This window comes from Limnohabitans sp. INBF003, assembly GCF_055396645.1.
On record NZ_AP029222.1, the window covers coordinates 2930612 to 3039257 of the forward strand.

At 59.2% G+C, this 108646-nt stretch carries 125 protein-coding genes and 1 tRNA gene (2 of these 126 cut by a window edge); 52 read left to right on the plus strand and 74 right to left on the minus strand.

Translation table 11 applies throughout. The features are described 5' to 3' along the window. From ACZ5VE_RS13605 to fahA, 4 genes are all read left to right on the plus strand, one after another. Nucleotides 1-281: the final stretch of an FAD-dependent monooxygenase gene (locus ACZ5VE_RS13605; RefSeq protein ID WP_464455666.1), read on the plus strand. 1417 nt of this gene lie to the left of the window's left edge; only the last 281 of its 1698 coding nucleotides appear in the window; its start codon lies beyond the left edge, outside the window; the stop codon is at nucleotides 279-281. A gap of 185 nt (nucleotides 282-466) precedes the next feature. Next, nucleotides 467-655, plus strand: coding sequence for a DUF2783 domain-containing protein (locus ACZ5VE_RS13610; RefSeq protein WP_464455667.1), 189 nt, complete (start codon nucleotides 467-469; stop codon nucleotides 653-655). 29 nt (nucleotides 656-684) lie between these two features. Next, nucleotides 685-1221 carry a VOC family protein gene (locus ACZ5VE_RS13615; RefSeq protein ID WP_464455668.1) on the plus strand — a complete coding sequence of 179 codons (537 nt, stop codon included), beginning with the start codon at nucleotides 685-687 and terminating at the stop codon, nucleotides 1219-1221. Between the two features lie 9 nt (nucleotides 1222-1230). Beyond that, the gene (gene fahA / locus ACZ5VE_RS13620; RefSeq protein WP_464455669.1) at nucleotides 1231-2556 is read left to right on the plus strand and encodes a fumarylacetoacetase; all 1326 of its coding nucleotides are present in this window, start codon (nucleotides 1231-1233) and stop codon (nucleotides 2554-2556) included. Between the two features lie 128 nt (nucleotides 2557-2684). On the opposite strand, the gene ACZ5VE_RS13625 is transcribed toward fahA, so the two are convergent. After that, nucleotides 2685-4514, minus strand: coding sequence for a carboxyl transferase domain-containing protein (locus ACZ5VE_RS13625; RefSeq protein WP_464457506.1), 1830 nt, complete (start codon nucleotides 4512-4514; stop codon nucleotides 2685-2687). A gap of 97 nt (nucleotides 4515-4611) precedes the next feature. Here ACZ5VE_RS13625 and ACZ5VE_RS13630 point away from each other — a divergent pair, with 97 nt between their 5' ends. Next, a complete protein-coding gene (locus ACZ5VE_RS13630) occupies nucleotides 4612-5631 on the plus strand; it encodes an asparaginase (RefSeq protein WP_464455670.1) in 1020 nt (339 codons plus the stop codon). A 503-nt stretch (nucleotides 5632-6134) separates the two neighbouring features. Here ACZ5VE_RS13630 and ACZ5VE_RS13635 read toward each other — a convergent pair. Next, nucleotides 6135-6818 (minus strand): YggS family pyridoxal phosphate-dependent enzyme, encoded by a 684-nt coding sequence (locus tag ACZ5VE_RS13635; protein ID WP_464455671.1) that lies wholly within the window; start codon nucleotides 6816-6818, stop codon nucleotides 6135-6137. 144 nt (nucleotides 6819-6962) lie between these two features. Here ACZ5VE_RS13635 and ACZ5VE_RS13640 point away from each other — a divergent pair, with 144 nt between their 5' ends. After that, a complete protein-coding gene (locus tag ACZ5VE_RS13640; RefSeq protein ID WP_464455672.1) occupies nucleotides 6963-7868 on the plus strand; it encodes an NAD(P)-dependent oxidoreductase in 906 nt (301 codons plus the stop codon). 151 nt (nucleotides 7869-8019) lie between these two features. Continuing rightward, a protein-coding gene (locus tag ACZ5VE_RS13645; RefSeq protein WP_464455673.1) for an IS3 family transposase occupies nucleotides 8020-9281 on the plus strand; the annotation gives its coding sequence in 2 pieces (ribosomal slippage) (nucleotides 8020-8377 and nucleotides 8377-9281; 1263 coding nt in all). A 26-nt stretch (nucleotides 9282-9307) separates the two neighbouring features. Here ACZ5VE_RS13645 and ACZ5VE_RS13650 read toward each other — a convergent pair. The 3 genes from ACZ5VE_RS13650 to ACZ5VE_RS13660 form a co-directional block, all read right to left on the minus strand. Beyond that, nucleotides 9308-9934 carry a BON domain-containing protein gene (locus tag ACZ5VE_RS13650; protein WP_464455674.1) on the minus strand — a complete coding sequence of 209 codons (627 nt, stop codon included), beginning with the start codon at nucleotides 9932-9934 and terminating at the stop codon, nucleotides 9308-9310. Further along, the gene (locus ACZ5VE_RS13655) at nucleotides 9935-10519 is read right to left on the minus strand and encodes an SIS domain-containing protein (protein WP_464455675.1); all 585 of its coding nucleotides are present in this window, start codon (nucleotides 10517-10519) and stop codon (nucleotides 9935-9937) included. A 97-nt stretch (nucleotides 10520-10616) separates the two neighbouring features. After that, nucleotides 10617-11003 carry a YraN family protein gene (locus ACZ5VE_RS13660; RefSeq protein ID WP_464455676.1) on the minus strand — a complete coding sequence of 129 codons (387 nt, stop codon included), beginning with the start codon at nucleotides 11001-11003 and terminating at the stop codon, nucleotides 10617-10619. A gap of 14 nt (nucleotides 11004-11017) precedes the next feature. Between ACZ5VE_RS13660 and rsmI the strand changes: the two genes are divergently transcribed. Then, nucleotides 11018-11917, plus strand: a complete 900-nt coding sequence (gene rsmI / locus ACZ5VE_RS13665; protein ID WP_464457507.1) for a 16S rRNA (cytidine(1402)-2'-O)-methyltransferase — start codon at nucleotides 11018-11020, stop codon at nucleotides 11915-11917. 70 nt (nucleotides 11918-11987) lie between these two features. On the opposite strand, the gene ACZ5VE_RS13670 is transcribed toward rsmI, so the two are convergent. The 12 genes from ACZ5VE_RS13670 to hpaR all read right to left on the minus strand — a co-directional run bounded on the left by ACZ5VE_RS13670 (nucleotide 11988) and on the right by hpaR (nucleotide 21930). After that, entirely contained in the window at nucleotides 11988-12911 is a 924-nt protein-coding gene (locus tag ACZ5VE_RS13670; protein ID WP_464455677.1) for a DMT family transporter, read from the minus strand. Nucleotides 12912-12974: 63 nt separating this feature from the next. Continuing rightward, nucleotides 12975-13136: a hypothetical protein gene (locus ACZ5VE_RS13675; RefSeq protein WP_464455678.1), complete on the minus strand. Its 162-nt coding sequence runs from the start codon at nucleotides 13134-13136 to the stop codon at nucleotides 12975-12977. A gap of 109 nt (nucleotides 13137-13245) precedes the next feature. Further along, on the minus strand, nucleotides 13246-14274 hold the full coding sequence (locus ACZ5VE_RS13680) for a 2-dehydropantoate 2-reductase (RefSeq protein ID WP_464455679.1): 1029 nt from the start codon (nucleotides 14272-14274) through the stop codon (nucleotides 13246-13248). Then, the gene (locus tag ACZ5VE_RS13685; RefSeq protein ID WP_464455680.1) at nucleotides 14271-15059 is read right to left on the minus strand and encodes a class II aldolase/adducin family protein; all 789 of its coding nucleotides are present in this window, start codon (nucleotides 15057-15059) and stop codon (nucleotides 14271-14273) included. Before ACZ5VE_RS13685 ends, ACZ5VE_RS13680 begins: the two co-directional genes overlap by 4 nt. 101 nt (nucleotides 15060-15160) lie before the next feature. Beyond that, on the minus strand, nucleotides 15161-15988 hold the full coding sequence (locus tag ACZ5VE_RS13690; protein ID WP_464455681.1) for an aldolase/citrate lyase family protein: 828 nt from the start codon (nucleotides 15986-15988) through the stop codon (nucleotides 15161-15163). Nucleotides 15989-16162: 174 nt separating this feature from the next. After that, complete coding sequence (hpaH, locus tag ACZ5VE_RS13695; protein ID WP_464455682.1) at nucleotides 16163-16978, minus strand: 2-oxo-hept-4-ene-1,7-dioate hydratase; 816 nt, start codon at nucleotides 16976-16978, stop codon at nucleotides 16163-16165. A gap of 99 nt (nucleotides 16979-17077) precedes the next feature. Further along, on the minus strand, nucleotides 17078-17509 hold the full coding sequence (locus ACZ5VE_RS13700) for a 5-carboxymethyl-2-hydroxymuconate isomerase (protein WP_464455683.1): 432 nt from the start codon (nucleotides 17507-17509) through the stop codon (nucleotides 17078-17080). Between the two features lie 14 nt (nucleotides 17510-17523). After that, nucleotides 17524-18450, minus strand: coding sequence for a 3,4-dihydroxyphenylacetate 2,3-dioxygenase (gene hpaD, locus ACZ5VE_RS13705; protein WP_464455684.1), 927 nt, complete (start codon nucleotides 18448-18450; stop codon nucleotides 17524-17526). Nucleotides 18451-18486: 36 nt separating this feature from the next. Continuing rightward, the gene (hpaE, locus tag ACZ5VE_RS13710; RefSeq protein WP_464455685.1) at nucleotides 18487-19956 is read right to left on the minus strand and encodes a 5-carboxymethyl-2-hydroxymuconate semialdehyde dehydrogenase; all 1470 of its coding nucleotides are present in this window, start codon (nucleotides 19954-19956) and stop codon (nucleotides 18487-18489) included. 95 nt (nucleotides 19957-20051) lie between these two features. Then, nucleotides 20052-20813, minus strand: coding sequence for a fumarylacetoacetate hydrolase family protein (locus ACZ5VE_RS13715; protein ID WP_464455686.1), 762 nt, complete (start codon nucleotides 20811-20813; stop codon nucleotides 20052-20054). Then, entirely contained in the window at nucleotides 20810-21442 is a 633-nt protein-coding gene (locus tag ACZ5VE_RS13720; RefSeq protein ID WP_464455687.1) for a fumarylacetoacetate hydrolase family protein, read from the minus strand. The genes ACZ5VE_RS13715 and ACZ5VE_RS13720 overlap by 4 nt, the downstream gene beginning before the upstream one ends. Beyond that, a complete protein-coding gene (gene hpaR / locus ACZ5VE_RS13725; protein WP_464455688.1) occupies nucleotides 21439-21930 on the minus strand; it encodes a homoprotocatechuate degradation operon regulator HpaR in 492 nt (163 codons plus the stop codon). The genes ACZ5VE_RS13720 and hpaR overlap by 4 nt, the downstream gene beginning before the upstream one ends. A 188-nt stretch (nucleotides 21931-22118) precedes the next feature. Between hpaR and ACZ5VE_RS13730 the strand changes: the two genes are divergently transcribed. The 7 genes from ACZ5VE_RS13730 (at nucleotide 22119) to ACZ5VE_RS13760 (ending at nucleotide 30099) form a co-directional block, all read left to right on the plus strand. Then, nucleotides 22119-24803 (plus strand): HAMP domain-containing sensor histidine kinase, encoded by a 2685-nt coding sequence (locus tag ACZ5VE_RS13730; RefSeq protein WP_464455689.1) that lies wholly within the window; start codon nucleotides 22119-22121, stop codon nucleotides 24801-24803. A gap of 72 nt (nucleotides 24804-24875) precedes the next feature. Continuing rightward, nucleotides 24876-25910: an alpha/beta hydrolase family protein gene (locus ACZ5VE_RS13735; RefSeq protein WP_464455690.1), complete on the plus strand. Its 1035-nt coding sequence runs from the start codon at nucleotides 24876-24878 to the stop codon at nucleotides 25908-25910. Between the two features lie 4 nt (nucleotides 25911-25914). Further along, on the plus strand, nucleotides 25915-26964 hold the full coding sequence (locus ACZ5VE_RS13740; protein ID WP_464455691.1) for an NAD(P)H-dependent flavin oxidoreductase: 1050 nt from the start codon (nucleotides 25915-25917) through the stop codon (nucleotides 26962-26964). Nucleotides 26965-26992: 28 nt separating this feature from the next. Beyond that, entirely contained in the window at nucleotides 26993-28378 is a 1386-nt protein-coding gene (gene radA, locus ACZ5VE_RS13745) for a DNA repair protein RadA (RefSeq protein WP_464455692.1), read from the plus strand. Nucleotides 28379-28403: 25 nt separating this feature from the next. After that, entirely contained in the window at nucleotides 28404-28844 is a 441-nt protein-coding gene (locus tag ACZ5VE_RS13750) for a glycerate kinase (RefSeq protein ID WP_464455693.1), read from the plus strand. A gap of 102 nt (nucleotides 28845-28946) precedes the next feature. Beyond that, nucleotides 28947-29885 carry a branched-chain amino acid transaminase gene (locus ACZ5VE_RS13755; protein WP_464455694.1) on the plus strand — a complete coding sequence of 313 codons (939 nt, stop codon included), beginning with the start codon at nucleotides 28947-28949 and terminating at the stop codon, nucleotides 29883-29885. A 10-nt stretch (nucleotides 29886-29895) separates the two neighbouring features. Continuing rightward, the gene (locus tag ACZ5VE_RS13760) at nucleotides 29896-30099 is read left to right on the plus strand and encodes a zinc-finger domain-containing protein (protein ID WP_464455695.1); all 204 of its coding nucleotides are present in this window, start codon (nucleotides 29896-29898) and stop codon (nucleotides 30097-30099) included. 51 nt (nucleotides 30100-30150) lie between these two features. Here ACZ5VE_RS13760 and ACZ5VE_RS13765 read toward each other — a convergent pair whose 3' ends face one another. The 3 genes from ACZ5VE_RS13765 to ACZ5VE_RS13775 all read right to left on the minus strand — a co-directional run bounded on the left by ACZ5VE_RS13765 (nucleotide 30151) and on the right by ACZ5VE_RS13775 (nucleotide 33553). Continuing rightward, the gene (locus ACZ5VE_RS13765; protein ID WP_464455696.1) at nucleotides 30151-31443 is read right to left on the minus strand and encodes a sensor histidine kinase; all 1293 of its coding nucleotides are present in this window, start codon (nucleotides 31441-31443) and stop codon (nucleotides 30151-30153) included. Between the two features lie 3 nt (nucleotides 31444-31446). After that, nucleotides 31447-32148, minus strand: a complete 702-nt coding sequence (locus tag ACZ5VE_RS13770; RefSeq protein WP_464455697.1) for a response regulator — start codon at nucleotides 32146-32148, stop codon at nucleotides 31447-31449. Nucleotides 32149-32215: 67 nt separating this feature from the next. Next, complete coding sequence (locus ACZ5VE_RS13775; RefSeq protein ID WP_464455698.1) at nucleotides 32216-33553, minus strand: AmpG family muropeptide MFS transporter; 1338 nt, start codon at nucleotides 33551-33553, stop codon at nucleotides 32216-32218. A gap of 73 nt (nucleotides 33554-33626) precedes the next feature. Here ACZ5VE_RS13775 and ACZ5VE_RS13780 point away from each other — a divergent pair, with 73 nt between their 5' ends. Continuing rightward, nucleotides 33627-34499, plus strand: coding sequence for a M48 family metallopeptidase (locus ACZ5VE_RS13780; protein WP_464455699.1), 873 nt, complete (start codon nucleotides 33627-33629; stop codon nucleotides 34497-34499). Nucleotides 34500-34514: 15 nt separating this feature from the next. On the opposite strand, the gene ACZ5VE_RS13785 is transcribed toward ACZ5VE_RS13780, so the two are convergent. Further along, entirely contained in the window at nucleotides 34515-35156 is a 642-nt protein-coding gene (locus tag ACZ5VE_RS13785) for an MBL fold metallo-hydrolase (RefSeq protein ID WP_464455700.1), read from the minus strand. 310 nt (nucleotides 35157-35466) lie between these two features. Here ACZ5VE_RS13785 and ACZ5VE_RS13790 point away from each other — a divergent pair, with 310 nt between their 5' ends. Then, the gene (locus ACZ5VE_RS13790; RefSeq protein ID WP_464455701.1) at nucleotides 35467-36549 is read left to right on the plus strand and encodes a cytochrome-c peroxidase; all 1083 of its coding nucleotides are present in this window, start codon (nucleotides 35467-35469) and stop codon (nucleotides 36547-36549) included. Between the two features lie 55 nt (nucleotides 36550-36604). Beyond that, complete coding sequence (locus ACZ5VE_RS13795; RefSeq protein ID WP_464455702.1) at nucleotides 36605-37339, plus strand: HAMP domain-containing protein; 735 nt, start codon at nucleotides 36605-36607, stop codon at nucleotides 37337-37339. A gap of 108 nt (nucleotides 37340-37447) precedes the next feature. Here ACZ5VE_RS13795 and ACZ5VE_RS13800 read toward each other — a convergent pair whose 3' ends face one another. From ACZ5VE_RS13800 to ACZ5VE_RS13810, 3 genes are all read right to left on the minus strand, one after another. After that, entirely contained in the window at nucleotides 37448-37978 is a 531-nt protein-coding gene (locus ACZ5VE_RS13800; protein WP_464455703.1) for a hypothetical protein, read from the minus strand. A gap of 9 nt (nucleotides 37979-37987) precedes the next feature. After that, nucleotides 37988-38536 (minus strand): TIR domain-containing protein, encoded by a 549-nt coding sequence (locus ACZ5VE_RS13805; protein ID WP_464455704.1) that lies wholly within the window; start codon nucleotides 38534-38536, stop codon nucleotides 37988-37990. Between the two features lie 68 nt (nucleotides 38537-38604). Further along, on the minus strand, nucleotides 38605-39009 hold the full coding sequence (locus tag ACZ5VE_RS13810) for a PaaI family thioesterase (protein ID WP_464455705.1): 405 nt from the start codon (nucleotides 39007-39009) through the stop codon (nucleotides 38605-38607). Nucleotides 39010-39107: 98 nt separating this feature from the next. On the opposite strand from ACZ5VE_RS13810, the gene ACZ5VE_RS13815 reads away from it, so the two are divergent. Genes ACZ5VE_RS13815 through ACZ5VE_RS13840 form a run of 6 tightly spaced genes read left to right on the plus strand, consistent with a single transcriptional unit; the run spans nucleotide 39108 to nucleotide 45046 of the window. Continuing rightward, the gene (locus tag ACZ5VE_RS13815; RefSeq protein ID WP_464455706.1) at nucleotides 39108-39668 is read left to right on the plus strand and encodes a TetR family transcriptional regulator C-terminal domain-containing protein; all 561 of its coding nucleotides are present in this window, start codon (nucleotides 39108-39110) and stop codon (nucleotides 39666-39668) included. A gap of 52 nt (nucleotides 39669-39720) precedes the next feature. Next, nucleotides 39721-40827: an alkene reductase gene (locus tag ACZ5VE_RS13820; RefSeq protein ID WP_464455707.1), complete on the plus strand. Its 1107-nt coding sequence runs from the start codon at nucleotides 39721-39723 to the stop codon at nucleotides 40825-40827. A gap of 46 nt (nucleotides 40828-40873) precedes the next feature. Beyond that, entirely contained in the window at nucleotides 40874-41644 is a 771-nt protein-coding gene (locus ACZ5VE_RS13825; protein WP_448447424.1) for an enoyl-CoA hydratase, read from the plus strand. A 12-nt stretch (nucleotides 41645-41656) separates the two neighbouring features. Next, nucleotides 41657-42466: a thioesterase family protein gene (locus tag ACZ5VE_RS13830; protein WP_464455708.1), complete on the plus strand. Its 810-nt coding sequence runs from the start codon at nucleotides 41657-41659 to the stop codon at nucleotides 42464-42466. Between the two features lie 4 nt (nucleotides 42467-42470). Next, nucleotides 42471-43829: an MFS transporter gene (locus ACZ5VE_RS13835; RefSeq protein WP_464455709.1), complete on the plus strand. Its 1359-nt coding sequence runs from the start codon at nucleotides 42471-42473 to the stop codon at nucleotides 43827-43829. After that, nucleotides 43826-45046 (plus strand): MFS transporter, encoded by a 1221-nt coding sequence (locus ACZ5VE_RS13840; RefSeq protein WP_464455710.1) that lies wholly within the window; start codon nucleotides 43826-43828, stop codon nucleotides 45044-45046. Before ACZ5VE_RS13835 ends, ACZ5VE_RS13840 begins: the two co-directional genes overlap by 4 nt. 93 nt (nucleotides 45047-45139) lie before the next feature. Here the strand turns inward: ACZ5VE_RS13840 and ACZ5VE_RS13845 are convergent, their stop codons facing one another. Further along, nucleotides 45140-45907 carry a hypothetical protein gene (locus ACZ5VE_RS13845; protein WP_464455711.1) on the minus strand — a complete coding sequence of 256 codons (768 nt, stop codon included), beginning with the start codon at nucleotides 45905-45907 and terminating at the stop codon, nucleotides 45140-45142. A 141-nt stretch (nucleotides 45908-46048) separates the two neighbouring features. On the opposite strand from ACZ5VE_RS13845, the gene ACZ5VE_RS13850 reads away from it, so the two are divergent. The 5 genes from ACZ5VE_RS13850 (at nucleotide 46049) to ACZ5VE_RS13870 (ending at nucleotide 50494) form a co-directional block, all read left to right on the plus strand. Continuing rightward, entirely contained in the window at nucleotides 46049-46375 is a 327-nt protein-coding gene (locus ACZ5VE_RS13850) for a hypothetical protein (protein ID WP_464455712.1), read from the plus strand. 204 nt (nucleotides 46376-46579) lie between these two features. After that, a complete protein-coding gene (gene istA / locus ACZ5VE_RS13855) occupies nucleotides 46580-48118 on the plus strand; it encodes an IS21 family transposase (RefSeq protein WP_464455713.1) in 1539 nt (512 codons plus the stop codon). Then, on the plus strand, nucleotides 48115-48867 hold the full coding sequence (gene istB / locus ACZ5VE_RS13860) for an IS21-like element helper ATPase IstB (protein WP_464455714.1): 753 nt from the start codon (nucleotides 48115-48117) through the stop codon (nucleotides 48865-48867). The genes istA and istB overlap by 4 nt, the downstream gene beginning before the upstream one ends. A gap of 203 nt (nucleotides 48868-49070) precedes the next feature. Beyond that, a complete protein-coding gene (locus ACZ5VE_RS13865; protein ID WP_464455715.1) occupies nucleotides 49071-49814 on the plus strand; it encodes an ATP-binding protein in 744 nt (247 codons plus the stop codon). Further along, entirely contained in the window at nucleotides 49811-50494 is a 684-nt protein-coding gene (locus ACZ5VE_RS13870; RefSeq protein WP_464455716.1) for a response regulator, read from the plus strand. Before ACZ5VE_RS13865 ends, ACZ5VE_RS13870 begins: the two co-directional genes overlap by 4 nt. A 78-nt stretch (nucleotides 50495-50572) precedes the next feature. Here the strand turns inward: ACZ5VE_RS13870 and ACZ5VE_RS13875 are convergent, their stop codons facing one another. Next, entirely contained in the window at nucleotides 50573-51190 is a 618-nt protein-coding gene (locus ACZ5VE_RS13875) for an outer membrane beta-barrel protein (RefSeq protein ID WP_464455717.1), read from the minus strand. Between the two features lie 514 nt (nucleotides 51191-51704). On the opposite strand from ACZ5VE_RS13875, the gene ACZ5VE_RS13880 reads away from it, so the two are divergent. Together ACZ5VE_RS13880 and ACZ5VE_RS13885 are read left to right on the plus strand one after the other, a co-directional pair. Next, nucleotides 51705-52457, plus strand: a complete 753-nt coding sequence (locus ACZ5VE_RS13880; protein WP_464455718.1) for a class I SAM-dependent methyltransferase — start codon at nucleotides 51705-51707, stop codon at nucleotides 52455-52457. A 55-nt stretch (nucleotides 52458-52512) separates the two neighbouring features. After that, on the plus strand, nucleotides 52513-53559 hold the full coding sequence (locus ACZ5VE_RS13885; RefSeq protein WP_464455719.1) for an oxidoreductase: 1047 nt from the start codon (nucleotides 52513-52515) through the stop codon (nucleotides 53557-53559). Between the two features lie 4 nt (nucleotides 53560-53563). On the opposite strand, the gene ACZ5VE_RS13890 is transcribed toward ACZ5VE_RS13885, so the two are convergent. After that, nucleotides 53564-54367, minus strand: a complete 804-nt coding sequence (locus ACZ5VE_RS13890; RefSeq protein ID WP_464455720.1) for an exodeoxyribonuclease III — start codon at nucleotides 54365-54367, stop codon at nucleotides 53564-53566. Here ACZ5VE_RS13890 and pyrE point away from each other — a divergent pair. Both pyrE and ACZ5VE_RS13900 read left to right on the plus strand, forming a co-directional pair. Continuing rightward, nucleotides 54366-55070 carry an orotate phosphoribosyltransferase gene (pyrE, locus tag ACZ5VE_RS13895; RefSeq protein ID WP_464455721.1) on the plus strand — a complete coding sequence of 235 codons (705 nt, stop codon included), beginning with the start codon at nucleotides 54366-54368 and terminating at the stop codon, nucleotides 55068-55070. The genes ACZ5VE_RS13890 and pyrE overlap by 2 nt on opposite strands. 181 nt (nucleotides 55071-55251) lie before the next feature. Continuing rightward, nucleotides 55252-55773 (plus strand): C40 family peptidase, encoded by a 522-nt coding sequence (locus ACZ5VE_RS13900; protein ID WP_464455722.1) that lies wholly within the window; start codon nucleotides 55252-55254, stop codon nucleotides 55771-55773. A 52-nt stretch (nucleotides 55774-55825) separates the two neighbouring features. Here the strand turns inward: ACZ5VE_RS13900 and ACZ5VE_RS13905 are convergent. Next, a tRNA-Arg gene (locus ACZ5VE_RS13905) sits at nucleotides 55826-55901 on the minus strand. A 135-nt stretch (nucleotides 55902-56036) separates the two neighbouring features. Between ACZ5VE_RS13905 and ACZ5VE_RS13910 the strand changes: the two genes are divergently transcribed. Continuing rightward, a complete protein-coding gene (locus ACZ5VE_RS13910) occupies nucleotides 56037-56561 on the plus strand; it encodes a c-type cytochrome (RefSeq protein ID WP_464455723.1) in 525 nt (174 codons plus the stop codon). 44 nt (nucleotides 56562-56605) lie between these two features. On the opposite strand, the gene ACZ5VE_RS13915 is transcribed toward ACZ5VE_RS13910, so the two are convergent. From ACZ5VE_RS13915 to ACZ5VE_RS13970, 12 genes are all read right to left on the minus strand, one after another. Beyond that, entirely contained in the window at nucleotides 56606-57166 is a 561-nt protein-coding gene (locus ACZ5VE_RS13915) for a DUF2946 family protein (protein ID WP_464455724.1), read from the minus strand. After that, the gene (locus ACZ5VE_RS13920) at nucleotides 57159-58172 is read right to left on the minus strand and encodes a YheT family hydrolase (RefSeq protein WP_464455725.1); all 1014 of its coding nucleotides are present in this window, start codon (nucleotides 58170-58172) and stop codon (nucleotides 57159-57161) included. Before ACZ5VE_RS13920 ends, ACZ5VE_RS13915 begins: the two co-directional genes overlap by 8 nt. 5 nt (nucleotides 58173-58177) lie before the next feature. Further along, the gene (locus tag ACZ5VE_RS13925; RefSeq protein ID WP_464455726.1) at nucleotides 58178-58627 is read right to left on the minus strand and encodes a YybH family protein; all 450 of its coding nucleotides are present in this window, start codon (nucleotides 58625-58627) and stop codon (nucleotides 58178-58180) included. A gap of 119 nt (nucleotides 58628-58746) precedes the next feature. Beyond that, nucleotides 58747-59160, minus strand: a complete 414-nt coding sequence (locus ACZ5VE_RS13930; RefSeq protein WP_464455727.1) for a F0F1 ATP synthase subunit epsilon — start codon at nucleotides 59158-59160, stop codon at nucleotides 58747-58749. 70 nt (nucleotides 59161-59230) lie between these two features. Next, on the minus strand, nucleotides 59231-60634 hold the full coding sequence (gene atpD / locus ACZ5VE_RS13935; RefSeq protein WP_464455728.1) for a F0F1 ATP synthase subunit beta: 1404 nt from the start codon (nucleotides 60632-60634) through the stop codon (nucleotides 59231-59233). A gap of 38 nt (nucleotides 60635-60672) precedes the next feature. After that, nucleotides 60673-61560: a F0F1 ATP synthase subunit gamma gene (gene atpG / locus ACZ5VE_RS13940; RefSeq protein WP_464455729.1), complete on the minus strand. Its 888-nt coding sequence runs from the start codon at nucleotides 61558-61560 to the stop codon at nucleotides 60673-60675. Nucleotides 61561-61587: 27 nt separating this feature from the next. After that, the gene (gene atpA, locus ACZ5VE_RS13945) at nucleotides 61588-63141 is read right to left on the minus strand and encodes a F0F1 ATP synthase subunit alpha (RefSeq protein WP_464455730.1); all 1554 of its coding nucleotides are present in this window, start codon (nucleotides 63139-63141) and stop codon (nucleotides 61588-61590) included. Between the two features lie 44 nt (nucleotides 63142-63185). Beyond that, complete coding sequence (locus ACZ5VE_RS13950) at nucleotides 63186-63716, minus strand: F0F1 ATP synthase subunit delta (RefSeq protein WP_464455731.1); 531 nt, start codon at nucleotides 63714-63716, stop codon at nucleotides 63186-63188. Between the two features lie 22 nt (nucleotides 63717-63738). After that, on the minus strand, nucleotides 63739-64209 hold the full coding sequence (locus ACZ5VE_RS13955) for a F0F1 ATP synthase subunit B (protein ID WP_464455732.1): 471 nt from the start codon (nucleotides 64207-64209) through the stop codon (nucleotides 63739-63741). Between the two features lie 36 nt (nucleotides 64210-64245). Continuing rightward, entirely contained in the window at nucleotides 64246-64494 is a 249-nt protein-coding gene (gene atpE, locus ACZ5VE_RS13960) for a F0F1 ATP synthase subunit C (RefSeq protein WP_019429175.1), read from the minus strand. 57 nt (nucleotides 64495-64551) lie between these two features. Beyond that, nucleotides 64552-65430, minus strand: coding sequence for a F0F1 ATP synthase subunit A (gene atpB, locus ACZ5VE_RS13965; RefSeq protein ID WP_108285748.1), 879 nt, complete (start codon nucleotides 65428-65430; stop codon nucleotides 64552-64554). A 15-nt stretch (nucleotides 65431-65445) separates the two neighbouring features. After that, on the minus strand, nucleotides 65446-65919 hold the full coding sequence (locus ACZ5VE_RS13970) for an ATP synthase subunit I (protein WP_464455733.1): 474 nt from the start codon (nucleotides 65917-65919) through the stop codon (nucleotides 65446-65448). 239 nt (nucleotides 65920-66158) lie between these two features. On the opposite strand from ACZ5VE_RS13970, the gene ACZ5VE_RS13975 reads away from it, so the two are divergent. Genes ACZ5VE_RS13975 through lipA form a run of 4 tightly spaced genes read left to right on the plus strand, consistent with a single transcriptional unit; the run spans nucleotide 66159 to nucleotide 68641 of the window. After that, the gene (locus tag ACZ5VE_RS13975) at nucleotides 66159-66605 is read left to right on the plus strand and encodes a CopD family protein (RefSeq protein ID WP_464455734.1); all 447 of its coding nucleotides are present in this window, start codon (nucleotides 66159-66161) and stop codon (nucleotides 66603-66605) included. 25 nt (nucleotides 66606-66630) lie between these two features. After that, a complete protein-coding gene (locus ACZ5VE_RS13980; protein WP_464455735.1) occupies nucleotides 66631-66930 on the plus strand; it encodes a DUF493 family protein in 300 nt (99 codons plus the stop codon). A gap of 2 nt (nucleotides 66931-66932) precedes the next feature. Continuing rightward, nucleotides 66933-67595, plus strand: a complete 663-nt coding sequence (lipB, locus tag ACZ5VE_RS13985; RefSeq protein WP_464455736.1) for a lipoyl(octanoyl) transferase LipB — start codon at nucleotides 66933-66935, stop codon at nucleotides 67593-67595. A 47-nt stretch (nucleotides 67596-67642) separates the two neighbouring features. Then, complete coding sequence (gene lipA, locus ACZ5VE_RS13990; protein ID WP_464457508.1) at nucleotides 67643-68641, plus strand: lipoyl synthase; 999 nt, start codon at nucleotides 67643-67645, stop codon at nucleotides 68639-68641. A gap of 33 nt (nucleotides 68642-68674) precedes the next feature. Here the strand turns inward: lipA and ptsP are convergent, their stop codons facing one another. The 5 genes from ptsP to ACZ5VE_RS14015 are packed head-to-tail and all read right to left on the minus strand — an operon-like array spanning nucleotide 68675 to nucleotide 72935. Then, nucleotides 68675-70426: a phosphoenolpyruvate--protein phosphotransferase gene (gene ptsP, locus ACZ5VE_RS13995; RefSeq protein WP_464455737.1), complete on the minus strand. Its 1752-nt coding sequence runs from the start codon at nucleotides 70424-70426 to the stop codon at nucleotides 68675-68677. Nucleotides 70427-70429: 3 nt separating this feature from the next. Continuing rightward, nucleotides 70430-70699, minus strand: a complete 270-nt coding sequence (locus ACZ5VE_RS14000; RefSeq protein ID WP_108285739.1) for an HPr family phosphocarrier protein — start codon at nucleotides 70697-70699, stop codon at nucleotides 70430-70432. Then, nucleotides 70668-71111 carry a PTS sugar transporter subunit IIA gene (locus ACZ5VE_RS14005; RefSeq protein ID WP_464455738.1) on the minus strand — a complete coding sequence of 148 codons (444 nt, stop codon included), beginning with the start codon at nucleotides 71109-71111 and terminating at the stop codon, nucleotides 70668-70670. Before ACZ5VE_RS14005 ends, ACZ5VE_RS14000 begins: the two co-directional genes overlap by 32 nt. Before the next feature lie 13 nt (nucleotides 71112-71124). Beyond that, on the minus strand, nucleotides 71125-72390 hold the full coding sequence (locus ACZ5VE_RS14010; protein ID WP_464455739.1) for an MFS transporter: 1266 nt from the start codon (nucleotides 72388-72390) through the stop codon (nucleotides 71125-71127). Further along, nucleotides 72387-72935 (minus strand): hypothetical protein, encoded by a 549-nt coding sequence (locus tag ACZ5VE_RS14015; protein WP_464455740.1) that lies wholly within the window; start codon nucleotides 72933-72935, stop codon nucleotides 72387-72389. Before ACZ5VE_RS14015 ends, ACZ5VE_RS14010 begins: the two co-directional genes overlap by 4 nt. Before the next feature lie 52 nt (nucleotides 72936-72987). Between ACZ5VE_RS14015 and ACZ5VE_RS14020 the strand changes: the two genes are divergently transcribed. Together ACZ5VE_RS14020 and ACZ5VE_RS14025 are read left to right on the plus strand one after the other, a co-directional pair. Then, complete coding sequence (locus ACZ5VE_RS14020) at nucleotides 72988-74232, plus strand: CaiB/BaiF CoA transferase family protein (RefSeq protein WP_464455741.1); 1245 nt, start codon at nucleotides 72988-72990, stop codon at nucleotides 74230-74232. After that, entirely contained in the window at nucleotides 74232-74960 is a 729-nt protein-coding gene (locus tag ACZ5VE_RS14025; protein ID WP_464455742.1) for an alpha/beta fold hydrolase, read from the plus strand. Before ACZ5VE_RS14020 ends, ACZ5VE_RS14025 begins: the two co-directional genes overlap by 1 nt. A 6-nt stretch (nucleotides 74961-74966) precedes the next feature. On the opposite strand, the gene ACZ5VE_RS14030 is transcribed toward ACZ5VE_RS14025, so the two are convergent. After that, complete coding sequence (locus tag ACZ5VE_RS14030; protein WP_464455743.1) at nucleotides 74967-75629, minus strand: DUF4197 domain-containing protein; 663 nt, start codon at nucleotides 75627-75629, stop codon at nucleotides 74967-74969. 30 nt (nucleotides 75630-75659) lie between these two features. Between ACZ5VE_RS14030 and ACZ5VE_RS14035 the strand changes: the two genes are divergently transcribed. Next, nucleotides 75660-76181: a TlpA disulfide reductase family protein gene (locus tag ACZ5VE_RS14035; protein WP_464455744.1), complete on the plus strand. Its 522-nt coding sequence runs from the start codon at nucleotides 75660-75662 to the stop codon at nucleotides 76179-76181. A 69-nt stretch (nucleotides 76182-76250) separates the two neighbouring features. Here ACZ5VE_RS14035 and ACZ5VE_RS14040 read toward each other — a convergent pair whose 3' ends face one another. Next, nucleotides 76251-76673, minus strand: a complete 423-nt coding sequence (locus ACZ5VE_RS14040) for a c-type cytochrome (protein ID WP_464455745.1) — start codon at nucleotides 76671-76673, stop codon at nucleotides 76251-76253. A gap of 129 nt (nucleotides 76674-76802) precedes the next feature. Between ACZ5VE_RS14040 and ACZ5VE_RS14045 the strand changes: the two genes are divergently transcribed. Further along, nucleotides 76803-77465 (plus strand): cytochrome b/b6 domain-containing protein, encoded by a 663-nt coding sequence (locus tag ACZ5VE_RS14045; protein ID WP_464455746.1) that lies wholly within the window; start codon nucleotides 76803-76805, stop codon nucleotides 77463-77465. Nucleotides 77466-77574: 109 nt separating this feature from the next. Beyond that, nucleotides 77575-78066: a GNAT family N-acetyltransferase gene (locus ACZ5VE_RS14050; protein ID WP_464455747.1), complete on the plus strand. Its 492-nt coding sequence runs from the start codon at nucleotides 77575-77577 to the stop codon at nucleotides 78064-78066. A gap of 97 nt (nucleotides 78067-78163) precedes the next feature. Here the strand turns inward: ACZ5VE_RS14050 and ACZ5VE_RS14055 are convergent, their stop codons facing one another. From ACZ5VE_RS14055 to ACZ5VE_RS14155, 21 genes are all read right to left on the minus strand, one after another. Next, entirely contained in the window at nucleotides 78164-78670 is a 507-nt protein-coding gene (locus tag ACZ5VE_RS14055) for a redoxin family protein (protein ID WP_464455748.1), read from the minus strand. Nucleotides 78671-78773: 103 nt separating this feature from the next. Continuing rightward, the gene (gene rpsQ, locus ACZ5VE_RS14060) at nucleotides 78774-79043 is read right to left on the minus strand and encodes a 30S ribosomal protein S17 (protein ID WP_100120205.1); all 270 of its coding nucleotides are present in this window, start codon (nucleotides 79041-79043) and stop codon (nucleotides 78774-78776) included. A gap of 9 nt (nucleotides 79044-79052) precedes the next feature. Continuing rightward, nucleotides 79053-79247, minus strand: a complete 195-nt coding sequence (gene rpmC, locus ACZ5VE_RS14065; RefSeq protein ID WP_019429303.1) for a 50S ribosomal protein L29 — start codon at nucleotides 79245-79247, stop codon at nucleotides 79053-79055. A 17-nt stretch (nucleotides 79248-79264) separates the two neighbouring features. After that, nucleotides 79265-79681 carry a 50S ribosomal protein L16 gene (gene rplP, locus ACZ5VE_RS14070; RefSeq protein ID WP_019426900.1) on the minus strand — a complete coding sequence of 139 codons (417 nt, stop codon included), beginning with the start codon at nucleotides 79679-79681 and terminating at the stop codon, nucleotides 79265-79267. Nucleotides 79682-79692: 11 nt separating this feature from the next. Beyond that, nucleotides 79693-80571 (minus strand): 30S ribosomal protein S3, encoded by an 879-nt coding sequence (rpsC, locus tag ACZ5VE_RS14075; protein WP_108285730.1) that lies wholly within the window; start codon nucleotides 80569-80571, stop codon nucleotides 79693-79695. A gap of 12 nt (nucleotides 80572-80583) precedes the next feature. Then, on the minus strand, nucleotides 80584-80913 hold the full coding sequence (rplV, locus tag ACZ5VE_RS14080; protein ID WP_019426902.1) for a 50S ribosomal protein L22: 330 nt from the start codon (nucleotides 80911-80913) through the stop codon (nucleotides 80584-80586). A gap of 9 nt (nucleotides 80914-80922) precedes the next feature. Continuing rightward, entirely contained in the window at nucleotides 80923-81201 is a 279-nt protein-coding gene (rpsS, locus tag ACZ5VE_RS14085) for a 30S ribosomal protein S19 (protein WP_007847809.1), read from the minus strand. A 10-nt stretch (nucleotides 81202-81211) separates the two neighbouring features. Further along, the gene (gene rplB / locus ACZ5VE_RS14090) at nucleotides 81212-82036 is read right to left on the minus strand and encodes a 50S ribosomal protein L2 (RefSeq protein ID WP_100120207.1); all 825 of its coding nucleotides are present in this window, start codon (nucleotides 82034-82036) and stop codon (nucleotides 81212-81214) included. 2 nt (nucleotides 82037-82038) lie between these two features. Continuing rightward, on the minus strand, nucleotides 82039-82353 hold the full coding sequence (gene rplW, locus ACZ5VE_RS14095; protein ID WP_019429300.1) for a 50S ribosomal protein L23: 315 nt from the start codon (nucleotides 82351-82353) through the stop codon (nucleotides 82039-82041). After that, the gene (gene rplD / locus ACZ5VE_RS14100) at nucleotides 82350-82970 is read right to left on the minus strand and encodes a 50S ribosomal protein L4 (RefSeq protein WP_019426906.1); all 621 of its coding nucleotides are present in this window, start codon (nucleotides 82968-82970) and stop codon (nucleotides 82350-82352) included. Before rplD ends, rplW begins: the two co-directional genes overlap by 4 nt. After that, entirely contained in the window at nucleotides 82970-83635 is a 666-nt protein-coding gene (gene rplC / locus ACZ5VE_RS14105) for a 50S ribosomal protein L3 (protein ID WP_464455749.1), read from the minus strand. The genes rplD and rplC overlap by 1 nt, the downstream gene beginning before the upstream one ends. 182 nt (nucleotides 83636-83817) lie before the next feature. Then, nucleotides 83818-84132, minus strand: coding sequence for a 30S ribosomal protein S10 (rpsJ, locus tag ACZ5VE_RS14110; RefSeq protein ID WP_019426908.1), 315 nt, complete (start codon nucleotides 84130-84132; stop codon nucleotides 83818-83820). A 76-nt stretch (nucleotides 84133-84208) separates the two neighbouring features. Further along, complete coding sequence (gene tuf / locus ACZ5VE_RS14115) at nucleotides 84209-85399, minus strand: elongation factor Tu (RefSeq protein ID WP_100174243.1); 1191 nt, start codon at nucleotides 85397-85399, stop codon at nucleotides 84209-84211. A 207-nt stretch (nucleotides 85400-85606) separates the two neighbouring features. Beyond that, a complete protein-coding gene (gene fusA / locus ACZ5VE_RS14120) occupies nucleotides 85607-87709 on the minus strand; it encodes an elongation factor G (RefSeq protein ID WP_108312176.1) in 2103 nt (700 codons plus the stop codon). A 99-nt stretch (nucleotides 87710-87808) separates the two neighbouring features. Further along, nucleotides 87809-88279, minus strand: coding sequence for a 30S ribosomal protein S7 (rpsG, locus tag ACZ5VE_RS14125; protein WP_019426275.1), 471 nt, complete (start codon nucleotides 88277-88279; stop codon nucleotides 87809-87811). A 165-nt stretch (nucleotides 88280-88444) separates the two neighbouring features. Continuing rightward, nucleotides 88445-88822, minus strand: coding sequence for a 30S ribosomal protein S12 (rpsL, locus tag ACZ5VE_RS14130; RefSeq protein ID WP_011466063.1), 378 nt, complete (start codon nucleotides 88820-88822; stop codon nucleotides 88445-88447). Between the two features lie 137 nt (nucleotides 88823-88959). After that, a complete protein-coding gene (locus tag ACZ5VE_RS14135) occupies nucleotides 88960-90117 on the minus strand; it encodes a D-alanyl-D-alanine carboxypeptidase family protein (protein WP_464455750.1) in 1158 nt (385 codons plus the stop codon). Nucleotides 90118-90168: 51 nt separating this feature from the next. After that, nucleotides 90169-90795: an alpha/beta hydrolase gene (locus ACZ5VE_RS14140; RefSeq protein WP_464455751.1), complete on the minus strand. Its 627-nt coding sequence runs from the start codon at nucleotides 90793-90795 to the stop codon at nucleotides 90169-90171. Then, complete coding sequence (locus ACZ5VE_RS14145) at nucleotides 90795-91139, minus strand: (2Fe-2S) ferredoxin domain-containing protein (RefSeq protein ID WP_464455752.1); 345 nt, start codon at nucleotides 91137-91139, stop codon at nucleotides 90795-90797. The genes ACZ5VE_RS14140 and ACZ5VE_RS14145 overlap by 1 nt, the downstream gene beginning before the upstream one ends. A 25-nt stretch (nucleotides 91140-91164) precedes the next feature. Beyond that, nucleotides 91165-92280 (minus strand): VanZ family protein, encoded by a 1116-nt coding sequence (locus tag ACZ5VE_RS14150; RefSeq protein ID WP_464455753.1) that lies wholly within the window; start codon nucleotides 92278-92280, stop codon nucleotides 91165-91167. A 9-nt stretch (nucleotides 92281-92289) separates the two neighbouring features. Further along, a complete protein-coding gene (locus ACZ5VE_RS14155; protein ID WP_464455754.1) occupies nucleotides 92290-92718 on the minus strand; it encodes a CopD family protein in 429 nt (142 codons plus the stop codon). 302 nt (nucleotides 92719-93020) lie between these two features. On the opposite strand from ACZ5VE_RS14155, the gene hemB reads away from it, so the two are divergent. Together hemB and ACZ5VE_RS14165 are read left to right on the plus strand one after the other, a co-directional pair. Further along, nucleotides 93021-94025: a porphobilinogen synthase gene (hemB, locus tag ACZ5VE_RS14160; RefSeq protein WP_464455755.1), complete on the plus strand. Its 1005-nt coding sequence runs from the start codon at nucleotides 93021-93023 to the stop codon at nucleotides 94023-94025. A gap of 7 nt (nucleotides 94026-94032) precedes the next feature. Beyond that, nucleotides 94033-95169, plus strand: a complete 1137-nt coding sequence (locus ACZ5VE_RS14165; RefSeq protein ID WP_464455756.1) for a magnesium transporter CorA family protein — start codon at nucleotides 94033-94035, stop codon at nucleotides 95167-95169. A gap of 256 nt (nucleotides 95170-95425) precedes the next feature. Here the strand turns inward: ACZ5VE_RS14165 and ACZ5VE_RS14170 are convergent, their stop codons facing one another. Both ACZ5VE_RS14170 and ACZ5VE_RS14175 read right to left on the minus strand, forming a co-directional pair. Beyond that, nucleotides 95426-96115 (minus strand): dienelactone hydrolase family protein, encoded by a 690-nt coding sequence (locus ACZ5VE_RS14170; RefSeq protein WP_464455757.1) that lies wholly within the window; start codon nucleotides 96113-96115, stop codon nucleotides 95426-95428. A gap of 55 nt (nucleotides 96116-96170) precedes the next feature. Next, nucleotides 96171-96773, minus strand: coding sequence for a DsbA family protein (locus ACZ5VE_RS14175; protein WP_464455758.1), 603 nt, complete (start codon nucleotides 96771-96773; stop codon nucleotides 96171-96173). Nucleotides 96774-96854: 81 nt separating this feature from the next. Between ACZ5VE_RS14175 and ACZ5VE_RS14180 the strand changes: the two genes are divergently transcribed. From ACZ5VE_RS14180 to ACZ5VE_RS14190, 3 genes are read left to right on the plus strand one after another with little or no spacing between them, the layout of a single operon-like run. After that, nucleotides 96855-97601 carry an SDR family oxidoreductase gene (locus tag ACZ5VE_RS14180; protein WP_464455759.1) on the plus strand — a complete coding sequence of 249 codons (747 nt, stop codon included), beginning with the start codon at nucleotides 96855-96857 and terminating at the stop codon, nucleotides 97599-97601. After that, nucleotides 97601-98062, plus strand: a complete 462-nt coding sequence (locus tag ACZ5VE_RS14185; RefSeq protein WP_464455760.1) for a MaoC family dehydratase — start codon at nucleotides 97601-97603, stop codon at nucleotides 98060-98062. The genes ACZ5VE_RS14180 and ACZ5VE_RS14185 overlap by 1 nt, the downstream gene beginning before the upstream one ends. A gap of 19 nt (nucleotides 98063-98081) precedes the next feature. Further along, a complete protein-coding gene (locus ACZ5VE_RS14190) occupies nucleotides 98082-98720 on the plus strand; it encodes a MarC family protein (protein ID WP_464455761.1) in 639 nt (212 codons plus the stop codon). A gap of 103 nt (nucleotides 98721-98823) precedes the next feature. On the opposite strand, the gene ACZ5VE_RS14195 is transcribed toward ACZ5VE_RS14190, so the two are convergent. Next, on the minus strand, nucleotides 98824-99774 hold the full coding sequence (locus ACZ5VE_RS14195) for a LysR family transcriptional regulator (protein WP_464455762.1): 951 nt from the start codon (nucleotides 99772-99774) through the stop codon (nucleotides 98824-98826). 195 nt (nucleotides 99775-99969) lie between these two features. Here ACZ5VE_RS14195 and ACZ5VE_RS14200 point away from each other — a divergent pair, with 195 nt between their 5' ends. The 3 genes from ACZ5VE_RS14200 to ACZ5VE_RS14210 all read left to right on the plus strand — a co-directional run bounded on the left by ACZ5VE_RS14200 (nucleotide 99970) and on the right by ACZ5VE_RS14210 (nucleotide 104483). Beyond that, nucleotides 99970-101481 (plus strand): CoA-acylating methylmalonate-semialdehyde dehydrogenase, encoded by a 1512-nt coding sequence (locus ACZ5VE_RS14200; RefSeq protein WP_464455763.1) that lies wholly within the window; start codon nucleotides 99970-99972, stop codon nucleotides 101479-101481. A 185-nt stretch (nucleotides 101482-101666) separates the two neighbouring features. Next, entirely contained in the window at nucleotides 101667-103391 is a 1725-nt protein-coding gene (locus ACZ5VE_RS14205) for a GMC family oxidoreductase (RefSeq protein ID WP_464455764.1), read from the plus strand. A gap of 330 nt (nucleotides 103392-103721) precedes the next feature. Then, nucleotides 103722-104483, plus strand: a complete 762-nt coding sequence (locus tag ACZ5VE_RS14210; RefSeq protein WP_464455765.1) for a sulfite exporter TauE/SafE family protein — start codon at nucleotides 103722-103724, stop codon at nucleotides 104481-104483. 145 nt (nucleotides 104484-104628) lie between these two features. Here the strand turns inward: ACZ5VE_RS14210 and ACZ5VE_RS14215 are convergent, their stop codons facing one another. From ACZ5VE_RS14215 to ACZ5VE_RS14225, 3 genes are all read right to left on the minus strand, one after another. Then, nucleotides 104629-105552: a DMT family transporter gene (locus tag ACZ5VE_RS14215; protein ID WP_464455766.1), complete on the minus strand. Its 924-nt coding sequence runs from the start codon at nucleotides 105550-105552 to the stop codon at nucleotides 104629-104631. An 85-nt stretch (nucleotides 105553-105637) separates the two neighbouring features. Beyond that, the gene (alr, locus tag ACZ5VE_RS14220) at nucleotides 105638-106735 is read right to left on the minus strand and encodes an alanine racemase (protein ID WP_464455767.1); all 1098 of its coding nucleotides are present in this window, start codon (nucleotides 106733-106735) and stop codon (nucleotides 105638-105640) included. Nucleotides 106736-106829: 94 nt separating this feature from the next. After that, nucleotides 106830-108155: an esterase-like activity of phytase family protein gene (locus tag ACZ5VE_RS14225; protein WP_464457509.1), complete on the minus strand. Its 1326-nt coding sequence runs from the start codon at nucleotides 108153-108155 to the stop codon at nucleotides 106830-106832. A 307-nt stretch (nucleotides 108156-108462) separates the two neighbouring features. Here ACZ5VE_RS14225 and ACZ5VE_RS14230 point away from each other — a divergent pair, with 307 nt between their 5' ends. Then, nucleotides 108463-108646, plus strand: partial view of a DedA family protein gene (locus ACZ5VE_RS14230; protein WP_464455768.1) — the 5' end (the start) only. Its footprint extends 449 nt past the window's final position; only the first 184 of its 633 coding nucleotides appear in the window; the start codon lies at nucleotides 108463-108465; its stop codon lies beyond the right edge, outside the window.

The window sequence follows — 108646 nt, forward strand, 5'->3', positions numbered from 1 at the left end:
ATGCCCCCGCCTTGCCTGAGGCGTTGCAACAAGTCATCCAGACCGCCCGCGCCCAGGGCATGCCGTTGAACGTGATCGCAGTGGGTGCTGCGCAAGCTGTGGCGGGTGCCAACAAGCATCTGCCCGATGCCGACGGCCACCTGCGCCTGCGCTACGGCGTGCCCGCCAACGGTGGGGCCTATTTGCTCCGCCCCGACCAGCACGTCTGCGCCCGCTGGCTCACACTGGACGCCAGCCGCCTGCAAGCGGCCCTGACCACCGCCTTGCCACAAGATCAATGAGGCCCAACGATGTTGAAGCTTTTTGCTGCAAGAGGATGCATGGAATCTGAATCTGTAGGAGCTTGCCCTGCAAGCGATGGCTTGTGGTCTACAAGCCCCCATCGCCAGCAGGGCTGGCTCCTACAAAGAACCTCCATTCAAACCCATCACAGACTGCATCAGGCCTGAGCAACAGAAAGAACCCTATGACAAACCCAACACTCACCATCGACGGGCTTGAGGCCGTCTACGACGCACTGGCCACCGCCATTGACCAAGCAGGCCCCGACAAGGCACAGTTGTTCCTCGTCAAACTGGCTTTGCTCAACGCCAACGCGCTGGCCGACGAACATCTGTTCCAGCAGCAGATCACCACCGCCCTGCAAGACCTCTGACCCCCCTCATTCACACCAGGAGACACACCATGCTCGTTCAATCCGTTCACCACGTGGCCTACCGCTGCAAAGACGCCAAAGAAACCGTCGAGTGGTACCAAAAGCACCTCGACATGAAATTCGTTTTGGCCATTGCCGAAAACGAAGTGCCCTCCACCAAGGCCCCTGATCCCTACATGCACATCTTTCTGGATGCGGGCCACGGCAACATCCTGGCGTTCTTTGAGCTGCCCAACCAAGCACCGATGGACCGCGACCAGAACACCCCCGCGTGGGTGCAGCACCTGGCGCTGAAAGTCGAGTCGCTCGAAGCCCTGCAGGCCGCCAAAGACAAGCTGGTCGCAGGCGGCATCGAGGTGCTCGGCCCCGTCGACCACACCATCTTCAAGAGCATCTATTTCTTTGACCCGAGCGGCCACCGCCTGGAGCTGGCCGCCGACTGCGGCACGCCCGCCATGATGCAAAAGCTCGACGAGGTGAAGTGGGACATGCTCGAAGAATGGAGCAAAACCAAACGCGCCCCCAAACACGCCGCGTGGATGCACGACGGCAGCATGGCCGTTTGAGGATTGGCGATGACTCAACTGAACGAAACCCACAACCCGGCCCTCCAAAGCTGGCTGGCCTCGGCCAACATCACAGGCTGCGACTTCCCCATCCAGAACCTGCCATTTGCGGTGTTCCACCGCAAGGGCTCGGCTGAAGCCTTCCGTGGCGGCGTCGCCATTGGCGACCAAATCGTGGACTTGGCTGCACTCGCCAAATCAGGCGTCCTGAAAGGCGATGCCGCAAGCGCTGCGCAAGCGGGTGCGCAAGACAAACTCAACGCGCTGATGGCCTTGGGCTCAGCCGCCTGGAGCGCCTTGCGCCTGGCCCTGTCGCGCGCCCTGCGCGAAGACTCGTCTGACCAGGCCGCCCTGCAAGCCTGCCTGGTGCCGCAAACCGAGGCCGAATACGACGTGCCCGCCCGCATCGGCGACTACACCGACTTCTACACCTCGGTCTACCACGCCACCAACATCGGCAAACAGTTCCGCCCAGACAACCCGCTGCTGCCCAACTACAAATGGGTGCCCATCGGTTACCACGGCCGTGCATCGAGCATTGGCATCTCGGGTCAGCAGTTCCCCCGACCCGTCGGCCAAACGATGCCGCCCGGTGCCACTGAGCCCGCGTTCGGTCCCTGCAAGCGCCTGGACATCGAACTCGAATTGGGCATCTTCATCGGCAGCGGCAACGCTTTGGGTGAACCGGTGAACATCACCGAAGCCGAAGACCATGTGTTTGGCATCTGCCTGCTCAACGACTGGTCGGCCCGCGACATCCAGGGCTGGGAATACCAACCGCTCGGCCCGTTCTTGTCCAAAAACTTTGCGTCCACCGTCTCGCCCTGGGTCGTGACGCTCGAAGCGCTGGCCCCTTACCGCGTGGCCTTCACCCGGCCTGAGGGCGACCCGCAGCCCATGGCCTATCTGGACTCACCAGCCAACCGTGCGGAAGGCGCGTTCGACATCCAACTGCAAGTGGGCCTGCAAACCTCACAAATGCGCGCCGCAGGCCAGAGCGACGCCAGCATCTGCCGCACCAGCTACCGCCACGCCTACTGGACGGTGGCGCAAATGGTCACGCACCACACCGTGGGCGGCTGCAACCTGCAGCCGGGCGACCTGTTCGGCAGCGGCACTTTGTCAGGCCCTACGCTCGACCAAGCGGCGGCCCTGATCGAGCTGACCACCGGCGGCAAAAACCCGGTGGCCTTGCCGAACGGTGAGCAACGCACCTGGCTGGAAGACGGCGACAGCGTGGTGCTGCGCGGCTGGTGCGAGCGCGAAGGTGCAGCGCGCATTGGCTTTGGCGAATGCGTGGGCACGGTGCTGCCTGCAAGGGTGCCCAAGGTCTGAGCCTGCTCAACTTGTCGGGGCTGAAGCCGCTGATGCACTCCCCGTAGGTCGGAGCTTCAGCTCCGACAGATCGCATAGGGCCATGTCGGGGCTGAAGCCACCGACCTACAAAAGCCCACTGAGCTGCCTCACCAGGTGTCGATGGCCAGCGTGCCATCGGCGGGCTTCACCAGCCCGGCCTCCAGCCCCGCCACCAACCACTCACGCGTGCTGGCCGGGTCGATCACCGCGTCGATTTCCAGCGTAGTGGCCATGTTGATGGCGCTGCCGTTGTCGTATTGCTGCGCCAGCAGCTGGTCAAACAAGGCCTCGCGCTCGGGGCCTTCGGGCAAGGCCTCCAGCTCCTTGCGGTAGCCCAGGCGCACCGCGCCTTCGAGACCCATGCCGCCAAACTCGCCGGTGGGCCAGGCCACCGTGGCCAAGGTTTCGTGAAAGCCGCCACCGGTCATGGCCATCGCGCCCAGGCCATAGCCCTTGCGCAACACCACGCTCAAAAACGGCACCCGCAAATGCGCGGCCGCCACAAACAGGCGCGAGACATGGCGCACCTGCGCCGTGGCTTCGGTCTCGGGCCCGACCATGAAGCCGGGCGTGTCCACCAGGCTCACGATAGGCAGACCGTGTGCGTTGCACAGCTGCATGAAGCGCGCTGCTTTGTCGGCGGCATTGGCGTCAATCGCCCCACCCAGGTGCAGCGGGTTGTTGGCCATGATGCCCACCGGGCGGCCTGCGATGCGGGCCAGCGCGGTGTGGATGCCCACACCAAAACCGGTGCGCAGTGCCAGCAGGCTGCCTTCGTCGGCGATGCCCTGCATGGCGGCGCGGGTGTCGTACACGCGCAAGCGGTTTTCGGGCACCACATGGCGCAAGGCCTCGGCGGGCGGCGCTTGCCAGGTGGGCACTGCGCCCTGAAAAAACGACAAGTAATGGCGCGCCGCCGCCACAGCCTGCACTTCGTCATCCACCAGCACATCGATCACGCCGTTGCCATGCTGCACGTCGCTCGGGCCAATCTGCTCGGGCTTGAACACACCCAGCCCCCCGCCTTCGACCATGGCCGGTCCGCCCATGCCGATGTTGCTGCCCCGGGTGGCGATGATCACGTCGCAGCACCCGAGCAGCGCCGCATTGCCCGCAAAGCAGCGCCCCGCCACCACACCCACCACCGGCACCCGGCCATTGAGGCGTGCAAACGAGGCGAAGGTGGCCAGGTTCAGGCCCGCGACGATGGCCACATCAACATCCCCCGGGCGGCCACCACCGCCTTCGGCCAGCAGCACCACGGGCAGTTTGTTCTGCAAAGCCACACCCAGCATGCGGTCGGTTTTTTGGTGGTTGCGCATGCCTTGCGTGCCCGCCAACACCGTGAAGTCGTAGGCCATGACCACCACGCGCTGGCCGTTGACGCAGCCAATGCCGGTGACCATGCCGTCGGCGGGCGTGTTGCGCACCAGATCGTCGGTGCTGCGACGGCGGCTTTGCGCAGCCACGGCCAACGCGCCGTATTCGACAAAGGAATCGGGATCGCACAGGTCCGCGATGTTTTCGCGGGCGGTGCGCATGCCCATGGCATGGCGTTTGGCCACGGCTTCGGGCCGTGCGGCGTCATGGGTGAAGGCCAGGCGCGCTTGCAGCTTGAGCAGGTCCGCACGCGTTTGCACGGGAGCCGCCGCGGAGCCTGACGCAGGCGCCACAACGGGTGCAGCAGGTACAGGCTCAGGAGCACGCGCGGCCATATGCACAGAGGCGTCGGCAGCAGACAGCACCGCCAGCACATCGCCCTCGGCCACTGCCTCACCGGCCTGAAAGTACAACTCGTCCACACATCCGGCGTGGCTGGCGCGGATTTCGTGCTCCATCTTCATGGCTTCCAGAATCACCAGCACATCGCCTGCGGCCACGGCATCGCCAGCCGTCACCAACCACTGCACCACCTGGGCCTGAAGGGGGGAATGAATTTTTTGCATTCAGCCATTGTGCTGGGCCACCCAAGCGACACTCGGTCAACTGCGGGACAATTTAAACTGGGTTTTTTCACCTGCCAGACAAGCCCTCATGAACTTCGCCCCTCTGATCGAACTCACCCGCAACGGCGTACAGGAATGCCTGCATCTGGGTGCCTTGGCCGTGACCGACACCGAAGGCCGTGTGCTGGCCCAGGTGGGCAACCCGCACTGGCTGTGCTTCACGCGGTCCACCCTCAAGGCCATGCAGGCGCTGCCGCTGATCCAGTCGGGCGGCGTGGCCCATTTCGGCTTCACACCAACTGAGCTGGCCATGATGTGCGCCAGCCACAACGGCGAAGAGATGCATGTCGAGCAGGTCGCGTCCATCTTGCGCAAAAGCGGCACCAGCACCCGGCAAATGCGCTGCGGCTGCCATGTGCCCTACCGCTTCACGTTTTTCGACAAACCCATGCCTGAGGGCTTTGCCTACGACGAGCGGCATCACAACTGCAGCGGCAAACACAGCGGCTTTCTGGCGTATTGCGTGCAGCACGGTTTGCCCACCGACAGCTACACCGAAGTGGGCCACCCGCTGCAGCAGCAGGTGCGCCAGGCTGTGGCGCACTTGGCCGGGATGAGCGAAGAAGAACTGACCCTGGGCATCGACGGCTGCTCGGCCCCCAACTACGCCATGCCTTTATCGCGCTTGGCCCGCAGCTATGCGCGCCTGGCGCACCCCGAAGCCGATGGCTTGTACGGCGAGAGCCTGCAGCAGCTGGGCGAAGCCATGAGCGCGCACCCCGACCTGGTGTCGGGCACGGGCCGCAACGACGCCGACTTCATGCGCGCAGGCCGGGGCGACTGGGTCACCAAAGTGGGCGCTGACGGCGTGCAGGTGGTGGCCAGCCGTGCGCGTGGCCAAGCCTTGGCAGTCAAGATCATGGACGGCAACAAGGCGGCGCTGTTTGCCGCCACGGTCGAGGCCCTGGACCAGCTGGGCTGGCTCGACGATGCGCAGCGCCAGGAGTTGGCCCCCTGGCGAGCCCAGGTGCTGTTGAATGTGGCGGGCTTGCCGGTCGGCGAGCGGCGCAGCGTGTTCAAACTGCAGCCGGGCTCAAGCGGCCATTGAAGCGACCACGGATCGGGTTACCTGCAGTCGGCAGGGCAGCTTAACCTTGCCCCCTGTAGGAGCCAGCCCTGCTGGCGATGGGGCGCTTTTGGACCACAGGCTTTTCGCTTGCAGGGCAAGCTCCTACAAAGTCATCCCAACTTGCAACACACTGCACAGACTTCATCGGGCCGGATCTATGAATCTGACCCCGTGAAGTCTGCAGGGCAGCTTAACCCTGCACCCTGTAGGAGCCAGCCCTGCTGGCGATCAGGCGCTTGTGAACCACAGGTTTTTCGCTTGCAGGGCAAGCTCCTACAAAGTCATCCCAACTTGCAACACACTGCACAGACTTCATCGGGCCGGATCTATGAATCCGACCCCGTGAGGTCGGCAGGTGGCTTCAAACTTGCCCCCTGTAGGAGCCAGCCCTGCTGGCGATCAGGCGCTTGTGGACCACAGGCTTTTCGCTTGCAGGGCAAGCTCCTACAAAATTCGCCCAACGGCAACACCAAGGCCAAACTTCAGCGCTTGCCAAAAATGGCGGTACCCACCCGCACCATCGTGCTGCCTTCGACAATGGCAGCAGCCAAGTCGGCACTCATGCCCATCGACAAGGTGTCGAGTGGCAGGCCTTGTGCGCGCAAGCTGTCGAACAGCGCCTTGGCTTGGCGGTGCACGGCCCGCATCTGCTCATCGGTTTCGGCAGGTTCGGGAATGGTCATCAAGCCACGCAGCTGCAAACGCGGCAAGGCGGCCACCGCTTGCGCCAGCGCAGGCAGGTCTTGCGGGGCCACGCCCGACTTGGTCTCGCCGCCGTCCACATTGACCTGAATGCACACCTGCAGTGGCGGCAAGTGGTCTGGGCGCTGCTCGCTCAGGCGCTGGGCGATCTTGAGCCGGTCCACGCTGTGCACCCAGTCAAAGTGCTCGGCCACCAGCCGCGTCTTGTTGCTCTGGATAGGACCGATGCAATGCCATTCCAGCGGCAAGTCGCGCAAAGCCTGGATTTTGTCCACGGCCTCCTGAATGTAGTTTTCGCCAAACGCGGTTTGCCCGGCAGCATGGGCGGCGCGCACCGCTTCTGGCCCCCAGGTCTTGGAGACAGCGAGCAAACGCACGCTGCCCACCGGACGACCTGCCGCCTGGCAAGCCGCCTCAATCTGTGCCTGGACATGCGCCAGGTTGTCGGCAATGGAAAGATTCATGGCCTGAGCGTACCAAACCCCGGCGCGAACCGGCCTTGCGCCCGGTCAGATGTCGCCAACCGGGCAGCCCAAAGCACCCGGCACGCACCGGCTCTTGGCCAGGCTGCTAAATTAGCCGCTTGTTTATCCCGAATCGAGACACCCATGAGCCAAATCGCTGCCAAAACCTACGAATCCACACCTGCCCGCAAAGTCGTCTTTTTGGGCCTGGGCGTCATGGGCTACCCCATGGCCGGGCACTTGGCCCGCGCCGGTCACCACGTCACTGTCTACAACCGCAGCGCGGCCAAAGCGGCTGCCTGGATGGCCGAGTGCCCTGGCAACGCCAGCGCCGCCACCCCACGCGAAGCAGCGGCCAACGCCGACATCGTGTTCGCCTGTGTCGGCAACGACGATGACTTGCGCAGCGTGGTGTTGGGACAAGACGGTGCCTTTGCCGGCATGAAGCCCGGTGCGATCTTTGTGGACCACACCACCGCCTCGGCATCGGTGGCCCGCGAGCTGTCGGCCCAGGCGCAAAAGCTCGGCCTGCAGTTCATCGACGCCCCCGTCTCGGGCGGCCAGGCAGGCGCGCAAAACGGCATGCTGACGGTGATGTGCGGCGGCGACGCAGCGGCTTTTGACAACGTCAAGCCTGCGGCCATGGCGTTTTCGCGCGCCTTCACCCTGCTGGGCGAGTCGGGCGCGGGCCAGCTGGCCAAGATGGTCAACCAGATCTGCATCGCCGGGCTGGTGCAGGGCTTGTCCGAAGCCGTGGCCTTTGGCCAGCAGGCGGGGCTGGACATGCACCAGGTGCTGGACGTGATCGGCAAGGGCGCCGCACAAAGCTGGCAGCTGGACAACCGGGGCAAGACCATGGCCGACGACAAGTTCGAATTTGGCTTTGCCGTGGACTGGATGCGCAAGGACCTGGGCCTGGTACTGGACGAAGCCAAGCGCAACGGCGCTCGCCTGCCCGTGACGGCACTGGTGGACCAGTTCTATGCCGATGTGCAGAAAATGGGCGGGGGCCGCTGGGACACCTCCAGCCTGATCCGCCGACTGCGCTGAGCGGCACAGCCAAGGGCCATGGCGACCCGCTTGCGCGGGCTTGACCCAAGATTTGGACAAAAAAAGAGCGACCCAAAGGTCGCTCTTTTTCATGAAGCTGACCCGTCCTGCCAAAGGTTGACACCTTTTCTTGAAAGAAAAGGCAAGTCAAATGGAATCAGGCATCAAGAGAACTCAGAAAGACTACACGCTGGCTTTTAAACTGGCTGTGGTCGAGCAAGTAGAAAAAGGCGAGCTGACCTACACACAAGCGCAGCAACGGTATGGGATCCAAGGACGCTCGACGGTGCTGGTGTGGATGCGCAAGCATGGACGCCAAAGCTGGGGCATTCAGGCATCATCGGCAGCCATGCCCCGAGAAAAAACACCCACATCTCTGACACCCGAGCAACAGATCAAGGCCTTGCAAGTTCAACTGAAAGAGGCCAAGGAGAAGGCCCAGTTGTTCGAGGCGGTGCTGGACGTCCTGAAGAAGGACTACGGGGTGCGTGTCGTAAAAAAGCCTTTGGGCAAGTCCTCTCGCAGCAACTCGTCCAAGGGCTGAGTGTGAAGAGGGCTTGCCGACATATGGGATTGAGTCGCCAAGCTTACTATCAGGGCCAGCGGCGTCACGCCCAGCGTGAGAGTCGAAGCCAGGCGGTGGTGAGGTTGGTGCGAGATTGGCGTGTCAGGCAGCCCCGGCTGGGCACACGCAAGCTGCACCATGTGCTGCGTGATCCTCTGGCGAAGGCGGGCATTGAACTGGGGCGCGATGCGATGTTTGATGTGCTGCGCAACGCTGGCATGCTGGTGCCGCAGCGACGGGCGTATCACAAGACCACTGACAGCCATCACCGGTTTCGCCGCCACCCGAACCTGCTCAAGGCAGGGGAACAGCAACTGCGCGCTACAGCCAGCGAGCAAGTATGGGTGGCCGATATCACCTACCTGCCCACGAACGACAAGTTCGTTTACTTGAGTTTGGTCACTGATGCTTACTCGCGCAAGATCGTAGGCTGGCATGTGCACGACAGCTTGCAAACCGAGCCGGTAGCACAAGCCTTGAAAATGGCCTTGCGTACACGTCAAAGCGATCAACGCCTGGTGCATCACTCGGATCGGGGCATCCAGTACTGCTCGAACTATTACCAAGCCATTCATCAGCGCCACGGCCTGCTGTGCTCGATGACCGATGGCTACGACTGTTACCAAAATGCGCTGGCAGAGCGGGTCAACGGCATCCTCAAAGGCGAGTTGCTGTTGCAGCGCCCCGCTGATTTGGAGCAAGCGCGGCGGATGGTGCGAGAGTCAGTGCAGATCTATAACGACGAGCGCCCTCATTTATCGCTGAAAATGCAAACGCCCGATGCGGTGCATCGGGCGTCTTTGGCCGACATTCGTCGGCTTGAATCACCGTCCCAGGTGTCAACCTAATTTAGGACGGGTCAAGCAGCGAGGCTTTACTTGGACAGAGGCGGCTGGCTCAAGCGCTTGAGCTCTTCTTCAGAGATTTCATCAAACACGCGCACCACTTTGACCACACCGCCAATGCCGCGCACGATGTCGCTGGCACGTTTGGCTTCGCGTGCCGTCACCCGGCCCATCAAATACACAATGCCGCGCTCGGTCACGACCTTGATCGAGTTGACCTGCAGGTCTTTGGCATCCACAAAAGCGGCTTTGGTCTGGCTGGTGATCACCACGTCTTTGGAGCGCTGGGTCAGGCTGCTGGGCATGGCCACCGCCAAGTCGTTCACGACGGACTGGACGTTTTCCTGGCTCTGCGCCAGTTTCTCTGCACGGTCTTTGTCGGCCTGAGTCCGGGCCTCACCGCTGAGCAGCACCTTGCGGTTGAAGCTGGTCACGTTCAGGTGAACGCGGTCACCCAAATCCTGACGCACGGCGCTGGCCACCTTGAGTTCAATGCCCTCGTCTTCGACCTGCGCGCCCGTGGTACGGCGGTCGGTGGCCACAATGCCGGTCATGACTGCACCGCCGACCAACAAGGGGGCGCAGCCTGACAGACTGGACAAGGCCACCGCCAAAACAGCACCCGAAAAAACCAGAGATTGCAGATTGCGTTTCATTTAAACAGGCTCCTGTTCACCCAAAAGCTGGGTGTCAATTCCATCACACAGACAGTGCAGCACCAAGTGCTGCACTTCACGAATTCGGGCCGCGCGCTCATGCGGCACACACACATGCACATCGGTCTCACGCAACTGGCGGGCCAAAACACCCCCGTGGTGCCCGGTCAAGGCCAACACGGTCATTTCCCGGTCATGGGCCGCCTGGACCGCCTCGACCAAAGCCAGCTCACTGCCATCCACGCTGATCAGCACCAGCACGTCGCCGGTTTGGCCCAGCGCCAGCACCTGCCGGGCCAAGGCCTGGCCATCGGCCCAGCGTGTGGCCATCAAGGCGTCTGAGGACAAGGCCAACGCAGCCAAGCCGGGGCGCTCTCGCTCAAAACCACCCACCAACAGATTCACCAGGTATTGGGCCAACGCGGCCGAAGGCCCCATGCCCCCGGCGAGCACCTTGCCGCCCCCTGTGACACAGGCCAGGGTCGCCTGAACAGCCGCGTCCACAGGCTTGGCCAAAGTCTCGGCCACCTGGTAGTGCAAATCGGCGCTGTCGATGAAGTGTTGTTGGATTCGGAGGTCTAGCATGCGGTGGGGATGATAACCCCCACAACAGCGCTGTCGCCCGGAAAAGCAGTTATTTCCACGGGTATTCGCGCCCACTCAGGTGTTCTCGTGATGCGCATCAAGCCCCGTCAAAAGCCGCCTGCAACCATTCGGGTCCGGCGGCCTCGATGGTCACCACATCAAACCGCGCCGGCGGCAAACGGCGCCAGCGCAACAGGTAGTGCTGCGCCGCAAAAATGATGCGCCGCTGCTTTTGATACCCGATGCTGGCCGCAGCCCCGCCATGGTCACTGCGGCTGCGTTGACGGACTTCCACAAACACCACCGTGCCATCGGCGGACTGCATGATCAGGTCGATTTCGCCACCCCCTCGGCCGGGCGTCCGATAATTGCGCTGCAGCAGGCGCAAACCGCGCGCCTGCAAATAGGCCAGCGCCTCGTCTTCGCCCGCATCACCCCGGGCTTTGGTGGTCTGGCCCACCGTGTCTTTTTTGAGGAATTGCATTGACTCCGTCTCCCTTGTCTGCCTCGTTCGCCAAAGCCGTGGAGGCCGCGCACGACGTCGCCGGATCGCAAAACAACCCGGCCAGCACACTGTATGTCGTGGCGACACCGATTGGCAACCTCGCTGACATCAGCCTGCGGGCGCTGCATGTGCTGGCCAAGGTCGATGCCGTGGCCTGTGAAGACACGCGCCATACCCAGCAGCTGCTGCGGGCCTACGGGCTAGATCGCCCCGGCGCGCAGCTGCTGGCGGTGCACCAGCACAACGAAGCAGAAGCCGCCCAGAGCGTGATCGCACGCTTGAGCCAGGGTGAGCGCGTGGCCTACGTGAGCGATGCCGGCACACCGGCCATCAGCGATCCGGGCGCACGGCTGGTGGCCGCCGTGCGGCAAGCGGGTTACCGCGTGCTGCCCCTGCCAGGGGCCAGCAGCGTGACCACCGCACTCAGCGCGTCGGGCATGACGGGTGACCACGGCTTCGTGTTTGCGGGTTTTTTGCCCAGCAAATCGGGCGAACGCGAGCGCGCTGTGCAGGCCCTGGCCCAAGAAAGCCGGGCCGTGGTGCTGCTGGAAGCGCCGCACCGCATCGAAGCTTTGGCTCAGGCGCTGTCGGTGCTGGGCGAACGCCGCATCACCGTGGGGCGTGAGCTGACCAAGCAATTTGAACAAATCGAGACCGTCACGGCACAGGCCTTGCGCGGCTGGCTGGCTGAAAAGCCCGACCGCCAGCGCGGCGAATTTGTGCTGGTGCTGCACGATGCACCTGTTGAAGCCTCAGCGGGCGAAGGCCTGCGTGTGCTGCAAGTGCTGTTGCCCGAACTGCCCCTGAAAACCGCCGTGAAACTCGCGGCCGAGATCACGGGCGAGTCGAAAAATGAGCTCTACGACAAGGCCTTGGCCCTGAAGAAAGGCTGACCACCGCGCGCGTCAGCTCGCGAATGAGATCAGCCTCTTGGTGGGAGCGAGCCCCTGCTCGCGAAGGGTTTCAGCGCTTGCGCAAACCCAGCCACATGACGGTGGCCACCACCACCAAGGCACCCACCAGTTGCATCAGCGCAATCGACTGGCCCAAAACCGCCCAAGCCAGCACCAAAGCAAACACGGGCTCCACATTCATGATGGCCGAGTTGCCCACCACGCCCAACTTGGGCAACACGGTGAACATGATGGTGAAAGCGGTGCCGTACAAAAAGGTGAGCGCCCCCAAACCCCACCAGCCTGCCGTCGCCGTGGGCAAATGAAAACCACTTTGGGTGGCCGCCACCGCAGCAGCCAGCACCGCCACAGTGGCCATGGTGGTGAAGGTGCGCAGACGGCCGTCCACATCGGCGGCCTCGTGCTGGGTGATGACCAGTGCCAAACCAAACGTGGCAGATGCGGCCAATGCAAAAGCCACACCCGCACCAATTTGCCCCCATTGCTGGGCAGCACCGAGCCCTGAAGCGGCACCCAGCACATCGAGCGCCAAAGCGAGCCCAACCAGCATCACAGGCATGGCCAACAACACCGCACGTTCCGGGCGGTGGCCATACAAGACCCGCGCCCAGAAAGCCGTCAACAAGGGATAGGTGTTGAACGCCAGCAGCGCCAAGGCCACCGGCAAGCGGGCCACAGATGAATACAGGCAAACGCTTTGCACCGCGATCAAGGCGCCAATCAGCAGCAGGTTTCTTTTGTGCCGCCCCGACAGCTGGAGCGACACCTTTTGCTGCCAAAGGATCAAGGCCACCACAAAGGCCGTGACACTGCTGCGAAAAGTGACTGCGGTCACCACGTCAACGCCATGGTTGAAGGCGGTGCGGGCCGCGACGTGGTTGGCGCCCATCATCAGGGCGATCAACAACAGCGTCAGAAAGCCCGTGAGGGTCAGCCGAGAAAAGGAAGCGGGGGAAGTGGGGTGAGACGACATGGGGGCAATTTAACGCCCCATTCGCCTGGGAGATGACAAGAAAGCGACTGGCGGCCTGAAAGCTCAGGCACCCGCCCACTGGTTGGAGGCGCGTTTGTTTTTGAACCGTTGCGCGCGGGCCATGGCCTCGTTGATGTCGTCTTGTTCAATGTCCTGAACCGTCTTGAAATACAAAACGCCGAGACCCAACATCAAAATAATCGCGAAAACTGACAACGTCAACATGTTAAATCCTTTTAATACTGAAGTACTTAAATTTGTTCGTTGACGCGATTATCAGAGAAAAATCCGGGTGGGGTTGTTAAAAATTGTTAGATGCCTCGGCATTGGCGATTCAAGCGGCCATTCCATACAAACCACGGCCCTGTGCGTGCAAACGACTCAGCCCCAACAAAGCATCGGTGAAGGGTGTGGCGACCTGGGTCAGTTGCCCCAACTCCCGAACGGCGCTGACCAAAGCGTCCAGCTCCACGGGTTTGCCAGCGTCCACGTCTTGCAGCATGGAGGTGCGGAATGCGCCCAGCTTGCGCGTCACCGCATGGCGGTCTTCGGGCTGCTGGTCGATGGGAATGCCGATTTTTTCGCCAATCGCTTTGGCTTCGAGCATGACGCTGGAGATGAATTGACGCACCAAAGGATCATCCATGATGCGGTCTGTCGTCGCGCCGGTGATGGCGCTGATGGGGTTCACGGTCATGTTGCCCCAAAGTTTGTACCAGATGTCTTTTTGGATTTGCGGCGACACACTGGCGTTGAAGCCCGCCTTTTTCAGCAGCGCATGCAAGGCTTGCACGCGCGCAGTGCCCTGCCCCGAAGGCTCGCCCACAATGAGTCCATCGCCAAAGTGGTGGCGAATCACGCCCGGCGCATCGACCGAACAACTGGCATGCACCACGCAGCCCACGATGTGCGACGCGGGCAAAGCGCGCGCAATGGCGCCATCCGGGTCCACCGTGCCGAGCGAGCGGCCCGCCACCGGGCCACCAAAGCCCTGCAAAAACCACCAGGGCACGCCGTTCATGGCGGTCAGCACCACGGTGTTCGGACCGATCAGCGGGCCCACTTGCGCCGCCACCGAAGCCAGCGCCGGGGCCTTGACTGCGATCACCACCAGGTCCTGCACGCCCAATGCGGCGGCGTCGTTGCTCGCATTGACCGGTAAGGTGTGCAGCTCGCCCCCCTGGTGCAGTTGCAGGCCCTGCTGCTGCAAGGCGCTCAGCGTGTCGCCCCGCGCCAACACACTGACCTGTGCCCCGGTGCCCGAATTCAAACGGGCCAAGTGCACGCCCAGCCAGCCGCCAATGGCCCCTGCGCCAACGATGGCGATTTTGTTGAAGGTCACCTCGTTCATTGTTTCGCTCATGCGCGCCACCCTGTGTCTTGTTTGTCCATCTGACGCACCAGCGCGTCAAAAACGTCTTGCCCGGCCCCGTGGTTCGGGTTGAACTGCAGCGCATCGCGGGTGCATTTGGCGGCAATCGCCTCAGGCACGGGGATGGGGGTGCCCATGCTTTGCGTGGCCAGCTGGATTTCGCAAGCGCGCTGCAGCGTCCACAAAATCGCAAAGGTCTGGGGCAATGTATGCCCCCAAGCCAGCAGGCCGTGGTTGCGCAGGATCACGGCAGGCTTGTCGCCAATGCTTTGCAGCACGCGCGGGCCTTCTTCCGAGTGGATGGTGATGCCCTCGAAGTCGTGGTACGCCACCATGCCGTGCAGCTGGGCCGAATAGAAATTGCTTTGCGACAGGCCGTCTTGCAAGCACGCCACCGCCACACCGGCCGTGGTGTGGGTGTGCATCACGCAGTGCGCGCCGTCGATGCCGCCGTGCAACGTGGCATGCACCACAAACCCGGCGGGGTTGACCTTGTAGGGCGAGCCGTCCAGCACCTCGCCCGCCATGTTGATCTTGACCAGGTTGCTGGCCGTGACCTCGCTGTAGTGCAGGCCAAAGGGGTTGATCAGGAACTGCTTGTCACCGCCGGTCACGCTGTCGGGCAGGCGCACGGTGATGTGGTTGTAGATCATCTCGGTCCAGCCGAGCATGGCAAACACGCGGTAGCAAGCGGCCAGCTGTAGCCGTGCCTGCCACTCGTCAGGATGCACCCGCGCTTGCAGCGAAGGCACCACGGGTTGGGGTCTAGGGAACATGGTTTATCTCCGGGTTGTTTGTAGGAGCTTGCCTGCAAGCGATTTTTTGCGAATCACCAAGGGCTCCATCGCCAGCAGGGCTGGCTCCTACAGTTTCAGGGTCAATATGTCGCGCCTTTGGCGGGGGCAATAGCGCTGACTTCGGCTTTGAAGTGCGCGGCCAGTTCGGTGGTCTGGCGCATCAGGATTTGGGTGTCGAGCCCCACGGCCACGAACACCGCGCCGAGCTTGAGGTAATGCGCGGCCAGCTGACGGTCGGGCGTGAGGATGCCGGGGGCCTTGCCCGCTTTGAGGATGCGGGCGATGGCGTCTTCGATCGCGGCCTGCACCTCAGGGTGCGCGGCATTGCCCACATGGCCCATCGAAGCTGACAAGTCAGCCGGACCGATGAACACGCCGTCCACGCCGGGCATGGCAGCAATCGCGTCAAGATTGGCCAAAGCTTGCCGCGACTCGACTTGAACCAGCAGGCAAACCTCTTCGTTGGCACGCTTGAAATAGTCGGTGTAATGCCCCCAGCGCGAGGCACGCGCCCCAGCCATGCCGCGCACGCCGCCACCCACACCATGTCCATCATCGTCTTGGGGGTAACGCATGGCTTGCACCAGTTGCGCCGCCTGTTCGGCCGTCTCCACCATGGGCACCAGGATATTTTGCGCGCCCAGATCGAGGTATTGCTTGATGAGCGCGGTGTCGCCCACGGGCACACGGGCCACCGCGTGGCTGCCCGGGTAAGCAGCCAGGGTCTTGAGCTGGGCCAAGATGCTGCTCAGGTTGTTGGGTGAATGTTCGCCGTCTATCACCAGCCAGTCGAAACCAGCGAGCGCACAGATTTCGGCGGTGTAGTCACTGGCCAGGCCCATCCACAGGCCGATTTGGGGGCGCTGGTTTTTGAGGGCTTGTTTGAAAAGGTTCACAGGGGTGTTCATGGTGGGTGCTCTCGTTTGAACAAGTTATTTCTTGGTCCGGATGAACCGGGCGATGTTCGGGTTTGTGTAGGAGCTAGCCCTGCTGGCGATAGGGACACGGATGAACCGCAGACCATCGCTTGCAGGGCAAGCTCCTACAAACTTCATATTGGTCAGCAACTCTTCAACAGCGGGTCAGACAAACCGAAACTCCAGCTTGCCCAACGGCCCGTAGTCCGCATCAAACACATCGCCCACTTTGGCAGGCGCGGGCTTGGTAAACGACCCCGCCAGCACGATCTCGCCCGCCTGCAGGTGTTCTCCCCAAGGGGCCAACTTATTGGCCAACCAGGCAATACCTACGGCGGGGTGACCCTGCACGCCAGCAGCGAGACCGGTTTCCTCGACCACGCCGTTCTGGCGCAGCACCGCGCCGCACCAGGGCAGGTCGGTGGTCAGCGAATCGACCCGCTTAGCGCCGAGCACGATGCCCGCGTTGGCGGCGTTGTCGCTGATGGTGTCGTAGACCTTGCGCATCACCTTGGTGTGGCGGTCGAACTGCTCGATGCGCGAATCGATGATCTCAATGGCGGGCGTCACGTAGTCCGTGGCCTCAAGCACTTGCTGCACCGTCACATTCGGGCCACGGAGTTCCTTCTTGAGAATGAAAGCCAGCTCCACCTCAACACGCGGGGCGATGAAATTCGTGAACGGGATGTCCAGCACCTGACCCGGTGTGCAGGTGTAGCGCATGTCATCCAGCAGCGTGCCGTAATCAGGCTCGTCGATCTGGCTGGAGACCTGCATGGCGCGGCTGGTCAAGCCAATCTTGTGGCCGATCATGGTGCGCCCTTCGGCGAACTTGATCTGCATCCAGGCGCGGTTGATGCGGTAACCGTCTTCAATCGTCATGCCCGGAAAGCGCTTGGAAAAGTGCTCGATCTGCACGCGGGATTTTTCGGACTGGTGCAGCTCTTGTGCGAGCTGCTGGATCACTGCATCATCAAACATGGTTTCGTTTCCCCTGTAGGAGCCAGCCCTGCTGGCAATTGTTTTTTCATGCCCGGAAGAATCGCCAGCAGGGCTGGCTTCTACCAGACCACATTCTGCTCAGGCTTTGTTGAACAAGGGGTGAATATTGCTGTGCTTGGCATCAAACACCTCGGGCCCCACATCAATCTGCAGTGTGATGCCAATGTGGCGCTCGGCCATCATCGGGGCAAAGAACGCCTTGGCCACCTCAATCAGGGTCTGCCCGGCGCATTGCTGGGTGGCTTCGCTGCGGCCCCGACCCATGCGCACGTTCAGGTACACGAAAGCATAGTCGCCTGTGCCGCCCGCCGCCTTGCCGGCTGCACCGCCATCGGCCACGGCATAGTGGGGCGCGGGATAGGCCAGTACACGCGTGCCGCCGGTCGGAAAGACCTGTTTGCCTTCCTCGTCCTTGACGGTGAGCATGGCGTCGGCCAGCTGGCGGCACAGCGTGGTCATGTTGACCTCGGCGTCCAATTGGCCGGTGTAGAGGATCACAAGATGGGGCATGTTCGGGGCCTTATTCAGAGTCGGGTGCTCACAGCGGTATAGCCCTGCGCACTACTGGCTTGCGCCACTGGGATGTGCTCGCCCTTTTGCGGTGTCACTTCAAAAATCGCGTTGAGCTGGCCAGTGCCTGATGCGCCAAAGTACGGCGTCACGATCTCGGCCGCACCGTCGTAGTCCGTCCAACCCAAAGCGCCCATCAGCATGGCCGTATCGTGCATGAAGCCTTCGCCGTGGCCCTTGCTGGCGTACTCGGGCAGCATCTCGCAAAAAGCTTTCCATTCGCGATTTGCCCACATCTGCAGCACCTGTTTGTCGAGCTGCTCCAGAAACGGGCTCCAGATCTTGTGCGCGAACTCGGGGGCCAAGCCGTTTTGCGCAAAGCGGTGCGAGAGCGAGCCACTGGCCAAAAAAGCCACCTTGCCGTCGTAATGCTTTTCCACCGCCTCGCGCATGGCCCAGCCCAGGCGGGCGCTGTCGTTCAGGTAATGCACCATGCACAGGGCCGAGACCGACACCACCTTGAAGTGCTGGTCTTCATTCATGTAACGCAGCGGCACCAAGGTGCCGTACTCGGGGTCGAGCGTGGTGTTGTCATGCGCCAGCGTTTCCACGCCGTGCTCATTGGCCACACGGGCAAGCAAATGCCCCAGCTCGGGGTTGCCGGGCGACTCGAAGGCCATGTGGTTGATGAAGTGCGGCAGCTCGTTGCTGGTGTAGCTGCCCTTGAAGTGCGGGGCACAGTTGATGTGGTAATTGGCGTTGACCAGCCAGTGCGTGTCAAAGACCACCAGCGTGTCCACCCCCAGGGCGCGGCAGCGGCGGCTGATCTCCTTGTGGCCGTCGATGGCGCTTTGGCGCGTGCCAAAACGGGGGCCAGGGATTTCACTCAGGTACATGCTGGGCACGTGGGTGATTTTGGCGGCCAGTGCGAGTTGTCCCATGGCAAAGTCTCCTAAAGTTGTCGAATGACGGCAGGCTCACACGCCCCAGTGCGGGATATGGTGGCCGCCCAGGCTGACCGCCACGTTCTTCGGTTCACAAAACACTTCGTAGCTCCAAGTGCCGCCTTCGCGGCCGGTGCCGCTGGCCTTGGTGCCGCCAAAGGGCTGACGCAGGTCGCGCACGTTCTGGCTGTTGACGAAGCACATGCCCGCCTCGACTGCCGCAGCCACGCGGTGGGCCTTACCCAGGTTTTCAGTCCAGACGTAGCTGCTCAAACCGTATTCGATGTCGTTGGCTTTTTCAATCGCGTCGGCCTCGTCCTTGAACGGGATCAGGCAGGCGACGGGGCCGAAGATTTCTTCTTGGGCGATGCGCATGCGGTTGTCCACATCGGCGAACACGGTGGGCCAGACGAAGTTGCCGTTTTGCACATGGGCGGGCAGGTCAGCGGCGTAGCCCGGCTGGTCCAGACCGCCGCAGAGCATCGTTGCGCCTTCCTTGGGGCCGAGCTCGATGTAGCTGCGCACCTTGGCCAGATGAGCCTTGGAGATCATCGGGCCGACGATGGTTTTTTCATCGAGCGGGTCGCCCACGGTGATGCGTTTGGCGCGCTCTGCAAATTTGGCGGCGAAGTCGGCGTAGATGCTTTGCTGCACCAGGATGCGGCTGCCTGCGGTGCAGCGCTCGCCGTTGTTGCTGAAGATCATGAACACGGCCGCATCCAGCGCACGGTCCAGGTCGGCGTCTTCAAAAATCACAAAGGGGCTCTTGCCGCCGAGTTCCATGCTGAACTTTTTCAGACCTGCGCTTTGGACGATGCGGTTGCCCGTGACGGTGGAGCCAGTGAAGCTGATGGCACGCACATCGCGGTGCGAGACCAGCGGCTCACCCGCTTCCTTGCCGTAGCCATGCACCAGGTTGAGCACGCCAGCGGGCACGCCCGCTTCCAGCGCCAGCTCGCCCAAACGCGCGGCGGTCAGGGGCGAGAGTTCGCTCATCTTGAGCACAGCGGTGTTGCCAAAGGCCAGGCACGGCGCGACCTTCCAGGTGGCCGTCATGAAGGGCACGTTCCAGGGGCTGATCAGCGCACACACGCCCACCGGGTGGAACAAGGTGTAGTTCAGGTGCGTGGGCGTAGGGTAGGTGTGACCGTCCACGCGGGTGCACATCTCGGCGAAGTAGTGGAAGTTGTCGGCCGCGCGCGGCACGAGTTGCTTGCCGGTCTGGCTGATGGTCTGGCCGCAGTCCCGGGTCTCGGTTTCCGAAATTTCGGGCACGTGTTGCGTGATCAGGTCACCCAGCTTGCGCATGATCTTGGCACGCTCGGTGGCGGGTGTGGCGGCCCACTTCGGGAATGCGGCTTTGGCGGCGGCCACGGCGGCATGAATTTCGGCCTCGCCGCCCGAAGCAACTTCGGCCAGCACTTCTTGCGTGGCGGGGTTGATGGTTTCAAAGTAGTCGCTGCCTGCGACGCTTTTACCGTTGATCAGGTGGTCGATTTTCATGTCTGCTTTCCTGGTTTTCTGTAGGAGCCAGCCCTGCTGGCGATGACGGCCTGACGGCGCAATCGCTTGCAGGGCAAGCTCCTACAAATTGATACCTACAAGGTGATGGTGTTAGTGAGTTGGCCGATGCCTTCGATCTCGGTGACGATCACGTCACCGGGTTGGCAATCCACGATGCCGTCGGGCGTGCCGGTCAGGATCAGGTCACCGGGGTTGAGCGTCATGAAGCTGCTGAAGTATTCGATCAGCGTGGGCACATCGAAAATCATGTCGGCCGTGCTGCCACTTTGCGTGACCTTGCCGTTGACGGTGGTCTGCAGCTTGAGCGCCATCGGGTTGGGGATATCCGCCGCATCCACCAGCCAAGGGCCAATCGGCGTGCAGGTGTCGCGGTTTTTCACACGCAGGTTGGGGCGGTACCAATTTTCGAGGTAGTCGCGGATCGCGTAGTCATTGGCCACGGTGTAGCCCGCAATGAAGTCATACGCATCGGCCTTTTTCACATGGCGCGCCGTGCGGCCCACCACCACGGCCAGCTCACATTCGTAGTGCATGTACTTCACGTCAGCGGGACGCTTGGTGAAAGCCTTGTGTCCGATCAAAGAGGCTTCGCCTTTCATGAAAGCCAGCGGCTCTTCGGGCGCCTTGAAGGCCAGTTCCTTGGCGTGGTCGGCGTAGTTCAGGCCCAGCGCAATTACGGTGCGCGCCTGCGGCACGGGCGCGAGCGGCGGCAGCCAGACGACCTCGTCAAAGCCCACGCGACGGCCCTTGTGCGGCCCCTGGGTGATGAGCAACTGGCCGTCGGATTCAACCGCTTGCTGAATGGCGCCTGACCAGGCGATGCGTGCGTGTTTCATGCGGCGGCTCCCACGTTGGTCACAACAGACGCAAAACCAGGGGCAGAAATTTCCACCCGGTCACCGGCCTTGGCGCGTGGACGCGTGCCATCGGCCAGGCAGTCGGTGCCCACCATCAGCACATCGCCCGGTTGCAGCGTCATGAATTCACCCACATCGGCCAGCAGCGCGGGCAGGCTGCGCATCAGTTCACGCAGATCAACGGTCTGCACCAGATCGCTATTGCGGCGCACCGCGATCTGCAAGGCGGCCCAGTCCTGCACCTGGCCAGGCGTCACCTGATCGGGCAAAGCCAGAAAGCCATCGCGGCAGCGGAACTTGACTGGCGGGCGGTAATAGCTCGCGTGCGGCACGCTCCAGTCGTTCAACAGCGCAGCACCGGCCACCTGACCGTCGTCCCCGATCACCAGGCCCAGCGTGGCGCCGATGTCAACTTCGGTCACGCCATCTTGCAGCAACAGGTCTTGCCCTGCGGGGCAAAAGGTGTTCGCGGTCTTGACGTAGAGCACGGGTGCTTTGGGTGCGGCTTTGTGCGGGTCTTGCCCCATGCGCGGGGCCCAAAGGTCCCATTCGCGGCGAAAGTTCAGCAAGGTGCCGTACACCGTGCCCTGTGGTTCCCTGGGGTTCATCGTTCTTCTTCCTCAGCCAGTTCTTCCGGCGTTTCAATGTCAGGGGTTTCGAGTGCAATCACTTCGTCGAGCAACACGTACAGCTGGCCCAGCTTGTCCTTGCCCAGTTGCTGCTCCATCCACTGGTAGTGCGCCTCAATGGTCTCGGACAAGGCTTGCACTTTGGCCAGCCCTTGCGCTGTGGCGCGCACCACCGTGCGTCGCGCATCTTGCGGGCAACGCTCACGGGCGATCAGGCCATCGCGCTCCATGCGCGCAAGCACACCGGTCAGGCTAGGGCCCAGCAAATAGGCCTCACGGGCCACACGGCCGGTCTCGATGCCTCCACTCTCCAAGGCATGCTCGCCCAATACACGCAGCACACGCCACTGCTGGTCAGACAAGGCGTGCTCACGCAAACTCGGACGCGTGTGGGCCATCACAGCCTCGCGCGCTTGCAGCAGCAGGCGCGGCAGGTTGCGGTGAACGAAGGGCGTTGGCTGGGTCATTTATTTAACATGTTAAATGAATTTGCCCATTTAACCTCAAGGGTTTTCCCTCGATCACGCAGCACACAAGGGTGAAACGATCTGTATTTCCAGTTATTTAAGCCAAAAATATTCATCGGAACATTAAAATCGCGATTCTTATTTATCCCCGCCTCTGGTTCACAACAAAGGCCCTTGACTGATCACGCATGAACAAGCTCAGCATCAAACTGCAACTGTCCTTGAGCGTCATGGCCATGGGCTTGCTGCTTTTATTGGTGCAGCTGGGCATGCAGTTTTACGTTTTGCGCAGCGACATCGTTCAGCGCATTGAAACCCACGAATTTCGCCAACTCTCCAGCTTTGCCAGCAACCTGGATGAACGTCTGCAAGACAGCATGGACATGCTGTCCGAAGTCGCCAAGCATGTGCCCGCTGCGCCCTTGAACGATTTGGGAAAACTGGAACAACTTCTGCAACGAGAGCATGCCTTGCTCACCGTTTACGACGACCTCTACATCTTCGATGCCAAAGGGGTCTTGCTGGTGGACTGGCCCGTCAAACCCGGCAGGCGCACTTTGGACATGTCCTCACGGGACTACATCCAGGGCGTGATCAAAACCCAAGCCCCGGTGATCTCCAAACCCATTTTGGGCCGAGCAACACAGCAACCCATTGTGGTTGTGGCGGCCCCCATCTTTGACAGCCAACAGAAGCTGATCGGCATGATGGGCGGGGTTCTCAATCTCTACAAACCCAATCTGCTCGGCTCGATCGCGACACGCAAAAACGGCGACAACGGTTATTACTATCTGGTCACCCAGGACCGCATGCGCATTGCCCACCCGGACACCAGCCTGATCCTCAAAAAGGTGCCCGAAAACAGTGGCAACCTCCCGTTTGAAAACGCCATCCAAGGCTTTGAAGGCACCCAAGAAGGCACCACCACGCGCGGCCTTCAAGGGCTGTTCACCTTCAAACGGCTCCAAACCACCGACTGGATCATTGCCTCGGTGATCCCCTCGGCAGAAGCATTCGCACCGATTGCCGATCTTTACACCAAGATGATCGCCATCACCTTGCTGCTGATGCTCACCCTGGTGCCCCTGATGTGGGGATATGTTTCAAAACTCATTCGCCCACTCGAACAACTGGCACAAGCCATGCACGATACGGCCGGGCGAATGCGGGAAGGTGGCAAAACCGCCCCGATTACCGAGTTGGGCGGCCCAGAAATCCAGACTGTGGCACACGCTTTCAATGAATTTGTGGAAGCGCGCATACGCGCTGAAAGCGACTTGGCACTGGCCCGCGATGCAGCCCAAGCGGCCAACGCATCCAAGAGCCATTTCCTGGCCAACATGAGCCACGAGATTCGCACGCCGATGAACGGCATTCTGGGCATGACCGAGCTGTGCCTGCAAACACGCATGACCGCCGAGCAGCGCAGCTACCTGGACATGGTTTCCGCGTCGGCCAAATCGCTGGTGGCGGTGATCAATGACATTCTGGATTTCTCCAAAATAGAAGCGCAAAAGCTGCACCTGGACCCGCACGAATTTGCATTGCATGGCCTGATCAGGCAATCCACCCGCGCCCTGTCGTTGCGCGCTTCAGAAAAAGACCTTGAGTTGGTCTGCGACATCGCCACCGATGTCCCCGATCTGGTGATCGGCGACCCTGTCCGCTTGCAGCAAGTCATCACCAATTTGCTGGGCAATGCCATCAAATTCACAGCCCAAGGCGAAGTCATGCTCACCGTGACCTGCATGGCCAGCCCGCCCGATGACCAGGACATCTGGCTGAACTTCGAAGTCAAAGACACTGGCATAGGCATTCCCCTCGACAAGCAGGGTCTGATCTTCGAGGTCTTCACGCAGGCCGATTCCAGCACAGCACGCCGTTTTGGGGGGTCTGGCCTGGGCTTGCCGATCAGCCGCAGCCTGATTCGCATGATGGGTGGCGACATCCATGTCAAAAGCCAACTGGGACAGGGCAGCACGTTCAGCTTCAACACCCGCTTGCTTCGGGCGCACACGCTGGCAACGCTGGACGAAGGTCTGCATCCAGAACTGGCAGGCCAGAGCGTGCTGCTGGTCGATGACAATGCCAGCAGCCGAGTCATCCTGGCGCAACGTCTGGCGGCTGCTGGCTTGCGCACACTGGCCTGCGAGAGTGCGGCACAGGCCTTGCATCATCCTCAACTCAAACGTGCCCGCTACGCGTTGATCGACGTCAACATGCCCGACATCGATGGCTATGCCCTGGCGACACAACTGCGGCAGATGCGCCACTGCAGCGAATTGACCATCGTCATGATGGGGGCCTTGAGTGAGCAAACCAGTCCTGAAGAGCTTCAGGCCATGGCCATTCAGGACTTTCTGATCAAACCGGTCGACCCCCAAGAACTGATCGCGGCGTTCAACCGCCAACTCACGCCCTGCACACCTGCGCACGCCCCAGCAAGCGCCCCCGAAACCCATCAGCCAGCGCCTCAGCGCAAAGCCTTGCTGGCAGAAGACACCTTCATCAACCAGACCCTGCAAACCATTTTGCTCAACCGCATGGGCTACACCGTCACACTGGCCAACAATGGATTGGAAGCGGTCGACGCATTCACCCAAAACACCTTTGATGTGGTCTTGATGGACATCCAGATGCCCGAGATGGGCGGCATCGAAGCGACCCGGCTGATTCGTGAACATGAAGCGATTCACCAAGCTCGCCCAACCCCCATCATTGCGGTCACAGCCAACGCCCTGAAGGGTGACCGGGAAAGCTATCTCGCAGCCGGCATGAACGGCTATGTCTCCAAGCCCATTTCACTGGAATCACTGAAAAGCGAAATGGCACGGCTGATGCCTGACACGCAGCGCATCCCCGACCTGGCTTGAGCCAACAGCGCGGGGGCGTGGACGCCATCCGCGTAACATTCGAGGCTTCAAAACTGCCTTTCTCAGCGCCAAATGAACGCCAACCTGCTTGCCTGGCTTGCCAAGGCCTCGGGGCTTTTACTGTGCATGGCCACGCATTGGGCTGCCGCACAAACGCCCAACCAATGTCAACCAGCACCGGCAGACGTGGCTCAAATCGTGCCCATCCGCCCACGCTTTCATACCGTCTCAGGCCCTCTCGCCACTTTTGACCCATGCCATAAGTCGGTTCAACTCAAAGTGCCCACACGCTGGAACGGCAGCCCCTTGCCCGTCAAGCCGCCCTTGGTCATCATCGCGCACGGTGGTGGCGGACTGGGCGCACTTGAAATGAACCTGGCCACGGCACTCCAAAAAAACGACATCGCCACTCTGGTATTTGATGCTTACCAGCTGAATGGCTTTTACCAAGGCTACCCGTTCTGGGGCTCGCAAGCGACCAACGAGTCGCGTCAACGCATGATCTACAAAGCCACCAAAGGTGCTTACGAATGGGCCCTGACCCAGTCCGACAAAGTCAACACGAACTCGATCTTCTTGCAAGGCGTCTCCAACGGCGCTGCGGTGGTGGCCAATCTGGCCAGCGTGGTCACCCCCGACCACGTCAAAGCCGTCATCCCTGAAGGCTTGCCCGGCATGGGTATCGGTTTGCCCGACACCGTGGCCGTACCCGTCAGGCTGATGTTTGGTCGACTCGACAACTACGGCGGCAAACACCAGGAAGACTGGATGTGGCAACGACAAGACAGTTGCCGAGTCAATCGCTCGCCCAGCTCCGAAACGCCTGCGGGCAATGCCCGGCAATGCAACGGGCGGCAAAACCCGACAGACCTCACTGAAAAGCCGATCGACTGGATGAACCGCCTGAAAGCACACGGTGCAGACATCGATATCTGGTTTTATGAGAACGCCGCCCACGGTATTTTTCAAGGCCCAATCGACCGCAAAATGCTGACTTACGGCACCGACAACCTGACCTTTTCCTGGACGGGTTCCGACAGCTCAGCCAAGGAAAAAATGTTGGCCGACCTGGTCAAGCTGATCAAAACTCCACCCACTCAGCCCTGACCCCATGATCCCCAAGGCCTTGCCCCTCGATCTGCTGCCCACCATCGTGCAAGCCCCCATGGCTGGCGCGCACAACCATCGGCTGGTCGCGGCCGTGTGCGAGGCCGGGGGCCTGGGCTCACTGCCAGCGGCCATGTTGAGCCCTGCCGATCTGCACTGTGAGCTGCAGGCGCTGCAACAAGCCACCCAGCAGCCTTACAACGTCAACTTCTTTTGCCACACACCGCCTGCACCCGATGCGCAGGCTCAAGCCGCATGGCAAGAAACTCTGGCCCCTTACTACCAAGCCCTTGGGCTTGCGCCCGCCGTTGCCAGCAATGGCCCGGCACGCGTGCCCTTCAACCACGACGCGGCCGATGTGCTGGAAGCCTTTCGCCCTGCCGTGGTGAGCTTCCACTTTGGCCTGCCCGCGCCGGATCTGCTGGCCCGAGTCAAAAGCTGGGGCAGTCTGGTGCTGTCGTCGGCCACCACGCTGCCCGAAGCACTTTGGCTGCAAGCCCACGGCGCCGATGCCATCATTGCCCAAGGCCTGGAAGCCGGTGGTCACCGGGGCATGTTCCTGACCAACGACCTGAGCACCCAAGTCGGCACCTTTGCCCTGCTGCCGCAAATTGTGCAAGCCGTGCGCCTGCCGGTGATTGCCGCAGGGGGCATCGCCTCGCCATCCGGGGTGGCTGCAGCCAAAGCACTGGGTGCAGCTGCGGTGCAAATTGGCACGGCTTACCTGTGCAGCCACGAAGCCACCACCAGCGCCCTGCACCGCGCGGCCCTGCAGTCCAGTGCGGCGCAGCACACGGCGCTGACCAACCTGTTCACGGGCCGTCCGGCACGGGGCATCGTCAACCGCGTCATGCGTGAGCTGGGCCCCATTCATCCACAAGCCCCGGCTTTTCCACTGGCCACCGCCGACATGGCACCGCTGCGCGCAGCCGCCGAAGCAAGGGGCAGCAGCGACTTCACGCCCTTGTGGGCGGGCCAAAACGCCAGCGGATGCCGATCGCTGTCTGCTGGCGACATCACCCGCGAATTTCTGCACGCCTGGCTCGCCGCCTGAGCCCTGCTGTCAGGCACACTTGCGTCCTATGGCCAAAGACAAAACGATATTCACCTGCACCGAATGCGGCGGCACCAGCGCCCGCTGGATGGGCAAATGCCCCAGCTGCAACGCCTGGAACACCCTGATCGAAGCCTCGGCTGAGCCCGCAGGCGGCAAAAACCGCTTCGGCTCCGTCCACGCCTCGCTGGCCCCCACCTCCGAAGTGCTGCCGCTGTCGCAAATCGAAGCGGCCGACTTTGAACGCAACCCCACCGGCATCGACGAACTCGACCGCGTGCTGGGCGGCGGCATGGTCGAAGGCGGTGTGGTGCTGATTGGCGGCGACCCGGGCATCGGCAAATCCACCTTGCTGCTGCAGGCCGTGGACGCGCTGCAACGCAGTGGCATGAACACCTTGTATGTGACGGGCGAAGAAAGTGGCGCGCAAGTGGCCATGCGTTCGCGCCGCCTGGGTCTGCCCGACTCGCAAGTGCCGGTGTTGCCCGAAATCCAGCTTGAAAAAATTTTGCACACGTTGCAATCACGCCAGCCGGGCATCGCCATCATCGACTCGATCCAAACGGTGTATTCCGACCAATTGACCAGCGCACCCGGCTCGGTGGCGCAGGTGCGCGAATGCGCGGCGCACCTCACGCGCACCGCCAAATCGACCGGCACCACCATCGTGCTGGTCGGCCATGTGACCAAGGAAGGCGCACTGGCCGGCCCCCGCGTGCTGGAACACATGGTGGACACGGTGCTGTACTTTGAGGGCGACACGCATTCGAATTTCAGATTGATCCGCGCCATCAAGAACCGCTTTGGGGCCGTCAACGAAATCGGCGTGTTCGCCATGACCGAAAAAGGTCTGAAGGGCGTGAGCAACCCGAGCGCCATCTTTTTGAGCCAGCACACCGAACCGGTGCCGGGCAGCTGCGTGATGGTGACGCTGGAAGGCACGCGCCCTTTGCTGGTGGAAATTCAGGCGCTGGTGGACAGCGGTGGTCCCAGCCCACGCCGCCTGTCAGTGGGACTGGACCGTGACCGCCTGGCCATGTTGCTGGCCGTGCTGCACCGCCATGCGGGGGTGGCCTGCATGGACCAAGACGTGTTTGTGAACGCGGTGGGGGGCGTGCGCATCAGCGAACCGGCGGCCGATCTGGCCGTGATGCTGGCCATCACCAGCAGCCTGCGCGGCAAACCGCTGCCCAAAGGCTTTATCGCCTTTGGCGAAGTGGGTCTGGCCGGTGAAGTGCGCCCGGCCCCGCGTGGGCAAGACCGGCTGAAAGAAGCGGCCAAGCTGGGCTTCAAGGTGGCCGTAGTGCCCAAGGCCAACGCGCCCAAGAAAAACGACAAGGCCTTTGAAGGCCTGACGATCTACCCGGTCGAGCGCATCGAAGAAGCCATGCAGGTGGTGCGGGGTCTGGACTGACGTAGACAAGGCACAATCTGCCTCCATGAATTTCAACAAAATACTGGCCCCTGCGGCCATCGTCATTTTCACCATCGGTGCCTGGCACGCGTTTCAATGGGCAGGCATTGCCCTGGCTGCGGGCGGCGTGGTCATGTGGATCTTGCTGCACTTCACCCGCATGGTGACCATCCTGAAAAAAGCGGCCAACCGCCCCATTGGGCATGTCGCCAGCGCCGTGATGCTCAACGCCAAGCTGCAAAAAGGCGCGACCTTGATGCATGTGATTGCGATGACCCGGTCTTTGGGCCAACTGTTGACCGAAAAAGACGCACAGCCTGAAATATTTCGCTGGACAGACGCAGGCCAATCGCATGTGACAGGCACTTTTGTGGGCGGCAAACTGACCGAGTGGACACTTGAGCGCCCAGGCCCTGAAGAGACGGCCGAAAACCCACCCACCGTCACCTCGAACGCAGCACACTGAAACCGGGTCGCCAAACCGCACCATTGAGGCGGCGGCCCTCTGCGCCAGCCCTTAAAATCACTTTTTGCACTGTTTAATGCCCCTTCTTCAAAGGACACTTTCATGAGCGTTGTCATTCCTTCGATGTCAGACCGCGACGGCAAAATCTGGATGGACGGCCAGATGGTCGATTGGCGCGATGCCAAGATCCACGTGTTGAGCCACACCCTGCACTACGGCTGCGGCGCCTTTGAAGGCGTGCGCGCTTACAAAACCGAGCAAGGCACAGCCATCTTCCGCCTGCAAGAGCACACAGACCGCCTGTTCAACAGCGCCAAGATCCTGCGCATGGCGATCCCGTTCACCAAAGAGCAGGTGAATGAAGCCCAACGCGACGTGGTGCGCGAGAACAAGCTGGAAAGCGGCTACATCCGCCCACTGACCTGGATCGGCGACAAAAAACTCGGCGTGAGCCCCAAGGGCAACGACATCCACATCATGGTGGCCGCCTGGACCTGGGGCGCGTACCTGGGCGAAGAAGGCATGAAGCGCGGCATCCGCGTCAAGACCAGCAGCTACACCCGCCACCACGTCAACATCACCATGACGCAGGCCAAGGCCGTGAGCAACTACACCAACTCCATCCTGGCTAACATGGAAGTGACCGACGAAGGCTACGACGAAGCCCTGTTGCTGGACACCTCGGGCTTTGTGTCCGAAGGCGCTGGCGAAAACATCTTTGTGGTCAAAGACGGCGTGATCTACACCCCCGACTTGTCGGCTGGCGCCTTGAACGGCATCACCCGCAACACGGTGTTCCACATCGCCAAGGACCTGGGCCTGGAGATCGTGCAAAAGCGCATCACCCGCGACGAAATCTACATCGCCGACGAAGCCTTCTTCACCGGCACCGCAGCAGAAGTCACGCCGATTCGCGAACTCGACCGCATTCAACTCGGCGAAGGCAGCCGCGGCCCGATCACCGAAAAAATCCAAAGCGCGTTCTTTGACATCGTCAACGGCCGCAACCCCCAATACGCCCACTGGCTGACATTGGTTTAAGGAAAACACCATGAGCAAACCCGTTGAACTGCTGGCCGCCGACCTGAACCCCCAGGGCGGCGTTTTTTGCCCCAGCCCCAAAGCCGACATGAAACTCTGGAACAACCACCCCAAGGTCTACCTGGACGTGGCCAAGAACGGCGAAGCCAAGTGCCCTTATTGCGGCACGGTCTACAAACTGAAAGCGGGCGAAGTGGTGGGCCAGCACCACTGAGACTCAAGCACGGCCATCCTTGCGATGGCACGGCAAGCCCACGGCGAACACTCAGGTGTTCGCCGTTTTGCTTTGGGGCAAGCTGATTTCAAAGCAAGCGCCGCCGCCGGGACGGTCTGCACACTGCACTGCGCCGCCATGCCGCTCGGCAATCGACTTGACGAGCGAGAGCCCCAAGCCCACCCCGCCCACGCGCTCACTGGCGCCCGGCAGACGAAAGAAAGGCTCAAAAATCCGTTCACGCCAAACCAAGGGCACACCAGGCCCTTGGTCGCACACCTGGATGTGGACCTGCAGGCCTTGCCGTGACAAGGACAAGACCACGTCACCGCCATCTGCCCCGGTGGCACCGTAGCGTCTGGCGTTTTCCAGCAGGTTGCGCACCATGCGCCGCAGCAGCTTGGCAACGCCCTGCACCTCCAGCTGAGACAGACCTTGTGGCACCTCCAGCACCGCACCCACGCGTGCACATTCTTCGGCACACAAGCCCACCAGGTCCACCGCTTCGACCTTGCCAATGTCCGCCTCTTTCGCGTCCAGGCGGCTGGCCAGCAAAATTTCATCAATCAGCTGATCGAGCTCGGTCATGTTGCGCAAGATTTCAGTGCGCGTGCGTTCCCGCATGGCGGGGTCGGCAGCGGGTGCATCCATCAACTCCAAACCCATGCGGATGCGGGCCAATGGCGAACGCAGCTCGTGCGAGGCATTGGCCAACAAGGATTTTTGCGAAGCCATGAGGCCTTCGATGCGTTCGGCCGCCGCGTTGAAGCGTTCCGACAAATCGGCCACTTCGTCGTCACCTTGCACCGGCACACGCACCGACAAGTCGCCGTCACCCCAGCGCTGCACGCCGCGCTGCAAGCCCTCAAGGCGTTGTGTCAAACGGCGAACCACCGGGTAGACGCCCAGCGCCACCGCCAGTCCGATCAAACCCAACATCCAGAAAAATCCGTACGGTGGCTTCGCCCACCAAGGCGGTTCATTGCGCGCATGGGGTGGCATGTGTGGCTGTATGCGCCCGTGCATCTGCGGCTCCATGCCCGGAGGGTGCCCACGTTCGCCGTTGCGTTGAACCGTCAGCTGTAGCGGCTGCCCATCGGGCAAGGTCAAATCAAATTCCAAAGGAGCCCCTGGCGCGGTTCGCGACGTCGTGGCCAACACTTCACCTTGGGCGTTCAGCACCACCCATTCACGCGGAACCGGCAGCGGGGTGTTGTGCTCCACACTGGCGCGCCAGGCCCAGCCCACCACCAGCATGAGCAAAGCCACGCCCGCCACCACGGCCAGCCAGATGCGCAAATACAAATGGCGTGACCACCGCCTCGACAAAGCTTGAAGGGCCATGCTTCAATCCTGCTGCCGCGCAAACACGTAGCCCACGCCACGCACCGTGAGGATGCGTTGTGGCGCTTTCGGGTCGGCCTCAATGGCGGCACGAATGCGGCCCATGTGGACATCGATGGAGCGGTCAAAGGCCTCCAGTTCGCGCCCGCGCACAGCCTCCATGATCTGGTCACGCGTGAGCACACGGCCCGCACGTTCGGCCAGCGCCACCAACACGTCGTATTGGTAAGAGGTCAAATCGCAGACCTGCCCAGCCACCGAGACGCGACGGGCGTCGCGGTCGATTTCGAGAGAGCCGAATTGGAGCACTTGCGCGCTGGCTTCGGGCGAGCTGCCTTTGCGGCGCAGGATGGCCTTGATGCGGGCAAGCAACTCTCGGGGCTCAAAAGGTTTGGGCAAATAGTCATCGGCCCCCATTTCCAACCCGATGATGCGGTCCATCGGGTCCCCCTTGGCCGTCAGCATGAGAACTGGCAGTTGCCCCAGCGCACCCGGCAATGCGCGAATGCGCTGACAAACTTGCAAACCGTCCATGTCGGGCAACATCAAATCCAGGATGACCAAGTCCACGCCTGTGGTTTGCAAACGGGTCAAACCACTTTGGGCGTCGGGCGCATGGTCCACGCCAAAGCCGTTTTGCCCCAGATAGTCAGACACCATGGCTGCCAGGCGGGCATCGTCTTCGATCATCAAAATGTGTTGCATCGGATCATCATCGCCTGCGTTTGAAGGCCCATCGTGTCGCTCGGGTAAAGATCGGTAAATTCCGGCCTCAGGCCCTAGCATGCACCCGCGATGCGAGCGCCACCAGCAACAGCACCGGCACCCCCAACCAGGCTGTGGCGGTGAAGAAGCTGGCATAGCCATGGGCATCGACAAAATCACCCGAAAAACCCGCCATGAATTTGGGCAAGAGCAGCATCATGGAGCTGAGCAGCGCGTATTGCGTGGCCGAATAACTGATGTTGGTGAGCGAAGACAAATAGGCAATGAACGCCGCCGAGGCGATGCCGCTGGCCAGGTTGTCGGCCGAGATGACCCAGATCAAAGCCGTCACATCGTGCCCCACGCCGCTGAGCCAGACAAACAACAAATTGCTCACCGCACTGAGCACCGCACCCAGCATGAGGATGCGCATCACACCCCAGCGGGCCGACAGCACGCCACCCACAAAGGCGCCCACCAGCGTCATGACCACGCCATACACCTTGGTCACACTGGCCACCTCGGATTTGGTGAAACCCATGTCCACATAAAACGGGTTGGCCATGATGCCCATGACCACGTCGCTGATGCGGTACACCGCGATCAAGGCCAACACCAGCAGCGCCTGCCAGCGGTAGCGACGCCAGAAATCGGCAAAAGGGTCGACCAGCGCGCCTTGCAACCACTCGGCCAGATTGCGGGCGGGCTTCATCGGCGCAGGCACCGGCTCGGGTGAGCCCAGCACCATGAGCATGCCCGGCAGCATGCTGGCCGCCATGGCCAGGTAGGCCAATTGCCATGCGGCTTGGGCATAGCCCGTGGTTTGCTCACCTTGGGCCCAAGCGGCAATCCACAGCACCCCCGCACCCGCCCAGATCATGGCCAGGCGGTAACCCGTTTGGTAGCTGGCAGCCAGCGCGGCTTGGGCGTTGACTTCGGCCGACTCGATGCGGTAGGCATCGAGCGCAATGTCTTGCGTGGCCGAAGCCACCGCCACGGCCAAGGCACAGGCCACCAAGGGGCCAAGCAATTGCGAGGGGTCGTTGAACGCCATGCCCACCAACCCGCCTGCAATGACGATCTGCGACAACAGCAGCCAGCTGCGGCGACGCCCCAACTGGCGCGTGAGCCAAGGAATGGGCATGCGGTCCACCAACGGGGCCCACATCCACTTGACCCCATAGGCCAGGCCCACCCAACTCAGGTAGCCAATGGTGCTGCGGTCAATGCCCGCCTCGCGCAGCCGAAAGCTCAGCGTGCCCAGCACCAGCAGCAGCGGCAAGCCCGCTGCAAAGCCCAGTGCCAGCATGCGCAAACTGGCCGGTTGCAGATAAAGGCGCAAGGCTTCGCGCCAAGTGCGCACAGTGCGGGGGAGCGTCTCGGAAGAAGGGGCAGTTTCAGACATGGGGGCATTATCGGACGCCTGCGCCCGGCATTGGCCACCTTGAATCCAGGCAAGTCGCTATCATTTGCAAACCATGTGCTTTATTTGCGACCTCAAAACCCCTTCTGCCGATGCAGCCCCAGACGCGCCCGATCTGAAAGCACCACGCTGGCAAGCCCGGCGCGCATTCATGTTGGCTGCAGGCGCCACAGCCGCCGGATCGGCTCTGGCCCAAGTGGACGTGGGCTCATCTTCCAGCCTGCGCAAACTGGTCCCCGCCGAGACGCTGGAGACCTCGGCACGGCAACAATACACACAGGTTTTGGCAGATGCCCGGGCCAAAGGCGCACTGGCCCCCGATGGCCACCCGCAACTGCAACGGCTGCACGCCATCGCCCAAAGACTGATTCCGCACACCGCCCAGTGGAACCCGCGTTCGCGTGACTGGAAGTGGCAAGTCAACCTGATTGGCAGCAAACAAATCAACGCTTGGTGCATGCCCGGCGGCAAGATCGCGTTCTACACCGGCATCCTAGACCAACTGAAACTGAGCGATGACGAAGCGGCCATGATCATGGGGCACGAGATGGCACATGCCCTGCGTGAACACGCCCGCGAACGTCTGGCCAAAAGCCAAGCGACCAGCTTCGGTCTGTCGATTGCGTCGCAGCTCTTGGGCTTGGGCTCGTTGGGCGATGTGGCCGCCAATCTGGGCACCCAATTGCTCACACTGAAATACAGCCGGGATGACGAAACCGAGTCAGACCTGGTGGGCCTGGAGATCGCCGCCCGGGCTGGTTACAAACCCGAAGCCAGTGTCAGCCTGTGGCAAAAAATGCAGGCAGCCAGTGGCAATGGCAGCCCGTCGTTCCTGTCCACTCACCCCAGTGGTGCCAACCGCATTCAGGAACTCGAAGCCAACTTGCCCAAGGTGCAACACCTGTATCAGCAAGCCGCCAAGGGCTGAGCTTGCCCGACCGCTTCAGGTCCCGCCCACGTAAGGGTTGGACTGGCGTTCACGGCCAAAGGTGCTCTCGGGGCCATGTCCAGGAATGAACACCGTGTCATTGCCCATGGGCCACAAGCGTTGGGTGATGCTGGCGATCAAATCATCGTGATTGCCCTGCGGAAAATCGGTGCGCCCGATACTGCCGGCAAACAGCACATCGCCCACAAAAGCACGCTTGATCTCTGGCGAATAAAACACCACATGGCCCGGCGTGTGCCCCGGGCAGTGGCGCACCTGCAAAGTGTGTGCACCCAAGGTGACGGTGTCGCCATCGGCCAGCCAGCGCGTGGGCTTGAAGACCCGCGCAGGTGGAAACCCATAGGCCGCCGCCGCAGCAGGCAAGCCATCGATCCAGAACTGGTCGGCCGGGTGCGGCCCAATGATCGGCAAGCCGCCCAATTGCTCAGCCAAGTCGGCCGTGCCCGATGCGTGGTCCACGTGGCCGTGCGTGATCCAAATTTGTTCGAGCTGGAGGTCCAGGCTCTTGATGGCGCCCAGCAACAAGTCAAGGTCACCGCCCGGGTCCACCACAGCCGCTTGACGCGTCTGGTCGTCCCAGATCAGGGAACAGTTTTGCTGGAAGGGGGTGACGGGGATGGTTTGGTATTGAAGCATCCCTGAATGTTAAAGGCACTTGATAACAAAGTTTCGAACTCGTATTTACCCCCCCGGATCACTTTTCAAGATGAATTCCACCAAATTGATTGAAGTCTGGCGGATTCAATTGCTTAGCACCGCGCTCTCCATAATTCCTCCATATTTCTAATTTACCGTCGTCTGGTCACAGGTCGATCGAGATGGAATAAACATGGAATTGCGAAATTTGAAGTTGGGTTGGTTGTGTTGCATAGCAGGCATGCTCAGTGCTTGTGGAGGACAAGAATCAGCCACCGTCGCACCGTCTGTCATACCCACCCAATTGAGCGTGGCACAAGCCTTGTTTGCAGAAAAAGCCTTGTCTGCCAATGGGCAGATGGCCTGTGCCAGTTGCCATACTGACGACAACGCCCACGCCGATGCCTCTGGCACGAGCCTGCCTCTTGGGGGCATCTCCATGACAGTCCAAGGTTTTCGCAGCAGTCCGACATTGTTGTACCTAGAGACCAATCTGCCTTTTCGTTTTGAAAACGGTCAGGCTTTTGGTGGATTCACATGGGACGGTCGTGCAAGTAGCCGTGCCGAACAAGCGCAAGGTCCCTTGTTGGACACCAGTGAAATGGCCAATGCCAACGCATCTGCGGTGGCTGCCAAGGTGCGTCAGTTACCTTATTACAAAGACTTCGTCAGTGTTTTTGGCCTGCCGGCAATTCCGAGCGATGAGCAAATCTTCGATCAACTCACAAAGGCCCTCCAAACTTACCAGCAATTGGACCCCGACTACCTGCTGTTCAACAGCAAGTTTGATCGCTATCTGGATGGTACCGCGACGCTCACAGCCCAAGAGGATCGTGGGCTGCGTTTGTTCAATGATGCCAATAAAGGCAATTGCATCTCTTGTCACTCCAGCCAGACCGGTGCCCAGGGCGAGCGTCCGCTGTTCACCAACTTTGGCTATTCGGCGCTCGGGTTGCCACGCAACACACAAATTCAGGCCAACGCTGACCCGAGCTTTTTTGACATGGGCCTTTGTGGTCCCAAGCGTACGGATTTAACGGCTCGAACCGATTTGTGCGGACAATTCAAAGTGCCGACCTTGCGCAACATTGAGCTGACCGCTCCCTACTTTCACAATGCCAGTGTGACGACACTGAGCCAGGCGGTGTCTTTTTATGCCACACGAGACCTTCGCCCGGAGCTTTGGTATCCAACGGTGAACGGACAAGTGCAAAAGTTCAACGATTTGCCTGCTAGCTTGCGCGCCAACGTCAATATGGTTCGCCCTTTCGGGTTACGCCCGGGCGATACACCTGTCCTGACTGCGGAAGATGTGGCAGATTTGGTGGCTTTTTTGCGCACACTGACCGATGATCGAACAGCCCCTTCGAGATCACCGCTGGTCAAGCGTTGAGATGCCGTGTCAGGTTAAATCAGTTTGATCATTGCCTAACGGTACTTATCCACCCATGCGTTTTCGCCTATTTCATACACTTTCACTGACGCTGCTTGGCTTTACGGCTGCGGCGGTGTTGTCCTTGGGTGGGTTGACGGCGTGGCATCTTCAAAATGGCTTTGGGGCGTATCTGGCCGAGCGTGATGTGCGGCATTTCGAGCGTTTCGTGGGCGTTGTCGAGGCCCGTATCACCCAAAAGGACGGCTTGGATAAATTATTGGCCGGTCAACTGAACATGCGCGACTTGCTGAATGAAATCAATCCCGGTCCTCTTGGGTCGTCTGGCCAGCCAGGCAGATCACCGCCACCGCATGAGCGCAATTCGGCCCCTTTTCCAGAGCGTATCCAAGTACGGGGACTGAATGGTGCTTTGCTGCTCGGGTCGCCAAGTATCGATCGTCCGGGTAGTGGACCCATGATCGAGCGCTCCGTGCATGCCAAAGACCAAGTGGTTGCATGGGCCCGCATGAGACCCGATCCCATCGTGCGCACCGGCGCCGAAGCCCGCTTTTTGCATGACCAATACGCGCTGATTGCCGCAGGGACTCTCGGGCTGATCGTGCTGGCTTTGTTAACCGCAACCCGGCTGGCACGCCGCTGGACCAAGCCTCTGGCCGCTGTGCAGGAAGCCACACGGCGCTTGGCCCAAGGCGAATTGACGGTGCGCTTACCGATGGAGCCTCACCTGGCCGGGCGCGGTGACGAAATTGGTGATGTCATGCGCAACGTCAACTGCGTATTCCAGTGAATCTGATCAGCTAGTCCAGCAACATGTCCAAATGGACTAGTGTTCATGACCAGAATCGTTTGCTGGATGAAAAACACTACGCCAAGTTAAAGTTGGCACCATGCACTTTTAGGCAAGCTTGGTCACATCCACTAGCTTGTAAGCTGCTACAAGTTCATCCTGAATGGCACGCATGATAGAACGCACATCACTCCATTGACTCAACAATTCTTTTGCTCGTGGATAGGCATCCTGTCGCGCGAAAGGAGAAAGCGTTTTGTCTGAAGTGTTTTCCCACCAGTAGCGGTATTCGGCCTGCCAAGTCTCAAGGAATGGCCGAAGCACGTCACGCATGAATCGATGAATCAATGCGCCGAGATGATTTTCGGTCTTTGTTTTCCCAAGCGTGCCAACGGGAAATGCTCGCATAATCTTTCGAGCTTCACCAAAAAAGGTGTAGACCGAGGCAAGGCTTTCGGCCCAAACTTCACCCGAAAAGTCCGTGCAATCGTCATTCCTTGGTTTCCCAGTAAGAGCAACGCGAGTCGCAAGTTCGGTGTACAACTCCCAAGCGCATTGCCGATCTGACTCCTCGAAGTCTGCACCAAGCTTCACAAAGCCTATGTCTATAGAAAAAGTCCCCTTCTTCATCACTGCCATACGGATCTCCTAGCCATTTTTTGCCTTCATGGTGCCAGAGTTGTCAATAAGTCTCTTAGGTGCTGCCACGGCCATTTCAACAGCTTGCTGAAGCTTGACTGCACTAAGGTGCTCCCAATAGAGCATGTTCGCATATCGAGTTTCTATATTCTGGTGGAATCGGGTAGGGACAATGATCTTGCCGTCCCAGCTCTTTGCATGAGAAGGCAAAACTATTCCAATAAGGCCGTGCTCCTTGTCGAGCGTAGCTTTAATCTCCCAGTCCACATATTTGCGCTGATGTGTTTGCCCGCCAATCAACACGACAGTGCATGACGTGCCTGTGATGTAGTTGTCACGAATGCGTTGCATGACATAGTTAGTGTTGTCGCTATCAATTTGTCGCTCTAACGAATTGTCGAATACCGTCTCCCACTCGTCGTGAAAGAGTCGTGAGAACTCGTCATAGAACCATTGGTCACCGCTATGGTGGTAGCTGATGAAAATTTTTCGACGCTGTGGCCTATAAAGTGTATTTGCCAAATTCGACCAGTGACTGCCTCCGAATAACCCTGTCATGAATAACCTCGCTAGTGATGTAAAACCGTCAATGGCCGCCCCTAGGATCGCTAGCTTTTAAGCTTAATTCAACTGGCAACGGTCAGAATCGTTTGTCCGTTTGCGACTAGCTTTTCCACGCCATCTTTGACCGCAAACAGATCACATGCGGTAAACACTTGGGTCCTCCCTGCTTTGATGACTTTTGCTCTTGCGAGGAAGATTTCACCGACCGCAGGACGCAAGCAATTGACCGAAAAATTGGATGCCAAGACTTTCGGGCCTGCCACGGTCGCCGAAGCGAAACCACATGCGGTATCGATCAGACCACCAATCAAAGCAGCATGCAAGAACCCCGAGTATTGACCCAACTCGTCCTTCCATTTGAGGGCCAGTTCAACGTGTCCTTCACCGGCGCGCAGGACCTCTAACCCGGCCCACTGATTGAACTGAGCAGTGGCGTTGATTTGTTGCAGCAGGTGAAGATGGTCCATTGATGGCTCCTGTACTCATCCCGTTTGGGAAAGGGTTTTATGCTTGATTGACATTTAAGACGACTGGTCATATTATTCGATCCATGCCTAAGCCAAACGTGCGCGAACAACTGCTGGAAGCTGGTCTGCGAACCCTGCATACGCAAGGGTTCAATGGCTGTGCAGTTCAGGACATTACCCAAGCTGCGGGTGTGCCCAAGGGGTCGTTCTACAACCACTTCGAAAGTAAAGAGGCGCTTGCTATGGCGGCGCTGGAAATGTTCTGGGTCAACGGTACAGCCCGGCGTGCCTTGCTGGCCGATGATTCAATTGACCCTGTTGAGCGACTCCGTCAGCATTTTCAAAAGCTCTCGAAAGCATTGGCCAAAATCAAATACGAGCGCGGCTGCATGATCGGCAACTTCAGCTCAGAAATGTCCGGAAACCCTGAATTCAGGGAACGTCTGACCAAGATTTATGCAGACTGGAGTCTTGCGCTTGAGCGCTGTATTGAGGATGCAAAGTCTGCGGGCAAGCTCAAAGCTCAAATTCCACCCAAAGCCTTGGCCGCATTTTTGGTAAATGCTTGGGAAGGGGCTGTTCTGCGTTCAAAGGTAGAACTCAACGGATCAGCAATGGAAGACTTCGAGCAAGTCGTATTTGCGGGATTTTTCGCATGAGGGGCTGATGCCCCTTGTTTTTTTAATCAAAATCAAGACGACCGGTCATCTCATGAAACTCAACTCCACATTCAAACTTGGTGCGTTGGCACTGTCTCATCGCATCGTGATGCCACCTCTTACCCGCATGCGTGCCGGGGCTGATGGGGTGCCGTCGCCTTTTGCTGCCGCCTATTACGCGCAACGGGCAACCCCTGGTGGGTTGATCATTGCCGAGGCCACCCAGATTTCACAGCAGGGCCAGGGATACCCGCAAACGCCGGGCATCTATACAGATCAACAGATCGAGGGTTGGACTCAGGTGGTGAAGGCCGTCAAAGGAAAAGGTGCTCACTTTGTCTTGCAACTTTGGCATGTGGGTCGAATCTCGCACTCCTCACTGCAAGAAGGTGGCGTATTGCCCGTTGCACCATCAGCCATAGCGCCCAAGGGCAACGCATTCACAAGCACGTTCGGTCGGGTCCCCCATGAAGTGCCACATGCTCTTGAGCAGGACGAAATCAAAGACATCGTGGCCGCGTACAAGCGGGCTGCTGAAAACGCCATGAAAGCAGGCTTTGATGGTGTCGAAATCCATGCCGCCAATGGTTACTTGCTCCAACAGTTCTTCGAAGACAACTCAAATCAGCGCCAAGACATTTATGGAGGTTCCATCGAAAACAGAGCACGCTTGCTGTTTGAGGTCCTGGCAGCCGTGGCGCAAGTCTGGCCGATGGACCGAATTGGGGTGCGATTGTCACCGTACAGCGATGTGGGCGATATGGCCGACAGTGATCCTGCGGCGCTCTACACCTACGTGATCACGAAGTTGTCCCAGCAAGGCATCGCTTATTTGGATTTGATCGAGCCACAAGCGCGGGCAGGCTTGACGGCAGAGAAGAACTTGGCTGCCCCCGAATCCGTTTGCACCTTGTTCCGCCCAATGTTTACCGGCCCGTTGATTGCTTCAGGTGGATTTACAGCGCAGACAGCCGAGGCCGCTCTGAATGCAGGCATCGCTGACTTGGTGGGATTTGGCCGCATGTTCATTGCCAACCCTGACTTGCCTAAACGGCTGGTTTCAGGTGCGGCGCTCAATGAACCCAATCCAAAGACCATTTATGGCGGCGGTGAAGCCGGGTACACAGATTACGAATTTCTTGATGGGCAAACGGCCTGAGAAAGAAGCAACACGTTTCATCGAACGCAACCTTAGGAGACCATAAATGACTGAACACATCAAGATCGAACAGCAAGACGGCGTACTGGAAATCATATTTGCCAGACCCGATAAAAAGAACGCCCTGACCAACGACATGTACCGCGCAGCGCGTGCAGCGCTGGAAAGTGCCCGGCACGACAAATCCATTCGCGCCGTTCTCATTGGTGCAGAGGGAAATGCCTTCACGGCTGGCAACGACCTGGGTGATTTTGCGAATGTGTCGTCTGGTAAAGGTGGAGAGCCTCAGGCGGGGCCATTTATTCAAACCATTGGTCAATTTGAAAAACCCATCGTTGCAGCTGTGCCCGGTATCGCTGTCGGTGTGGGAACCACCATGCTGCTGCACTGCGATCTGGTGTATGTGGCCGACACAGCCAAGCTCTCAGCGCCTTTTGTCAATTTGGCGCTGGTGCCAGAAGCTGCATCCAGCATGCTGATGCCAGCTCGCATTGGGTATGTCAAAGCATTTGCAGCATTTGCACTGGGTGAGAGCATCAGCGGCCCAGAGGCCGTGGCATTGGGATTGGCAAACAAAGCACTTCCGCTAGATGAAGTCCTACCTGCGGCACGCAGTGCAGCCCAAACCTTGGCCAAAAAGCCCGCAGGCTCACTCGTGGCGACAAAAAAACTGATGCGCGATGCCGAAACGATCCTGGCACGGATGAAGCAGGAGAGCGCAATCTTTGGTGAACGGCTCAAGAGTGACGAAGCACGGGAGGCCTTCAGTGCCTTTGCAGAACGTCGTCAACCCGATTTCACCAAATTTACCTCCTGATTGGAGAACGCCATGAGCAACATCACTTCTGAGATGACCCCATTTTCGGTTTTGACAGCCGCTATGGTGCAAGACAACGGGAATCACAGCATCGTTCTGCCAGCCGATTGGTTGCAGGGGCGCACAGCCTACGGTGGTCTCTCGGCGGCTCTGTGTTTGCAGGCAACGCTACGCAGTCTTGAGGACCTGCCGCCTTTGCGTTCAGCGCAGTTCTGCTTTGTGGGGCCTGCCACAGGCAAGTTGAGTATTTCTTCCGATGTGCTGCGAAAGGGCAAGTCCACCACTCTGGTGGGTTGCGATTTGACGGGTGACAGCGGATTGGCGGTCAGATCAACACTGTGTTTTGGCGCAGGTCGCACTTCTTCGCACGACCATCAATCGTTTGTCATGCCTAAGGTCGCAGGTCCGGAAGACTGTCCAGGCTATTACGTTTGGCCTGACCGTCCAAACTTCATGAGCCATTTTGATGGCCGACTTGCAGCGGGGGCAAGGCCAAGAACCCTTGGGGCCAAACCCGAAATGACGGTTTGGCTGCGTCATCACGATGCAGGTGATGATGCCAGCCTGGTGCGACTGCTCGCGCTTGCAGATGCACTGCCACCACCTTCACTGGTTTTGTCCAAGGAGTTCATCCCGATCAGCACCATGACTTGGTCCATCGACATGCTGGACGACAAGCCGTTCACATCGACGGGCTGGTGGTTGGTTCAAGCTACTGCCAATACCTCACGGGAGGGTTATTCAGCGCAAGAAACAGTGATCTGGAGCCCTGACGGAAAACCAGTTCTCGTCGCACGCCAGAACGTGGCCATTTTTGGTTGAACAGATGGCCAATCTCAAGAAGATATTTGCTGTCGCATGCGTCGGCACAGCCATCCCTAATCTAGACCTCTTCAGCATCAACATCGCACTGCCCAAGATTGCGGCTGAATTCAAAGATGTGCCGCTGGAGGATTTGTCATGGGTCCTGAATGGGTATGCCATTGCCTATGCCGCATTGCTGGTGTTCTTTGGGCGCTTGGCTGAGGGCTATCGACGCGACCGCAGTTTCATTCTTGGCGTTGGCATTTTCACTTTGGCAGCAGCGGCGAGCGCCACCGCCAGCAACGTCTGGGAGTTGGTCGCCTATCGCGTACTCGCTGCAGCGGGTGCTGCACTCATGACGCCAACCTCTATTGGGTTGATCTTGGCCACATTCCCACCTGAGCGTCGGGGAGCGGCAGTCCGCAACTGGGCAGGTATTGGTGGTTTGGCGGCAGCACTTGGACCTGTGCTCGGCGGCGCTCTGGTGTCGATCGACTGGCGCTGGGTTTTTGTAGCTAACGCCACTTTGGGTGCCAGTTCGATCCTGATCGGGTGGCGGCATCTTCCGAATGTTCCTGGTCACGATGTGAAACGACCCAGCTTGCTCGCGGCATTCTTGGTGACGACAGGGATCGCGGCCCTGATCTTTGCCATCGTCAAAATCAATGCTTGGGGATGGCACTCTCCGCAAGTCATTTCAAGCATGGCGATATCGCTGGTCTTGTTGGGCTTGTTCTGCCTTCACTCTCTGAAGTCACCTAATCCATTGGTTGATCCGGCACTCTTTCGAATTCGACCATATTCGGGTGCCGCCTTGGCCATGATTCCGTATTCGGTCAGTTTCGGGGCTATGCTGTTCTCGGTGGCAGTTTGGGGACAGTCTGCCTGGGGCTGGAGTGCTTTGCAAGCGGGCCTTGCCATCATCCCAGGCCCTCTGATGGTGCCACTGACCGCCTCATTGCTCACGGGTCGATTGATCGAACGCGGTGGAGCTGTTTACCCCGTTACTTTGGGCACGGCACTCATCATGATGGGCTTTGGCATCTGGGCCTCATTCATCGGCACAGAGCCCAATACCGCATTGATCGTCATGGGCATGACCTGCAATGGCATTGGCGTCGGACTGATCTTCCCTGCATTGATGGGTACAGCGACTCAGGCTTTGCCGCCCGATGCGTTTGCAACAGGTTCGGGGGCAATCAACATGCTGCGCCAAGCTTCGATTGCGATTGGTGTGGCAATGTTCGTGGCCATCGTCGGTTCACCTGCATCTCTTCAAGCACGACTTGAGGCATTCCAATTTGGCTGGTGGCTTTTGGCAGCAGTGACTTCACTGACGTTGCTTCCAACCTTCAAGTTTCTGAACTCAAGAAAATCATGAGAACCATGTTCTATGGATGGCGGATCGTTGCCGCCTGCATGCTGTTTGTGACCCTCAGTTGGTCTCTGGGCATCTTCGGCATGGGCGTTTACATCTACGCCCTGACAAGTTTTCAGGGGTTCTCTGTGACGACCGTCTCCACGGCTGTCACGGCGGCATATATTTTGAGTGCATTGCTTTCAGTGAGTGTGGGGAAAACCATTGCGAAGAATGGGCCGCGTTTGGTGGTGGCGATTGGCGCACTGGCCATGGCGACAGGTGTATTGCTGATGCCGTATTGCACCGAAGAATGGCACGTGATCGGCAGTTTCTTGGTCTTGGGACTAGGGATGGCTTGCCTGTCCACCAATACGGTTGGCAGCACTCTGGCCCCATGGTTTGAACGCTTTCAAGGCCGTGCCATGTCTACCTCCATGTTGGGGGCCAGCATTGCAGGAATGATCGGCACCCCCTTGCTGATGAGTGGCATCAAGGTTTGGGGATTCCAAACGACCTTCTTGATTGCAGCCATTGCCGCTGTGACCTTGGTCTTGCCTTTGGCGGGATTTGTCTTGAAGAGGCGTCCACAAGACATGGGCTTACACCCGGACGGGATGGAGAGCCAAAAGGACGGTCAGACACCTGTGTCCATCCAGTGGAGCCTCCAACAGGCAGCAGCTACGTGGCAATTCAAAACGGTCGTGGTGGCATTTGGTCTTGGCTTGCTGGTTCAGGTTGGTTTTCTAAGCCACCATGTACCTATCGCTATTCCAGTGTTGGGTGTGGAGGGCGCGGCAACGGTAGTTTTTGCTGGAGGCGTTGCATCATTGATCGGTCGGTTGTTGCTGGCCCGCTATGCGGATCACCTGGATGTGCGATTGGTGGGAACCGCCGTGCTGCTGATTGCCGCAATCTCGTTGCTGGGTTTGGCCATGTTGCCGCTTACTTGGGCGTTTGTAATGTTCAGCATCACTTACGGGTTGACCTGCGGAAATGTCACCACGCTGTCTCCCATCATCGTTCGACGTGAATTCGGAGCAGCCTCATTTGGGATCATCTATGGATTTGCAGCGGCATTCATTCAGCTCACCATGGCATTCGGGCCTACGATTTACGGTGTCGTCCGTGATGTCTTTGGTGGTTATGTCCCTGTTCTTTTGCTCTGCGCGGCATTGAACATGGTTGCAGCGGGCGCAGCCTTTTGGGGTGGTCGCCGCCCTTTGATGCATCAAACTTGACATCAAATAGCCCGAATAGCGGTCATTGGCTGGAGTGGCAAGTTTCCGCTTAGGGTGATCCAGTCATGCTTAAAAACTCAGCATGACAAGTTCTTAGGAATAGTCTCTTTCCCACCCGTTTCCCCATCCATTGGCGCGAGACAATTGAGCAAGTTTCGGTCCGTAATAGGCCACCCGATCTTTTGCCCACTCATGCCCGTGCCAGAAAAGGTGCATGTTCATACGCCTGCCAGGTGAAAGAACAATCCAGTATTGGCAAACCTTGTCCATATAGGTGAACAACTCTGGGTAATACACGCAAGTCTCAGGGGCATCGGCCAAGATAGGTTGTAGACGCGCATAGCATGCGAGCGCCATGTCTCGCAGTTCAGTTGAGGCAGTTTCTTCTGACAGCTTTGCCATGATGACCGACGCCACCAAAGCATCAAAACTGCCAATTTCTACAAGGCGGTCAAAGTGCTCTGGTGTCAGCTCAACAAGTTCTGCCTGACCAGGAATTTGTCCAGCCCAAGTGATCAACACATCGACAACGTCCGGGGAAAGCTTCTGCAGCTGACGTTGCAGGGCCCAACGATCATGTTTTACCCCCTTGAGGATGTCCCAAATCGGATTGTCAAACCAAGAAGCCGTTCCCGGAAATTGCTGCTCTGCGATTTCAACTGCATCAGATTGATCGTGCTTACGTTTGGGGACGCGGGTGCCACGCTCATAGCTATCCCATTTTCTGGGTCTGTTCACACCATCGATTGAGGTTCGGACAAGGTGAGGTTCCAATGCTTTTTCGATCGCGTAAGAACTTGGCAACCCCGAACGCAGCTTCAGGACGTGAAACCATAGCTGAGTTCTCAAGACATCAAACAAGTTTCGAGGTGGCCTACCAGGCTTGGGTGGGGTGAGAAGCTGAGGCATTTCAATAGAGTACAGAAATTACTGATTTCTGTTCGGGTGGATTGTCAATGCAATTTGGCGAACACTGCGTGACCAATGAAAAAACAGATGGTCATGACTACGAAAACTTCACCACCTGCCACATACGAGCAAGGTGGAAATTTGACAAATTTGCCAATGGAATTGGTTGAAGTTTTGTATGAAGACTTTCGAAATCGACATGGGCCAATCCTGGGTGGCGGGGACTTGGCCAAAGCCATGGGCTATCGATCACTGGCTGCGTTTCGTCAAGCTCGTCGCCGTGGACAAGTAGAGGTTGAATTGTTCTCTCTTCCCAATCGCAGGGGAGTATTTGCCTTGGGTTTTGATGTCGCCAAATGGCTGGCACAAGCAAGCCAAGCAAACAAGACCGTGCCCACGCAGGGGGACAGCAGTACTTAGATCAATAAATTTTTCACCCAGAACGCAAAAAGCCCGAGGCGGTCACCTCGGGCCCATTGCACCTAGCCGTTAAGCCAGATCAAGTTCACCACTTGTGAGATGGATTATCGGTGCGGCGTACCCGTCAGTCAAGTGGCGGGGCGTGCTGGATGAACTCACCCATCGGCGCTTGACCGAGTGCCGAATTTATCCAGGAGCATGCCTATGAGGCTTCCAATCTATTTGCAGCGGGAAATCGCCCGTTTGCATTTTTATGAGTCACGTCAGTCCCATCGGTCAATTGCCCGAATGCTGGGACTGTCCCCCAATACTGTTCGGGTATTTCGAAAACAACTATCTGTCTCTGACATACCCTGGACAGAGTTGCAGCTTTATACGGACGAACAGTGGCGCACGACCCTAAAAACTCATGACCGATCGGTGGCGCAGCGCAAACTGTCTCCCGATTGGAGTTGGGTGCATGAGCAGATGCAAATGGCTGATGCCACGCTAGAGAGAATCTGGCGTGAATGGCGAGAAACCCAACCCGAAGGCATTGGCTACAGCGCCTTCACTGGCAGCTACAAAGATTGGATCAAATCAAGACATATCGTCATGCGTCAGACTCATGCGCCAGGCGACAAATTGTTCGTTGATTTTGCTGGGCGCACAGTCGAGATTCGAGATCCCAAAGGTGGGCCATCTTTCTATGCTCAGATCTTTGTGGCGGTTCTCGGATACTCCAACCTTACCTACGCTCAGGCTGTTGCCTCTCAGCAAACCGCTGACTGGGTGCAATGCCATATCGATTGCTTTGCCGCCATTGGCGGTGCTCCGAATTGGGTGGTCAGCGATAACCTCAAAGCTGCAGTCTTGCGGCGCGAACGGGATCGAATTGTCATCAATCCGGCATACCGAGAATGTTTAGCCCATTACGACACGGTAATAGTTCCTACTCGCGTGCGCCGCCCCCAAGATAAGGCTAAAGCGGAGGTCGGGGTTCAAATCGCGCAGCGCTGGATACTCTTCGGTTTACGGCACAGGGTGTTTTTCAGTCTTGAAGAACTCAATCATGAAATTCGTCGTCTCATGATTGAAATGAACGATCACCCATTCAAGAAATTGCCGGGCAATCGAAGGGAGCGATTCGAGGCCGTTGAGCGCGACAGACTTAAACCATTGCCAAGTCAACCGTTTGAGCCGTGCGACTGGCGATATGGTGTCCGGGTCGGAGACGATTACCACCTTGAGCATGATGCTGTTTACTACTCGGTTCCGCATGCCTTGAGAGGTAAGCGTGTGGACTTGCGCTTCACGCGCAGCGTTATGGACATCATGCACAGTGGAAAGCGCGTAGCTCTTCACGCACTGAGCACAACCACTGGTACGGTGGTCACGTTGCCGGAACACCGTCCTATTGCACATCAACGGATGCTGGAGGGAGAACCCTTGGCCCTGAGCAACTGGGCACGCTTAGCTGGTCCAAATACGCAGACCATGATCAAACAGCATTTGGAAAACCGAACCGACTTGGTCAATGGACTGAAAACAGCCAGACGCATGCGGGAACTTGCTCGCATCCACGGTGATGAGCGATTTGAAGAGGTCTGCGCCTATGCAGTGCCGCTGAATATCACGGCTTTGCGAAGTGTGGAGTCCATCCTCAAGCAACAGGCAGACCGCAGATCAAATCAAACTGTGATGCCTATTCCGATAGCACATGAAAATTTACGCGGCGCAGCCTATTACGGAGGTGCCCAATGAGCGGATTGAACCAAACCCTCGCTCGCATGCGTGATTTGAAGCTATCGTCAATGGCTGATGCTTTGCAACATCAAATGGAAACACCAAATCTTCATCAATTGGGCTTCGAAGAGCGTCTTGGAATCTTGATTGAACATGAGTGGGCTGAACGTGAAAATCGAAAACTCAAGCGTCTTGTCCGAGGCGCCGGATTACCTGAGGCCGCATGTCTTGAAGATTTGGACTACAGAACAACACGAAACTTGGACAAGTCCTTCATTGCTGGCTTATCGGCCTGTGAGTGGGTTCGTCGGCAACAAAACCTGATCATCTTGGGGGCAACAGGACTGGGCAAGACTTGGCTTGCATCTGCCTTTGCCACTCAAGCCTGCCGACTCAAGCTGGCAGCGGGTTTTTATCGAGTGTCGGATTTGTTCACTGATATTGCCCTGGCCACGCTTGACGGCTCACTTCCTAAACTTAAGGCGGCATTGAATAAACCACAACTTCTGATTCTTGATGACTTTGGGATAGGAAACATGACAGTTCAAGCTGCCCATGTGCTACTGGATGTGGTGGATCGCCGGATGCGAACGGGGTCACTTCTAATTACAAGTCAGTATCCAACAGATCAATGGCATGGGTTCTTTCCCGATCCAACGATTGCAGATGCCGTGCTAGATCGCGTGGTTCATCAGGCCCATCGAATTCAACTCAAAGGTGAATCGATGAGAAAACTGCAAGCCAAGAAGCGATTACAAGAAGAATAGTCCTGAGCACCGTGCTGGATCACCGTTCACCGAGGTGGTCCAGCATCGTGACTAAGAATGCAACCAGATGATCGCTAGGCACGATGTTGAACTTGTGCCAGTTGCGCAAGAGTCGTGTACTTACTGATCAACTCATATTGGTATGACTGATCACGTCGGATTGGAACTGGTGGTCAAATGGGGGTGGAATACGCATCAACCGCATGGCCGAAGGCTTGCAAAAGCTGGAAGCAGCACGTCGTCGCTGGCTTGCCGACATCTCGCATGAACTGCGCACACCGCTGACTGTGTTACGCGGCGATGTTGAGGCATTGAATGAAGGCATTCGGCCTTTGCGACCCGAGGCCATTGAGGTTTTGCATGAGGAAGTGCTGCGTCTGAACAGGCTGGTAGACGACCTGCACCTGCTGGCCATCTCCGATCTGCAAACACTGCCTTGCCACATGGCTGGTGACGATGCTGTGGCCATGTTGCAACGTTTACAAGGTCGCTACGAATCTCGTGCCCGTGCAGCAGGGCTCAGTTTGCGCGTGCAATGGCCCGCCCATCTGGCCATGCTGAATGTGCACTGGGACACGGGCCGTATGGAGCAACTCATGGCTAACTTGCTAGAGAACAGTTTGCATTACACCCATGCACCAGGGCAGGTACTTGTTCGGCTGGAATTGGATGACCACCGAATCCGCCTGGTGGTGGAAGACAGTGCCCCCGGCGTTTCTGAGGGTCAGTTACCTCAGCTTTTCGAGCCTCTTTACCGTGGCGATGCAGCACGCGACAACCGATCAGGCGGCAGCGGGCTTGGGTTGGCCATCTGTCAGGTCATTGCCGAAGCGCATGGAGGCCAACTGACAGCTTCAGCATCGGGGCTTGGCGGCTTGGCCTTGACGCTTGAACTTCCGCGAACATCAGATGTATTGCAAGCCGCATTGACCGGGAGTGCACCATGAACAGCCCCCGTCGTGTTCTGGTGGTGGAGGACGATCCGCGAATCGCCTTGCTGCTGGTGGACTACTTGCGCAGCGAAGGCTTCGAGGCACACAGTCTCGTGGATGGCCAACTGGCACTCTCTGAAGTTCGTCATGCGCCTCCCAACCTTCTGATACTGGATTTGAACTTGCCCGGCCTGGACGGTGTGAGTCTGTGCCGCGCCGTGCGGGAGTTTTCTGACATTCCAATTTTGATGGTGACCGCGCGCATCGACGAGTTGGACCGCTTACTCGGCTTGAACAGCGGTGCTGACGACTACGTTTGCAAGCCTTTCAGCCCCCGTGAGGTGATGGCCCGCGTTCATGCACTCCTGCGCCGTGCAGAGCGGCGCATGACAACTGCAGCAGAAATCTGGACCATCGATGATGCCTGTTTGAGCATCGCGTGGCGTGGATATCGGTTGTCATTGACCCCTGTTGAATTCAAAATGTTGCGTCAACTCTTGAGCCAACCGGGACGCGTGTTCTCTCGGGGACAATTGCTTGAAAATGTCCATGGTGATTTGCGTGATGTGAGCGACCGGGCTATCGACACCCACATCAAGAACCTGCGACGCAAGATGCAAAACATTCAGTCAGAGGATGATTGCATCGCCTCCGTGTATGGCGTGGGCTACCGTTTCGAGCCGCCCTCACAGTAGTGCCCGGCAAGACGCCGGGCCCTCCTTTCGAGTTGTTCCTTCGCGGGGCCAGCACCCTCAATCCTGACTGATAGGAAACTAGAAGCTGTAGCGCATTCCAAGTGTGGCGGCGCTGGCTTTTACCTCTTCAGATACCTTGCCATAGCCATCCAGATTGAGGGTCAGCGCAATGTTGCGGTTGACCTTGTACTCTGCACCAACGCCCAGCATGAGCGAGGCCTTATGTCCACCCAATGTGTATGACGAGTCTGCCGAATCTTTGCCGCTGACTTGGCCAAAGGACACGCCCAGTTTGCCAGTCAGTGAGAAGCCGGAACCCAAAGCCATACGGCCTGTGCCAGCCATGTACATGCTGCGTGCGTCGCCGCTGTGACGAACACTGGAGCCGTCGCTGACGGTGAGGTCCTTGTGGACACGACCGAGTTCGACCAAGCCAGCTTCCACCCCCCAAGCTTCTGTGAGCTGATAGCCTCCGTACAATTTCGCTGCAGTAGGGGGAGCACCATGTGTTCCATCATGACCATCGTCGCGTGGACCTAGCTTGCTGACGCCTATACCGATGCCCACATAGGGGCCTCGTGCATCGCTGGCTTCAGGCGCAGATTCGGCTGCATGAGATATCGAAACAAGTCCGGCTGTTATTGCAATAGGCCAAAGTAGGCGTGCAACAGAGTGCTTAAGCGTTGTACTGTTCATCAAGGTTCTCCTGGGTAAATCCGGTCCGATTTGTTCCGGTGAAACTGACTGTGCGCTGGCAATGCGGAGCCATCATGAGAATTCGCTCACAGTTCACACACAGTCTTCGCGAAACACAGGGAGTACGCTTAATGTGTGCCATCTTTGATGCACAAGTGCTGGCAAAGGTGCTTTTCATGCACTCGCAAAGTGGATATTCGAACACCTCCTCTGAATAACGGCATCGGGTCAGTTGCAGCCAAACACTCACTAGAAGGTGGAGGTCCGCTCCCAGGCTGAGACAGTCATAAAAGCTGAATGACTCAGGCCAGCTTTTATTGCAAGCGATAAGCTTTGGAAATCAACGCTGTTCTAAAAATTGACTACAAAGAAATTCTGAGTCGACCAATTTTCGTTACTGCAATTCGACACTTTGACAAAGGACTTTTGACCTGATTTTGATTCTTCTCATAGGCAACCGAGTTCTAAACTTTGTTATCAGATTCTTTGGTACAGTCGACCACAGCCAGCGCCTTTGAACTTCGGCTTTCGCGCTGCAACGATTGCCTTTTTGCACCCCTCATTCCCCGGCTACCTGACCAAACAGGAAAGCATCGCCGTTTTGGGTGTGGATGACTTGCTCATCCGCTCACTGCTCGACAAAAACCAGTTCCACGACCCCTTGGACGAGGCCCTGAATTTGGGCATTTCTTCGGCTACTTGGCCTTTGTTTGGCCTGCTGTGGCCGTCGGGTCAGCGCATGGCCGAACGCATGGCCAAGCGGCCCGTGACGGGCGAGCGCATTCTGGAGATTGGCTGCGGCCTGGGTTTGTCCAGCCTGGTGGCGCATCGGCGCGGGGCCAATATCACAGCCAGCGACTGCCATCCGTTGACCCACGCCTTTCTCGATGAAAACACCCGATTGAACGGTTTGCCTCCAATGGCTTACCGCCATGGCTTGTGGGGCACTGCAGCCTTGCGCGAAGACGGTTTACCTGTGTTGACTTCGGCACATGACGACGGCGTGAAGGGACTCTTTGATTTGATTGTGGGCAGCGACATCCTGTACGAGCGCGACGACGAAGGCACGCTGGCCAGCTTCATCAACGAACATGCCGCACTCGCTTCGGAGATCTGGGTGGTGGACCCGAACAGGGGCAACCGGTCCGCATTTCACAAACACATGGCGCGCGTGGGCTTTGCCATGCATGAGCAGGTGCTCGACCAACCTGCGCACGAGAATGTCTTGGCCTACAAAGGACGCATGCTCACCTACACCAGGGGCTAAGACACTCGGCTTCGTTTAAGCTGATGAACCCATTGATTCACGAAACACAGCCACCATGACACCCAGCCTCAACGTGGGCCTTCTGGGCTTCGGTTACGCATCTGCCACTTTCCATGCGCCGCTGATCGCCTCTGTGCCGGGCCTCAAGCTCGCAGCCATCTCCAGCAGCCGGCCTGCCGATGTCAGGGCCCATTGGCCCGATGTGCAGATTTGCGAAACCCCGGAGGCCCTGATCGCGCGCCCTGAAATCGACCTGGTGGTGATCGCCACGCCCAACGACACGCATGCCCCACTGGCCGCACGGTCGCTGGCAGCGGGCAAGCATGTGGTCGTGGACAAACCCTTCACCCTGAGCGTGAGCGAGGCACAAGACCTGATCACACTGGCAAGCCAGCACCAGCGTGTGTTATCGGTGTTTCACAACCGCCGCTGGGATGCGGACTTTCTGAGCTTGCAGTCCGTATTGCAAAACGGTTTGCTGGGGCGAATCACACATTTTGAATCGCACTTTGACCGTTTTCGCCCTGTTGTGCGCCAGCGTTGGCGCGAGTCGGCCAAGCCCGGAGGCGGGCTCTGGTATGACCTGGGCCCCCACTTGCTGGACCAGGCATTGCAATTGTTTGGCACGCCGCAAAGCCTGTGGCTGGACCAAGCCAGTCAGCGTGATGGCGCTCAGACCGATGATTGGTTTCACGCCGTCTTGCGTTACGGCCCCATGCGTGTGTTGCTGCATGCCAGTGCGCTGACTGCGCACGTCGCGCCGCGCTTTGTTGTGCACGGCACCACCGGTTCGCTCACCAAATGGGGGCTGGACACGCAAGAAGACGCGCTGAAGGCCGGGCTGCGCCCACCCCAACCGAATTGGGGTGTTGACCCGAACCCACTGCAACTGACTTTGTCAGATGCGCAGCAAACGCTGAGCGAACGCCTGCAGCCTTGCGTGCAAGGTGATTACCCGCAGTATTACGCCCACTTGCGCGATGCCGTGCTGCATGGCGCGCCCAACCCTGTGACGGCGCAACAAGCTTTGCAAGTGATGACACTGCTTGAATTGGGCGTGCAAAGCGCGCAAGAAGGCCGCGTTTTACCGATGACCGCCTGAGCGCTCAAAAGTCCATGTCGTATTCAACCGTGATCGGCGCATGGTCCGAGAACTTTTCGTCCTTGTAAATCGACTCGGTTCGCGCTTTGTCTGCCAACGCAGGGGTGGCCAAATGGTAGTCCAGCCGCCAGCCCACGTTCTTCGCGTAAGCCTGCCCCCGGTTGCTCCACCAGGTGTAGCAAGCGTCTGTGGTGTCGGGCTTGAGTCGGCGATACACATCGACCACACCGCCTTCGGTGGTGAGCTGCGTCATCCAAGCCCGCTCTTCAGGCAAAAAGCCGCTGTTCTTCTGGTTGCTGCGCCAGTTTTTCAGGTCGGCTTGCTGGTGCGCGATGTTCACATCGCTGCAAACCACGAACTCCCGCTCGGCTTTGAGGGCCATGAGGTGCGGATACATCTTGTCGAGGAACCGGAACTTGGCTTCTTGCCGTTCGGGGCCCGACGAGCCGCTGGGGAAATAGCTGCTGATGATGGACAGCTTGCGCGCAGGGGTGTCAAAACGCAGCTCCACATAGCGCCCCTCGGCATCGAACTCGCCGCCATCAAAACCCACCACCACGTCGCTGGGCTCATGCCGGGTATACACACCCACGCCCGAGTAGCCTTTTTTCTCTGCAAACTGGAAATGGCCCTTCAGACCCGCCATTTCCTCAAACTTGCCCGCCACATCAGCGGCCTGCGCTTTGACTTCTTGCACACAAATACAATCGGGCATGGCTTGCGCCAACCAAGCCTCGACCCCTTTGGTCGAAGCAGAACGAATGCCGTTCAAGTTAAGGCTGGTGAGTTTGAACAAGGATTTCCCCATGGTGACAGAACAGGCAAGCGGCGCCGAAATGCAGGCGCTCGCTCAGGAATTTGTGCAATTTGCGGTCGACTCGGGCGTGCTGCGCTTTGGTGAATTCAAAACCAAAGCCGGGCGCATGAGCCCTTATTTCTTCAATGCCGGGCTGTTTGACGATGGCGCCAAGCTCAGCCGACTGGCGCAATTCTATGCAAAAGCCCTGTTGGCCAGCGGCATCGAATTCGACATGATCTTTGGCCCTGCCTACAAGGGCATCCCGCTGGGTGCGGCGGTCGCGGTCGAGTTGGCCCGCCTGGGCAAGAACGTGCCTTTTGCCTACAACCGCAAGGAAGCCAAAGACCACGGCGAAGGCGGCAGTCTGGTGGGTGCCCCCCTCCAGGGCCGCGTGCTGATCGTGGACGATGTGATGAGCGCGGGCACTGCTGCCCGCGAGTCGATCGCGCTGATCCAGGCCGCTGGCGCGACACCCCACGCCATTGCCATTGCCCTGGACCGCCAGGAAATGGCCACCGAAAAGCAGGCCGACGGCTCGGTGCAGGACGTGCCACACAGCGCGGTTCAATATGTGCGCAACACGCTGGGCATGCAGGTCTGCACCATTGCCCAGCTGTCTGACCTGTTGGCTTATTTGTCCGCCCAAAGCGGCAACGAACTGGGCGAGCACCTGCCCAAAGTGCAAGCCTACCGCGACCGTTATGGCGTTTGAATCTGCCCCACAAGTTGGTTGACCCACTGCGCCCTAAGGCCTGCAAGCATCCCCAAAAGCAAGGTGTAACAAGACCTAAAAGGTTATTGGCCTGATGGGGTTGAGCAGGTATTATGGTGGGTTAAGCAACTGTTTTTATATTGTGAAATTTAAGCTTCTTTCCATTGCAACCTGTTTGCTGATGGCCACCACCTTGGTTCATGCAGCGCCTGAAGACGATCAGGCGGGCGGGCTCAAGCGCGGGTCGGAATTGGTCAACCTGATGCAGTTGGGCGATCAAATGAAGACCAGCGTGGGTGAAAAAACCAACCAGATGCTGGGCCAAGCCATGACCTTGCTGGGTGTGCCCTACAAACGGGGGGGAAGCACGGTTGAAACCGGCTTTGACTGCAGCGGCTTCGTGCGCCACATGTATGAAACATCGATTGGTCGCTTGCTGCCAAGACGCGCCGAAGAACAAGCTGCTGTGACAGACAAAATTGACCGCAGCGAACTGCACCCTGGTGATCTGGTCTTTTTCAACACCATGCGCCGCACATTCAGCCACGTAGGCATCTACATCGGCGATGGTAAGTTCATCCATTCGCCCAGCTCCGGTAAATCCGTGCGTGTAGACGACCTGCGGGAAGCCTATTGGACCAAGCGCTTCACAGGTGCACGACGGGTTCAGGAAGCCTCTCCCAGCGAAACCACCAAACGCTGAACTGAGCAGCCGGCAACAAAAACGCCACCGCGAAGGGTGGCGAACTTGACTTTGGTGCGGCTGGCGGGGATCGAACCCACGACCCTTGGCTTCGGAGGCCAATACTCTATCCACTGAGCTACAGCCGCACTGCTGAACGGATTATCTCACGGCTTGTCTTTCTCGCTGGATGCTGCAAGTCCGGTGAAGGGTGGGCCGCTATAATCCTCGGTTGATTACGGTCAACACCCAGGCCCAAAGGCCAAGCCCAACAAGAGGATCTCATGAGCGACAACAGCCACGATCAACACGAAGCACACACCGGCCCGGTGAAAACGCCAAAGCAAATGCTTTTGCTGAGTCTGGCTTCTTTCATCATTCCGGTGTTCATCATCATCGGCTTGGTGTTCTATGTCACTTCGGCCAACAAGACAGCACCTGGCGCAAGCGACTCCGAGCGGTCGGTTGCCCAACGCATTCAGAAAGTTGGCACTGTCGAAGTTCGGGATGCCAACCGTCCGCTGAAAGCCGGTGAAGAAGTTTACAAAGCGCAGTGCGCAGCCTGCCACGCCATTGGCGCTGCTGGCTCACCCAAGTTTGCCGATGCTGGCGCTTGGGGGCCTCGCATCAAGCAAGGTCTGGAGACTTTGGTCAACTCAGCGCTCAAAGGTAAAAACGCCATGGGCGCACAAGGCGGTGGCGATTTCAACGACACGGAAATTGCGCGCGCTGTGGTCTACATGGCCAACAATGCAGGTGGCAAGTTCGATGAACCCAAGGCACCTGCTGCTGAAGGCGAAAAGAAATAAAGCACTCCGTGCTTTGAAAAAACCGATCCTTGGGGTCGGTTTTTTTATGTCTGTTCCAGACCTTTGCCATCACCGCTTTGCTGTGGGCTGATGACAAATCCAAAGCGCTCTGGCAAGGCCTCGGACAAGCAATCCTCAGGCGTCCAAAAACCTCTTTCAATGGCTTCGGCAACCAGCCCCACATCCAGGGTGTGAACCAGGCCAAACCCCGCTGTGGTGTCCAGGTAAACACGCCCGGTTTCGTCAACCAGGCATGCGCGCACCTGCATGGCTTGTTGACCTGTGTGCGCAGTCGGCTCGAAGCTTTCGTTCAGCCGCCAAATGTAGGGCGCAACTTCCAGCTCGATGTAGACCCGTTGCGGTCCATTCTGGAAAAACCACCGGCCTTGCGCGTCGGCATCGTAGTTACGATGAATGAAGTCGATCAGCTTTTCGTGCCGCAGCACCGAGCCTTTGGCGCCTGCTTGACCACTTTGAAACGCGCCCAAAAGCTGCACACGATCGTCGCGCATGTGCCATTGCCCGCGACTGTCCAGACCCAGCCAACCAAAACAATCAGGCACATTCGGCCACTTGACCATGGCTTGTCGAACGATGTCATCCATGACGCACCGCGCCTTCCTGAATCTGTTGCCCTGAAGCCCTCAGTAGCCAGCCCCCTACGGCATCGGGCAAGCCACGGACGTGGCTTGGCCAACTGCCCTCGGCAAATCCGACATGCCCCCCATGCTCGGGCTGCCAGAGCGTGACCGAGCGCGACACATCGGTCTTTTGCGGCAGGCTGCTCGCAGGTACAAAGGGATCGTTGCGCGCATTCAAAGCCAAAGCGGGCAGGCCAATGTTGTGCATCACCGGTTTGGCAGATGCTTTGGACCAGTAATCGTCCGTGTTTTTGAACCCATGCAAAGGCGCCGTGAACACATTGTCAAACTCGTACAGGTCTCGCGCAACCATGAGCTGCTGCCGGTCAAACAAGCCGGGGTGCTGGGCCAACTTGGCCAACGCCTTTGGCTTCATGCTTCGTAAAAACATGCGGGTATAAATCTGACGGTTCAAGCCACGGCCTATGGCGTGACCGCTTTGCACCAAATCAAGCGGCGAACAAATCGAAGCGATGGCATCTGCCGTTTGCAAGGCGGCTGTGCCATGCTCGGCGGCCCAACGCATCAAGGCATTGCCGCCCAAGGACACGCCTGCGGCGATCAGTGTTTGCCCACCCTGCGATTGGTGCTGCTGGCGCAAACGGCGCAACACCCAATCGATTTCCTGGTGATCCCCTGAATGGTATGCGCGCGGTCCATGGTTGAGCTCGCCACTGCAGCCGCGAAAGTGCGGCAGCGCAAAGTTGAGGTCATGCGCGGCAGCCCAGTCGGCGAAGGCCTGTGCGTAATGGCTGTCGGATGAGCCTTCCAGGCCATGAAACAGCACCATCATGGGGCGGTCTTGGCGGCTGGCGCTTTGTCGATCGACATCGATGAAGTCAGCGTCCGGTGTCACCCAGCGCTCGCGCTGCCTGGGCAATACCGCGCCCCAGCGCCTGCGCGCATACAGCGCGGGCCAAATGGTCTGGGCATGCCCACCGGGCAGCCATGCGGGTGCGCGGTAATGCATCAACGTCAGTGCAACACTGTGGGTTTGACGCCCACATCCACCGAGTCATTCGGAGTGCCCGGACTGGCATGGTGGGCCACCATGCGCCAGCCTTGCGGCATTTTCTGGTAAACATTGGTGGCAATCACAAAGGCCTGTTTGGCCCCTTGCGGCGTGATCACTTCCACACGCTCCACCAAGTGATGCACGGCGCATGCCAGCGACACCACTTTGTGGATTCTTTCCGGATGGGCCTGCACGCTGCCATTGGCGAACATGCCTTCAAACGCAGATCGAATGGCGCCAGGCCCGATGATGCGCGGACCGCCCGGGTGCACGCAAACGATGTCATCTTCTTCTGCCCAACACGCCATGAGCTGCTCGATGTCGGCGTTGTGCAGCGCCTCATAAAAGCTTTGTTCGATGTCGTCGGGTGTTCCACCCACGATGGCGGCTTGCAATTTGGCTCGTTTCATGATTCGGACAAGTCTACACGCGCCCATGGTGCGCCGGGCAACAAAAAACCCGGCCACATCGCTGCGCCGGGTTTTTGAAGATGCCTGCACAAGTGCAAGCGCCGTTTTTGAACAGCTTCTTATTTTTTGCGGTATTTGCGCAAAGCCGACAACTGAGCCGCCAAGACAGCCAACTCGGACTGGGCACGGGCCAAGTCGATTTCGCTTTTGGCATTGCGCAGCGCTTCTTCAGCGGCTGCTTTGGCCGCATTGGCTTTCTCTTCGTCGAGGTCTTTGCCGCGGATCGCGGTGTCAGACAGCACGGTCACGCAGTCGGGCTGCACTTCCAGAATGCCACCCGCAACGAAAACAAATTCCTCGCCGCCGTCAGCCGTCTCGATGCGAACCGAACCGGCTTTGATGCGGGTGATCAGCGGGGTGTGGCGTGGGTAAATGCCCAGTTCGCCAGACTCGCCAGGCAAAGCCACAAACCGAGCTTCGCCCGAGTAGATGGACTCTTCTGCACTGACCACATCAACGTGGATGGTGTTCATGTTTACTCCTTAAAAAGGTGCGTTGAAGCGGACTACGGGGAGACTGGATCAGCCGCCCCGAGGCTCTGCTTTACGCTGCCTTTTTGGCCTTTTCGAAAGCTTCGTCGATGGTGCCGACCATGTAGAAAGCTTGCTCTGGCAGGTGATCGCACTCGCCAGCCACAATCATCTTGAAACCACGGATGGTTTCAGCCAATGTGACGTATTTGCCGGGCGAACCGGTGAACACTTCAGCGACGTGGAAAGGCTGCGACAGGAAACGCTGGATCTTGCGGGCACGGGCCACGGCCAACTTGTCTTCAGGTGCCAAGTCGTCCATGCCCATGATGGCGATGATGTCGCGCAGTTCGCGGTAACGCTGCAAGGTGCCTTGCACAGCGCGGGCTGTTTCGTAGTGGTCTTGACCGACCACCAATGGATCCAGCTGACGGCTGGTGGAGTCCAGAGGATCCACAGCGGGGTAGATACCCAGCGAAGCGATGTCACGGGACAACACAACGGTCGAGTCCAAGTGAGCGAAGGTGGTCGCTGGCGAGGGGTCGGTCAAGTCATCGGCTGGCACGTAAACGGCCTGGATGGAAGTGATCGAACCGACTTTCGTCGACGTGATACGTTCTTGCAAACGGCCCATTTCTTCGGCCAGCGTAGGCTGGTAACCCACAGCAGAAGGCATACGGCCCAACAAGGCGGACACTTCGGTACCGGCCAGTGTGTAGCGGTAGATGTTGTCCACGAAGAACAACACGTCTTTGCCTTCGTCACGGAAGGATTCGGCAATCGTCAGACCGGTCAGGGCGACGCGCAGACGGTTGCCTGGTGGCTCGTTCATCTGACCGTACACCATGGCCACTTTGGACTCAGGCAGGTTCTCGAGGTTCACAACGCCGGAATCGGCCATCTCGTGGTAAAAGTCGTTGCCTTCACGGGTACGCTCACCCACACCCGCGAACACGGACAAGCCGCTGTGCGCCTTGGCGATGTTGTTGATGAGTTCCATCATGTTCACGGTCTTGCCCACACCGGCACCACCGAACAAGCCGACCTTACCGCCTTTGGCGAAGGGGCACACCAAGTCAATCACTTTGATGCCGGTTTCCAGCAGTTCTTGCGAAGGGCTCAGTTCGTCGTAAGCAGGGGCTTTGCGGTGAATGGAAGCGGTGAGTTCCTGGCTGACAGGACCACGTTCGTCGATGGGCGCACCCAACACGTCCATGATGCGGCCCAGTGTGGCTTTGCCCACGGGCACGGTGATCGCCTTGCCGGTGTTGAACACCATCAGGCCACGGCGCAGACCGTCGGAAGAACCGAGCGCAATGGTGCGCACGATGCCGTCGCCGAGTTGCTGCTGCACTTCCAGGGTCAGCGCGGAGCCTTCCATTTTGAGTGCGTCATAAACCTTGGGCATCTGGTTGCGTGGAAATTCCACGTCGACCACAGCGCCAATACACTGAACAATTTTTCCTTGGGCTTGCATTTTTCGCTCCAAATAATTTGAATTTGCTGAACTGGGGATCAGCCGCTGATCGCGGCTGCGCCAGAGACGATTTCCGACAGTTCTTTGGTGATGGCTGCTTGACGGGTCTTGTTGTAAACGAGCTTGAGCTCGCCAATCACATTGCCTGCGTTGTCTGTAGCGGCCTTCATGGCCACCATGCGCGCAGCATGCTCAGAAGCCATGTTTTCGGCCACGGCTTGGTAAGCCAGGGCTTCTGCATAACGGATCAACAAATCGTCAATGACCGACTGGGCATCGGGCTCATAGATGTAATCCCATCCATGGGCCACGGCACCTGCTGCCTTGGTGTCTGCTTCCATCTTGGAAGAAGACAGTGGCAGCAGCTGGTCGATGGTGGGCACTTGCGCCATGGTGCTGACAAACTTGTTGTAGCACAGATACACAGCGCTCACCTCACCAGCGGCATAAGCGTCGAGCAGCACCTTGACGGGGCCAATCAGCTTGTCCAGATGAGGCTTGTCGCCCAGATGCGTCACATGCGCCACCACTTTGGCATTGACGCGGTTCAGGAAACCCAAACCTTTGCCGCCAACGGCCACGGCCAGAGGCGTTTTGCCTTCGGCCTGCGTTTCACGCAATTTACCTGTCACGGCGCGCAGCAGGTTGGTGTTCAAGCCACCGCACAATCCTTTGTCCGTGGTCACCACAATGAAGCCGACAGACTTGCCGTCGTTTTGCTTCATGAAGGCATGCACGTACTCAGGGTTGGCCTGCCCGAGATGAGTCGCAATGGTGCGAATCTTCTCGCTGTAAGGCCGGGCCGTGCGCATACGCTCCTGCGCCTTGCGCATTTTGGAGACGGAAATCATCTCCATGGCCTTGGTGATCTTCTTGGTGTTTTCCACCGATTTGATCTTGGTGCGTAGTTCCTTGCCCGATGCCATCAGCGGCTCCTTTTGATCAGGTAGAAATTAAGCAAAGCTTTTCTTGAAAGCAGCCACGGCAGCGGTCAATTCAGCCTCAGCCTCTTTGTCCAGTGCTTGCGAGCTTTCCATCTTGGCCAACAGGGCTGCGCTCTTGTCTTTGAGGTAAGCGTGCAGACCGTGTTCGAAAGCCAGGACTTTCTTAACGTCGATGTCGTCCATGAAGCCTTTGTTCACAGCAAACAGGCTGGCGCCCATCAAGCTGATCGACAGGGGGCTGTATTGGGCTTGCTTGAGCAATTCGGTCACGCGGGCACCGCGGTCGAGCTGCTTGCGTGTGGACTCGTCCAGATCGGAGGCGAACTGGGCGAAAGCGGCCAATTCACGGTACTGGGCCAAGTCGGTACGGATACCGCCAGACTGGCCTTTGATGATCTTGGTCTGAGCCGAGCTACCCACGCGGGACACCGAGATACCGGCGTTGATCGCAGGACGGATACCGGCGTTGAACAACGAGGTTTCCAGGAAGATCTGACCGTCGGTGATCGAAATCACGTTGGTTGGCACGAAAGCGGACACGTCACCAGCTTGCGTTTCGATGATGGGCAAAGCCGTCAAGGAACCTGTTTTGCCTTTGACAGCACCTTTGGTGAAGGCTTCGACGTAGTCGGCGTTCACGCGGGCTGCACGTTCGAGCAAACGGCTGTGGAGATAGAACACGTCGCCAGGGTAGGCTTCGCGGCCTGGTGGGCGGCGCAGCAACAGCGACACTTGACGGTAAGCCACGGCTTGCTTGGACAGATCGTCATAAACGATCAGTGCGTCTTCGCCACGGTCACGGAAGTATTCGCCCATCGTGCAACCCGAGTAGGCCGACACGTACTGCATCGCAGCCGATTCGGAGGCGGAAGCGGCCACGACGATGGTGTATTCCATCGCGCCAGCTTGTTCCAGAGCGCGCACCACGTTTTTGATCGACGAGGCTTTTTGGCCAATCGCGACGTAAACGCAGGTCATGTTCTGACCTTTTTGGTTGATGATGGCGTCGATCGCGACAGCTGTTTTACCAGTCTGGCGGTCGCCAATGATCAATTCGCGCTGACCACGGCCCACGGGCACCATGGAGTCGATCGACTTCAGACCGGTTTGCATCGGCTGGTCCACCGATTTACGTGCGATCACGCCAGGGGCGACTTTTTCGATCACGTCGGTCATCTTGGCGTTGATCGGGCCTTTGCCGTCAATCGGCTGACCCAAAGCGTTCACCACGCGGCCAATCAGTTCGGGGCCCACGGGCACTTCCAGAATGCGGCCTGTGCACTTGACAGTGTCGCCTTCGGAGATGTGCTCGTACTCACCCAAGATCACGGCGCCAACCGAGTCACGCTCGAGGTTCAGGGCCAGACCAAAAGTGGCAGTGCCATCGGCTGTGGATGGGAATTCGAGCATTTCGCCCTGCATCACATCAGACAAGCCATGGACGCGAACGATACCGTCGGTCACGGACACCACGGTGCCCTGGTTGCGGATATCGGCGCTGGCGGACAGCCCTTCGATGCGGCTCTTGATCAGTTCAGAAATTTCTGCGGGATTGAGTTGCATGACTCTTTCCTTCTTTCTTTAAATATGTCCGGTCTCAATCCGCATCAAGCGGTGAGGGCCGATTTCATTTGTTCCAGTCGGGCCTTGACAGAGGTATCGAGCACCTCGTCGCCCACCACCACACGAATGCCACCGATCAGGGCGGCATCTTGCTCGACGCTCACATTGAGCTTGCGCGCAAAGCGTTTTTCGAGCGTGGACGACAAATCAGCCAAAGCCGATGCGTCGATGGGAAATGCGCTGTAAACCACCGCGTCAGCGGTGCCACCTTGCGCATTCATGAGGGCCCGGTACTGCTGTGCAACGACAGGCAGCGCACTGAGACGGCGGTTTTCGATCACCAGGCGCAGGAAATTCTTGCCAGCCTCGGGCAGTGCTGTGCGCACCACGCCAGAGATCAGCTCGAATGCCTGCTCATCGGACACTTTGGGGCTGTCGGCGAACTGTTGCAATTGCGCGTTGTCGGCAATTGCAGCCAGTTCATCCAGCCAAGCGGCCGTGCCAGCAAGATCGGATGCCTGCGCTTTGAAAAGCGCATCGGCATAAGGGCGGGCGATGGTAGCAAGTTCTGCCATGGTCTTCTCTGGCTGGAGCTTCTTACAGCTCGGTCTTGAGGCGGCTCAGCAGATCAGCGTGGACACCGGCGTTGACTTCCTTGCGGAGAATCTGCTCGGCGCCTTTGACGGCCAAAGCTGCGACCTGCTCACGCAGAACCTCGCGGGCCTTGACAGCCTGCTGCTCAGCTTCAGCTTTTGCAGCGGCGATGATCTTGTTGCCTTCTTCGGTGGCACGTGCTTTGGCTTCGTCAACGATGCCATTTGCACGGCGCTCGGCATCAGCCAGGCGCGAAGCCGTCTCGTTGCGCGACTGGGCCAACTCGGACTCGACACGCGCATTGGCGCTGGAGAGTTCGGCTTTGGCTTTGTCTGCGGCAGCGAGGCCGTCAGCGATTTTCTGTGCCCGTTCGTCGAGCGCTTTTGTGATCGGGGGCCACACGAATTTCATCGTGAACCACACCAGAATCGCAAAAACGATCATCTGAATGAACAGAGTAGCGTTAATGTTCACGGTTCAGTCCTTCTTCTGTTGGAAGAGGTACGTGGATTACTTCAGAACGAAGGGGTTGGCGAAGGCGAACAGCAAAGCGATGGCCACACCAATCAGGAACGCAGCGTCGATCAGACCAGCCAAGATGAACATCTTGGTTTGGAGTTCGTTCATCAACTCAGGTTGACGAGCCGAAGACTCGAGGAATTTGCCGCCCATCAAAGCGATACCGATGGAAGCACCGATAGCGCCCAGACCAACGATCAAACCACATGCCAATGCCACCAGGCCGAGAATGTTTTCCATGAGAAGCTCCTAAAAGTTAGTGGAAAAAAGAAACAGGAAACGAGAGAAAAAGTGTCATCAATGTGCGTCGTGCGCTTGACCTGTGTAGATCAGCGTCAACATCATAAAGATGAAGGCTTGCAAGGTGATGACCAGGATGTGGAACAAAGTCCACACGGTACCGGCAAGGATATGACCAATGGCCAGACCCACACCGGTTGCCGACAATGCCCAGCCGCCACCCATGAGGGCAATCAACATGAACACCAACTCACCCGCAAACATGTTGCCAAACAGTCGCATGCCATGCGAAACCGTCTTGGCCAAATATTCAATCATCTGCATCAAGAAGTTAATCGGATACAGAGCCCAATGGTCACCAAAGGGCGCAGCAATCAGCTCGTGAGCCCAACCGCCCAAGCCTTTGATCTTGATGTTGTAGACCAAGCAAATGAACAGCACCGAGCAAGACAAGCCCAATGTGGAAGACAGGTCAGCCGTAGGCACGACGCGCAAATAATCTTTGAAGCCCAAAGCTGGACCAGCAGCATGCCAGGCACCTGGAATCAGGTCCACAGGCAACATGTCCATGGCGTTCATCAGGAAAATCCAGACGAACACGGTCAGCGCCAAAGGAGAAATGAGTTTGCGGCTCTTGGCGTTGTGAATCACGCCCTTGGCCTGGTTTTCAACCATTTCAGACAAGATTTCAACGGCAGCCTGGAAGCGGCCAGGCACACCCGAAGTGGCTTTGCGGGCAGCAGCCCACAGGACGATGCAGCCAATCACACCCAACACGAGCGAAAAGACAACCGAGTCCAGATTGAACAGACTGAAGTCAACGATGCTCGTTTGCTTGACGCCTTCAAATGAAAAATTCATTTGAAGGTGTTGCAGGTGGTGCTGGATGTACTCTCCAGCCGTTGGGGCATGCGCGCCAGCGTTTTCAGCAGACATAAATCACCAATCAGTTCATAAAAATTTCGGCTTCGACTTGGGTTGCATCCAGCCCAGCGCCATGGCCAGCCAATACACCTTCATCGTCACCACAAAACCGGCCACCAAGGCAAACCAGCTCAGATCTGAAATCACTTTCGGCGCCACCAAAAGCAGCGCCACGGTCAAGACGATCTTGACCAATTCCCAAACAAACAAACCCACCAAGGCAGAACCTGATGGGGTGCGCCGCATTTGCCGGCTCAAAGCCCGGACAAACACAACAGCAGGAATCACCACCGCCACAGAACCCCATGCCGCCGATGCCGCCAATCGGAACTGCCCACTGACCAAACCGGTCAGCGCAGCCACCAGGGCACCCACCACCACCTGCAAAGCCAGCACACGCCAAGGCGAAACCACTGGGTTTTGTTGCCGCCAAGCTTGCGCTTGTTCGGCAGTCAGGGGCTTGAATTCGGGCTCAAGACCTTCATCTGCAGCATCAGACATGTTGTCCGGGATACCCGTTTCCGGGGATGAGGCGATTTTGACCATCTCAAATTACACCGAAGTTACGTACACGGCAAATCCTGCAAAGCCTTCGATTATACGTAGAAACCCGTGCGTGAGAAGCCACTGACACGCGACAAAACCCCACAAACTGAATGTAAGCCGCCCCAACAGCGACAATTGCACAGCCAGTCCGGCTTCAGGACGCCCTTTAAATCGACTTGATCGACCCCCTACATATGTACGAATGGATTAAATTTTTTCACCTTGGCGCAGGCGTTGTCTGGCTCGGTGGCATGGCCTTGCTGCTGTTGGCTTTGCGCCCGGCGGTCATTGCCCACATGGCCCCCCCCGAGCGCTTGGCCCTGATGTCCGCAGTGCTGTCCCGCTTTTTTGTGATGGTCTGGATTTCGATCGCCCTGATTCTCGCCTCAGGATTCTGGATGTTGTCCGTGGCCGACATGAAGCTAGCCCCCAAAGGCTGGCATGCCATGTCAGGGCTGGGGGTGTTGATGTGCCTCATTTTTGCGCACATCTGGTTTGCGCCGTTTCGCCGACTGAAGGCCGCCGTGCTGTCCGCCGACTGGCCTGCAGCAAGCAATGCCCTTGGGCAAATCCACCCCTTGGTCGTCGCCAATTTCGTGCTGGGCTGGTTGGCGGTTTTGGCCGTGGTGGTCTGGCGTTAAGCTTACGAGCTAATCGGAATACTTCATGAGCGCTTCCATGACCCCTCCTGCCGGCATTGATCCGCGCAAAGACAGCCTGATCGAATACCCCTCGATCTTCCCCATCAAAGTCATGGGTGCCATGGTCGATGGTTTTGCCGAAGCGCTGTGCCAAGTTGCCCTGCAATTTGACCCCGGCTTTGACGCGGCCACCATGGAGCTGCGCCCCAGCAAAGGCGGCAACTACCTGGGCGTGACACTCAACATCACCGCCAAGAGCCGCGAACAACTCGACGACCTGTACCGCGCCCTGACCTCGCACCCGATGGTCAAAATCGTCCTTTGACCATGGACATCCGGCTGCTGGGGCGGGTGGACTACCTGCCGACCTACGAGGCCATGCAGGCCTTCACCGCCGAGCGCACACCTGACACCCCCGATGAACTCTGGGTCTGCGAACACCCACCGGTGTTCACACAAGGGCTGGCGGGCCAAGCAAGCCATCTGCTCATGCCCGGCGATATTCCGGTGGTGCAAACCAACCGGGGGGGGCAAATCACCTTCCATGGCCCGGGGCAAGTGATGGCCTACCCCTTGGTCAACCTGCAACGCGCCGGTTACTTCGTCAAGGAATACGTCTACAAGCTCGAAGAATCGGTCATCCGCACCTTGGCTCATTTCGGCGTCACAGGCCACCGCGTGGCCGGTGCACCGGGCATTTATGTGCGTCTGGATGACCCCTTCAGCCACGCCGCGCTGGTGGGGCCTGCACCAGCCCACGACCCGTTCAGAGGCCTGGGGAAAATCAGCGCACTGGGCATCAAGGTCAGCCGACACTGCACTTACCATGGCGCTGCACTGAATGTGGCCATGGACCTGGAACCCTTCAACCGCATCAACCCCTGTGGTTATGCCGGCCTCAAAACCATAGACCTTTCTACAATCGGTGTAGAAACCACCTGGGACGATGCAGCCCGGGTGCTGGCTGGCCAGTTGGCAGCCCGTTTATGAACCTCCGCGCCAGCGACACACCGCCAAGCGACGACCGAAAGAACAAGATGAGCAACACCCCGACCGAACGCAACGTGGTCCGCGAAGCGCAAAGCGTTGAAAACTACGACCCCATGGCCAAGCAAAAAGCAGCGGCCAAGCTGTCGCGCATTCCGGTCAAGGTCGAAGCAGGCGAAGTGTTGAAAAAACCCGAGTGGATCCGCGTCAAAGCCGGTTCACCCACCACCCGTTTTTACGAAATCAAAGACGTGTTGCGCGCCAACAAACTGGTGACGGTGTGCGAAGAAGCCAGCTGCCCCAACATCGGCGAATGCTTTGGCAAAGGCACGGCGACCTTCATGATCATGGGCGACAAATGCACCCGTCGCTGCCCGTTTTGCGACGTGGGTCACGGCCGCCCCGACCCGCTGGATGTGAACGAGCCCGACAACCTGGCCAAGACCATTGCACAGCTCAAGCTGCAATATGTGGTCATCACCAGTGTGGACCGCGACGACTTGCGCGACGGCGGTGCCGGTCACTTTGTGGAGTGCATCCGCAAAACCCGCGAACTCTCGCCTACCACCCAAATCGAAGTGCTGGTGCCCGACTTCCGTGGGCGCGACGACCGCGCACTTGAAATCCTGAAAGCCGCACCGCCCGATGTGATGAACCACAACATGGAAACCGTGCCACGCCTGTACAAAGAAGCGCGCCCCGGTTCGGGCTACCAGTTCTCACTGAGCCTGTTGAAAAAGTTCAAGGCCCTGTTTCCGAACGTGCCCACCAAGAGTGGCTTGATGGTGGGCTTGGGCGAAACCGATGAAGAAATTCTGGATGTGATGCGCGACATGCGGGCACACAACATCGAGATGCTGACGATTGGCCAGTACCTGGCCCCCAGCAACAGCCACCTGCCTGTGCGCCGCTATGTGCACCCCGACACCTTCAAGATGTTCGAGGCCAAAGCTTATGAGATGGGCTTCACGCACGCTGCGGTGGGGGCGATGGTCCGCAGCTCGTACCATGCAGATCAGCAAGCCCACTCGGCATCTTTGAACCGCTGAAACCTCTTGCGTGGAGGCCCCATGCCTCCGCTATCAACGTGGCATCAAACCCGCGGGATCGTCCGAGGCCAACACCTGCTCGGCCCACAGCGCCAGCTTGGCGGTATCGGAGCGCAGCACTTGGTGCTTGACCGACAGGATTTGCGACGGGTGCATGGAAAAGCTGCGCAAACCCAGACCCAGCAACAAGCGCGTCATGGTCACGTCACCGGCCATCTCGCCGCACACCGAAACCCCTTTGCCCTGCGCCCGGCATTCGGCAATGGTGTCGGCCACCAAGCGCAGCACGGCGGGGTGCAACGGGTCGTACAGGTGCGCCACCGATTCATCGGCCCGGTCAATGGCCAGGGTGTACTGGATCAAATCGTTGGTGCCAATCGACAAGAAGTCGAAATATTTGAGGAACATGCGCACCGACAAGGCGGCCGCCGGGATCTCGATCATGGCACCCAAGCGGACGGGGCCATGCGCCACGCCACGGCGATCCAGCTCGTATCTGGCCTGATCGATCAGGGCCAGGGTCTGCCGGATTTCGCTGCCGTGCGCCAGCATGGGAATCAATAAATTGACTTTGCCGTGTGCGGCTGCACGCAAAATGGCGCGCAGCTGGGTCAGGAACATGGATGGATCGGCCAGACTCCAGCGGATGGCCCGCAGACCCAACGCGGGGTTAAGGTGGGCTGCGTCATGGCGCGCCTCATCCAGCGGCTTGTCTGCACCCACATCCACGGTGCGCACAGTCACAGGCAAGCCATTCATGCCATCCACGGCGCGGCGATACGCCTCGTACTGCTCATCTTCGCCCGGCAAATTGCCTTGACGTCCCATGAACAAAAACTCGCTGCGAAACAGGCCCACACCCACAGCACCCGCGGTGATGGCCGCTGCCGTGTCTTCGGGCATTTCGATGTTGGCGATCAGCTCGATTTTTTGCCCATCGAGCGTGACGGCAGGGGTGTGCCGCAAACGCGCCAAGCGTTCCCGCTCCAGATCACCCTGGCGCTGTTTGAAACCATAGTCGGCCAGGATGATGGGTGAAGGGTCCACGATGACCACGCCCGCATCGCCGTCGATGATGACCCAGTCGTCTTGCTTGACCAACTGGCTGGCACTGCGTGCGCCCACCACCGCCGGGATGTCCAGGCTGCGGGCCACGATGGCCGTGTGCGAGGTTTTGCCCCCCACATCGGTGACAAAACCGGCAAACACACTTTGCTTGAACTGCAGCATGTCGGCGGGCGACAAATCGTGCGCCACCAGCACCAGCGGCACATCCATGGTGTCGCCCAATTGCAGCTCTTGTTGTGGACGAGCTGGACGGCGCGCTTGCGCCACCAAGGCCCCCGTGCCTTTGAGGCTGTGCAGCACCCGTTCAGCCACCTGCTCCACATCGGCTTTGCGCTCGCGCAGGTAAGGGTCGTCCATTTCATCAAACTGGCGACCGATGATTTCCAGCTGACTGGTCAAGGCCCATTCGGCGTTGTAGAGGCGGTCCTTGATCCATTGCATGACCCCGGCCGTGAGCTCTTCGTCTTGCAACAGCATCAGGTGCACGTCCAGCAGGGCGACCAGCTCGTGCGGGGCATCTTTGGGCATGTCTTTTTGCAGACGCTGCAACTCGTCCACAACAGCGTCACGGGCCACACGCAAGCGCTCGATTTCTGAGACCACTTCGCCTGGCCCAATGAAGTAGTGGGCGACATCCACCCGACTGGAAGCCACCAGCACCGCGCGCCCTATGGCAATGCCCCGGGCCACTGCCAAGCCATGGATGCTGAACGCCATGGCTTACTCGCCTTCGCCGAACTTGTCGCTGATCAGGGCCAGCAAGGCCGACATGGCTTCGTCTTCGCGCTCGCCGATGGTTTCAAGCACAACCTCGCTGCCCAAACCAGCGGCCAACATCATGACGCCCATGATGCTTTTGGCGTTGATGCGGCGCTCACCCTTGCTGAGCCAGACTTCGCACGGAAAACTGCCCGCCAGTTTGGTGAGCTTGGCCGAGGCGCGTGCGTGCAGACCCAGTTTATTGCTGATGGTCGTGGTGGTTTGAGGCATGTCTCTTTCCTGTTTGATTTTGAGGGGCCGTGCTGCCTACAGGCATCACGCCCTGGGTGCCACCCGCCTGTGCGCGGGCGGCCAGCGCCTCCAGGCTTTCATGTCGGTAGCACACGCTGCGCAGCAACATGGGCAAATTGGTACCGGCCACCAAACGGGTGTGCAGGCCGTCGCCCAGCTGCTGGGCCACATTGCAAGGTGTCGCGCCAAACACATCACTGAGCAACAAAACTTCGTCTGTTGCCAAGGCTTTCATGGCCTCGCGTGCTTTGGCCAGGCTGTCCTCGGGCGATTCGTTGGGCAGCACATCCAGTGCGAGCACGCCCGAGGCGCAGTCCGGAAACACGTGCAAGGCGCATTCCCGCAAGGCGTTGGCCAGCGGCGCGTGGGCGATGATGAGGATGCCGATCATGATGACCTCATTATCAGGTCTGATCCGGCTTGCTCAGCAGGAAATACACCCATGACAAGCACGAGCAAACAGCAAAACCTGCCAACGCCACCTGATAGGTCATGACATGGGCCAACCCCAGTGCACGCCCGGCATCAACCGCCAAACCAATGCCCCACTGCACCACAAAAATGCCCGCAAAAATGACCAGGTTGTAAGCCGACAGTGCACGTCCGGCCAAATGCGCCGGAAAGGCCATGCCCACCGCCGGTTGGGCCAGGGCCACGAAAGTGCTGCACACGCAATAAAGCGCCAAACCCACCGCAGCAAACTTGCCAATCGAAGCCCCCAGCAGCACCAGCGCAGCCAGCACCACAAAGGTCAGCGGCAAACCCCAGGCGATCAAGCGCTCGACCGGAATCCCCCGGCGTGCCAAACGCGGCGTGACCAAACCCCAGAGCCAAAAAGACACCAGCATGCTGAGGTTGATGAAAAACAAACCTGTGGCCGCTTCACGGGCTGACCACCCAGCCACCTGCGTCATCCAGGGGCCCGCCCACAAGGTCTGGATGGCGACCATGCCGCCATAGCTGAAAAAACCGATCGGTGTCATGCGCCAAAAATAACGGCTGCGCCAAATTTGGCGGTAACTGCCATCGTCATCGACTGCGGGCGCCTGCGGGGCCCCTGCCGCAGTCACGGCTTTTTGCCAACGCGGCACCACCAGAGCGATCAGCAGCATGGCCAGGGCAATCATCGCGCCCAACACGACGAACAAGGCACGCCACCCCCAAATGGGCATGAGCCATTGCACCGGCAAGGTGGCGGCCAACATGCCCAAAGAGCCGGTCATCAGCATCCACGAGTTGGTGCGCAATTGGGTGCTGGCGTCAAACCAGCGCCGGTAACCGGTCAACGGCGCCATCAGGCAGGCACTGACCCCCATGCCACACAGCACTCGGGCCGCCAGCAAGCCCTGAAAACTGTCTGCCCACGAAAACGCCAGACAACCCAACACCGCGAAAGTCAGAAAAGCGAGGACGACTTTTTTGGGGCCCTGCTTGTCCAGCCAACGGCCCAAAGGCAATTGGGTGAGCGAAAAACCCAAAAAGTAGCCGCCCGCCAGCAAACCCAGGTCTTGCGCGCTCAGCGCAAACTCACGGGTGAGTGTGGGCGACAAGGTGGCGGTGATGGCACGCACCAGTGCCGAGAAAAAGTAAGCCAGCGCAAATGCCAAAAACACCACGATGGCCATGCGGCGCGACAAATGTTCGGGGTGGACCCGGGTCGCGACGGTCATGGCTTGATCCCCTCAAACAAGGTGTTGGCCATTTCTGGCTGTATTTGACGGTCATACACGACCGCATGGATCAGCCGCACACGGTCACCATCGGCAACCGCGCCCCAGACGGCCTCCATCATCACGGCCTCGCCGTCAGGTCGCAGGCCCTTGGCTTGAATCCGGACAGACGAAGCCAGCGGCAATTGCCCGGGACGATGCCAGACCTGCTGCTGTTCTGCCGCCAATGGCCGGGTGATGCGTGCGTTGTCCAAGGTGGCTTTTTGCCAACCTGCCAACAAGGCATTGGCATCGGCGCCGGCTTGCAAAGGTGCCGACATCACGGCCACGATGGCGCTGCCGCTTTCACAACCCACAACCTGCAGGTCGACAGGCACCCCGCCCAGCGGCACAGAGCGCGTGGTGCGGTCAGGTTTACAGGGCAATTGGGCTTTGAGAGAAGTGCCGTCCAACGTGACCTCGCGCCAGTTCTGGCTGGGGCTGCACGCGCTCAAGACCAGGCCAAGGGTCAGGCTGGCCATGACGGCCGTGTAATAAGTTCGCATGGGGTGATTATCCCGATCAGCGATGGCTTGCGGTTTTAGCGACAATGAAGGCATGAATTCACTCGACGGCATCCGCGTTCTCGACCTCTCCCGCGTTTTGGCGGGCCCTTGGTGTACCCAGACATTGGCCGATTTAGGGGCCGACGTCATCAAAATCGAGCGGCCCGGCACGGGCGACGACACCCGCACATGGGGGCCGCCTTTTCTGAAAGACGCCGAAGGGCGGGACACGGCCGAGGCCGCCTATTACCTGGGCGCCAACCGCAACAAACGGTCTGTGACCTGCGACATCGCCCAGCCCGAAGGCCAGGCGCTGATCCGCGAATTGGTCAAACATTGCCAGGTTTTCGTTGAAAACTTCAAGGTGGGCGACATGGCGCGCTACGGTCTGGACTACGCCAGCCTGAGCGCCATCAACCCTCAACTGGTCTATTGCAGCGTGACGGGTTTTGGCCAAACCGGCCCTTACCGCGAACGCGCTGGCTACGACTACGCCGTACAAGGCATTGGCGGCCTCATGAGCGTCACCGGTGAACGCGACGATCTGGGCGGTGGCCCCCAAAAGGTGGGCGTGGCCGTGGCCGATTTGTTCACCGGCATGTACGCCACCGTGGCCATTTTGGCCGCGCTGCGCCACGCCGAGCGCACAGGCGAAGGCCAGCAGGTGGACATGGCCTTGCTGGACACCCAGGTGGCCATGCTGGCGAACCTGGGCTCCAACTACCTGGTCAGCGGCAAAGTGCCGGGCCGTGCGGGCAATGCCCACCAGAACATCGTGCCCTACCAGGTGTTCGAGGTCATGGCCCCTGATGGCGCGGCACCGGGCACCCGGGACCACCTGATCTTGGCTGTGGGCAACGACGGACAATTTGCCAAGTTTTGTGCCGTGGCTGGCCACCCCGAATTGGCCAAAGACCCGCGTTATGCCTTGAACGCCGACCGCGTGCGCCACCGTGCCGAGCTGGTCCCCCAGCTCGAAGCGATCATGAAAACCCGCACCAAGTCCGACTGGCTGCCTGCCTTGGAAGCTGCCAAAGTGCCCTGCGGTGCCATCAACACATTGGGTGAGGTCTTTGTCGACCCTCAAGTGCAAGAGCGCGGCATGGTGAGTACCTGGGCACACCCGGTACAGCCCGACCTGAAGTTGGTGGCCAGCCCCATCAAGATGAGCCGCACCCCGGTGCGTCAGGATTTGCCGCCGCCCATGCTGGGACAGCATACCGCCGAAGTCTTGACCGAGGTGTTGGGCTGGACGGCGGAGCAACAAGGCCCTTTGCGCGGCAAAGGGGTGATCTGATGGCGAACTATTTGTTGGTGCATGGGGCTTGGCACGGCGCATGGTGCTGGCAACGTGTGGTGCCAAGCCTGATCCAGGCCGGACACCGGGCTCATGCGGTCACGCTCACGGGAGTGGGTGAACGCGCCCACTTGTTGACACCTGACATTGATCTGGAAACCCACATCCAGGATGTGATGGCGGCCATGGACACCGAAGAGATGGATGACGTGGTGCTGGTGGTCCACTCGTATGCGGGCATGCTGGGCACGGCGGTAGCTGATCGCCGACCCGAGCGGCTGCGCCACCTGGTCTATCTGGACGCTGTGCTGCCCAAACCCGGCGAGAGCTGGAGCAGCACGCACGCCAGCGCAACCCGCAATGCACGCATCGCGGCCGCGCAAGCCGATCCGCTGCATGCGTTCCCTGCGCCCGACCCTTCTGTCTTTGGCTTGAACGATGCAGACCATGCATGGGTCAAAAGGCGTCAAACGGCTCACCCGGGTGGCCCCTACACCCACGTGCTGGACTTTGATCCCCAACGGGTGGTCAGCGTGCCTCGGACTTTCATCAACTGCACCGAGCCCCCGCTGGGCACCATCGAAAGCAGCCGCTTGCGCATGGTCGATCCGAGGTTTTGGGATGGGGCGTGGTTGCCCGGATCAAACGTGGTGGAGATGAAAACCGGTCACGACCCAATGGTCAGTGACCCCCAAGGCCTGGTGGCGTTGCTGCTGGGTCTGGCGTAACGCGGCTTAGCGCAGGGCCCCAAACACCTTGCTCAACAAGGCACTGCCTGCTTGGGCCGGATTTTGGCGAATTTTCTTTTCCTCTTCGCCAATCATGAAATACAAGCCGTCGAGCGTTTTGCCCGTCACATACGACTCCAGTTTGGCTTTGTCCTTGTCAAGCAAGCCCATGCCTGACAACTTGACCGCGACCGCATTGAACTGGTCCACCACACCCAGTTTTTCGAGCGATTGCCTGACCGATGGCATGAACTCAACGGCCAAGGGTGCACGCGTCTTGCTGGCAAAAAATTGCGTGACCGAATTCTCGCCCCCTTGCAAGATGCCCTTGGCGTCTTGCACCGACATGTTCTGAATCGACTGCGTCAGCAGCTTTTTGGACAAAGGCACAGCCGCTTCAGCCGCCCGGTTCATCTGCAGATTCAATTCATCCAGTTGCTTGCCCAGACCCAGGGTCTTGAGCAGCTTGGCACCTTTGTTGACCGCATCGGGCAGGCCAATGCGCACCTTGTCGTTGCCCCAAAAGCCGTCTTGCGCGCCGAGCAACTGCACCGCGATCTCGCTGCCTTTTTCCAGGGCCAACTTGAGCCCTTTGGACGCATCCCCTGCAGTCAGATCGGCCAAGTCAAGGGCTTGCGCTGGCGCAAACACCAAGCAACCCGCGGACATGACGAACGTATTAAACTTTCGACGATGAAGATGCATTTGAAAACTCCCTGGAATTTGCTGCCTGTTGGCCGTTTTGTAGTGAATGGCGTCTGCGCACTCGGGCTGTTTTTGACCCTTGCGGGCTGCTCTGCCGATCGCGCACCCGAATCTTCCTTTGTTTTGCTGGACGGCTCGACCATGAGCGCCACGCAATTGCAAGGAAAAGTATCTTTGGTCAATTTTTGGGCCACCAGCTGCACCACTTGTGTGGCCGAAATGCCGGAAATTGTTGCGACCTACAAAAAATACAAAGACCAGGGCTATGAAACCATGGCAGTGGCCATGAGCTACGACCCACCCAGTTACGTGGTCAATTTTGCGCAAACGCGTCAACTGCCCTTCAAGGTGGCGATCGACAACACCGGTGCTGTTGCGCGTGCGTGGGGTGACATTCAACTCACACCCACCACCTTTTTACTCAACAAGCGCGGCGAGATCGTCAAGCGCTATGTGGGCGCGCCCAATTTTTTCGAGCTGCACCAGCTCATAGAAAAACTGCTGGCCGAATCTTGATGCGCAGCTGATTGGTAGCTGAGCACAGCAATACACTTTGGCATTTGCCCAGCTCAGTCCTTTACCCACTCAATCCTTGCGGAAGTTGTCGTGACAGGCTTTGCAGCTGGCAGCGGCCGGGCCAAAGGCGGCTTTGAACGCGTCCACGTTGCCGGCTTTGGCGGCCACTTGCAGTTTGCCCACTTCGGCTTGCATCTTGTCGGCGGCCTCTTTGAACTTGACCGATTCTTTCCAGATTTCCGGCTTGGCGCGGGTTTCGCCTTTGTCGGTGCCTTCACCAAAGGCCGCCCAAGGCAGTTTGGCCAACGCGGCGACCAGATCGGCATTTTCCGCAGCAGCTTTGGCATCAAACGGGGCTTTGCCAGAAGCCATGGCACCCAAGCGACCAAAATGGCTGGCCATGAGCGTGAAACCCGCTTTGCGGTATTTGACAGCATCTTCGGGTTTGGCAAACTGGGCTTGTGCGGGCAAAGCAAAAGCCAGCGCGGTCACAGCGGCGATCAGACTGAATGCGGATTTCTTGGGTGCTCCTTGGTGTTTATGCGAGTGCCAAAGGGTTATCCTTGTTCGACTCGGCGACCAGTCTCGCACACTTTCAAGTCACGCACCTCAGGGGTTTTCATGGTCACACTGCGCATCTGGGATCTGCCCACCCGACTTTTTCACGGGCTGTTGGCGGCCTGCGTCATCGGTCTGGTGGTCAGCGGCAACATCGGCGGCGATGCCATGGTCTGGCATTTCAGATTGGGCTATGCCGTTTTCACCCTGCTGCTGTTTCGCCTGGCGTGGGGGTTTGTCGGCGGGCATTGGTCGCGCTGGGCCCAGCTGCCTTGGCAGCCCCGCCGTCTGCTCGCCTATCTGCGTGGAGAGGCTTCGCCAGATGCATTGGCAGGCCACAACCCGCTGGGTTCATGGTCGGTGCTGGCCCTGCTGTTTTTTCTGGCGTTGCAGGTGGGCACCGGCCTGTTCAGTGACGATGAAATTGCCAATGCAGGCCCACTGTCTGCGCTGGTGTCTGGCAGCTGGGTCAGTCTGGCCACGGGCTGGCACAAACACTTTGGCAAACTGATTTTGATTTTGCTGGTGATCACCCATTTGCTGGCGATCGCGTGGTACCGCTGGCGCAAACACCAGGCGCTGGTGCCTGCCATGTGGCATGGCGACAAAACACTGGAACAGGCCGTACCGCCGTCCCGCGATGACCTGATTTCGCGCATGCTGGCTTTGTTGATCGCGCTGGCGGCAGCGGCTCTTGTGGGCTGGACCGTTGGCCTCGCGTCCTGAGCCAAGATCGCGTTCACTTCGGTGTCACCCGGCTGTCTTGCCTGGCATTGGCCGTGGCCGTGGCCGTCTGACGCTACACTGTTTGCTCCATCACTCGGATTGATCTGCCTTGGCCACGCCATCCATTGAACTGCTGACGCCCAGCACCCCTGAACAGAACACGCAATTGCGGGCCATCTTCCTCGAATACGCTCAGTCGCTCGAGGTGGATCTGGACTTTCAGGGTTTCGACGAGGAACTGGCGTCTTTGCCCGGTGACTATGCCGAACCCCGCGGTGCCCTTTGCCTGGCGGTGGTCGATGGTGCGGTGGCCGGGTGCTGCGCCTTGCGCCCGCTGGATGCATCGGATTACCCCAACGCCGCAGAAATGAAGCGCCTCTATGTACGCCCGGCGTTTCGTGGGCTGGGCCTGGGCCGTTTGCTCTCTGAGGCCATCCTCGATGCGGCACGCCAGGCCGGGTATGCCTGCGTGCTGCTGGACACCCTCGATGAGATGGAGTCGGCCCGCGCTTTGTACGAAGACCTGGGTTTTTACGAGATACCGCCTTACTACCATAACCCCCATGCCGGGGCGCACTACCTCAAGGTGGACATTGACTGATCCGCGCCTGGCCTGCACCATTCGGCTGCAGCGCACCAACAACAAGGGGCCCGACAGGGCCCCTTTGCGTTGATGCTGCACATGCGCGCAGCAGACTTTAGCCTTTGGCTTGTGCCAGCAGTGTGGCGGCGTCGCTCACTTCGAATTTGCCGGGGCCTTCGATGTTGAGGCTGGCGACTTTGCCGTCCTTGACCAACATCGAGTAACGGTTGCTGCGCAGGCCCAGACCTTTGCCGGTCAAGTCGAGTGTCAGGCCCGTGGCTTTGGTGAAAGCCGCATCGCCATCACCCAACATGCGCACTTTGGTGCCGGTTTGCTGATCACGCGCCCAAGCACCCATCACGAACGCATCGTTCACGCTCACGCACCAGATTTCATCGACACCAGCAGCCTTCAAGGCGTCGTGGTTCTCAAGATAGCCAGGCACATGCTTGGCCGAGCAAGTGGGCGTGAATGCACCAGGCAGTGCAAACAGCGCAATGGTTTTGCCTGTGGTGGCTTTGGCCACGTCCACGGGGTTGGGGCCAATGCTGCAACCGTTGCCCTCCACTTCGACATATTCCATCAGGGTGGCTGCGGGCAGTGCGTCTCCGACTTTGATCATGTTGTGCTCCATCTGTTTGATTGGCGAAAGTACCAGGGTAAAAAAAAACGACCCACTATTGTGGGTCGTTTCCGGAAAGTTTGCAGCTGTCAGGCTTTTGGGCTTAGACGGCAGCAGCTTTCTGAACCAGGCGAGTAGCCACCCAGTTTTTGGTCTTCGAAATCGGACGGCTTTCCGTGATTTCGATGGTGTCGCCCAGGTGGTATTGACCTGTTTCGTCGTGCGCGTGGTACTTGCTCGACTTGGCCACGATCTTGCCGTAGAGCGCGTGCTTCACACGACGCTCGACCAGCACGGTCACGGTTTTGGCGCGCTTGTCGCTGACCACCTTGCCAATCAAGGTGCGCTTGAGGGATGTTTTAGCTTCCGTCATGGTCACTCCTTACTTGGCGGCTTGCTTTTGGGCAAGGATGGTTTTGGCACGGGCGATGGAACGACGGGTTTCGCTCAATGTTCCGGTATTGCCGAGTTGTTGCGTGGCTTTTTGCATACGCAGACCAAAGTGGGCTTTTTGCAGCGCTTTGATCTCGTCTTTCACACCAGCAACGTCTTTTTGGCGCAGTTCAGCAGCTTTCATTTCTTGTTTCTCCTGAATTACTGGCCGATCATGCGTGCCACAAAAGTGGTACGCAGAGGCAACTTGGCAGCGGCCAATTTGAAGGCTTCGCGGGCCAACTCTTCAGGCACGCCTACGATTTCGTAGAGCACCTTACCGGGTTGGATCTCGGCCACGTAGTACTCGGGGTTACCTTTACCGTTACCCATACGCACTTCAGCAGGCTTGGTGGAGATCGGTTTGTCAGGGAACACACGAATCCAGATACGACCACCACGTTTGACGTGACGGGAAATCGCACGGCGTGCGGCTTCGATCTGACGGGCCGTCAAACGGCCACGGTCTGTGGACTTCAGGCCGAAGTCACCAAACGCCACCGTGTTGCCACGGGTAGCGACGCCGGTGTTGCGGCCCTTCTGTTCCTTGCGGAACTTTCTGCGAGCAGGTTGCAGCATGTTGTTACTCCTTATTGACCGTCAGCTGCTGCAGCTGGCGCGGCGACTGTGCGTACGCGCTTAACGGCGGGTTTGGCATCACCACCTGCACCGGCGGGCTTGTCGCTACCGTCAGTGGGGGCTGTGTTGGTGCCAGCGGGGCGACGTGGGCCACCACGACGATCGCCTGTTGGGCGATCACCAGGACGGGCGTCACGGCGTGGACCACGTGGGCGGCGCTCTTCTTCGGCACGTGGCTCAGCCAGTGCAGGAGCATCGTTGCGACCCAAGGTGTCACCTTTGTAGACCCAGACCTTGACACCGATGATGCCGTAGGTGGTCTTGGCTTCGGAAGTGGCGTAGTCGATGTCAGCGCGCAGGGTGTGCAATGGCACACGGCCTTCGCGATACCACTCGGTACGCGCAATTTCGATGCCGTTCAAACGGCCAGCCGACATGATCTTGATGCCTTGGGCACCCAGACGCATGGCGTTTTGCATGGCACGCTTCATGGCGCGGCGGAACATGATCCGCTTTTCGAGCTGTTGGGTGATGCTGTCAGCGATCAATTGCGCATCGATTTCGGGCTTGCGCACTTCTTCGATGTTCACGGCCACTGGCACGCCCAGACGGGCAGCGAGTTCTTTCTTGAGCAACTCGATGTCTTCGCCTTTTTTGCCGATCACCACACCTGGACGAGCCGAGAAGATGGTGATGCGGGCGCTCTTGGCGGGACGCTCGATCAGCACGCGGGAAACCGCGGCGTTCTTGAGCTTGGCCTTGAGGTACTCACGCACCTTGATGTCTTCGGCCAGCATGCCGGCGAAGTCACGGTTGTTCGCGTACCAGCGGCTTGCCCAGTTACGGCTGACAGCCAGGCGGAAACCGGTAGGATGGATTTTCTGTCCCATAGTTCTTCCTGATTAATTGCCGACCGTCACATACACATGGCATGTGGGCTTGCTGATGCGGTTGCCACGGCCTTTGGCGCGGGCGGTGAAACGCTTGAGCGTGGTGCCTTGTTCAACGTAGATGGTTTTCACCTTCAACTCGTCGATGTCGGCGCCGTCGTTGTGCTCAGCGTTGGCGATGGCGGACTCCAAAACCTTCTTGACGATGCCCGCAGCTTTTTTCTGCGTAAAAGTCAAAATGTTCAGAGCTTGATCCACTTTTTTACCGCGAATCAAATCGGCGACCAAGCGGCCTTTATCGACCGACAAACGGACGCCCCGGAGGACTGCACGTGTTTCCATGGTCTTTCCTTATTTCTTCTGGACTTTTTTGTCCGCAGGGTGACCCTTGAATGTCCGGGTCAGTGCGAATTCGCCCAATTTGTGGCCAACCATCTGGTCGGTCACATAAACAGGAACGTGTTGCTTGCCGTTGTGAACGGCGATGGTCAGACCGATGAAATCGGGCAGAACCATGGAGCGACGCGACCATGTCTTGACGGGCTTTTTATCTTTGGTGGCAACGGCTTTTTCAACCTTGGCCAACAAATGGTGGTCAACGAATGGACCCTTTTTGAGAGAGCGTGTCATTGTCTAACCCTTACTTCTTGCGACGCGACACGATCATGACCTGTGTGCGCTTGTTGTTACGGGTACGGTAGCCCTTAGTGAGGTTGCCCCACGGGTCTACTGCATGACGGCCTTCGCCGGTACGGCCTTCGCCACCACCGTGCGGGTGATCCACAGGGTTCATGGCAACGCCACGAACGGTTGGGCGGATACCCATCCAGCGCTTGACACCGGCCTTGCCCAATTGGCGCAGGCTGTGTTCTTCGTTGGCGACTTCACCAATCGTGGCGCGGCACTCGATGTGGATCTTGCGAACTTCACCGGAGCGCATACGCACTTGAGCGTAGATGCCTTCACGAGCCAACAGCGTTGCCGAAGCACCAGCCGAGCGGGCGATTTGAGCACCAGCACCGGGCTTGAGCTCGATGCAGTGGATGGTCGAACCCACAGGGATGTTGCGGATAGGCAAAGTGTTGCCAGCGCGGATAGGCGCCTCTGGACCCGACAACAGGGTTGCACCGGTTTCAATGCCACGAGGGGCAATGATGTAACGGCGCTCGCCATCGGCGTAGCACAGCAAAGCAATGTGCGCAGTACGGTTTGGATCGTACTCAATGCGTTCGACTTTCGCCGGGATTGCATCTTTGTTGCGCTTGAAATCGACCACGCGGTAGTGGTGCTTGTGACCACCGCCTTTGTGGCGAGTTGTGATGTGACCGTTGTTGTTACGGCCTGACTTCTGGTGCTGGGGTTCCAGCAACGGAGCGTAGCCTTCACCTTTGTGCAGGTGGTCACGGGTGACCTTCACCACGCCACGACGGCCTGGGGAGGTTGGTTTGATCTTGATGACAGCCATGATTACGCAGCCTCCCCGGACAGGTTCAGCTCTTGACCTGGTTGCAGCGTGACATAAGCCTTGCGAATGTTGTCGCGACGGCCAATGGTCTTGCCAAAACGCTTGGTCTTGCCCTTGGTATTCACCACAGACACGCCTTTGACCTCAACCTTGAACATCAACTCCACAGCGGCTTTGATTTCAGGCTTGGTAGCGTCCTGCAGCACTTTGAATGTCACAGCGTTGGATTTTTCTGCAACCATGGTGGCCTTTTCGGACACGATGGGCGCAACCAGCACGGACATCAGACGACCTTCGTCAAACTTCACGGCGCTCATGCAAACATCTCCTTGAGTTTGTCCATGGCGCCTTTGGTCACGAGGACTTTCTTGAAGTTCACCAAAGACACGGGATCAGCGTAACGGGGCTCAACAATCAGGATGTTGATCAGGTTGCGCGATGCCAGGTACAGGTTTTCGTCGACTTCGTCAGCGATCACCAGCACGTTGTCGAGACTCATGGCCTTGAACTTGGCAGCGAGCTGCTTTGTTTTTGGCGTCTCAACTTTGAAGGAATCCACCACAGCCAGACGACCTTCGCGGGCCAACTGAGAGAAGATCGAAGCCATACCAGCGCGGTACATCTTCTTGTTGATCTTCTGTGTGAAGTTTTCGTCAGGCATGTTCGGGAAAATCCGACCACCGCCACGCCACAAAGGCGAGGAAGTCATACCAGCACGAGCGCGACCAGTGCCTTTTTGTTTGAAAGGCTTCTTGGTGGAGTGGTGAACTTGTTCACGGTCCTTTTGGGCGCGGGTGCCTTGACGGGCGTTTGCCTGATACGCCACCACGATTTGGTGGATCAGGGCTTCGTTGTATTCACGACCGAACACGGTTTCTGGCGCATCCACTTTGGAAGCGGCTTGACCTTGGTCGTTCAGGAGTTCGAGCTGCATCAGATCGCTCCTTTAGCTTTGATGGCGGGACGCACGGTCACAAAACCACCTTTGGAACCAGGAATGGCACCCTTGACCATCAACAGGCCACGGGCTTCGTCAACGCGGATGACGGCCAGGTTCTGCGTGGTGCAAGTCACATCACCGCGGTGACCCGACATTTTTTTGCCTGGGAACACGCGGCCTGGATCTTGGGCCATGGAGATCGAACCGGGCACGTTGTGCGAACGGCTGTTACCGTGCGAAGCGCGCTGCGATTTGAAGTTGTGACGCTTGATCGTGCCGGTGAAGCCCTTACCGATGGAAGTGCCTTGCACGTCCACTTTCTGGCCCACAGCAAACACGGCTGCCACGGGCACAGTGGCGCCTGCGGCGTACTGGGCTGCTGTGTCAGATGTCACGCGGAATTCTTGAATGATTTCACCGGCTTCAACACCGGCTTTGGCCAAGTGACCAGCGATAGGCTTGGTCACGCGCGATGCCTTGCGGGCACCAAATGTCACTTGCAAAGCGACATAGCCATCGTTCTCTTGGGTTTTGACCTGGGATACGCGGTTGTTAGACACATCCAGCACTGTGACAGGAACTGAATCCCCATCATCAGTGAACAGACGCATCATGCCCACCTTGCGACCCAGCAACCCGAGGGAGTTGCTCAGACTCATTGTTTTCTCCAAAACTTCCACCGCAGCCACTTCAATTGGCAGCTGCGTTTGGTATGTGAAAGACTGTTAATAAATCTCACCCAAAAAGAGGTGAGCCTGAAATTATAGCCCGACTCGCCATGGCTGGCAAGTCGGGCCTGATTTCAAGTTTTTGGATGGCCTTTCAGCCACCCCGAACCGCATTACTGCAGCTTGATTTCGACGTCCACGCCAGCGGGCAGATCGAGTTTCATCAAGGCGTCCACAGTTTTATCTGTAGGGTCCACGATGTCCATCAACCGCTGGTGCGTACGGATTTCCAACTGGTCGCGGCTGGTCTTGTTGACGTGCGGTGAACGCAGGATGTCAAAACGCTTCATGCGTGTTGGCAAAGGCACTGGGCCCTTGACAATCGCGCCGGTGCGCTTGGCAGTGTCAACGATCTCGGCAGCGGACTGGTCGATCAGTTTGTAGTCAAACGCCTTCAGGCGGATGCGGATTTTTTGCTTGGATGACATGTCAATTCCTTGTGGTGAGTGTTCTGCTTGCTACAGCGCAAAGGACAGGCCTTTGCGCTGCTGCGCCACAAAAGAATTAAGCGATGATCTTGGCAACGACGCCAGCACCAACCGTGCGGCCACCTTCGCGGATGGCGAAGCGCAAGCCTTCTTCCATCGCAATGGGGTTGATCAACTTCACAGTGATCGACACGTTGTCACCTGGCATCACCATCTCTTTGCCTTCTGGCAATTCGATCGCGCCTGTCACGTCAGTCGTACGGAAGTAGAACTGGGGACGGTAGTTGTTGAAGAAAGGCGTGTGACGGCCACCTTCGTCTTTGGACAAGACATAGATCTCGCCTGTGAAGTGGGTGTGTGGCTTGATCGAGCCTGGCTTGCACAGCACTTGGCCGCGCTCGACGTCTTCGCGCTTGGTGCCGCGCAGCAAGATACCGACGTTGTCGCCAGCTTGACCTTGGTCCAGCAGCTTGCGGAACATCTCGACGCCTGTGCAAGTGGTCTTGACAGTGTCTTTGATACCGACGATTTCGATTTCTTCGCCGACTTTGACGATACCGCGCTCGATACGGCCAGTCACCACAGTGCCGCGACCAGAGATGGAGAACACGTCTTCCACGGGCATCAGGAATGCGCCGTCCACTGCGCGGTCAGGCGTAGGGATGTAGGTGTCCAGAGCAGCCGCCAACTTCATGATGGCTTCTTCGCCCAATGGGCCTTTGTCGCCTTCGAGGGCCAGCTTGGCAGAACCTTGGATGATCGGTGTGTCGTCGCCTGGGAAGTCGTACTTGGACAACAACTCGCGCACTTCCATCTCGACCAGTTCCAACAACTCAGCGTCGTCGACCATGTCGCACTTGTTCAGGAACACGATGATGTAAGGCACGCCAACTTGACGGGCCAACAAGATGTGCTCGCGGGTCTGAGGCATTGGGCCATCAGCAGCGGAGCAAACCAGGATCGCGCCGTCCATCTGGGCAGCACCGGTGATCATGTTTTTCACATAGTCAGCGTGGCCTGGGCAGTCAACGTGAGCGTAGTGACGGTTTTCTGTCTCGTACTCAACGTGCGCGGTGTTGATCGTGATACCACGGGCTTTTTCTTCGGGAGCGGCGTCGATCTGGTCGTACGCCTTGGCTGCACCGCCGAACTTGGCTGCCAACACGGTGGTGATGGCGGCTGTCAGTGTGGTTTTGCCGTGGTCAACGTGACCGATGGTGCCCACGTTCACGTGGGGTTTGGTCCGTTCAAATTTTTCTTTAGCCATTTTTCAATCCTTAAAAAGAGCAATGCCCGTGTGTTGGTTTAATGTTTGCATCAAGTTGCTTGATCACTCCGCACGGGCACAGAGTGGCACTTGATCGCAGACAGTTTCTGAACTTTCAGATCTGACTATCGCTTGCGTTTTGCTTGCTTTTAGTCAGAGGTGCCCGAGCAAATTCGCCGAGGCGAATTCGGTCCGGCACACAGGTTTTTATTTTGCGCGTGAAGCAACAATGGCTTCAGCCACGTTACGCGGGGCTTCCGCGTAGTGCTTGAATTCCATCGTGTAGGTTGCACGGCCTTGCGACATCGAGCGCAGGGTGGTCGAGTAACCGAACATTTCGGACAGCGGCACTTCGGCCTTGATGGCCTTGCCGCCACCGACCATGTCGTCCATGCCCTGAACCATGCCACGGCGTGAGGACAAGTCGCCCATCACGTTACCGGCGTAGTCTTCTGGGGTCTCGACTTCCACAGCCATCATCGGCTCCAGAATGACGGGCTGGGCTTTGCGGCAACCTTCTTTGAAACCAAAGATGGCGGCCATCTTGAAGGCCATTTCGTTCGAGTCCACATCGTGGTACGAACCGAAGTGCAGTGTGACCTTGACGTCCACGACGGGGTAACCCGCCAACACGCCTTGACCCAAAGCTTCGATCACGCCTTTTTCCACCGCAGGGATGTATTCGCGAGGAACCACACCGCCCTTGATGGCGTCAACGAATTCAAAGCCCTTACCTGGCTCTTGAGGCTCAACCTTCAGAACCACGTGGCCGTATTGACCCTTACCACCGGACTGACGCACGAACTTGCCTTCGGCTTCGTCGACGGTCTTGCGGATGGTTTCGCGGTAAGCCACTTGAGGCTTGCCCACGTTGGCTTCCACACCGAATTCACGCTTCATGCGGTCCACGATGATTTCGAGGTGCAGTTCGCCCTGGCCACCAATGATGGTCTGACCCGATTCTTCGTCGGTTTGCACGCGGAACGATGGATCTTCGGCAGCCAGGCGGGACAAAGCGATGCCCATTTTTTCCTGGTCGGCTTTGGTCTTGGGCTCAACAGCTTGACGGATCACGGAGTCAGGGAACACCATGCGCTCGAGTGTGATCACGGCGTTTGGATCGCACAGGGTTTCACCTGTGGTCACGTCTTTCAAGCCCACGCAAGCAGCGATGTCGCCCGCACGGATTTCGTCGACTTCTTCACGGTTGTTGGCGTGCATCTGCACGATACGACCGATACGCTCTTTCTTGCCGCGGACCGCGTTGTACACGGTGTCGCCCTTTTTCAGAACGCCGGAGTACACGCGCACGAAAGTCAACTGACCCACAAACGGATCGGTCATCAGTTTGAACGCCAACGCAGAGAATTTCTCTTCGTCGTCGGCCTTGCGTGTGATTTCTTGCTCTTCTTCGTCGTAGCCTTTGATGGCTTTCACGTCGAGAGGCGAAGGCATCAATTCAAGCACCGCATCCAGCATGCGCTGAACGCCTTTGTTCTTGAACGCTGTACCGCACAACATGGGCTGGATTTCGCTGTTGATGGTGCGAACGCGCAGACCGTGCGTGATTTCTTCTTCGGTCAAGTCACCTTCTTCAAGGTACTTGTTCATCAGCTCTTCCGAGGCTTCAGCAGCCGCTTCCACCATTTTCTCGCGCCACTCTTTGGCAGTCTCGAGCAGTTCGGCCGGGATTTCTTCGAAAGTGAACTTCATGCCCTGGGAAGCTTCGTCCCAGATGATGGCCTTCATCTTGCGCAGATCAACCACACCGGTGAAGTTTTCTTCAGCACCGATTGGGATCACGATGGGCACAGGGTTGGCCTTCAGGCGCAACTTCATCTGCTCCACAACTTTGAAGAAGTTGGCACCAGTACGGTCCATCTTGTTCACAAAGGCCAAGCGTGGCACTTTGTATTTGTTGGCCTGACGCCAGACGGTTTCAGACTGGGGCTGCACGCCGCCCACAGCACAGTAAACCATGCAAGCACCGTCCAGCACGCGCATCGAGCGCTCAACTTCGATCGTGAAGTCAACGTGGCCAGGGGTGTCAATGATGTTGATGCGGTGGTCTTCGAAAGAGCCATCCATGCCCTTCCAGAAGCAGGTGGTGGCCGCAGAGGTGATCGTGATGCCACGCTCTTGCTCTTGCTCCATCCAGTCCATGGTGGCAGCGCCGTCGTGCACTTCACCAATCTTGTGGTTCACGCCGGTATAAAAAAGAATACGCTCAGTCGTCGTGGTCTTGCCGGCATCAATGTGAGCCGAGATACCAATGTTGCGATAGCGCTCGATGGGGGTAGTGCGAGCCATAAATTTCTCCGATGATGATGTACTAAAGCCCGCCACCCCTTATGGGGCCAGCGGGCTGGCTTCTGGCAGTGTCGGGCTTCTTTGTGAAACCCTTGTGTATCAGAAGCGGAAGTGCGAGAACGCCTTGTTGGCTTCGGCCATGCGGTGAACTTCGTCACGCTTTTTCATGGCACCGCCACGGCCTTCGTTGGCTTCGAGCAACTCGTTGGCCAAACGCAGAGCCATGGACTTCTCACCGCGCTTGCGAGCGGCTTCCTTGATCCAGCGCATCGACAGGGCCAAGCGACGAACAGGGCGCACTTCAACAGGCACCTGGTAGTTCGCACCACCCACGCGGCGGGATTTCACTTCCACCATGGGCTTGACGTTGTTGATGGCGATGGAGAAGAGTTCCACAGGGTCTTTGCCTGTTTTCTTTTCCATGTTTTCGAGGGCACCGTAAATGATGCGCTCGGCAACAGCTTTTTTGCCGCCTTCCATGATCACGTTCATGAACTTGGACAATTCGACATTACCGAACTTGGGATCCGGCAGGATTTCACGTTTAGGGACTTCGCGACGACGTGGCATATTTCACCTCATATTGCTTCAGTTGGCGTCTTTTCAGACACCGCGAGCGTTATTCAAAACAACTCACTTACTCGACCCACCTGGACAATTCCGGGCTTCGGGTCACTTCGCTGTATCACCGCGCCACGCGGGAAACAGCACCGAAAAATTTCAACCCGAAAGGGCTTACTTGGCCTTTGGCTTCTTCGCACCGTACTTGGAGCGCGACTGCTTGCGGTCTTTCACGCCTTGCAAGTCGAGCGAACCGCGCACGATGTGGTAACGCACACCTGGCAAATCCTTGACACGACCACCGCGCACCAGAACAACAGAGTGTTCCTGCAGGTTGTGGCCTTCACCGCCGATGTAGGAGATGACCTCAAAACCGTTGGTCAAGCGCACTTTGGCAACTTTACGCAGAGCGGAGTTAGGCTTTTTAGGCGTTGTGGTGTACACACGGGTGCAGACACCACGACGCTGTGGAGAGTTTTGCATCGCAGGGCTTTTGGACTTGATCGTTTCGACCTCGCGCCCCTGACGCACCAATTGATTGATGGTTGGCATTGTTTGTAACGTCCCTAAACGTTGAATTTAGACAAAAGAAACTTCCCCGCCCCAAAAGCGGAAAAGCCCGCCAGTATAACCGCGTGGCGGGCTGGTGGCAAGTTATCCACAATTTGACAGGACTGGCGGGCAAGCTCTCACTTGATCCACAGGCGCACCGCGTCCCACGCCCGACCCAACACGCCAGCTTGCTCCACAGGCTCCAAGGCCACCAAGGGCACGTCGAACAAGGCTTGATCGCCACGCATCACCTTCAAAGTGCCCACGACCTGGCCTTTGGTGAAAGGCGCGACCAAAGGGTCCGGGCGGGCCACCTGGGTTTTGATCTGGGCAATGGTCCCGGCAGGCACGGCCACCACCAGCGGCTGAAAGGCGCCCAGCTTCACAACGGGCGTCTTGCCTTTCCAGACCGCAGGACTCAGCACGGGCTGTCCGGCATCAAAAAGTTTGACCGCGTCAAAAGCGGTGTAACCCCAATTGAGCAGCTTCTGGCTCTCATTGGCGCGGGCATTTTCACTGTCGGCACCCAACACAACGGACAACAGGCGGCGTGCCCCCACATTGGGGAAGTCGCGCTTGGCCGTGGCCACCAGGCCATAACCGGCCGCGTTGGTGTGGCCCGTTTTCAGGCCGTCCACAGAAGGATCACGAAACAGCAGCAAGTTGCGGTTGCTGTCATTGGCCGCAGGGGTGCCGGCATAACGGTACTTTTTGATCGCGTAATAAGGCACGTCATCCGGGAAATCACGCATCAGACGGGTGGCCAAGGTGCCCAAATCGCGGGCTGTGGTGCTGTGTCCAGGCTCGGTCAGCCCCTCTGGATTGCGGTAACTGGTGTTCTTCATGCCCAGGACTTTGGCTTGGTCGTTCATCAACTGAACAAAGTGCTCGACACTGCCGCCCACACCCTCGGCCAGCGCCACCGTGGCGTCGTTGCCGGACTGGACAACCATGCCCTTGATCAGGTCTTCAACGGGTACCCGCATTTTGGGGTCAATGAACATGCGTGAGCCGGGCATTTTCCAAGCCCGCTCCGAGACAGGCAGGGTTTGCTTGAGGTCGATCTTGCGCGACTTCAGGGCATCAAACACCAGATAGGCCGTCATCAGCTTGGTCAACGAGGCAGGCTCCACCGCCATGTCAGGGTCTTTGGCCGCCAATATTTGGTTGGCCGTGACATCGATCAGCAAATACGCCTTGGCCGCCACTTCGGGGGGCTGCGGCATTTGGGCCTGAGTGCTGAAAGTGAGCGCGGCAAGCAAAGTCGCCGCCAGGTTTTTGAAAAATGGGGTCATGAATCTCTGTCTTGCGTGATGGTGCACCGCAGTTCAGCGGTGCATCCGGAATCAGGCACGAAGGTGGCGCACCACCAAGCTCCTGAGCAGGGGCAATTGCCCGTGAAAAAAATGCTCGACCCCGGGAATCACCGTGACAGGCAGGGACTGAGGTCGTGCCCAGTCCATCACACTGGACAGCGGCACCGTGTCGTCTTGCTCACCGTGCAGCACCAAGGTTTTTTCGTGCAACTCAGGGGCAACCGGGGCGACCACAAAACGCGAGGCGGCAGTCCCCACCAGCACCAGCTTGTCCAGGCTGCGCACAGGAGCCAAAGTCTGTGCCACATGGCTGGTCACAAAAGCGCCAAAAGAGAAACCGGCCAAGGCCAACGGCCCTGTCGGGGCCACTTGTTCGACCACGGCCAGCATGTCCTCGGCCTCGCCCCGACCTTCGTCGTAAGTGCCTGCGCTGGCACCCACACCCCGAAAATTGAAGCGCACAGCTCGCCAGCCGCACTGCACAAACGCCCTGGCCAGGGTTTGCACCACTTTGTTTTGCATGGTGCCGCCAAACAAGGGGTGCGGGTGCGCGATGACGGCAGTCCCCCTAACGATGCCGTCCACAGGGACGTCGAGCAAGGCCTCAATGCCCCTTGCCGGTCCGGGCAATGTCAGGGTTTGGGTGGCGGCATTCATCAGCGGCCCAGGTGCGCTGGGGTGACCAGCCGTTCAACCACCTGGCCATTCTTCAAATGCGACTCGACGATTTCATCGATGTCGGATGGGTCCACATAGGTGTACCAAACGCCTTCGGGGTACACCACAGCCACAGGCCCACCCGAACACCGGTCCAGGCAACCTGCCTTGTTGACGCGCACCTGGCCTGGCCCGGCAAGCCCCAGTTCCTTGATGCGGTTTTTGCAATGGTCAAAAGCGGCTTGCGCCCCTTGCTGGGCGCAGCAGGCCTCGTTGTTTTTGCGCTCGTTCAGGCAAAAAAAGATGTGGCGTTTGAAGTAAGGGCTGGAATTTTCAATGGTCATGCCTGAATTCTAGGCCGTGACCTGATCACGCATCTGCGGTAAGGCCAGGGGACGACAAGCGGCTCACCAAATACACCAGCAAGGCATATGGCCACAACCACCCCAGCCACTGAATCAGGCCATGGAAACGGATGAACCGCCCTTGCTCCCAGGTTTGCAAGGTCAAGGCAAAGTAAGCATCAGCCGAGGCATTGTTGAGCAAGCTGAGCTGCCACACCAAGGCCGCCAGCGCCAGCACCCAACACACCCGGGCGGCACTGAACGACAGCACCGCCATGCCCACCATGGCCACCACCAGGCCCGCCAGCACCTCGGTGCTGATCCAGTCCCAGGCGTGGGCAGGTCCATATGTGAGCGCAGCCGACAGCGCACTGGCCAGGAACCCGATCCACACCAACAGCACCGCCACCACGATCCGTTGACGCCATTCACGCAACACCCCAAAAGCCAACAAACACGGCAGCAACAAACCGATGGCCACGCACAGGATTTCGCTGACGGGCAACAAAGGCTGCAACTCCACCTCACGCCAAGGCAGCCATTCGAGCAAAAGGGAGTCTTCCAACACATGGGCCAAGGCCGCCTCCACCCGCTCCAGCACTTGCCCCAGACCAAAAGTCACCGGTGCCGGGAACAACAACGCAAAAGGCCAGACGGCCAGCAAAGCCATCGCACCACTGGCATCGGGCACAAACCAGCGGTCACGAAACCGGCTCCAGCGGTCCAGCAAGCCCACCCACTCCAAAGCGCGGGCAGTCACGGCACCGGCAAAAGCGCCAAAAATGTTCAGTGCAGCGTCCACGTTGGAGGGCACACGCACCGGCAGGAACATTTGCAAGGACTCCATCGTCAGGGACAACGCGGCAGCCACCAGCGTGCTCAATGCGATCGCGGGCCAGCTGCGGCGGGTTCGGTGCAGCGCCAAAGCCAGCAAAAATCCGAATGGCGCATAGCCCAGCACATTGGACAAGACGTCAAACCCCGTCCAGTAGCGCGGCAAGGGCGCCGTCAAAAAAGCCCAGGGGGCGATGCCTTGAACACGCCAGTTGTCAAAAGGGTACAGACTGGCATAGACGATCAGGATCGCGTAGACCCACACCAAAGGCCAGGCAGCCGTTTTGCGCATGAGGTGGTTGCGCATGCCTGTGCCTTAAAACGGCTTGACCACCACCAAGATGACCGCCACCAGCATCATCAGAACCGGGGCTTCGTTGAACCAGCGGAACCAGACATGGCTGCGCTGCATCTGCCCCTGGGTGAATTTGCGCAAAATCACGCCGCAGCCGTGGTGGTAAGCGATCAGGGCCACCACAATGGCCAGTTTGGCATGCATCCAGCCCTGCCCGGGGCCTCGGCCAATGCCGTACACCAGCCACAGCCACAGGCCCAGCGCCAATGCCGGAACCGCCAGGATGGTCATGAAGCGGTACAGCTTGCGTGCCATCAGCAGCAAGCGCTCCCGCTCTGCCACCGAGCCCGGCGCCACCATGGCCAGATTGACAAAAATGCGCGGCAGGTAAAACAGGCCTGCAAACCAGCTGGCGATGAAAACGATGTGAAGGGCTTTGATCCAGAGCATGGTGCAAGTGTAGTCAGCCCGCACTGAAAGCGCACAGACCGGGTGCAAAGGGCAAAAAAAACCCCCGGCCAGAGGCCGAGGGTGGCAAGCCCGTCCGCGTTACCGCATCCAGGCCCCGCTCAGGGAGGAAAAGCGGGAGGCAGCAAGCTGCCCAAGCTGAATTTATCAAACAACAAAACCAATAACAAGATCAATTTAATGTTTTGTGGCATTTTTGTTGGTTGCTCGTCAATCCGTCTCTGACGCTCCGTTGGCAGGCCTTGTCATTTGGACTCCGCCAGACTTCAGGCACAATTTTCGGCATGAACCCCGTTGCCCCCTTCCCTTCCAGCCGCCCACGCCGCTTGCGCCGTGACGAATTCACCCGCAATCTGGTGCGCGAACACCAGGTCACGCCGCACGACCTGATCTACCCCGTGTTTGTGCTGGACGGGCAAAACCAGCGCCAGCAGGTCGGCTCCATGCCCGGCGTGGAACGCCTGTCGCTCGACCTGTTGCTGCCGGTGGCCGAAGACTGCGTCAAGCTCGGCATCCCGGTCATGGCGCTGTTCCCGGTGATCGACGCCAGCCTCAAAGACCCCACGGGCAGCGAAGCCATGAACCCCGACGGCCTGGTGCCGCGCGTGGTGCGCGAACTCAAAAAACGCTTTCCCGAACTGGGCGTGATGACCGACGTGGCGCTCGACCCTTTCACCAGCCATGGCCAGGACGGCCTGCTCGATGAGACCGGCTACATCCTCAACGACGAAACCACCGCCGTGCTGGTGCAGCAAGCGCTGACGCAAGCCGAAGCCGGGGTGGACATGGTTGCGCCCAGCGACATGATGGACGGACGCATTGGCGCGATCCGCCAGGCGCTCGAAGCGCGTGGCCTGATCCACACCCGCATCATGGCCTACAGCGCCAAATACGCCAGCGCCTTTTATGGCCCCTTCCGCGACGCGGTCGGCTCGGCCGCCAACCTGGGCAAGAGCAACAAAAAGGTCTACCAGATGGACCCGGGCAACAGCGACGAAGCCCTGCGCGAAGTCGCCATGGACCTGGCCGAAGGGGCCGACATGGTCATGGTCAAGCCGGGCATGCCTTACCTGGACATCGTGCGCCGCGTCAAAGACGAATTCAAAGTACCGACCTTCGCCTACCAGGTGTCGGGCGAATACGCCATGCTCAAGGCGGCTGCGCAAAACGGCTGGCTCGACCACGATTTGGTGATGATGGAAAGCCTGCTGGCCTTCAAGCGCGCAGGCGCCGATGGCGTGCTGACCTACTTTGCACGCGATGCGGCACGCTTGATCCGCCAAGGCTGACCTCAACATGCGGGTCTTCACCGTCTCAGGCACACAGGTTCACGCCGGGCTGGCCTTGCCCCAGCAACTGCCCGAGCACGGCTACGTCTGGATCGCTTGTTCACGCGAGCGGTTTCAGGCCGAATTGGCCTCCATTCAGAACACCCTCGAACACCTGACGGGCCAAACCCTGGTGGACCTGCACGTCTCAGACCTGCTGAACGCCCAACTGCCCTCGCGCTTTGACTACAGCTCGCACTACGACCTGATGGTGTTCAGGCGTCTGGCCCAGCGGCCGGATGGTGCTAACGCCAGGCCGGACAACAGTCTGGACCTGCAAACCGGCAAACGCCCCGGCCCGCCAGTGCTGCACCGCATCGACACCAGCCCGGTCGGCTTTGCGGTGTTTGACCGGGTGCTGCTGAGCGTGCACCCGGCCGACTGCGCCGTGCGCGAAGCCTATGCCGCCCGCCTGCTGGCCAACACACCGTCGCACATACAGGCCCACGATGCGACCGACCCGCGTTCGACCGGCGCACGAGGCGTACCGCACAACCCCGCCGACATGATGCTGCGCATCGTCAGCCAAGTGGTCGATGGTTATCTGGACCTGCGCCGCGAACTGAGCCGCCAGCTCGACCACTGGCAAGCCGAACTGCTGCACCCACGCACCCGCTTCAACCGCTGGGACGCGCTGCTGCACGCCCGCATGGCGCTGCACCAGCTCGAAGCCCTGTGCGACGACCAGCACACCGCCATGCAAAGCTGGACCGAAGCCCTCGACAGCTGGCGGGTGTCCCCAGACCACTCCGCCGAACGGGAACACGAACTGCTCAAAATCCGCAGCCGCGATGTGCTGGAGCACATCGACCGGGTGGTGCAGCATGTGCGCCGACTGGAGCACAACACCGAAACCGCCGTGCAGATGCACTTCAACGTGCAAGGCAACCGCACCAACGACATCATGCGCACCCTGACGGCGCTGACCGCCATCTTTTTGCCACTGAACCTGATCGCGGGCATTTTCGGCATGAACTTCGAGTTCATGCCCTGGCTGCACCAAGCATCTGCCTTCTGGTGGACGCTGGGCACGATGGGCACCATCGCGCTGACCATGGGCCTGGTGTTCTGGCGCAAACGCTATTTGGCCCGAACCGGCGAGTGAGTGCTGGCGAGGGTGAAGTGAGATGATTTTTGTAGGAGCCAGCCCTGCTGGCGATTGCACGCTCACCACGCAGGCCTTTTCAAGCACCAACGCTGAGCAAGCTTTCGGCCGCAGGGGCGGCCTCCCACAGGCAAGCCCCTCACTTTAATTTGTAGGAGCCAGCCCTGCTGGCGATTGGCGTGAAAGTGCCCCACAGGCCATCGCTTGCAGGGCAAGCTCCTACAAATAGATCAACAGGGCAAACGCCCACAACAAGTCAGCCCAGGTGTTGGGCAAAAAACGCCAGCGTGCGTTCCCGTGCCAACTGGGCCGAGGGCGCGTGCCAGGCACCGCGCTGGTCGCAATTGAACCCGTGGTGCGCGGCATAGGTGAACACCTGCACTGCCGGGTGCGCCTTTTTGAACGCCTCTACCGTATCCAGCGGGATCCACTTGTCTTCTTCGGCAAAGTGCGCCAACACGGGCACACGGGGTTGACGGGCGATTTCGACCTCGGTCGTCACGCCACCGCCGTAATACGGCACGGCGGCGCTCAAGCCCGTCAAGGTGCAAGCGGCACGCCAAGTCAGCAAACCGCCCCAGCAATAACCCACGATGCCCACTTTGCCGGCCGACACCTTGGCCGCATGGTCAATCGCGGCCTGGATGTCGGGCATCACGCCGGGGGCAGGCAAGGCCTCCACCGCCGTCTTGTAGCCAAAGCCCTCGCCCATGTCGGCCTCGGCATAGCCCAGCTCAACACCGGGCTTCACACGGTGAAAGGCGGCAGGTGCCACCGCCAGATAACCCTCAGCGGCATAGCCATCGGCCACATCACGGATGTGGCTGTTGACCCCAAAAATCTCCTGAATCACCACCACCGCCCCTTTGGGCGTGCCTGCTGGGCGGGCTTCGTAGGCGGGCACCCGCGTGCCATCGGCAGCTTGGAGTTCAATCATCGTTCCCATGGTTTTTCCTTCGCATGTGTTGCAAATTCAAGTGGCACAAAAATGCATAGCCGGCTCAGCTGACCAGCGCACGCTCGACAAAATCAAGCCGATCCTGACCCCAGAAAATCTCGCCATCGATCACGTAGCTGGGGGCACCAAACACGCCAGCGTCAATCGCGGCCTGGGTATAGGTCTCGTAGCGCACCTGCACGGCCTGGCTGTGCGACTGTTCCAGCAAGCTGGCGGGCAAATGTTGTTCTTGCAGCAATTCGGCCAGCACCTTGTCGTCGGCCATGTTGCGCTCTTGCGCCCAGCAAGCCGCCAAAATCGCGCCGGCCATCGCCATGGCCGCCTGGCTGCCCTGCGCCAGATCGGCCGCTATGATCAGACGTGCCGCGTCATCGCCCCCCACGGGAAAGTATTTGGGCTTCAAATTCAAGGGCACGTTCAGGTGCCGACCGAAGCGCTGCAACTCCACCAAGCGGTAAGCCTGGCGCTGCGGCGCACGTTGACCCAAGGGCAGGCCACCCGAAATCGGAAACACCTTGCCCCCCAGATCGATCGGCATCACGCGAATGGAGGCACCCCTCTTTTGCGCGATATCGGCCAGACGCTGGTGGCCCAGATAAGCCCACGGGCTTTGCGGTGCGAAGTAATAGTCCACTGTGCGACCCATGGTGTCTCCTTGTCTGTTGTGTAATCTTTGTGCGAAACAACGGTTGTAACCGCCCTCACGAATTTTTGCAGGAGACACGCGATGAACAAGGTCTTGTTGGTGACCGGTGGCAGCAGGGGTATCGGGGCCGCCACGGCGCTTTTGGCAGCCAAGCAGGGGTGGGCCGTAGCGGTGAACTACACCGCCAACTCTTTGGCTGCCGACGAGGTGGTGCGCCAGATCCGCGCTGCGGGCGGACAAGCCATGTCGGTCCAGGCCGATGTGGCCGACGAAGCGCAAGTGCTGCGCATGTTCGAGCACATCGACGCCAAATTCGGCCGACTGACCGGGCTGGTCAACAACGCTGGCGTGGTCGATGTGGCGGCCCGTGTGGACGAGATGAGCGTGACCCGCTGGAAACGCATGTTCGACATCAACGTGATCGGCAGCCTGATCTGCGCGCGTGAAGCCGTGCGCCGCATGAGCACACGGCATGGTGGTGAAGGTGGCAGCATCGTCAACGTGTCCAGTGCCGCATCGCGCCTGGGCTCGCCCGGCCAATACGTGGACTACGCCGCAGCCAAAGGCGCGATCGACGCCTTCACCATCGGCTTGTCCAAAGAAGTGGCGGCCGAGGGCATCCGAGTCAACGCGGTGCGACCGGGACTGATCGACACCGACATCCACGCCTCGGGCGGCCTGCCCAACCGCGTGAAAGACCTGCAGCACCTGGTGCCCGCCCAGCGCGGCGGCACCGCCGAAGAGGTGGCTGAGGCGATCGTCTGGCTGCTGAGCGACAGCGCCAGCTACACCACCATGAGTTTCTTGGACGTTTCAGGAGGCCGCTGATGGCACAGATCAAGTATTACTGGGAAGACTTTGCGGTTGGCCAGGTGCGCGACCTGGGCACGATCACGCCCACCCGCGAAGAAATCATCGCCTTTGCCAGTCAGTTTGACCCGCAGCCTTTTCACCTGGACGACGAGGCGGCCAAGGCCTCGGTCTTTGGTGCCTTATCGGCCAGCGGCTGGCACACCTGCTCAATGGCCATGCGGCTGATGGTGACCAACTTTTTGCACGAAACCTCCAGCCTGGGTTCGCCGGGTCTGGAAGGCATCAAGTGGCTCAAGCCCGTCTACCCCGGCGACACCTTGCGTCTGCAAAGCACCATGCTGGAGACCAAACCCATGGGCAAGCGCCCCGACGTGGGCATGACGCGCAACCTGTGGGAAATGTTCAACCAGCACGGCGACAAGGTGCTGCACATGGAAGGCTGGGGCATGTTCCGCCGCCGCACCCCCGCCGCCTGAAGCGGGGCACAATGCGGCGATGGACTTCAAACCGCTCATCACCCTGCTGGCCATCGTCAACCCGCTGGCCATCGTTCCGTTTTTCATCCACTACACCCAGGGCTTCAGCCGCGCCCAGCGCAAGCGCACGATCCTGGTCTCGTCGCTGACCGCCTTCATCGTGATCGCCGCCAGCGCCTTGCTGGGTCTGCAGATTCTGGAATTTTTCGGCATCTCGCTGGCCAGTTTCCAGGTGGGCGGCGGCATGTTGTTGCTCACATCCGCCCTGTCCATGTTGAATGCGCAACCCGCCGAAGCCCGCGCCAACGCCGAAGAAGTGCACGACGCCGAAGCCAAAGCCGCCGTAGGAGCCAGCATCGCCGTGGTGCCACTGACCATCCCGCTCTTGACCGGCCCGGCCACCATGTCCACCGTGGTGATTTACGCCGAAAAAGTCAAAAACTTTGCCCAACTCGGCACATTGGTGGGCTACGGCGTGGTCATCGCACTGGCCACCGCTTTGTGCTTTTCATTGGCCACCCCGATTGCCCGCATTCTGGGCAAGACCGGCATCAACGTCATGACCCGGCTGATGGGTCTGATTTTGGCCGCGCTGGCGGTTGAGGTGATGACCGACGGGCTGCACAAACTGTTTCCGGTGCTGGCGCGGGGGGTTTGATGATGGCCGACATCCAGGTAATTCGGCTTCCAATGCCTTGGACCACCCAGTTGGAATAATCGGCCCAAAAACAGGCGGCCTGACCCTAGGGCCAAGTCAATCTTCAATCTCCAAAGCCTCGGGACAGCCCCTTCTTCAAGTGATCCACCAGCGCCGCCACGGCACGAGGCACATGCGGCGCATAGGGGCGGATGGCGTAGATGGTTTCGGCGAATGCACCCACCGGCTTCCAGTCGGGCAACACGCGCACCAGCTTGCCTTGGCGCAGCGCAGCCTGAGCGCTGAAGTCGGGCAGGAGGGCAATGCCCGCCCCCGTGAGGGCGGCTTCGCGCAGGGCTTCGCTGTTGTTGGCGGCCAAGTTGCCGCTCACGGGCACCGTCACGCGTTCACGGGTTTCTGACACGGCACCACCGCCTTCACGCGGCTCAAAGGCCCAGGCCGAGGTGTCTTGCGAGCGGGGGTAATGCAAGCAGTTGTGCGCTTGCAGGTCGGCGGGGTTTTGCGGCTCGCCCTGTTTGCGCAGATAAGCGCGGGTAGCCACCAGCACCGATTCGGTGTCGCAAAGCGCCCAGGCCACATGGGTATCGGGTGGGCGGGCGGTGTGGCGAATGGCCAGGTCAAAGCCTTCGGTGGCCAACGCGCTCAGGCGGTCCGACAGGTCGAGTTCAATCCGCACGTCCGGGTAATTTTTGAGGAAGTCGGCCAGCAGCGGCACCAGCTGCTGACGCGCAAAAGCCACCGGGGCCGTGACCCGAAGCAAACCGCCAGGCTGCTCGGCCAAGTCGCGCACCTGGGCAAAGCTTTGCTCGATCTGCTCGAACGCCGCCCGGGTGTCGTCCACCAGCCGCTGCCCGGCTTCGGTCAGGCGCAGGCTGCGGGTGGTGCGCTGCACCAGGGTGACTTTGGCGGCGCGCTCCAATTCGGCAATGCGCTGGCTCATGGCGGCCTTGCTCACGCCCAGGCGGGCGGCGGCGGCGGTGTAGCTGCCCTGCTGGGCCAGCACGCTCAGCCAGTGCAGATGTGTCCAGAGGGTGTTGATCTTTTGCTCGTTCATGCGTGCATTGTTCACTATTTTGAACAATCAATTCAGTTTTAAGCTCTTGTACAGGGTGGTGGTGGTGCCTAAACTGCAAAGCGCCATGTAGGAGCACCACCCTGTGGGCGATTTTTGAATGACCGCCCGGTCAAACAATCGCCCACAGGGTGGGCTCCTACAACACACACATCCATAAGCTACCAGGAGTCCCACATGAGCATTTCCCAGATCGGTCACTACATCAACGGCCAGACCGCCGCAGGCGCTTCGGGTCGCAGCCAGCCCGTAACGAACCCGGCCACCGGCGCCGTGACCGGCAACGTGGCCCTGGCCAACAGCGCCGAGGTGGCCAAGGCCGTGGCCGCAGCGCAAGCAGCTTTCCCCGCTTGGGCCGACACACCGCCGCTGCGCCGCGCCCGCGTGATGTTCAAGTTCTTGGAGCTGCTGAACACCCACAAAGACGAGCTGGCCCACATGATCACCGCCGAGCACGGCAAGGTGTTCACCGACGCGCAAGGCGAAGTCTCACGCGGCATTGACATCGTGGAATTTGCCACCGGCATTCCGCAGTTGCTCAAGGGCGACTTCACCGACCAAGTGTCCACCGGCATCGACAACTGGACCCTGCGCCAGCCTTTGGGCGTGGTGGCGGGCATCACCCCCTTCAACTTCCCCGTCATGGTGCCCATGTGGATGTTCCCGGTCGCCATCGCGGCGGGCAACACCTTCATCTTGAAGCCCAGCCCGACCGACCCGACGCCTTCGCTGTTCATGGCCGAGTTGCTCAAAAAAGCCGGTCTGCCCGACGGCGTGTTCAACGTGGTGCAAGGCGACAAGGAAGCCGTGGACGCGCTGCTGGAACACCCCGACGTGAAAGCCATCAGCTTCGTCGGCTCCACACCGATTGCCAACTACATCTACGAAACCGGCGCACACCACGGCAAGCGCGTGCAGGCCCTGGGCGGCGCGAAAAACCACCTGGTCGTTATGCCCGACGCCGACATCGACCAGACCGTGGACGCGCTGATCGGCGCAGGCTATGGCTCGGCGGGCGAGCGTTGCATGGCGATCAGCGTGGCGGTGCTGGTGGGCGATGTGGCCGACAAGATCATCCCCAAGCTGATCGAGCGCACCAAAGCGTTGCAAGTGCTCAACGGCGAAAACCTGGCCGCTGAGATGGGCCCCATCGTGACCGACGCAGCGCGTCAGCGCATCAAGGGCTACATCGACGCGGGCGTGGCCGAAGGCGCCAAGCTGCTGGTCGATGGCCGCGAGTTTGATGGCGCGAAAGCCGGTGCTGGTTGCGACAACGGTTTCTGGCTGGGTGGCACGCTGTTCGACCACGTGACCACCGACATGAAGATCTACAAGGAAGAAATCTTTGGCCCGGTGCTGTCGTGCGTGCGCGTGCCCGACTTTGCCACCGCCGTGCAGATCATCAACGACCACGAGTTCGGCAACGGCGTGAGCTGCTTCACCCGCGACGGCAACGTGGCCCGCGAGTTTTCGCGCCGCATCCAGGTGGGCATGGTCGGCATCAACGTGCCGATCCCCGTGCCCATGGCTTGGCACGGTTTTGGCGGCTGGAAGCGCTCGCTGTTTGGCGACATGCACGCCTATGGTGAAGAGGGTGTGCGTTTCTATACGAAGCAAAAGTCCATCATGCAGCGCTGGCCCGAGAGCATTGGCAAGGGCGCTGAGTTTGTGATGCCGACGGCCAAATAAGCCAAGGCGCCATCAGCTTTCTGGTGTTTTCCGCGAACGCGACTGGCCGGGGCCGCCGGGCCTCATCAGTCGCTTCGCGCCAGCAAATCGGCCCGGCGGCCCCGGCCAGTCACACTCGCTGCGTTGGCTGGCTTCAAACGGCCGATTGCCGTGCACAATCGCCTGCTCAGGAGACCGGTTAGAACATGAACGACAACACCTTTGACTACATCATCGTCGGCGGCGGCACGGCCGGCTGCCTGCTGGCCAACCGCTTGAGCGCCGACGCCAGCAAGCGCGTGCTGCTGATCGAGGCGGGCAAGAAAGACGATTACCACTGGATCCACATCCCGGTCGGCTACCTGTATTGCATTGGCAACCCGCGCACCGACTGGCTCTACCAGACCGAGCCTGCCGCTGGCCTGAACGGACGCAGCTTGCGCTACCCGCGTGGCAAGGTGCTGGGCGGCTGCTCCAGCATCAACGGCATGATCTACATGCGTGGCCAGGCGCGTGACTACGACCAATGGGCGCAGATCACCGGCAACGACGAATGGCGCTGGGACCAGGCTCTGCCCTACTTCAAGCTGCACGAAGACCACTACAACGGGGCCAATGCATTTCACGGGGCCAAAGGCGCCAAGTCCGAATTGCTGGCACCGACCGATTTGCCCAAGGGCAGTTATTTGCACACCCTGCGCGGGCGCAACACCGGCGGCGAATGGCGCATCGAGAAACAGCGCTTGCGCTGGGACGTGCTGGACGCGTTTTCGCAGGCGGCGCAGCAAGCGGGCATTCCCGCTACCGACGACTTCAACCGGGGCGACAACGAAGGCGTGGCTTACTTTGATGTGAACCAGCGCAACGGCTGGCGCTGGAACACCGCCAAGGCTTTTTTGCGCCCCACCTGCTATTCGCGGCCCAACTTCGAGCTGTGGAACAAGGCGCAGGTGGCCAAGTTGACGATAGAAACCCAGGCCAATGGCGAAAAGCGCTGCACCGGTGCACAGGTGTGGACGGGCGTGGAGATGGTCGAAGTCAAAGCCACCCACGAGGTAATTTTGAGCGCGGGCAGCATCGGGTCGGCGCAAATTTTGCAGCTTTCGGGCATTGGCCCCGCCGCCTTGTTGCAGGGCAAAGGCGTCGAGCCTCTGCATGACTTGCCGGGCGTGGGCGCCAACCTGCAAGACCATTTGCAAATCCGGTCGGTCTACAAGGTCAAAGGGGCCAAAACACTCAACACCTTGGCCAACAACTGGTGGGGCAAGGCCATGATTGGTCTGGAATACGCGCTCAAGCGCTCCGGCCCCATGAGCATGGCACCCAGCCAGCTGGGCGCGTTCACCAAGAGCGACCCGTCACAGCCGCACGCCAATCTGGAATACCACGTTCAACCGCTGAGCCTGGACGCCTTTGGCGAGCCGCTGCACAGCTTTCCGGCCATCACGGCCAGCGTGTGCAACCTGAACCCGACTAGCCGTGGCACCGTGAACATCACCAGCCCCAGCTTTGAAGATGCCCCCGCCATTTCGCCCAACTACCTGGCCACCGACGAAGACCGCAAGGTGGCGGCCGACAGCTTGCGCGTGACGCGCCGCATCATGGCGCAAGACGCGATGAAGGCGTTTGAGCCCGAAGAGTTCAAGCCCGGCGTGCAGTACCAGACCGACGAAGAGCTGGCCAAGCTGGCCGGAGACATCGCCAGCACCATCTTCCACCCGGTGGGCACCACCCGCATGGGCCGTGACGACGATCCGATGGCCGTGGTCAATGCGCGCTTGCAAGTGCGCGGTGTGGCGGGCTTGCGCGTGGTGGATGCGGGTGTGATGCCCACCATCACCAGTGGCAACACCAACAGCCCGACGCTGATGATTGCCGAGAAAGCAGCGCAGTGGATTGCCGAAGATGCAGCCCACCACAGCGCGGCCTGAATGAGCGCCAGCAAGCCAAATCATTCGTTTTCGTCAGCTCAAGGTCAGTTCGAGGCAGGGATTTCCCCAGAATCGGGAAATCCCTGAGGAAAAGGCAGCGCTTGTTCACTTACATTTCACTCACTCGATGCAACGCAGTATCTGCATCCCGAGGGCCGAGGAGACAACTCAAGCCTAAGAACATGAACCAACATCCGAACGAGATGTGATTTTCCTAAGCGTCGCGCAAGCGGCGCTTTTTTTTGCCTGTTCGTTTGGCTGGGCTCGCTCCCACAACAAACCACATAACCTGACAACGTCCACCCGCAACGCAATGCCACAATCAAGGCCATGGAATTACTGATTGTTTCGCTGGCCTCGCTGCTGGCTGGCTTGGTGGACGCGATCGTGGGCGGTGGCGGTTTGATCTTGCTGCCTGCGCTGTTTGCCACCTTCCCTGGTGCAGCGCCCGCCACCTTGTTTGGCACCAACAAAAGTGCCTCGATCTGGGGCACCGCCTTTGCCACCGTTCAATACAGCCGCAAAGTGGTCATGCCCTGGCGCTCTTTGCTGCCCGCCGCCGGCACGGGCCTGCTGGGCTCGCTGGCCGGGGCCTGGGTGGTCACACAGGTGGACCCCAGCCTGTTTCGCAAACTGCTGCCGGTGCTGCTGGCCGTGCTCTTGCTCTACACCTTGGTCAAAAAAGACCTGGGCCGCAGCCATGCGCCGCGCTTTGCCGGGGCACAAGAGGCCTGGATCGCCGCAGGCATTGGCCTGGTGATCGGTTTTTACGACGGCTTTTTTGGCCCGGGCACCGGCAGTTTTCTGGTGTTTGCCTATGTGCGGGTGCTGGGTTACGACTTTTTGAACGCTTCGGCTGCCGCCAAGATGATCAACGTGGCCACCAACCTGGCGGCTCTCCTGCTGTTCACCTTCAAGGGCCATGTGTGGTGGCACCTGGCGCTGGCCATGGGTGCGGCCAACATTGTGGGCAGCCTGATCGGCACCCGCCTGGCCTTGAAGCATGGCGCTGGCTTTGTGCGCCATGTGTTCATCTTCGTGGTGCTGGCCCTGATCTGCAAAACCGCTTACGACACCTGGCTCAAAGCCTGACGCCACCGTTCCTGCCGGACTCACCATTCGGCCGCAGGGGCGACCTCCCACAGTCATACTCAGGGGCGCGTCCTTCGACAGGAATTGAGATCGATACTCCTGTGGGAGCGAGCCCCTGCTCGCGAATGTCTGAACGACCCGAAGGTCAGCGCAAGCGCCATTTGATTTGGCCGGCGTACTGCGCCAGCCCCACCCCCAGCAAGGTGACCCCGGCCCCGGCGATCTTGATCCAGGTGTAGTGCTCGCCCGACAAGGCCCAGGCAAACAAGCCCGCCATGGGCGGCATCAGGTACATGAGAGGTGCGGTGCGGGCCACGCCACGCACCGTGTTGATCCAACCCCAGGCCAACCAGCCGATGAAGGCCGACACCAAAATCGACCAGAACAAGCCCACCCAAGCCCAAAGATCCAGCGCAGCCCAGGGCGCATCCATGCCTGCAGGCACAGACCACAGCATCAAGGGCAGCCCGCCGAGCAAAGTGGCATAGCCCATGGTCAACACGGGACCATGCCGCTCCATGACAGGTTTGACCGCGACCGTGTAATAAGAGAAAAACCCGGCCGCAACCAGCAAGACCAGATCACCGCCGCCCGCACGCCAATTGCCGCCCAGCAATTTGTCGGACAGGAACAGCAAAACGCCGCCAAACGCCAGCGATACCCCGGCCATTTGTGCTGCGGTCAAGCGCTCCAGCCCCTGCCAACGCAAGATCAGCAGCGTGAAAATCGGCCCACAAGCCAAAATGACCGAACTCGAAAACGCGGTCGACCAATGGATGCCGTAGGTGACCAGGCCCACATGCAGCGAGTGGCCAATGAAACCGAGCCAGGCCATGTGCAGCCAGTCTTTGCGCGGCAACGGCGGAAACCAACGGCCAAAGCGCCAGCGCATGAGCAAAAGCGCACACGCCGGCATGATCAGGTAGCGCGCCCACAAAAAGCCGCCTGGCGAAAGCAAGACCAAGAGGTGCTTTTGCAGGGTGAAGTTAGCACCCCAAATCACGATCAGGATCAGGGCCACAACCAATGCGCGTTGGTCATGTCGGTGCAGCGGGGTGCGATGGGGCATGGTGCATTGTGAGTCTGTCTGCGGCTTGGGCTTGTCACGCGCGCAGCAAGAGGGCGCTTTGGCCGCACCCCGTTCGCCAACAGACTCAGTCTTCGACCACCACCGGCACACGCTGGGCGAGTGCGCACATCAGCTCATAACCTACCGTGCCAGCAGCCTGGGCAACTTCGTCGATGCTCAACACCGCACCGTTATCGGCCTGGCCCCACAACGTCACCTGGCTGCCCACGCCCACATCGGGGAATGGGCTCAGGTCCACCGTGAGCATGTCCATGCTGACCCGGCCCACAGTGCGGCCCCGCACGCCGTCCACCAGCACCGGCGTGCCCGTGGGGCAAATGCGCGGGTAGCCGTCGGCATAGCCGCAGGCCACCACGGCGATGCGCATGGCTTTGTCGGCCACAAAGCTGGAGCCATAGCCCACGCTGTCCCCCGCTTGCAACTGCTGCACCGCAATGATCTGCGCATTCAGGCTCATGGCGGGCTGCAGACCCCAGTGCGCGGCGCTGTGTTCGGGAAAGTCGGGCGAGCTGCCATACACGGCAATGCCAGGGCGAATCCAGTCCGCTTTGACCGATGCCTGCTGTGCGTGGCGCAAGGTCGCAGCGCTGTTGCTCACACTGCGCTCACCGGGCAAGTCGCGGGTGGCTTCTTCAAACAGGGCCATCTGCGCGGCGATGCCTTTGGGGCCATCGGCGTCGCTGAAATGGGTGATCAAGGAAATCTCATCCACCTGCGGCAAGGCGTTCAGCCGGGTCCAGGCCGAGCGGTAACGCTGCGGTGCAAAGCCAAGCCGGTTCATGCCTGAATTCATTTTGAGGAACACCCGGTGCGGCTCGTGCGTCTTGTGCAGCGCCAGCATGTCGATCTGCTCGTCGCAATGCACCGTGTGCCACAGGTGAAGGCGCGAGCACAGCTCCAGGTCTCGCGCCTCAAAAGCGCCTTCGAGCAACAAGATGGGGCCACGCCAGCCCAGGGCACGCACGCGCTCAGCTTCGTTCAGGTCCAAAAGCGCAAAGCCATCGGCCCCGCGCAGGCCTTCAAACACCCGCTCAATGCCGTGCCCGTAGGCATTGGCCTTGACCACGGCCCAAGCTTGGGCGTCGGGCGCGGCTTGGCGGGCAGCTGCCAGGTTGTGGCGCAAAGCGGTGGTGTGGATGGTGGCTTGTATGGGGCGGGGCATGGATGCAAACGTGAAAAGGGCTGATGAAGTATGCCAGCTTCATCGGCCCCTGAAAGTGCAAGCCCGAGCCAGGCTCACCGCATGAACCGGACGATCAGCGGGCTTTCAAAAAGTCGCCCACTTCCAACAACACCAACTCGTTGTCGTCGGCCTTGTTGGGATCGCGGCTGCTCGAAAACGGCAGGTTGTTGTCATTGCCCACCACGATGTGGGTGGCGTCCACCACCTCCACGTTTTCAATGGTGAAGAAGGGAAAGCTCAAAGCGCCGTTGACCAGCGGCTTGCGGGCCAGCTTTTGGGGGTCGGCCATGTTCATCAGGTCGATGTAGCCGATCTTGCGCAGCGGGCCACCCACGTTCGCTTCGGTCAGCTCGACTTTGTAGACGCGCTTGAATTGGGGCAGGTCGTGGAAGCAGTCGCTGCGCTTGACGCCTGCAGGGCAGGCCTTGTCGGGTGTGCCTTCGCCGTTGTCGCGCTCGATGATCAGGCCGGTGGTCTCGTCGATCATGTTGAAGTCGCCAATCGCGTGGTGGTTGGCTTCCATCACGTATTTCCAGTGGCGGCCGGTCCATTTTTCGGCTTTCACGTCGAACTCGAGCACGCGCAGGTATTGCTTGCCGTCCAGCGTTTCGGGGGCTTTGGCGGCTTCGTCCCACAGCGCACCTTCAAGCAGTGCATAGAGCTTGCTGCCGTCTTTGGAGGCGGCCATGCCTTCAAAGCCCTTGGAGCGGCGCACCTGGAATTTCACCGCCTGATCGGGCGCGCCTGGGGTGGTGACGGCAGGGTGGTCGGGCGAACGCACCACTTGGCCGTTCACTTGCGTTTCAAACACGGCCAAGACTTTGCCGTTCAGGTCGGCCTTGACCAGGAAGGGGCCAAACTCGTCACCGATCCACAGCGCGCCACCGGCGAACTGGAAGCTCTCGGTGTCCAGGTCCGAGCCGGTCAGGTAGCGCTGCTTGGTGCCTTCGTGGACGATGCGAAACGGCACCTTCTTGTCCGGGTCGTGCAAGAACACGGTCCGCAGACGTTTGAATTCGCCCGACTTGAAATCCACCTTGTACTGGTTCAGGTACAGCATGAAGTCGGGCGAGTTGGCTTTTGAGCCAGCGCCGTTGTCGGTCAAAAGCCAATAGCTGCCATCGGCCATGCGCTTGATGCCCGAGTGGCCCTGCAGGGGCTGGCCCTTGAAGGGCAAAGACACGCCGGTGGGGCGTCCGGCCGACAGGCCTTCGACGCTGCCGATCTTCTCGACACGCTGGCCGGTGGTGAATTTGCCGCTGACTTGCAAGTCGGCCGGGGCGTCTTTGGGCGCAGGGATCAGGCTCAGGGCGGGCAACACGGCGTGACCGGCCAGAGTCGCCGGAAAAGCGGTTTGGGCCATGGCATGCACAGACCAAGCGGCGGCCGTCACCAGCATGAGGGTGGCGACGGTGGTATTCAAACGCTGGGGCAAGAGGGTGTTCAAGCTCATCTCCATTAAAAAGCAACACCTGCCAGCTTAAGAAGTGACCATGTCCATGCCGTGACGTGGCCATGACAAAAACAAGTCACAACCAGAGCCGCGACAGATTCAGCCGCACCGCGTTCCCACACCCAAACCATCGGGTAAACACACCCTTTACCCTCGCAAAAAGGGGATTGCAAATGATTTACACTGGCCCGCTGCCTGTTAACCCCGAGCATTCCGCCTGAACCGTTCAGGCGCTGGCTGAACCCTGTAATCCATGGAAGTTTTTCAGTTTTTGATGCCCATCTTCACCGAGTACGGCTATTGGGCTGTCTTTGTGATGCTCTTGATCTGTGGCTTTGGCATTCCCGTTCCTGAAGACGTGACCCTGGTCACCGGCGGTGTCATTGCTGGGCTGGGCCATGCCGATGTGCACACCATGTTTGCCGTAGGCATGGCGG

Excerpts from the sequence above, each read along its gene's own strand:
- ACZ5VE_RS13610 (WP_464455667.1), top strand. The coding sequence starts at position 467 with ATGACAAACCCAACACTCACCATCGACGGGCTTGAGGCCGTCTACGAC.
- ACZ5VE_RS13615 (WP_464455668.1), top strand. The coding sequence starts at position 685 with ATGCTCGTTCAATCCGTTCACCACGTGGCCTACCGCTGCAAAGACGCC.
- fahA (WP_464455669.1), top strand. The coding sequence starts at position 1,231 with ATGACTCAACTGAACGAAACCCACAACCCGGCCCTCCAAAGCTGGCTG.
- ACZ5VE_RS13630 (WP_464455670.1), top strand. The coding sequence starts at position 4,612 with ATGAACTTCGCCCCTCTGATCGAACTCACCCGCAACGGCGTACAGGAA.
- ACZ5VE_RS13635 (WP_464455671.1), bottom strand. The coding sequence starts at position 6,818 with ATGAATCTTTCCATTGCCGACAACCTGGCGCATGTCCAGGCACAGATT.
- ACZ5VE_RS13640 (WP_464455672.1), top strand. The coding sequence starts at position 6,963 with ATGAGCCAAATCGCTGCCAAAACCTACGAATCCACACCTGCCCGCAAA.
- ACZ5VE_RS13650 (WP_464455674.1), bottom strand. The coding sequence starts at position 9,934 with ATGAAACGCAATCTGCAATCTCTGGTTTTTTCGGGTGCTGTTTTGGCG.
- ACZ5VE_RS13655 (WP_464455675.1), bottom strand. The coding sequence starts at position 10,519 with ATGCTAGACCTCCGAATCCAACAACACTTCATCGACAGCGCCGATTTG.
- ACZ5VE_RS13660 (WP_464455676.1), bottom strand. The coding sequence starts at position 11,003 with ATGCAATTCCTCAAAAAAGACACGGTGGGCCAGACCACCAAAGCCCGG.
- ACZ5VE_RS13670 (WP_464455677.1), bottom strand. The coding sequence starts at position 12,911 with ATGTCGTCTCACCCCACTTCCCCCGCTTCCTTTTCTCGGCTGACCCTC.
- ACZ5VE_RS13675 (WP_464455678.1), bottom strand. The coding sequence starts at position 13,136 with ATGTTGACGTTGTCAGTTTTCGCGATTATTTTGATGTTGGGTCTCGGC.
- ACZ5VE_RS13680 (WP_464455679.1), bottom strand. The coding sequence starts at position 14,274 with ATGAGCGAAACAATGAACGAGGTGACCTTCAACAAAATCGCCATCGTT.
- ACZ5VE_RS13685 (WP_464455680.1), bottom strand. The coding sequence starts at position 15,059 with ATGTTCCCTAGACCCCAACCCGTGGTGCCTTCGCTGCAAGCGCGGGTG.
- ACZ5VE_RS13690 (WP_464455681.1), bottom strand. The coding sequence starts at position 15,988 with ATGAACACCCCTGTGAACCTTTTCAAACAAGCCCTCAAAAACCAGCGC.
- hpaH (WP_464455682.1), bottom strand. The coding sequence starts at position 16,978 with ATGTTTGATGATGCAGTGATCCAGCAGCTCGCACAAGAGCTGCACCAG.
- ACZ5VE_RS13700 (WP_464455683.1), bottom strand. The coding sequence starts at position 17,509 with ATGCCCCATCTTGTGATCCTCTACACCGGCCAATTGGACGCCGAGGTC.
- hpaD (WP_464455684.1), bottom strand. The coding sequence starts at position 18,450 with ATGGGACAACTCGCACTGGCCGCCAAAATCACCCACGTGCCCAGCATG.
- hpaE (WP_464455685.1), bottom strand. The coding sequence starts at position 19,956 with ATGAAAATCGACCACCTGATCAACGGTAAAAGCGTCGCAGGCAGCGAC.
- ACZ5VE_RS13715 (WP_464455686.1), bottom strand. The coding sequence starts at position 20,813 with ATGAAACACGCACGCATCGCCTGGTCAGGCGCCATTCAGCAAGCGGTT.
- ACZ5VE_RS13720 (WP_464455687.1), bottom strand. The coding sequence starts at position 21,442 with ATGAACCCCAGGGAACCACAGGGCACGGTGTACGGCACCTTGCTGAAC.
- hpaR (WP_464455688.1), bottom strand. The coding sequence starts at position 21,930 with ATGACCCAGCCAACGCCCTTCGTTCACCGCAACCTGCCGCGCCTGCTG.
- ACZ5VE_RS13730 (WP_464455689.1), top strand. The coding sequence starts at position 22,119 with ATGAACAAGCTCAGCATCAAACTGCAACTGTCCTTGAGCGTCATGGCC.
- ACZ5VE_RS13735 (WP_464455690.1), top strand. The coding sequence starts at position 24,876 with ATGAACGCCAACCTGCTTGCCTGGCTTGCCAAGGCCTCGGGGCTTTTA.
- ACZ5VE_RS13740 (WP_464455691.1), top strand. The coding sequence starts at position 25,915 with ATGATCCCCAAGGCCTTGCCCCTCGATCTGCTGCCCACCATCGTGCAA.
- radA (WP_464455692.1), top strand. The coding sequence starts at position 26,993 with ATGGCCAAAGACAAAACGATATTCACCTGCACCGAATGCGGCGGCACC.
- ACZ5VE_RS13750 (WP_464455693.1), top strand. The coding sequence starts at position 28,404 with ATGAATTTCAACAAAATACTGGCCCCTGCGGCCATCGTCATTTTCACC.
- ACZ5VE_RS13755 (WP_464455694.1), top strand. The coding sequence starts at position 28,947 with ATGAGCGTTGTCATTCCTTCGATGTCAGACCGCGACGGCAAAATCTGG.
- ACZ5VE_RS13760 (WP_464455695.1), top strand. The coding sequence starts at position 29,896 with ATGAGCAAACCCGTTGAACTGCTGGCCGCCGACCTGAACCCCCAGGGC.
- ACZ5VE_RS13765 (WP_464455696.1), bottom strand. The coding sequence starts at position 31,443 with ATGGCCCTTCAAGCTTTGTCGAGGCGGTGGTCACGCCATTTGTATTTG.
- ACZ5VE_RS13770 (WP_464455697.1), bottom strand. The coding sequence starts at position 32,148 with ATGCAACACATTTTGATGATCGAAGACGATGCCCGCCTGGCAGCCATG.
- ACZ5VE_RS13775 (WP_464455698.1), bottom strand. The coding sequence starts at position 33,553 with ATGTCTGAAACTGCCCCTTCTTCCGAGACGCTCCCCCGCACTGTGCGC.
- ACZ5VE_RS13780 (WP_464455699.1), top strand. The coding sequence starts at position 33,627 with ATGTGCTTTATTTGCGACCTCAAAACCCCTTCTGCCGATGCAGCCCCA.
- ACZ5VE_RS13785 (WP_464455700.1), bottom strand. The coding sequence starts at position 35,156 with ATGCTTCAATACCAAACCATCCCCGTCACCCCCTTCCAGCAAAACTGT.
- ACZ5VE_RS13795 (WP_464455702.1), top strand. The coding sequence starts at position 36,605 with ATGCGTTTTCGCCTATTTCATACACTTTCACTGACGCTGCTTGGCTTT.
- ACZ5VE_RS13800 (WP_464455703.1), bottom strand. The coding sequence starts at position 37,978 with ATGGCAGTGATGAAGAAGGGGACTTTTTCTATAGACATAGGCTTTGTG.
- ACZ5VE_RS13805 (WP_464455704.1), bottom strand. The coding sequence starts at position 38,536 with ATGACAGGGTTATTCGGAGGCAGTCACTGGTCGAATTTGGCAAATACA.
- ACZ5VE_RS13810 (WP_464455705.1), bottom strand. The coding sequence starts at position 39,009 with ATGGACCATCTTCACCTGCTGCAACAAATCAACGCCACTGCTCAGTTC.
- ACZ5VE_RS13820 (WP_464455707.1), top strand. The coding sequence starts at position 39,721 with ATGAAACTCAACTCCACATTCAAACTTGGTGCGTTGGCACTGTCTCAT.
- ACZ5VE_RS13825 (WP_448447424.1), top strand. The coding sequence starts at position 40,874 with ATGACTGAACACATCAAGATCGAACAGCAAGACGGCGTACTGGAAATC.
- ACZ5VE_RS13830 (WP_464455708.1), top strand. The coding sequence starts at position 41,657 with ATGAGCAACATCACTTCTGAGATGACCCCATTTTCGGTTTTGACAGCC.
- ACZ5VE_RS13835 (WP_464455709.1), top strand. The coding sequence starts at position 42,471 with ATGGCCAATCTCAAGAAGATATTTGCTGTCGCATGCGTCGGCACAGCC.
- ACZ5VE_RS13840 (WP_464455710.1), top strand. The coding sequence starts at position 43,826 with ATGAGAACCATGTTCTATGGATGGCGGATCGTTGCCGCCTGCATGCTG.
- ACZ5VE_RS13850 (WP_464455712.1), top strand. The coding sequence starts at position 46,049 with ATGACTACGAAAACTTCACCACCTGCCACATACGAGCAAGGTGGAAAT.
- istA (WP_464455713.1), top strand. The coding sequence starts at position 46,580 with ATGAGGCTTCCAATCTATTTGCAGCGGGAAATCGCCCGTTTGCATTTT.
- istB (WP_464455714.1), top strand. The coding sequence starts at position 48,115 with ATGAGCGGATTGAACCAAACCCTCGCTCGCATGCGTGATTTGAAGCTA.
- ACZ5VE_RS13865 (WP_464455715.1), top strand. The coding sequence starts at position 49,071 with ATGGCCGAAGGCTTGCAAAAGCTGGAAGCAGCACGTCGTCGCTGGCTT.
- ACZ5VE_RS13870 (WP_464455716.1), top strand. The coding sequence starts at position 49,811 with ATGAACAGCCCCCGTCGTGTTCTGGTGGTGGAGGACGATCCGCGAATC.
- ACZ5VE_RS13875 (WP_464455717.1), bottom strand. The coding sequence starts at position 51,190 with ATGAACAGTACAACGCTTAAGCACTCTGTTGCACGCCTACTTTGGCCT.
- ACZ5VE_RS13885 (WP_464455719.1), top strand. The coding sequence starts at position 52,513 with ATGACACCCAGCCTCAACGTGGGCCTTCTGGGCTTCGGTTACGCATCT.
- pyrE (WP_464455721.1), top strand. The coding sequence starts at position 54,366 with ATGGTGACAGAACAGGCAAGCGGCGCCGAAATGCAGGCGCTCGCTCAG.
- ACZ5VE_RS13890 (WP_464455720.1), bottom strand. The coding sequence starts at position 54,367 with ATGGGGAAATCCTTGTTCAAACTCACCAGCCTTAACTTGAACGGCATT.
- ACZ5VE_RS13900 (WP_464455722.1), top strand. The coding sequence starts at position 55,252 with ATGGCCACCACCTTGGTTCATGCAGCGCCTGAAGACGATCAGGCGGGC.
- ACZ5VE_RS13910 (WP_464455723.1), top strand. The coding sequence starts at position 56,037 with ATGAGCGACAACAGCCACGATCAACACGAAGCACACACCGGCCCGGTG.
- ACZ5VE_RS13915 (WP_464455724.1), bottom strand. The coding sequence starts at position 57,166 with ATGGATGACATCGTTCGACAAGCCATGGTCAAGTGGCCGAATGTGCCT.
- ACZ5VE_RS13920 (WP_464455725.1), bottom strand. The coding sequence starts at position 58,172 with ATGCATTACCGCGCACCCGCATGGCTGCCCGGTGGGCATGCCCAGACC.
- ACZ5VE_RS13925 (WP_464455726.1), bottom strand. The coding sequence starts at position 58,627 with ATGAAACGAGCCAAATTGCAAGCCGCCATCGTGGGTGGAACACCCGAC.
- ACZ5VE_RS13930 (WP_464455727.1), bottom strand. The coding sequence starts at position 59,160 with ATGAACACCATCCACGTTGATGTGGTCAGTGCAGAAGAGTCCATCTAC.
- atpD (WP_464455728.1), bottom strand. The coding sequence starts at position 60,634 with ATGCAAGCCCAAGGAAAAATTGTTCAGTGTATTGGCGCTGTGGTCGAC.
- atpG (WP_464455729.1), bottom strand. The coding sequence starts at position 61,560 with ATGGCATCGGGCAAGGAACTACGCACCAAGATCAAATCGGTGGAAAAC.
- atpA (WP_464455730.1), bottom strand. The coding sequence starts at position 63,141 with ATGCAACTCAATCCCGCAGAAATTTCTGAACTGATCAAGAGCCGCATC.
- ACZ5VE_RS13950 (WP_464455731.1), bottom strand. The coding sequence starts at position 63,716 with ATGGCAGAACTTGCTACCATCGCCCGCCCTTATGCCGATGCGCTTTTC.
- atpE (WP_019429175.1), bottom strand. The coding sequence starts at position 64,494 with ATGGAAAACATTCTCGGCCTGGTGGCATTGGCATGTGGTTTGATCGTT.
- atpB (WP_108285748.1), bottom strand. The coding sequence starts at position 65,430 with ATGTCTGCTGAAAACGCTGGCGCGCATGCCCCAACGGCTGGAGAGTAC.
- ACZ5VE_RS13970 (WP_464455733.1), bottom strand. The coding sequence starts at position 65,919 with ATGTCTGATGCTGCAGATGAAGGTCTTGAGCCCGAATTCAAGCCCCTG.
- ACZ5VE_RS13975 (WP_464455734.1), top strand. The coding sequence starts at position 66,159 with ATGTACGAATGGATTAAATTTTTTCACCTTGGCGCAGGCGTTGTCTGG.
- ACZ5VE_RS13980 (WP_464455735.1), top strand. The coding sequence starts at position 66,631 with ATGAGCGCTTCCATGACCCCTCCTGCCGGCATTGATCCGCGCAAAGAC.
- lipB (WP_464455736.1), top strand. The coding sequence starts at position 66,933 with ATGGACATCCGGCTGCTGGGGCGGGTGGACTACCTGCCGACCTACGAG.
- lipA (WP_464457508.1), top strand. The coding sequence starts at position 67,643 with ATGAGCAACACCCCGACCGAACGCAACGTGGTCCGCGAAGCGCAAAGC.
- ptsP (WP_464455737.1), bottom strand. The coding sequence starts at position 70,426 with ATGGCGTTCAGCATCCATGGCTTGGCAGTGGCCCGGGGCATTGCCATA.
- ACZ5VE_RS14000 (WP_108285739.1), bottom strand. The coding sequence starts at position 70,699 with ATGCCTCAAACCACCACGACCATCAGCAATAAACTGGGTCTGCACGCA.
- ACZ5VE_RS14005 (WP_464455738.1), bottom strand. The coding sequence starts at position 71,111 with ATGATCGGCATCCTCATCATCGCCCACGCGCCGCTGGCCAACGCCTTG.
- ACZ5VE_RS14010 (WP_464455739.1), bottom strand. The coding sequence starts at position 72,390 with ATGACCGTCGCGACCCGGGTCCACCCCGAACATTTGTCGCGCCGCATG.
- ACZ5VE_RS14015 (WP_464455740.1), bottom strand. The coding sequence starts at position 72,935 with ATGCGAACTTATTACACGGCCGTCATGGCCAGCCTGACCCTTGGCCTG.
- ACZ5VE_RS14020 (WP_464455741.1), top strand. The coding sequence starts at position 72,988 with ATGAATTCACTCGACGGCATCCGCGTTCTCGACCTCTCCCGCGTTTTG.
- ACZ5VE_RS14025 (WP_464455742.1), top strand. The coding sequence starts at position 74,232 with ATGGCGAACTATTTGTTGGTGCATGGGGCTTGGCACGGCGCATGGTGC.
- ACZ5VE_RS14030 (WP_464455743.1), bottom strand. The coding sequence starts at position 75,629 with ATGTCCGCGGGTTGCTTGGTGTTTGCGCCAGCGCAAGCCCTTGACTTG.
- ACZ5VE_RS14035 (WP_464455744.1), top strand. The coding sequence starts at position 75,660 with ATGCATTTGAAAACTCCCTGGAATTTGCTGCCTGTTGGCCGTTTTGTA.
- ACZ5VE_RS14045 (WP_464455746.1), top strand. The coding sequence starts at position 76,803 with ATGGTCACACTGCGCATCTGGGATCTGCCCACCCGACTTTTTCACGGG.
- ACZ5VE_RS14055 (WP_464455748.1), bottom strand. The coding sequence starts at position 78,670 with ATGATCAAAGTCGGAGACGCACTGCCCGCAGCCACCCTGATGGAATAT.
- rpsQ (WP_100120205.1), bottom strand. The coding sequence starts at position 79,043 with ATGACGGAAGCTAAAACATCCCTCAAGCGCACCTTGATTGGCAAGGTG.
- rpmC (WP_019429303.1), bottom strand. The coding sequence starts at position 79,247 with ATGAAAGCTGCTGAACTGCGCCAAAAAGACGTTGCTGGTGTGAAAGAC.
- rplP (WP_019426900.1), bottom strand. The coding sequence starts at position 79,681 with ATGCTGCAACCTGCTCGCAGAAAGTTCCGCAAGGAACAGAAGGGCCGC.
- rpsC (WP_108285730.1), bottom strand. The coding sequence starts at position 80,571 with ATGGGACAGAAAATCCATCCTACCGGTTTCCGCCTGGCTGTCAGCCGT.
- rplV (WP_019426902.1), bottom strand. The coding sequence starts at position 80,913 with ATGGAAACACGTGCAGTCCTCCGGGGCGTCCGTTTGTCGGTCGATAAA.
- rpsS (WP_007847809.1), bottom strand. The coding sequence starts at position 81,201 with ATGACACGCTCTCTCAAAAAGGGTCCATTCGTTGACCACCATTTGTTG.
- rplB (WP_100120207.1), bottom strand. The coding sequence starts at position 82,036 with ATGGCTGTCATCAAGATCAAACCAACCTCCCCAGGCCGTCGTGGCGTG.
- rplW (WP_019429300.1), bottom strand. The coding sequence starts at position 82,353 with ATGAGCGCCGTGAAGTTTGACGAAGGTCGTCTGATGTCCGTGCTGGTT.
- rplD (WP_019426906.1), bottom strand. The coding sequence starts at position 82,970 with ATGCAGCTCGAACTCCTGAACGACCAAGGTCAAGCCGCTTCCAAAGTG.
- rplC (WP_464455749.1), bottom strand. The coding sequence starts at position 83,635 with ATGAGTCTGAGCAACTCCCTCGGGTTGCTGGGTCGCAAGGTGGGCATG.
- rpsJ (WP_019426908.1), bottom strand. The coding sequence starts at position 84,132 with ATGTCATCCAAGCAAAAAATCCGCATCCGCCTGAAGGCGTTTGACTAC.
- tuf (WP_100174243.1), bottom strand. The coding sequence starts at position 85,399 with ATGGCTAAAGAAAAATTTGAACGGACCAAACCCCACGTGAACGTGGGC.
- fusA (WP_108312176.1), bottom strand. The coding sequence starts at position 87,709 with ATGGCTCGCACTACCCCCATCGAGCGCTATCGCAACATTGGTATCTCG.
- rpsG (WP_019426275.1), bottom strand. The coding sequence starts at position 88,279 with ATGCCACGTCGTCGCGAAGTCCCTAAACGTGAAATCCTGCCGGATCCC.
- rpsL (WP_011466063.1), bottom strand. The coding sequence starts at position 88,822 with ATGCCAACCATCAATCAATTGGTGCGTCAGGGGCGCGAGGTCGAAACG.
- ACZ5VE_RS14135 (WP_464455750.1), bottom strand. The coding sequence starts at position 90,117 with ATGACCCCATTTTTCAAAAACCTGGCGGCGACTTTGCTTGCCGCGCTC.
- ACZ5VE_RS14140 (WP_464455751.1), bottom strand. The coding sequence starts at position 90,795 with ATGAATGCCGCCACCCAAACCCTGACATTGCCCGGACCGGCAAGGGGC.
- ACZ5VE_RS14145 (WP_464455752.1), bottom strand. The coding sequence starts at position 91,139 with ATGACCATTGAAAATTCCAGCCCTTACTTCAAACGCCACATCTTTTTT.
- ACZ5VE_RS14150 (WP_464455753.1), bottom strand. The coding sequence starts at position 92,280 with ATGCGCAACCACCTCATGCGCAAAACGGCTGCCTGGCCTTTGGTGTGG.
- ACZ5VE_RS14155 (WP_464455754.1), bottom strand. The coding sequence starts at position 92,718 with ATGCTCTGGATCAAAGCCCTTCACATCGTTTTCATCGCCAGCTGGTTT.
- hemB (WP_464455755.1), top strand. The coding sequence starts at position 93,021 with ATGAACCCCGTTGCCCCCTTCCCTTCCAGCCGCCCACGCCGCTTGCGC.
- ACZ5VE_RS14165 (WP_464455756.1), top strand. The coding sequence starts at position 94,033 with ATGCGGGTCTTCACCGTCTCAGGCACACAGGTTCACGCCGGGCTGGCC.
- ACZ5VE_RS14170 (WP_464455757.1), bottom strand. The coding sequence starts at position 96,115 with ATGGGAACGATGATTGAACTCCAAGCTGCCGATGGCACGCGGGTGCCC.
- ACZ5VE_RS14175 (WP_464455758.1), bottom strand. The coding sequence starts at position 96,773 with ATGGGTCGCACAGTGGACTATTACTTCGCACCGCAAAGCCCGTGGGCT.
- ACZ5VE_RS14180 (WP_464455759.1), top strand. The coding sequence starts at position 96,855 with ATGAACAAGGTCTTGTTGGTGACCGGTGGCAGCAGGGGTATCGGGGCC.
- ACZ5VE_RS14185 (WP_464455760.1), top strand. The coding sequence starts at position 97,601 with ATGGCACAGATCAAGTATTACTGGGAAGACTTTGCGGTTGGCCAGGTG.
- ACZ5VE_RS14190 (WP_464455761.1), top strand. The coding sequence starts at position 98,082 with ATGGACTTCAAACCGCTCATCACCCTGCTGGCCATCGTCAACCCGCTG.
- ACZ5VE_RS14195 (WP_464455762.1), bottom strand. The coding sequence starts at position 99,774 with ATGAACGAGCAAAAGATCAACACCCTCTGGACACATCTGCACTGGCTG.
- ACZ5VE_RS14200 (WP_464455763.1), top strand. The coding sequence starts at position 99,970 with ATGAGCATTTCCCAGATCGGTCACTACATCAACGGCCAGACCGCCGCA.
- ACZ5VE_RS14205 (WP_464455764.1), top strand. The coding sequence starts at position 101,667 with ATGAACGACAACACCTTTGACTACATCATCGTCGGCGGCGGCACGGCC.
- ACZ5VE_RS14210 (WP_464455765.1), top strand. The coding sequence starts at position 103,722 with ATGGAATTACTGATTGTTTCGCTGGCCTCGCTGCTGGCTGGCTTGGTG.
- ACZ5VE_RS14215 (WP_464455766.1), bottom strand. The coding sequence starts at position 105,552 with ATGCCCCATCGCACCCCGCTGCACCGACATGACCAACGCGCATTGGTT.
- alr (WP_464455767.1), bottom strand. The coding sequence starts at position 106,735 with ATGCCCCGCCCCATACAAGCCACCATCCACACCACCGCTTTGCGCCAC.
- ACZ5VE_RS14225 (WP_464457509.1), bottom strand. The coding sequence starts at position 108,155 with ATGCTGGTGACGGCCGCCGCTTGGTCTGTGCATGCCATGGCCCAAACC.